Annotated in this window: 110 protein-coding genes and 1 pseudogene (2 of these 111 running past the window's edge); 46 read left to right on the plus strand and 65 right to left on the minus strand. The window is 63.8% G+C overall.

Going from position 1 to position 111161, the window contains the following annotated elements:
* Positions 1–283: the start of a LysR family transcriptional regulator gene (locus J4P02_RS14155; protein ID WP_426191201.1), read on the minus strand. It extends 686 nt beyond the left edge of the window; the window shows 283 of its 969 coding nt (coding positions 1–283); its start codon is at positions 281–283; the stop codon falls past the left edge of the window.
* Here J4P02_RS14155 and J4P02_RS14160 point away from each other — a divergent pair.
* Positions 282–1001, plus strand: coding sequence for a CTP synthase C-terminal region-related (seleno)protein (locus tag J4P02_RS14160; protein ID WP_426191203.1), 720 nt, complete (start codon positions 282–284; stop codon positions 999–1001). The genes J4P02_RS14155 and J4P02_RS14160 overlap by 2 nt on opposite strands.
* Positions 998–1321, plus strand: a complete 324-nt coding sequence (locus J4P02_RS14165) for an antibiotic biosynthesis monooxygenase family protein (protein ID WP_426191205.1) — start codon at positions 998–1000, stop codon at positions 1319–1321. Before J4P02_RS14160 ends, J4P02_RS14165 begins: the two co-directional genes overlap by 4 nt.
* Before the next feature lie 10 nt (positions 1322–1331).
* Here the strand turns inward: J4P02_RS14165 and J4P02_RS14170 are convergent, their stop codons facing one another.
* On the minus strand, positions 1332–1667 hold the full coding sequence (locus tag J4P02_RS14170) for a DUF2025 family protein (protein ID WP_426191207.1): 336 nt from the start codon (positions 1665–1667) through the stop codon (positions 1332–1334).
* A gap of 245 nt (positions 1668–1912) precedes the next feature.
* Between J4P02_RS14170 and J4P02_RS14175 the strand changes: the two genes are divergently transcribed.
* Positions 1913–3040, plus strand: coding sequence for a glycerophosphodiester phosphodiesterase (locus J4P02_RS14175; protein ID WP_426191209.1), 1128 nt, complete (start codon positions 1913–1915; stop codon positions 3038–3040).
* Position 3041: 1 nt separating this feature from the next.
* Entirely contained in the window at positions 3042–3722 is a 681-nt protein-coding gene (locus J4P02_RS14180) for a helix-turn-helix domain-containing protein (protein WP_426191211.1), read from the plus strand.
* Here J4P02_RS14180 and J4P02_RS14185 read toward each other — a convergent pair.
* The gene (locus J4P02_RS14185) at positions 3700–4611 is read right to left on the minus strand and encodes a sterol desaturase family protein (RefSeq protein ID WP_426191213.1); all 912 of its coding nucleotides are present in this window, start codon (positions 4609–4611) and stop codon (positions 3700–3702) included. The two genes, J4P02_RS14180 and J4P02_RS14185, sit on opposite strands and share 23 nt — an antisense overlap.
* Before the next feature lie 155 nt (positions 4612–4766).
* Between J4P02_RS14185 and J4P02_RS14190 the strand changes: the two genes are divergently transcribed.
* On the plus strand, positions 4767–5084 hold the full coding sequence (locus J4P02_RS14190) for a PepSY domain-containing protein (protein WP_426191215.1): 318 nt from the start codon (positions 4767–4769) through the stop codon (positions 5082–5084).
* A 102-nt stretch (positions 5085–5186) separates the two neighbouring features.
* On the opposite strand, the gene J4P02_RS14195 is transcribed toward J4P02_RS14190, so the two are convergent.
* On the minus strand, positions 5187–6812 hold the full coding sequence (locus J4P02_RS14195) for a methyl-accepting chemotaxis protein (protein ID WP_426191217.1): 1626 nt from the start codon (positions 6810–6812) through the stop codon (positions 5187–5189).
* Positions 6813–7084: 272 nt separating this feature from the next.
* Between J4P02_RS14195 and J4P02_RS14200 the strand changes: the two genes are divergently transcribed.
* Both J4P02_RS14200 and J4P02_RS14205 read left to right on the plus strand, forming a co-directional pair.
* Positions 7085–8110, plus strand: a complete 1026-nt coding sequence (locus tag J4P02_RS14200) for a transporter (RefSeq protein ID WP_426191219.1) — start codon at positions 7085–7087, stop codon at positions 8108–8110.
* A gap of 169 nt (positions 8111–8279) precedes the next feature.
* Positions 8280–9890, plus strand: a complete 1611-nt coding sequence (locus J4P02_RS14205) for an inorganic phosphate transporter (RefSeq protein ID WP_426191221.1) — start codon at positions 8280–8282, stop codon at positions 9888–9890.
* A gap of 16 nt (positions 9891–9906) precedes the next feature.
* Here J4P02_RS14205 and J4P02_RS14210 read toward each other — a convergent pair whose 3' ends face one another.
* The 6 genes from J4P02_RS14210 to J4P02_RS14235 form a co-directional block, all read right to left on the minus strand.
* Positions 9907–11229 (minus strand): purine-cytosine permease family protein, encoded by a 1323-nt coding sequence (locus J4P02_RS14210; protein WP_426191223.1) that lies wholly within the window; start codon positions 11227–11229, stop codon positions 9907–9909.
* 111 nt (positions 11230–11340) lie between these two features.
* Positions 11341–12315 carry a biotin-dependent carboxyltransferase family protein gene (locus J4P02_RS14215; RefSeq protein WP_426191225.1) on the minus strand — a complete coding sequence of 325 codons (975 nt, stop codon included), beginning with the start codon at positions 12313–12315 and terminating at the stop codon, positions 11341–11343.
* Entirely contained in the window at positions 12312–13184 is an 873-nt protein-coding gene (locus J4P02_RS14220) for a 5-oxoprolinase subunit B family protein (RefSeq protein WP_426191227.1), read from the minus strand. Before J4P02_RS14220 ends, J4P02_RS14215 begins: the two co-directional genes overlap by 4 nt.
* Positions 13181–14554 carry an acetyl-CoA carboxylase biotin carboxylase subunit gene (locus tag J4P02_RS14225; RefSeq protein WP_426191229.1) on the minus strand — a complete coding sequence of 458 codons (1374 nt, stop codon included), beginning with the start codon at positions 14552–14554 and terminating at the stop codon, positions 13181–13183. Before J4P02_RS14225 ends, J4P02_RS14220 begins: the two co-directional genes overlap by 4 nt.
* A gap of 10 nt (positions 14555–14564) precedes the next feature.
* The gene (locus J4P02_RS14230; protein WP_426191231.1) at positions 14565–14807 is read right to left on the minus strand and encodes an acetyl-CoA carboxylase; all 243 of its coding nucleotides are present in this window, start codon (positions 14805–14807) and stop codon (positions 14565–14567) included.
* Between the two features lie 96 nt (positions 14808–14903).
* Positions 14904–15662 (minus strand): 5-oxoprolinase subunit PxpA, encoded by a 759-nt coding sequence (locus J4P02_RS14235; RefSeq protein ID WP_426191233.1) that lies wholly within the window; start codon positions 15660–15662, stop codon positions 14904–14906.
* Positions 15663–15810: 148 nt separating this feature from the next.
* Here J4P02_RS14235 and J4P02_RS14240 point away from each other — a divergent pair, with 148 nt between their 5' ends.
* Positions 15811–16728 carry a LysR family transcriptional regulator gene (locus J4P02_RS14240; protein WP_426191235.1) on the plus strand — a complete coding sequence of 306 codons (918 nt, stop codon included), beginning with the start codon at positions 15811–15813 and terminating at the stop codon, positions 16726–16728.
* A gap of 10 nt (positions 16729–16738) precedes the next feature.
* Here the strand turns inward: J4P02_RS14240 and J4P02_RS14245 are convergent, their stop codons facing one another.
* From J4P02_RS14245 to J4P02_RS14265, 5 genes are all read right to left on the minus strand, one after another.
* Complete coding sequence (locus tag J4P02_RS14245) at positions 16739–17323, minus strand: PqiC family protein (protein ID WP_426191237.1); 585 nt, start codon at positions 17321–17323, stop codon at positions 16739–16741.
* On the minus strand, positions 17320–19011 hold the full coding sequence (locus tag J4P02_RS14250; RefSeq protein ID WP_426191239.1) for an intermembrane transport protein PqiB: 1692 nt from the start codon (positions 19009–19011) through the stop codon (positions 17320–17322). The genes J4P02_RS14245 and J4P02_RS14250 overlap by 4 nt, the downstream gene beginning before the upstream one ends.
* Positions 19004–19618: a paraquat-inducible protein A gene (locus J4P02_RS14255; RefSeq protein ID WP_426191241.1), complete on the minus strand. Its 615-nt coding sequence runs from the start codon at positions 19616–19618 to the stop codon at positions 19004–19006. The genes J4P02_RS14250 and J4P02_RS14255 overlap by 8 nt, the downstream gene beginning before the upstream one ends.
* A complete protein-coding gene (locus J4P02_RS14260) occupies positions 19618–20226 on the minus strand; it encodes a paraquat-inducible protein A (RefSeq protein ID WP_426191243.1) in 609 nt (202 codons plus the stop codon). Before J4P02_RS14260 ends, J4P02_RS14255 begins: the two co-directional genes overlap by 1 nt.
* Positions 20227–20408: 182 nt before the next feature.
* Positions 20409–20843 carry a multidrug/biocide efflux PACE transporter gene (locus J4P02_RS14265; protein WP_426191245.1) on the minus strand — a complete coding sequence of 145 codons (435 nt, stop codon included), beginning with the start codon at positions 20841–20843 and terminating at the stop codon, positions 20409–20411.
* An 88-nt stretch (positions 20844–20931) separates the two neighbouring features.
* Here J4P02_RS14265 and J4P02_RS14270 point away from each other — a divergent pair, with 88 nt between their 5' ends.
* Positions 20932–21786 carry a LysR family transcriptional regulator gene (locus J4P02_RS14270; protein ID WP_426191247.1) on the plus strand — a complete coding sequence of 285 codons (855 nt, stop codon included), beginning with the start codon at positions 20932–20934 and terminating at the stop codon, positions 21784–21786.
* A 36-nt stretch (positions 21787–21822) separates the two neighbouring features.
* Here the strand turns inward: J4P02_RS14270 and J4P02_RS14275 are convergent, their stop codons facing one another.
* The 6 genes from J4P02_RS14275 to J4P02_RS14300 all read right to left on the minus strand — a co-directional run bounded on the left by J4P02_RS14275 (position 21823) and on the right by J4P02_RS14300 (position 25619).
* Positions 21823–23067 (minus strand): RNA polymerase sigma factor, encoded by a 1245-nt coding sequence (locus J4P02_RS14275; RefSeq protein ID WP_426191249.1) that lies wholly within the window; start codon positions 23065–23067, stop codon positions 21823–21825.
* Complete coding sequence (locus J4P02_RS14280; protein WP_426191250.1) at positions 23067–23558, minus strand: SRPBCC family protein; 492 nt, start codon at positions 23556–23558, stop codon at positions 23067–23069. The genes J4P02_RS14275 and J4P02_RS14280 overlap by 1 nt, the downstream gene beginning before the upstream one ends.
* Before the next feature lie 26 nt (positions 23559–23584).
* Positions 23585–23929: a YciI family protein gene (locus J4P02_RS14285; protein WP_426191251.1), complete on the minus strand. Its 345-nt coding sequence runs from the start codon at positions 23927–23929 to the stop codon at positions 23585–23587.
* A 67-nt stretch (positions 23930–23996) separates the two neighbouring features.
* Complete coding sequence (locus tag J4P02_RS14290) at positions 23997–24431, minus strand: YybH family protein (RefSeq protein ID WP_426191253.1); 435 nt, start codon at positions 24429–24431, stop codon at positions 23997–23999.
* A 331-nt stretch (positions 24432–24762) separates the two neighbouring features.
* Positions 24763–25023, minus strand: coding sequence for a type II toxin-antitoxin system Phd/YefM family antitoxin (locus tag J4P02_RS14295; protein ID WP_426191255.1), 261 nt, complete (start codon positions 25021–25023; stop codon positions 24763–24765).
* 92 nt (positions 25024–25115) lie between these two features.
* Positions 25116–25619 (minus strand): GNAT family N-acetyltransferase, encoded by a 504-nt coding sequence (locus tag J4P02_RS14300; protein WP_426191257.1) that lies wholly within the window; start codon positions 25617–25619, stop codon positions 25116–25118.
* Positions 25620–25842: 223 nt separating this feature from the next.
* Here J4P02_RS14300 and J4P02_RS14305 point away from each other — a divergent pair, with 223 nt between their 5' ends.
* Complete coding sequence (locus J4P02_RS14305) at positions 25843–25983, plus strand: hypothetical protein (protein ID WP_426191260.1); 141 nt, start codon at positions 25843–25845, stop codon at positions 25981–25983.
* Here J4P02_RS14305 and J4P02_RS14310 read toward each other — a convergent pair.
* The 9 genes from J4P02_RS14310 to J4P02_RS14350 all read right to left on the minus strand — a co-directional run bounded on the left by J4P02_RS14310 (position 25962) and on the right by J4P02_RS14350 (position 35626).
* On the minus strand, positions 25962–26654 hold the full coding sequence (locus J4P02_RS14310; RefSeq protein WP_426191262.1) for a response regulator: 693 nt from the start codon (positions 26652–26654) through the stop codon (positions 25962–25964). The genes J4P02_RS14305 and J4P02_RS14310 overlap by 22 nt on opposite strands.
* Positions 26651–29344, minus strand: a complete 2694-nt coding sequence (locus tag J4P02_RS14315) for a DUF4118 domain-containing protein (RefSeq protein WP_426191264.1) — start codon at positions 29342–29344, stop codon at positions 26651–26653. The genes J4P02_RS14310 and J4P02_RS14315 overlap by 4 nt, the downstream gene beginning before the upstream one ends.
* Before the next feature lie 60 nt (positions 29345–29404).
* Entirely contained in the window at positions 29405–31477 is a 2073-nt protein-coding gene (gene kdpB, locus J4P02_RS14320; protein WP_426191266.1) for a potassium-transporting ATPase subunit KdpB, read from the minus strand.
* 12 nt (positions 31478–31489) lie between these two features.
* Positions 31490–32179 (minus strand): potassium-transporting ATPase subunit KdpC, encoded by a 690-nt coding sequence (gene kdpC / locus J4P02_RS14325; RefSeq protein ID WP_426191268.1) that lies wholly within the window; start codon positions 32177–32179, stop codon positions 31490–31492.
* Positions 32180–32188: 9 nt separating this feature from the next.
* Positions 32189–33895 (minus strand): potassium-transporting ATPase subunit KdpA, encoded by a 1707-nt coding sequence (kdpA, locus tag J4P02_RS14330; RefSeq protein WP_426191270.1) that lies wholly within the window; start codon positions 33893–33895, stop codon positions 32189–32191.
* A gap of 13 nt (positions 33896–33908) precedes the next feature.
* A complete protein-coding gene (locus J4P02_RS14335; protein ID WP_426191272.1) occupies positions 33909–34079 on the minus strand; it encodes a hypothetical protein in 171 nt (56 codons plus the stop codon).
* Complete coding sequence (locus J4P02_RS14340) at positions 34063–34257, minus strand: potassium-transporting ATPase subunit F (RefSeq protein ID WP_426191274.1); 195 nt, start codon at positions 34255–34257, stop codon at positions 34063–34065. Before J4P02_RS14340 ends, J4P02_RS14335 begins: the two co-directional genes overlap by 17 nt.
* 148 nt (positions 34258–34405) lie before the next feature.
* Positions 34406–34894 carry a GyrI-like domain-containing protein gene (locus J4P02_RS14345; protein ID WP_426191276.1) on the minus strand — a complete coding sequence of 163 codons (489 nt, stop codon included), beginning with the start codon at positions 34892–34894 and terminating at the stop codon, positions 34406–34408.
* Positions 34895–34963: 69 nt separating this feature from the next.
* Positions 34964–35626: a LysE family translocator gene (locus J4P02_RS14350; RefSeq protein WP_426191279.1), complete on the minus strand. Its 663-nt coding sequence runs from the start codon at positions 35624–35626 to the stop codon at positions 34964–34966.
* A 279-nt stretch (positions 35627–35905) separates the two neighbouring features.
* Here J4P02_RS14350 and alaC point away from each other — a divergent pair, with 279 nt between their 5' ends.
* The gene (alaC, locus tag J4P02_RS14355; RefSeq protein ID WP_426191281.1) at positions 35906–37120 is read left to right on the plus strand and encodes an alanine transaminase; all 1215 of its coding nucleotides are present in this window, start codon (positions 35906–35908) and stop codon (positions 37118–37120) included.
* Between the two features lie 110 nt (positions 37121–37230).
* Here alaC and J4P02_RS14360 read toward each other — a convergent pair whose 3' ends face one another.
* Both J4P02_RS14360 and J4P02_RS14365 read right to left on the minus strand, forming a co-directional pair.
* Complete coding sequence (locus J4P02_RS14360; RefSeq protein ID WP_426191283.1) at positions 37231–38583, minus strand: GntP family permease; 1353 nt, start codon at positions 38581–38583, stop codon at positions 37231–37233.
* Positions 38584–38673: 90 nt separating this feature from the next.
* On the minus strand, positions 38674–39201 hold the full coding sequence (locus J4P02_RS14365; protein WP_426191285.1) for a gluconokinase: 528 nt from the start codon (positions 39199–39201) through the stop codon (positions 38674–38676).
* Between the two features lie 216 nt (positions 39202–39417).
* Here J4P02_RS14365 and J4P02_RS14370 point away from each other — a divergent pair, with 216 nt between their 5' ends.
* The gene (locus J4P02_RS14370; protein ID WP_426191642.1) at positions 39418–40449 is read left to right on the plus strand and encodes a LacI family DNA-binding transcriptional regulator; all 1032 of its coding nucleotides are present in this window, start codon (positions 39418–39420) and stop codon (positions 40447–40449) included.
* Between the two features lie 6 nt (positions 40450–40455).
* On the opposite strand, the gene J4P02_RS14375 is transcribed toward J4P02_RS14370, so the two are convergent.
* On the minus strand, positions 40456–41073 hold the full coding sequence (locus tag J4P02_RS14375) for a LysE family transporter (protein ID WP_426191287.1): 618 nt from the start codon (positions 41071–41073) through the stop codon (positions 40456–40458).
* A 66-nt stretch (positions 41074–41139) separates the two neighbouring features.
* Here J4P02_RS14375 and J4P02_RS14380 point away from each other — a divergent pair, with 66 nt between their 5' ends.
* Complete coding sequence (locus J4P02_RS14380) at positions 41140–42075, plus strand: LysR family transcriptional regulator (RefSeq protein WP_426191289.1); 936 nt, start codon at positions 41140–41142, stop codon at positions 42073–42075.
* Between the two features lie 30 nt (positions 42076–42105).
* On the opposite strand, the gene J4P02_RS14385 is transcribed toward J4P02_RS14380, so the two are convergent.
* Positions 42106–42996 carry a LysR family transcriptional regulator gene (locus J4P02_RS14385; protein ID WP_426191291.1) on the minus strand — a complete coding sequence of 297 codons (891 nt, stop codon included), beginning with the start codon at positions 42994–42996 and terminating at the stop codon, positions 42106–42108.
* A 123-nt stretch (positions 42997–43119) separates the two neighbouring features.
* Here J4P02_RS14385 and J4P02_RS14390 point away from each other — a divergent pair, with 123 nt between their 5' ends.
* The 4 genes from J4P02_RS14390 (at position 43120) to J4P02_RS14405 (ending at position 45725) form a co-directional block, all read left to right on the plus strand.
* The gene (locus J4P02_RS14390; RefSeq protein ID WP_426191293.1) at positions 43120–43551 is read left to right on the plus strand and encodes a PACE efflux transporter; all 432 of its coding nucleotides are present in this window, start codon (positions 43120–43122) and stop codon (positions 43549–43551) included.
* Positions 43552–43650: 99 nt separating this feature from the next.
* Complete coding sequence (locus J4P02_RS14395; protein WP_426191295.1) at positions 43651–44283, plus strand: glutathione S-transferase family protein; 633 nt, start codon at positions 43651–43653, stop codon at positions 44281–44283.
* A 31-nt stretch (positions 44284–44314) separates the two neighbouring features.
* Positions 44315–45058, plus strand: a complete 744-nt coding sequence (locus J4P02_RS14400; protein WP_426191297.1) for an NAD-dependent epimerase/dehydratase family protein — start codon at positions 44315–44317, stop codon at positions 45056–45058.
* A gap of 166 nt (positions 45059–45224) precedes the next feature.
* A complete protein-coding gene (locus tag J4P02_RS14405) occupies positions 45225–45725 on the plus strand; it encodes a hypothetical protein (RefSeq protein ID WP_426191299.1) in 501 nt (166 codons plus the stop codon).
* Positions 45726–45829: 104 nt separating this feature from the next.
* Here the strand turns inward: J4P02_RS14405 and J4P02_RS14410 are convergent, their stop codons facing one another.
* The 3 genes and pseudogenes from J4P02_RS14410 to J4P02_RS14420 form a co-directional block, all read right to left on the minus strand.
* Positions 45830–46369: a methyl-accepting chemotaxis protein gene (locus J4P02_RS14410; protein ID WP_426191644.1), complete on the minus strand. Its 540-nt coding sequence runs from the start codon at positions 46367–46369 to the stop codon at positions 45830–45832.
* Positions 46370–46375: 6 nt separating this feature from the next.
* Positions 46376–47149 (minus strand): annotated as a pseudogene (locus J4P02_RS14415) (PAS domain-containing protein); the annotation flags it as partial.
* 528 nt (positions 47150–47677) lie between these two features.
* Positions 47678–48538 carry a LysR family transcriptional regulator gene (locus tag J4P02_RS14420; protein ID WP_426191301.1) on the minus strand — a complete coding sequence of 287 codons (861 nt, stop codon included), beginning with the start codon at positions 48536–48538 and terminating at the stop codon, positions 47678–47680.
* A 98-nt stretch (positions 48539–48636) separates the two neighbouring features.
* On the opposite strand from J4P02_RS14420, the gene gstA reads away from it, so the two are divergent.
* Both gstA and J4P02_RS14430 read left to right on the plus strand, forming a co-directional pair.
* On the plus strand, positions 48637–49239 hold the full coding sequence (gene gstA / locus J4P02_RS14425) for a glutathione transferase GstA (RefSeq protein WP_426191303.1): 603 nt from the start codon (positions 48637–48639) through the stop codon (positions 49237–49239).
* Positions 49240–49307: 68 nt separating this feature from the next.
* Positions 49308–49733, plus strand: a complete 426-nt coding sequence (locus J4P02_RS14430) for a GNAT family N-acetyltransferase (RefSeq protein ID WP_426191305.1) — start codon at positions 49308–49310, stop codon at positions 49731–49733.
* A 9-nt stretch (positions 49734–49742) separates the two neighbouring features.
* Here J4P02_RS14430 and def read toward each other — a convergent pair whose 3' ends face one another.
* The 3 genes from def to J4P02_RS14445 form a co-directional block, all read right to left on the minus strand.
* A complete protein-coding gene (gene def / locus J4P02_RS14435) occupies positions 49743–50282 on the minus strand; it encodes a peptide deformylase (RefSeq protein WP_426191307.1) in 540 nt (179 codons plus the stop codon).
* 2 nt (positions 50283–50284) lie between these two features.
* Positions 50285–51229, minus strand: coding sequence for a YihY/virulence factor BrkB family protein (locus tag J4P02_RS14440; protein ID WP_426191309.1), 945 nt, complete (start codon positions 51227–51229; stop codon positions 50285–50287).
* A gap of 189 nt (positions 51230–51418) precedes the next feature.
* Entirely contained in the window at positions 51419–51610 is a 192-nt protein-coding gene (locus J4P02_RS14445) for a CsbD family protein (protein ID WP_426191311.1), read from the minus strand.
* A 209-nt stretch (positions 51611–51819) separates the two neighbouring features.
* Between J4P02_RS14445 and J4P02_RS14450 the strand changes: the two genes are divergently transcribed.
* Positions 51820–52197, plus strand: coding sequence for a hypothetical protein (locus J4P02_RS14450; protein ID WP_426191313.1), 378 nt, complete (start codon positions 51820–51822; stop codon positions 52195–52197).
* Positions 52198–52263: 66 nt separating this feature from the next.
* On the opposite strand, the gene fadD1 is transcribed toward J4P02_RS14450, so the two are convergent.
* Positions 52264–53952 (minus strand): long-chain-fatty-acid--CoA ligase FadD1, encoded by a 1689-nt coding sequence (gene fadD1, locus J4P02_RS14455; RefSeq protein WP_426191315.1) that lies wholly within the window; start codon positions 53950–53952, stop codon positions 52264–52266.
* Positions 53953–54324: 372 nt separating this feature from the next.
* Positions 54325–56013: a long-chain-fatty-acid--CoA ligase FadD2 gene (gene fadD2, locus J4P02_RS14460; protein WP_426191317.1), complete on the minus strand. Its 1689-nt coding sequence runs from the start codon at positions 56011–56013 to the stop codon at positions 54325–54327.
* A gap of 216 nt (positions 56014–56229) precedes the next feature.
* Between fadD2 and J4P02_RS14465 the strand changes: the two genes are divergently transcribed.
* Together J4P02_RS14465 and J4P02_RS14470 are read left to right on the plus strand one after the other, a co-directional pair.
* Positions 56230–57174 carry a lysophospholipase gene (locus J4P02_RS14465; RefSeq protein WP_426191319.1) on the plus strand — a complete coding sequence of 315 codons (945 nt, stop codon included), beginning with the start codon at positions 56230–56232 and terminating at the stop codon, positions 57172–57174.
* Positions 57175–57218: 44 nt separating this feature from the next.
* Positions 57219–57689 carry a MaoC family dehydratase gene (locus J4P02_RS14470; RefSeq protein ID WP_426191321.1) on the plus strand — a complete coding sequence of 157 codons (471 nt, stop codon included), beginning with the start codon at positions 57219–57221 and terminating at the stop codon, positions 57687–57689.
* Positions 57690–57737: 48 nt separating this feature from the next.
* Here the strand turns inward: J4P02_RS14470 and J4P02_RS14475 are convergent, their stop codons facing one another.
* From J4P02_RS14475 to J4P02_RS14490, 4 genes are all read right to left on the minus strand, one after another.
* Positions 57738–58604, minus strand: a complete 867-nt coding sequence (locus J4P02_RS14475) for an efflux RND transporter periplasmic adaptor subunit (protein ID WP_426191323.1) — start codon at positions 58602–58604, stop codon at positions 57738–57740.
* Positions 58605–58614: 10 nt separating this feature from the next.
* Positions 58615–58821, minus strand: a complete 207-nt coding sequence (locus J4P02_RS14480) for a DUF1656 domain-containing protein (protein WP_426191325.1) — start codon at positions 58819–58821, stop codon at positions 58615–58617.
* On the minus strand, positions 58808–60796 hold the full coding sequence (locus J4P02_RS14485) for an FUSC family protein (protein ID WP_426191327.1): 1989 nt from the start codon (positions 60794–60796) through the stop codon (positions 58808–58810). The genes J4P02_RS14480 and J4P02_RS14485 overlap by 14 nt, the downstream gene beginning before the upstream one ends.
* Positions 60797–60952: 156 nt before the next feature.
* Positions 60953–61420 (minus strand): ferritin-like domain-containing protein, encoded by a 468-nt coding sequence (locus J4P02_RS14490; protein ID WP_426191329.1) that lies wholly within the window; start codon positions 61418–61420, stop codon positions 60953–60955.
* Positions 61421–61626: 206 nt separating this feature from the next.
* Between J4P02_RS14490 and J4P02_RS14495 the strand changes: the two genes are divergently transcribed.
* Positions 61627–61863: a DUF3820 family protein gene (locus J4P02_RS14495; protein ID WP_068579239.1), complete on the plus strand. Its 237-nt coding sequence runs from the start codon at positions 61627–61629 to the stop codon at positions 61861–61863.
* A gap of 14 nt (positions 61864–61877) precedes the next feature.
* Positions 61878–63068 (plus strand): aminotransferase class V-fold PLP-dependent enzyme, encoded by a 1191-nt coding sequence (locus J4P02_RS14500; protein ID WP_426191331.1) that lies wholly within the window; start codon positions 61878–61880, stop codon positions 63066–63068.
* Positions 63069–63172: 104 nt separating this feature from the next.
* Here J4P02_RS14500 and J4P02_RS14505 read toward each other — a convergent pair whose 3' ends face one another.
* The 3 genes from J4P02_RS14505 to zwf are packed head-to-tail and all read right to left on the minus strand — an operon-like array spanning position 63173 to position 66025.
* A complete protein-coding gene (locus J4P02_RS14505) occupies positions 63173–63838 on the minus strand; it encodes a bifunctional 4-hydroxy-2-oxoglutarate aldolase/2-dehydro-3-deoxy-phosphogluconate aldolase (RefSeq protein ID WP_426191333.1) in 666 nt (221 codons plus the stop codon).
* 17 nt (positions 63839–63855) lie between these two features.
* On the minus strand, positions 63856–64569 hold the full coding sequence (gene pgl / locus J4P02_RS14510) for a 6-phosphogluconolactonase (RefSeq protein WP_426191335.1): 714 nt from the start codon (positions 64567–64569) through the stop codon (positions 63856–63858).
* Positions 64556–66025 carry a glucose-6-phosphate dehydrogenase gene (zwf, locus tag J4P02_RS14515; RefSeq protein ID WP_426191337.1) on the minus strand — a complete coding sequence of 490 codons (1470 nt, stop codon included), beginning with the start codon at positions 66023–66025 and terminating at the stop codon, positions 64556–64558. The genes pgl and zwf overlap by 14 nt, the downstream gene beginning before the upstream one ends.
* Before the next feature lie 311 nt (positions 66026–66336).
* On the opposite strand from zwf, the gene J4P02_RS14520 reads away from it, so the two are divergent.
* Positions 66337–67197 carry a MurR/RpiR family transcriptional regulator gene (locus tag J4P02_RS14520; protein WP_426191646.1) on the plus strand — a complete coding sequence of 287 codons (861 nt, stop codon included), beginning with the start codon at positions 66337–66339 and terminating at the stop codon, positions 67195–67197.
* A gap of 69 nt (positions 67198–67266) precedes the next feature.
* Here J4P02_RS14520 and J4P02_RS14525 read toward each other — a convergent pair whose 3' ends face one another.
* The 11 genes from J4P02_RS14525 to edd form a co-directional block, all read right to left on the minus strand.
* Positions 67267–68121 (minus strand): D-hexose-6-phosphate mutarotase, encoded by an 855-nt coding sequence (locus tag J4P02_RS14525; protein WP_426191339.1) that lies wholly within the window; start codon positions 68119–68121, stop codon positions 67267–67269.
* A 130-nt stretch (positions 68122–68251) separates the two neighbouring features.
* Positions 68252–69601 (minus strand): carbohydrate porin, encoded by a 1350-nt coding sequence (locus tag J4P02_RS14530; RefSeq protein ID WP_426191341.1) that lies wholly within the window; start codon positions 69599–69601, stop codon positions 68252–68254.
* Positions 69602–69689: 88 nt separating this feature from the next.
* Complete coding sequence (locus J4P02_RS14535) at positions 69690–70847, minus strand: ABC transporter ATP-binding protein (protein WP_426191343.1); 1158 nt, start codon at positions 70845–70847, stop codon at positions 69690–69692.
* A gap of 3 nt (positions 70848–70850) precedes the next feature.
* A complete protein-coding gene (locus J4P02_RS14540) occupies positions 70851–71696 on the minus strand; it encodes a carbohydrate ABC transporter permease (RefSeq protein ID WP_426191345.1) in 846 nt (281 codons plus the stop codon).
* A complete protein-coding gene (locus tag J4P02_RS14545; RefSeq protein WP_426191347.1) occupies positions 71689–72597 on the minus strand; it encodes a carbohydrate ABC transporter permease in 909 nt (302 codons plus the stop codon). Before J4P02_RS14545 ends, J4P02_RS14540 begins: the two co-directional genes overlap by 8 nt.
* Before the next feature lie 189 nt (positions 72598–72786).
* Positions 72787–74079, minus strand: a complete 1293-nt coding sequence (locus J4P02_RS14550) for an ABC transporter substrate-binding protein (protein WP_426191349.1) — start codon at positions 74077–74079, stop codon at positions 72787–72789.
* Positions 74080–74195: 116 nt separating this feature from the next.
* Complete coding sequence (locus tag J4P02_RS14555) at positions 74196–75455, minus strand: AGE family epimerase/isomerase (protein WP_426191351.1); 1260 nt, start codon at positions 75453–75455, stop codon at positions 74196–74198.
* 118 nt (positions 75456–75573) lie between these two features.
* A complete protein-coding gene (locus tag J4P02_RS14560) occupies positions 75574–77001 on the minus strand; it encodes an ATP-binding protein (RefSeq protein ID WP_426191648.1) in 1428 nt (475 codons plus the stop codon).
* Positions 77002–77032: 31 nt separating this feature from the next.
* Complete coding sequence (locus tag J4P02_RS14565) at positions 77033–77764, minus strand: response regulator (RefSeq protein ID WP_426191353.1); 732 nt, start codon at positions 77762–77764, stop codon at positions 77033–77035.
* A gap of 120 nt (positions 77765–77884) precedes the next feature.
* Positions 77885–78841, minus strand: a complete 957-nt coding sequence (locus J4P02_RS14570) for a glucokinase (protein ID WP_426191355.1) — start codon at positions 78839–78841, stop codon at positions 77885–77887.
* Positions 78838–80664: a phosphogluconate dehydratase gene (gene edd / locus J4P02_RS14575; RefSeq protein ID WP_426191357.1), complete on the minus strand. Its 1827-nt coding sequence runs from the start codon at positions 80662–80664 to the stop codon at positions 78838–78840. The genes J4P02_RS14570 and edd overlap by 4 nt, the downstream gene beginning before the upstream one ends.
* Before the next feature lie 221 nt (positions 80665–80885).
* Here edd and gap point away from each other — a divergent pair, with 221 nt between their 5' ends.
* The 9 genes from gap (at position 80886) to J4P02_RS14620 (ending at position 91775) form a co-directional block, all read left to right on the plus strand.
* A complete protein-coding gene (gap, locus tag J4P02_RS14580) occupies positions 80886–81890 on the plus strand; it encodes a type I glyceraldehyde-3-phosphate dehydrogenase (protein ID WP_426191359.1) in 1005 nt (334 codons plus the stop codon).
* 15 nt (positions 81891–81905) lie between these two features.
* Entirely contained in the window at positions 81906–82370 is a 465-nt protein-coding gene (locus tag J4P02_RS14585; protein WP_426191361.1) for a methylglyoxal synthase, read from the plus strand.
* Between the two features lie 74 nt (positions 82371–82444).
* Positions 82445–82963, plus strand: coding sequence for an RNA polymerase sigma factor (locus tag J4P02_RS14590; protein ID WP_426191363.1), 519 nt, complete (start codon positions 82445–82447; stop codon positions 82961–82963).
* 113 nt (positions 82964–83076) lie between these two features.
* Positions 83077–84045 carry a FecR family protein gene (locus tag J4P02_RS14595; protein ID WP_426191365.1) on the plus strand — a complete coding sequence of 323 codons (969 nt, stop codon included), beginning with the start codon at positions 83077–83079 and terminating at the stop codon, positions 84043–84045.
* Between the two features lie 122 nt (positions 84046–84167).
* Positions 84168–86765 carry a TonB-dependent receptor gene (locus tag J4P02_RS14600; protein WP_426191367.1) on the plus strand — a complete coding sequence of 866 codons (2598 nt, stop codon included), beginning with the start codon at positions 84168–84170 and terminating at the stop codon, positions 86763–86765.
* Positions 86766–86876: 111 nt separating this feature from the next.
* Complete coding sequence (locus J4P02_RS14605; RefSeq protein WP_426191369.1) at positions 86877–87485, plus strand: biliverdin-producing heme oxygenase; 609 nt, start codon at positions 86877–86879, stop codon at positions 87483–87485.
* Positions 87486–87589: 104 nt separating this feature from the next.
* A complete protein-coding gene (locus tag J4P02_RS14610; RefSeq protein ID WP_426191371.1) occupies positions 87590–87991 on the plus strand; it encodes a YbaN family protein in 402 nt (133 codons plus the stop codon).
* 185 nt (positions 87992–88176) lie between these two features.
* The gene (locus J4P02_RS14615; protein ID WP_426191373.1) at positions 88177–90321 is read left to right on the plus strand and encodes a methyl-accepting chemotaxis protein; all 2145 of its coding nucleotides are present in this window, start codon (positions 88177–88179) and stop codon (positions 90319–90321) included.
* A gap of 98 nt (positions 90322–90419) precedes the next feature.
* Positions 90420–91775: a CoA transferase gene (locus J4P02_RS14620; RefSeq protein WP_426191375.1), complete on the plus strand. Its 1356-nt coding sequence runs from the start codon at positions 90420–90422 to the stop codon at positions 91773–91775.
* A gap of 66 nt (positions 91776–91841) precedes the next feature.
* Here the strand turns inward: J4P02_RS14620 and J4P02_RS14625 are convergent, their stop codons facing one another.
* The gene (locus J4P02_RS14625; RefSeq protein WP_426191377.1) at positions 91842–92723 is read right to left on the minus strand and encodes a DNA-3-methyladenine glycosylase family protein; all 882 of its coding nucleotides are present in this window, start codon (positions 92721–92723) and stop codon (positions 91842–91844) included.
* Positions 92720–94147 (minus strand): arginine-ornithine antiporter, encoded by a 1428-nt coding sequence (arcD, locus tag J4P02_RS14630; protein ID WP_426191379.1) that lies wholly within the window; start codon positions 94145–94147, stop codon positions 92720–92722. The genes J4P02_RS14625 and arcD (J4P02_RS14630) overlap by 4 nt, the downstream gene beginning before the upstream one ends.
* A gap of 451 nt (positions 94148–94598) precedes the next feature.
* On the opposite strand from arcD (J4P02_RS14630), the gene arcD (J4P02_RS14635) reads away from it, so the two are divergent.
* The 6 genes from arcD (J4P02_RS14635) (at position 94599) to J4P02_RS14660 (ending at position 101564) form a co-directional block, all read left to right on the plus strand.
* Entirely contained in the window at positions 94599–96026 is a 1428-nt protein-coding gene (gene arcD / locus J4P02_RS14635) for an arginine-ornithine antiporter (RefSeq protein WP_426191381.1), read from the plus strand.
* A gap of 53 nt (positions 96027–96079) precedes the next feature.
* Positions 96080–97336 (plus strand): arginine deiminase, encoded by a 1257-nt coding sequence (gene arcA, locus J4P02_RS14640; protein ID WP_426191383.1) that lies wholly within the window; start codon positions 96080–96082, stop codon positions 97334–97336.
* Positions 97337–97413: 77 nt separating this feature from the next.
* A complete protein-coding gene (locus J4P02_RS14645) occupies positions 97414–98424 on the plus strand; it encodes an ornithine carbamoyltransferase (RefSeq protein ID WP_426191385.1) in 1011 nt (336 codons plus the stop codon).
* Positions 98425–98511: 87 nt separating this feature from the next.
* Complete coding sequence (arcC, locus tag J4P02_RS14650; protein WP_426191387.1) at positions 98512–99441, plus strand: carbamate kinase; 930 nt, start codon at positions 98512–98514, stop codon at positions 99439–99441.
* Positions 99442–99511: 70 nt separating this feature from the next.
* Positions 99512–99871, plus strand: coding sequence for a DUF5064 family protein (locus J4P02_RS14655; protein WP_426191389.1), 360 nt, complete (start codon positions 99512–99514; stop codon positions 99869–99871).
* A 184-nt stretch (positions 99872–100055) separates the two neighbouring features.
* A complete protein-coding gene (locus J4P02_RS14660) occupies positions 100056–101564 on the plus strand; it encodes a sigma-54-dependent transcriptional regulator (RefSeq protein WP_426191391.1) in 1509 nt (502 codons plus the stop codon).
* A gap of 19 nt (positions 101565–101583) precedes the next feature.
* On the opposite strand, the gene J4P02_RS14665 is transcribed toward J4P02_RS14660, so the two are convergent.
* Entirely contained in the window at positions 101584–101997 is a 414-nt protein-coding gene (locus J4P02_RS14665; protein WP_426191393.1) for a hypothetical protein, read from the minus strand.
* On the opposite strand from J4P02_RS14665, the gene gcvH reads away from it, so the two are divergent.
* The 6 genes from gcvH (at position 101996) to J4P02_RS14695 (ending at position 109088) form a co-directional block, all read left to right on the plus strand.
* The gene (gcvH, locus tag J4P02_RS14670; protein ID WP_426191395.1) at positions 101996–102379 is read left to right on the plus strand and encodes a glycine cleavage system protein GcvH; all 384 of its coding nucleotides are present in this window, start codon (positions 101996–101998) and stop codon (positions 102377–102379) included. The genes J4P02_RS14665 and gcvH overlap by 2 nt on opposite strands.
* A gap of 10 nt (positions 102380–102389) precedes the next feature.
* Positions 102390–105239: an aminomethyl-transferring glycine dehydrogenase gene (gcvP, locus tag J4P02_RS14675; protein ID WP_426191397.1), complete on the plus strand. Its 2850-nt coding sequence runs from the start codon at positions 102390–102392 to the stop codon at positions 105237–105239.
* A gap of 117 nt (positions 105240–105356) precedes the next feature.
* Positions 105357–106733, plus strand: a complete 1377-nt coding sequence (locus J4P02_RS14680; protein ID WP_426191399.1) for an L-serine ammonia-lyase — start codon at positions 105357–105359, stop codon at positions 106731–106733.
* A gap of 40 nt (positions 106734–106773) precedes the next feature.
* Positions 106774–107898 (plus strand): glycine cleavage system aminomethyltransferase GcvT, encoded by a 1125-nt coding sequence (gene gcvT / locus J4P02_RS14685; protein WP_426191401.1) that lies wholly within the window; start codon positions 106774–106776, stop codon positions 107896–107898.
* A 392-nt stretch (positions 107899–108290) separates the two neighbouring features.
* Positions 108291–108503: a cold-shock protein gene (locus J4P02_RS14690; protein ID WP_007977299.1), complete on the plus strand. Its 213-nt coding sequence runs from the start codon at positions 108291–108293 to the stop codon at positions 108501–108503.
* A gap of 96 nt (positions 108504–108599) precedes the next feature.
* Positions 108600–109088, plus strand: coding sequence for an RDD family protein (locus tag J4P02_RS14695; RefSeq protein WP_426191404.1), 489 nt, complete (start codon positions 108600–108602; stop codon positions 109086–109088).
* Between the two features lie 62 nt (positions 109089–109150).
* Here J4P02_RS14695 and nadA read toward each other — a convergent pair whose 3' ends face one another.
* Both nadA and J4P02_RS14705 read right to left on the minus strand, forming a co-directional pair.
* On the minus strand, positions 109151–110209 hold the full coding sequence (gene nadA, locus J4P02_RS14700; protein WP_426191406.1) for a quinolinate synthase NadA: 1059 nt from the start codon (positions 110207–110209) through the stop codon (positions 109151–109153).
* 172 nt (positions 110210–110381) lie between these two features.
* Positions 110382–111161, minus strand: the 3' portion of a protein-coding gene (locus tag J4P02_RS14705; protein WP_426191408.1) for an ATP-binding protein. The gene runs 591 nt beyond the window's last position; the window shows 780 of its 1371 coding nt (coding positions 592–1371); its start codon lies off the right edge, out of view — the gene reads right to left on this strand; its stop codon occupies positions 110382–110384.

Genomic DNA, 111161 nt, shown 5'->3' on the forward strand with positions numbered 1-111161 from the left:
GGTAGCCGGCACGGCTCTTGTCGAACAACTGCTGGCCAAGCCCGGCTTCCAGCCGCCGCACCGCGCGAAACACCGTCGACACATCGACCTTGAGCAAGGCTGCGGCCCGGGCCAGGGAGCCGCCACGCACCAGGGCCAGGATCAGGCTCAGATCGGGGTAGTCCAGCTGATAGTGCGTCGCTGCATTGATCACTTGGGTAAACGCCAATATTGATTGCGTGAACGCCAATTTATAGTGGCTCCCGGTAGTCGACAAGTCAGCGTCTTCAAAGGAGAGCCCCATGCAGCCACAGGCACCCACACCGACCCTGCGCATCGCCCTGATCGGCGATCAGGACCCGCAGATCACCGCCCACCAGGCCATTCCCCTGGCCCTGGAACAGGCCGCCGCCGAACTCGGGATCAACCTCGGCTATCAATGGCTGGCCACGCCCGGGCTGACCCACGAGCAGTCACTGCAAGGCTTCGACGGCATCTGGTGCGTGCCCGGCAGCCCCTACCGGAATATCGACGGTGCCCTGCTGGCGATCCGCGTGGCCCGGGAGCGGCAGCGCCCCTTCCTCGGCACCTGCGGCGGCTTCCAGCACGCGGTCCTGGAATATGCCCGCAACGTGCTGGGCTGGAACGACGCCGAACACGGTGAACTCAACCCCGAGGCCGAGCGCGCACTGCTCACCCCCTTGAGCTGCGCCCTGGTGGAAACCCGCGACTGCATCCAGCTGCAAGCCGGCAGCCGGATCGCCGCAGCCTATGGCAGCCAGCGCATCGAGGAAGGTTATCGCTGCCGCTACGGGGTCAACCCGGACTTTGCCGACGCCTTGCTCGACGGCGCCCTGCGCGCCACGGGCCACGACAACGCGGGGGACCTGCGCGCCGTGGAGCTGGAAGGCCATCCGTTCTTCGTCGCCACCCTGTTCCAGCCCGAGCGCGCAGCCCTCCAGGGCCGCACCCCACCACTGGCCAGGGCCTTGCTCAAGGCCTGCCTGGAGGCGCAAGGATGATCGAGCAGACCCCCGCCCCACCCTATTACGCGGTGATCTTCAGCTCCCAACGCCGGGAGCCGGACCCAGCCTACGACCAGGCCGCCGAGCGCATGCTCGAACTGGCTCGCCAACAACCGGGGTTTCTCGGCGTCGAATCGGCCCGGGGCAGCGACGGTTTCGGCATCACCGTCTCCTACTGGCGCGATGAGGCGGCCATCCTCGCCTGGAAGCACCAGGCCGAACACAGCGCCACCCGCGAACGCGGCCGCAGCCACTGGTATCAGTCCTTCCACACCCGAGTCAGCAGGGTCGAGCGGGCCTACAGCTTCGGCGATTGAATGGTCGCCCTCAGCCCTGGGTCGGCACCAGCAGGCTGCGCACGGCGCAGATTTCCGGCAGATCGCTGCGGCGCATATAGACCCGCAGCGGTTCGCTGATATTGATCCGGTCGTCGATGTTCTGGTCCAGCAGCAACTGGATCTGCTCGCGGCGCAGGCTCATGGTCTGGTCGAACACCTGCGCCCAGACGAATTCATTGGCCGGCACTATGGCGTCGTCGGCCACATCCATACCGAAGGAGTCTTCGCTGAAACGCACGATGTAGCGGCCGGTCTTGTGATTGAAACCGACGAAACCCTTGAGCTGGTCGGCAGCCTGGCAGATGAGTTCGGAGGTGATGCTCATGGTAAACCTCACGGTTAGTCCCGCAGGACAGGTGATCGATGGTCTACACGCGAGGCAAGGTAAGGGCTGTTTTCAGGCTTCCCTCTGACGGGGAAACTGCGCTGGCCAAGAGTACTGCAAAGCGCTGGAAAAAACCCTGAAAGATGCGCATCAGAGGGGTTTATGTCGCTCTGGAGATAGCACAAGCGTCATTGTGTTGCTAAAAGATAGGTCGTTGAAATCCCCCCCACGAAAGGACTTCGAGCATGCCAGCGACCTTTACCTCCCCTGCCCTGATGCTGGGCTTGATGCTCGCTTGCGGCCTGGCCCAGGCCACCGAACAACCCGACCCGGATGCCCTGGCGGCCCGCCAGGGCATCCCCCAGCCGGCAGTAATCGCCCATCGTGGCGCCTCCTTCGACGCCCCCGAATCCACCGCCGCCGCCTACAAACTGGCCCGGGATCTGGGGGCCGACTACCTGGAGCTGGACCTGCAACGCAGCAAGGACGGCGTGCTCTTCGCCCTGCACGACAACAACCTGCAACGCACCACCGACGTGGCGCAGAAATTCCCCGAGCGCAAGGACAGCCCGGCCAACGCCTTCACCATGGCCGAACTGAAAACCCTCGACGCCGGCAGTTGGTTCAACCAGGCCCACCCGGAGCGGGCACGGGGGAGTTTTGCCGGCCTGAAAATCCTCACCCTGGATGAAATCATCGACATCGCCCAGGGCAGCGCGCGGCACAAGCCCGGGCTCTATATCGAGACCAAGGAACCGCAACTGTTTCCCGGCATCGAACGCGACCTCAAGGAAAAGCTCCAGGACCGCGGCTGGCTGAGCCCGGCGGGTTCCAAGCTGGCCAAGAGCGAACTGGCGGTGGGTCAGGGCAAGGGCAAGGTGGTGCTGCAGACCTTCGACAAGCACAGCCTGGAGCTGCTGCACCAGGAAATGCCCAAGGTGCCCAAGGTGCTGTTGTTGTGGCTGGCTCCGGGGAGCATCGAACCGGCCTCGGGGCAGAGCTTCGCCAGCAGCGGCGAAACCGACAAGGCCGCCTTCCTCGCCCGCCAGTTGCCCAAGGACCCGGCTGAATTCAAGCGCTGGGTCGACTTCGCCAAGGCCCAGGGCGCCATCGCCACCGGCCCCTCGGCAGCCCTCAGCGGCGGTGGCGAGCAAAGCTATGCCGACCTGGTGCAACCCTGGATGAATCAGTACACCCACGAGCAAGGGCTGCTGGTGCATGTCTACACCGTCGACGAGCCCGTGGACTTCAAGAAGGTGATGGCGGCCGGGGTCGATGGCATCTTCACCAACCGCAGCGACGAGTTGCTCAAGTACTTCAAGCGTGCCCCCAGCGCCGGCGTGCCCCAGCTGCTGGAGGCCAGCGGTTACTAAAATGGGCACCTCCTACTGGCGCGGCGAACTCTGGCTGGGCCCCGACTACGGCCTGGTCCAGGGCCAATTGGGGCACACCACGGCCCATGCCCACTACGCCCATCAACTGATCATCGCGGTTGGCTCGCCGGTCACGGTGGAACTCGACGGCGTGCGCCATAGCGGGCATTGCCTGCTGATCCCGGCCTTGCAGCGCCACGCCATGGTCCAGGCTCCGGACCCGGCGTTCAGCCTCTATGCCGAACCGCTGCGCATCGCCGCCAGCGACCTGCAACGCTGTGTCGAAGGTGTCGAGGCCTCGTTGCCAAAGCTGCAGGCGGCCCTGGAGCAATGCCCACGCCAGCCCATTGCCGACCCTCGTGTGGAGCGCGCCCTGCAAGCCCTGGACGCGACCCTGGAAGGCAAGGTGGCAGCCACCCAGCTGGCGGCCGAGGCCCATGTCTCCCTGAGCCAGCTGGAGCGCCTGTTCAGCCGCGATGTTGGCCTGTCGGTGCGGCGCCTGGTGCTCTGGCGCCGCTTGCGCCTGGCCATGGCCCTGGTCCTGCAGGGCCAGAGCATGACCCAGGCCGCCCACGGTGCGGGTTTCGCCGACAGTGCGCACTGCTCCCGCACCTTGAAGGCGCTGTTTGGCGTCAGCGCCGGCCAGGCCCTGAAAACCCTCAATCCGCGGCTGCTGGCCTGACCGGGCGGCGCAAGGCCTCGGGTACTCGGGGTTCGGCGCTGTAGTGCTGGGCCCTGAAGGGCTCCAGCAATTGCGCTAAGTAGGCCACGGGGTAATCCGGACGGCTGCCGATCCCCAGGTCGCCCTGGCGCATTGCATAGTCATGGCGATAGAACGCGGTGCCCAGCAACCCGTCCCAGAGGTTGAAGAACAGGCCGAAATTCACGTCCCCGGCGCGGCCGTACTTCATGTGATGAAAGCGATGCACCGGCGCCCAGGCGAACACCCAGCGCAACGGCCCCAGGCGCATATCGACATTGGAATGCTGCAACAGCAGCTCGATGGCGATGGCCAGCGCCAACAGCTGCGCCACCGGCAAGGGAATCCCCAGCACCAGCAAGGGCAGCAAGCCCGCCGAGGCCTCCAGCAACTGATGCAGCGGGTGCTTGAGCAGGCCGTTGAAACCGTACATGCGCTGCACACTGTGATGCACTGCATGCAGGCGCCAGAGCCAGGCCCAGCGATGGCTGGCGTAGTGCGCGAGGGTGATCCCGCAATCGGCGATCACTATCGCCAGCGCCAATTGTCCCCACAGCGGCCAGTCCCGCGGCCACAGGCCGTCATGGGCCAGCAGCGCCACCAGCCCCGGCAGGGCCAGCAGGCCGACAGCGTTCAGGCTTTCATTGACCAGCGCATGCAGGCAGTCCCGCAGCCGGTCACCCTGGGAGCGATTCCATAGCGGTTCGTAGGGCAGCCCCCACTCCGCCAGGAACGACACAAGCAGGGCCACCGCGAACAGCACCAGCAAGCCCCCCGCCCCGGCTCCCGGGGTCGCCATCCAGTACAGGGCAGCACCGATGAATCCGCCAAAGAACAACGGCCCGTACAAGCACGCAAACATCTGTTTCATTCACTGAGTCTCCTTCTAGGGAGCCCCAGCTTGCGACCGGCCCTGGCAGCGCGGCTTGAACAAACGGCGCAAACACTGCGTTGAATTAAGGGTGAATTAAGTTGCAGCAACTAACCTGTGCCCATCCCAAGCCATCACCCCAAGGAATCGACACCATGACCAAATTCTCCGCACTGTTCGCCGCTGCCGCCCTGACCCTCGGCGCCGGCCTGGCCCAGGCCGATGTGCGCCCGGACCTGATCCCGGGCCTGCTCAAGTCCGGCGCCATCATGGATCTGGAACAACTCAACCAGGCTGCCCTGGCCCAGCACCCGGGCACCACCGCCGCGAATATCACCGACACCGAACTGGAGCAAACCGCAACCGGCGCCTACGTCTATCAGGTGGAGCTGCGCGACAGCAAAGGCATCGAGTGGGACGTGGACCTGGACGCCAAGACCGGCAAGGTCCTGAGCAACAAGCAAGACAAGTAAGACCCCGCACAGCACAAGGCCGCGCTCCTTATTGGCAGCGCGGCCTTGTGCTGTTTGTCACTGGGTATCGACCTGCCTGAGGTCGGCACCGGCTCTGCGACTTCAGGCGCTCAAACGCGCGGTCACTTCGTTCAACTGCCCCGACAAGCCATGCAGGTTGCGGCTCGCTGCCTCGGTGCGCTGGACATTGTCCAGGTTGGTGCTGGCAATCGAGGTGATCTCGGTGAGGTTGCGCGAAATGTCCTCGGCCACCGAAGTTTGCTCCTCGGCCGCGGTGGCGATCTGCCGGTTCATGTCGCGAATCGCTTCCACCGCCTCGGTGATGCGCTCCAGCATGGCCCCGGCCTCGGTCACTTGTTTGACGCTCTGCTCGCTGCGCGACTGCCCGCTCTCGATCGCCTGGGCGGCGTCCACCGCGCCGGTCTGCACGGTCTGGATGATCTGGTTGATCTCGATGATCGACGCCGCTGTGCGCTGGGCCAGGCTGCGCACTTCATCGGCGACCACGGCGAAACCGCGCCCGGCCTCGCCGGCCCGGGCCGCTTCGATGGCAGCGTTGAGGGCCAGCAGGTTGGTCTGCTCGGCAATCCCCTGGATCACTTCCAGGACCTTGCCAATGCGCCCGCTGTCGGTTTCCAGCTGACGGATCACCGAAGCGGTGTTGGCAATCTCGCCGCGCATCTGGGTGATGCTGTGGATGGTGCTCTGCATCACCTGCTCGCCCTGCTGCGCCGACTGATCGGCATCGTCGGCGGCACGTGCGGCATCGGCGGCATGGCGCGCCACTTCCTGGGCCGTGGCGGACATCTCGTTCATCGCCGTGGCCACCTGGTCGGTGCGGCTGAACTGCTCGTTGGTGCCCTGGGACATCAGGGTGGCAATGGAATTGAGCTCGCCACTGGAACTGTCCAGCGCCGAGGCACTGCGCTGCAGGCTGCTGAAGGTCTGGGCGAGGAAATCCCGCAGGGTGTTGGCGGCGGCGGCCAACCGGCCCAGTTCATCCTCACGGGTGCTGGCCACGCGCTCGGCGAACTGACCACGGCTGAGCTGGGCCACATAGTCGATCAACTGGCGGATCGGCTGCACCAGGCTGCGGTTGACCAGCCACAGGCTGAGCAGGCCAATCAGCAGGCCGGAGGCGAGCATTACCGTGATCCCCAGCCACACCGTACGGTCGGCCGCGGCGCTGATATCGCGGGACTGCTGCTCGCTGTGCTTGCGCAACTCGATCACCAGTTCGCTCATCTGCTCGCTGGTGGCCCGGTCCACGCCCTTGACCGCGGCATCGCCGGCAGCCGGATCGGCGCCCTGCGCCACATAGGCATCACGGCCCGTCTGGTAGGCCGCGCCAAGCTGGCGGTGCTCTTGCGCCAGGCGCTGCACCCGGCTCTTCAGGCTCGAGTCCAGGCCTGGAGCCTGGGCCAGTTGGCCAAGAATGTTCTGCACATCCCGCTGCCGATCCTCGAACAGCTGCCAGTACTTGTTCAGGTCCTGGGGCTGTTTGCCCCGCAGCAGCACGTTCTTCCACTCCTGCACCTGGCTCTTGAACTGCAGGTTGGCCTCGTCGATCAGTTGCGAGCTCTGCAACGGGCCGTCGATCAATGCGCGGTAGCTCTGTACGCCAGAAGACAGGAAGTGGAAAGACGCCAGGGCGATCAACAGCATCGCAAACAGGCTACCGCTCAGCAGGGCAAGAATTTGCGCTCTCAGGGATTTTTGCAAAAACATCGAGAAGATCTCATGGCAGGAATAAGGCAGGCCGGCAAAAGGCATGCATGGGTCCGAACATCCCTGTCAGGAGCATTCGAAGTGGCTCGAATGCAGATTGCATGTGAGCGTGATCGGCACTGGCGGCCCATTCTTGAGCGCCGCCGACCACCGGTACACCGTCAAAAATTGTGCACTTTTAAACGTCACAAAAATGTCAAAAAGCCTTGCCATGATGAGGCCCAGGTGAACCTGCGAAAGCCCCGCCAGGCACTGCCCTCCTGCGAGACTCCATGAACCACAGCATCGACCAGAGTCACCGTGACGCCGACCTGTTCGGCCTGCTCTACGGCTTCGCCTTTCGTCCCGGCGAACGCGGCCGCGAACTGGATTCGGCCAAGGCCCTGCACGCCCTGCAACAGCCACAAGCCAGCAACGACGAGTTTCTCTGGCTGCACCTGAACCTGGCCCACGCCGCCTGCGAACGCTGGATGCAGGCCCACCTGCAATTGCCCGAGGAATTCTTCGAGGCCCTGCACGAAGGCTCGCGTTCGACCCGCATCGAACACGTCGACTCGGCGCTGCTGGCGGTGGTCAACGACGTGGTGTTCAACTTCAGCAGCATGGTCTCCTCGGACATCTCCACCCTGTGGGTCTGCGTGCGTAGCAACCTGATCGTCAGCGCCCGCCTGCAACCCCTGCACTCGGTGGACAAACTGCGCTCCTCGGTCAAGGCCGGCGAACGTTTTCGCTCGCCCCTGGAACTGCTGGTGCACCTGCTGCGCGACCAGGGCGAAGTGCTGACCCAGATCGTGCGCAAGACCAGCCTCAGCGTCGACCAGATCGAAGACCAGTTGCTGGCCGCCCGAGTGTCCACCAACCGCGCCGAACTGGGGGCCATGCGCCGGGTGCTGGTGCGCCTGCAACGCCTGCTGGCCCTGGAGCCGGGCTCGCTGCTGCGGCTGCTCAACCGTCCACCGCAATGGCTGCAGAAGGAAGACGTCAAGGAACTGCGCAAATCCACCGAGGAGTTCGCCCTGATCATCAACGACCTCACCGCCCTGGGCGAGCGGATCAAGCTGTTGCAGGAGGAGATCGCCGCCAACCTCAACGAACAGACCAACCGCACCCTGTTCACCCTGACCGTGGTCACGGTACTGGCGCTGCCGATCAATATCATCGCCGGTTTCTTCGGCATGAACGTCGGCGGCATCCCCTTCTCCGGCGACCCGGAAGGTTTCTGGATCCTGGTGGCACTGGTGGCCACCTTTACCCTGATTGCCGGGCGCTGGGCCTTTCGCAAGCGCCAGGACTACTGAAAAACCAGCGCCTACGGGACGGGGCGGTCGTCGGTGGATGGCGGCAACGCTAGGGTCAAACAGACCAATGCAGAAGCCAATCGCCGAAACACTGACCTAAGGCAGTCTCTCTGTAATATTCAGCAACGATCATGGGTGACACTCCTTCCCGCCACAGGATTGTCCAGCAATGGCCACCCCGTCCCTGACCGCCCCATCTCCCAGGCTTGACGCCAAGCCGCAACTCGACAAGAAACCCGGCCCCTTCACCCTGGTGGTGTTCTGCGCGGTGCTGGCCCTGGGCTTGCTGTTCACCGCCTACAGCCTGGTGCACGACATGCACGAGCTGGGCACCACGATCACCACCTGGACACCCTTCCTGCTGTTGGGGGTGGCGCTGCTGATCGCCCTGGGCTTCGAGTTCGTCAACGGTTTCCACGACACCGCCAATGCCGTGGCCACGGTGATCTACACCCATTCGCTGCCGCCGCAGTTCGCGGTGGTCTGGTCCGGCTTGTTCAATTTCCTCGGAGTGCTGCTGTCCAGCGGCGCGGTGGCCTTCGGCATCATCGCCCTACTGCCGGTGGAACTGATCCTGCAAGTGGGGTCCTCCGCCGGCTTCGCAATGATCTTCGCCCTGCTGATCGCCGCTATCCTGTGGAACCTCGGCACCTGGTGGCTGGGGCTGCCGGCGTCTTCGTCCCACACCCTGATCGGCTCGATCATTGGCGTCGGCGTGGCCAATGCCCTGATGCACGGCCGCGACGGCACCAGCGGCGTGGACTGGGCCCAGGCCACCAAGGTCGGCTATGCCCTGCTGTTCTCGCCCCTGATCGGCTTCGTGTTCGCCGCCCTGCTGTTGCTGGCCCTGCGCCTGTTCGTCAAGAACCGCGCCCTGTACCAGGCGCCCAAGGGCGACACACCACCGCCCTGGTGGATTCGCGGCCTGCTGATCCTGACCTGCACCGGGGTGTCCTTTGCCCACGGCTCCAATGACGGCCAGAAAGGCATGGGCCTGATCATGTTGATCCTGGTGGGCACCCTGCCCATGGCCTACGCCCTGAACCGCACCATGCCCGCCGACCAGTCGCTGCAATTTGCCGCGGTGGCCGAAGTCACCCAGCAGGCGCTGGTAAAAAATGCCCCGCAAGCAGCCCCCGCCGACCCGCGCGCGGTGCTCTCGGAATACATGCGCAGCAAGCAGGCAACGCCCGAACTGGTGCCGGCCCTGGCGGCCCTGACCGGTGCCATCGGCAATGAAGTGAAAGGCTATGGCTCGCTGGCCAAGGTGCCGGCCGAAGCCATGGGCAACGTGCGCAACGACATGTACCTGACCAGCGAAACCATCCGCCTGATGGACAAGAACCAGGTCGGCCATTTCGATCAGGACACCCGGGACAAGCTGCAACTGTTCAAGCAACAGATCGACAACGCCACCCGTTTTATCCCGCTGTGGGTGAAGATCGCCGTGGCCATCGCCCTGGGCCTGGGCACCATGGTTGGCTGGAAGCGCATCGTGGTTACCGTCGGCGAGAAAATCGGCAAGACCCACCTGACTTACGCCCAGGGCGCCTCGGCGGAAACCGTGGCCATGCTCACCATTGGCGCGGCAGACATGTTCGGCCTGCCAGTGTCCACCACCCACGTTCTCTCTTCGGGGGTGGCGGGCACCATGGTGGCCAATGGCGGCGGCTTGCAGATGCGCACCATCCGCAACCTGGCCATGGCCTGGATCCTGACCCTGCCAGCGGCCATCCTGCTGTCCGGCAGCCTGTACTGGCTGTTCACCCAGATCTTCTAAGCCTGTCGCTTGCCGGTCAGCCGGCGGCGGCCAGCCGGGCCCGCTGGCGATTGCTCAGCGCGGCCTGCAAGGCAAACGCCAGGACCCCGGTCAAGGGCGCGGAAAAACTCGCCAGGCCGCCACCGGCCCACATCAGCATCAGGCCCAGGGCGGTGCCGCCGAACCAGGCCGCAAGCCCCACCGGGTTGAACGCCGGGGCTTGCTCGACAGCCTCGATCCGAGTGCGCCCGGCAAGAATCTGCGCCAGGGCCACGCCGACCCAGGCCACCACGAAGATCCCCTGATAGGCCAGGGCCTTGAGCAGGTAGGCAAACACATCCGCCAGCATCAGGGCGTAGACAATCACCCCCACCACCAGCGCCCACACCAGGTAGGAACCGCGCACGCCGAATCGAGCGAAAAACGCCTGCATGTTCAGGGTCGCCAGGTAGTAGTTGGCGGTGTTGATCCGGGTTTGCGTGGCCCAGACGAACAACAGCCCCCACAGCCCCATCAACTGCAGGATGGCCATCACCACCGACACTTCATTCAGCGCCCCTGCATGGGGAATGCTGCTCACCAGGTAGATTCCCGCCGCGCCGTTGAGCAGGAAGGTCACCGTGTAGAACGGCATGCCGAAGTTCCAGCGACCATGGTAGCCGGCGTCCTCGGGCTTGCCGAAACGGGCGTAGTCGAAGGTGAACAGCATCAGGATCCACACCCCCATATAGGCCACGAAGCAGTCCCACCAACCTGTGCTGCTGGGGTGCGCCGGGCCAAAATCCAGCCACTGCGGCTGGTAGCCATAGCGGGCGATGGACAGGCCCACGGCGAACAGCAAACCCGCCAGGTACACCGGCAGCAGCACGCCGTTGAGCTTGTCCAGCCAGTGCTGCACGCTGCCCAGAATCAGCGGCACGCTGTACAGCACCACCAGCAGCGCCGCCAGCGGATACAACAGTTGCGGGTAGAGGTGATTGAGCGCCACGGCGATCACCGAGCCCTCGAACACCGCGTAGTAGATAGCCGTGGAAAAGAAGATCAGGGTCGCCAGGCAAGCCCCGCTGCTGCCAAACAACAGCCGCGAGAACAGCGCCACCGAGAGCCCGCTGCGCATCGCGAAGCGGCTCAGCACACTGTTCACCAAGCCATAGCTGAGCACCGACAGGAGCATGCCGATCAGCGCATTGCGGGTGCCATGGGTCAGCGCCAGGGAGGCCCCCACCACTATGTAGAACATCGCACTGCACACGGCCCACCAGGCCATGGTCAAAGACAGCCGGCCCATCCGTGCAGCACTGGGAACGGCAACGTTGGCCGGGGCCTGCCCGGTTTGATTCGCTTGCGATAAAGCAGCCATAGGCGTGAACTCCAGAACCGATCAAGGGTAGAAGCGCGGGCAGCCGTCACCGCACCCAGGTGCGGTGTTGGCTTGCCGTCTGGCATGGCCCGCGCTATGCGGCGGGCAGAATCAGGAAGGAAACAGCTTGCTCAGGCAGCTGAGCTTTTTCTTGTAGGAGCGCCGAGCCTCCAGCGCTTCTTCCAGGGTCACCGCAACGAAGCGGGCCTTCTGGTTGGGTTGCATCTGGCCGATCAGGTCGAGGTCGGCGCTGATCACCGTGCCGATCATCGCGTAGCCGCCGCCGGACACCGCATCCCGATGCAACACAATGGGTTCGAGCCCCGCCGGCACCTGGATCGAACCGATCGGGTAGCAACTGTCGACGATATTCGACGGATCGGAACCGGCACCGAATGGCTGCTCACGGGGCTGGAAGCCCAGGGCACTGCCGCCCTTGAAGCGATAGCCGATGCGGTCCGCCTCCGAACCCACGGTCCAGGCTTCGGCGAAGAAGCTGGCCTTGGCCGCCTCGCTCAGGCGCTCGTAGTACAGGCCCGGCACCACCCGCAAGCTGATTTCACCCCCCAGGGATTGGCGCAGGGCCATGGGCAGGCTGGCGCCGGGGCGGCCCTTGCCACTGGCGACACCCACCGGCAGTTCATCGCCAATCGCCAGGCGCCGGCCCTGGTAACCACCCAGGCCACCCAGGGCGTAGGTTGAACGGCTGCCCAGCACCAGCGGCACCTCGATGCCGCCGGCCACCGCCAGGTAGGCCCGGGCCCCGGCCTTGGGAAAGTCGAAGCGCAGCACTTGCCCGGCCTTGACCGCAAAGGCGGTGTCCAGGTGCATGTCGACGCCATCCAGCTTGGGGGTCATATGGGCACCGCAGACCGCCACCAGGGCATCCTCGCTGAACTCAAGCTCAGGGCCGAGCAAGGTGCACTCCAGCCCCGCCGCGCCCGCCGGGTTGCCCACCAACTGGTTGGCGGCGCTCAGGGCGTACTGGTCGAGGGCGCCGGACGGCGGAATCCCCAGGTGATAGAAACCTTCGCGGCCCAGGTCCTGCACCGAGGTGGCCAGGCCCGCCTTGATAACCTTGATCATGCCAGCACCTCCTGCAGCGACTGGGGATAGCCGACCGGGTCGGCGAGAAAGGCTTCCAGGGAAAACTCCACCTCGCGGATGCGCAGGTCGAAGCGCCCGGCCTCGACCTCGGCCACTGCCTGGTCGTAGGCCGCGCGGTCGATGGGCTTGAACTGCACGATGTCTCCCGGACGGAAGAACACCATGTGCTGCTTGAGGTAGGCCAATTGCTGCTGCGGGTCGTAGATCGGTGCCGGGGTCACGCCGAACATCTGGTAACCGCCGGCTCCGCGCACCGAGTAGATGCAACCGAAGCAGCCGCCGTGCCCCAGGGTCAGCTTCGGCGTGTCGGTGCGTGGCCGCAGGTACTTGGGCACCTGCAACTGGCGCTGGCGCTCGACCATCTGGAACATGAACGGCAACCCGGCGACAAAGCCCACCATGGAAACGAACCAGGGCGCACCGCTGTGGGCGGCGATAAAGGCCTCGACATCCGCCAGGCCGTTGATCCGCGCCGCGTACTCCAGGTCGGTGGCGCTAGGGTCCTGGTGCCGGTCGCGAAAGCGCATCAGGGTTTCATGGGTCCAGGGGTCGTTGTAGAGCACCGGGATCTCGATGATCCGGGTGTGCAAGCTGCGTTCGGCCACCGCCCCGGCCTCGGCCTGCTGCACCGCTTCCAGCAGGGTTTGCGGGGCGATGCGATCAGGGTCGAAACGGATCTGGAACGAGGCGTTGGCCAGGCAGATGTCCAGCACCCCGTCCAGTTCCAGGCGCTGCACGGCGCGGGTCACCGCCATGCCCTTGAAGAAGGCCTCCAGGGACATGCTGTCGCTGACTTCGGCGAACAGGTGCTCGTCGGCACCAAAGCTGTAGCGAATCGGCTGGCTCATGCGACACCTCCGGCACGGCGCTCGGCCAGCCAGGTTTCCAGGGTTCCGGTGTGAAAATCGGCCTGCTGCAACCAGGGCTCGGCCAACAGTTCAGCGTGCAGCGCCAGGGTACTGGCCATGCCGCTCAGGGTGGTCTGCTGCACCGCCTGCCGCGCCCGGGCCAGGGCCTGCTGGCGATCCGCGCCATGGACAATCAACTTGGCCAGCAGCGAGTCATAGTAAGGCGGCACCGCATAGCCCGGGTACAGGTGGCTGTCGATGCGCAGCCCTTCGCCCTGGGGCCAGATCAACTGCTCGACCCGGCCTGGGCTGGGGAAGAAATCCCGCGCTGGGTCTTCGGCGTTCAGGCGCATCTGCAAGGCCGCGCCATTGAGGTGGATGTCGCTCTGGCGCAGGCCCAGGGGTTCCCCCCCGGCAATGCGCAGCATGGCCTGGACCAGATCGATGCCGGTGATCAGCTCGCTGATCGGGTGCTCCACCTGGATCCGCGTGTTCATCTCGATAAAGAAGAACTCGCCGGTGCTGTCGTCATACAGGTACTCCAGGGTGCCCGCGCCCTGGTAGCCCAGGCCCTCGGTCAGGCGCACGGCACTGTTGCACAACTGTTCACGCTGGGCCTGGCTGAGCACCGGCGACGGCGCTTCCTCGAAGATTTTCTGCCGCCGCCGTTGCAGCGAGCACTCGCGCTCGAACAGGTGCACCGCGTGCTTGCCGTCCCCCAGCACCTGGACTTCGATATGCCGCGCACGGCCGATAAAGCGCTCCAGGTACAGCGCGCCATTGCCGAAGGCGGTCTGCGCCTCGCGTTGCGCCCGGGGGAACTCCTCGGCCAGTTGCGCCGCGTCCGCGGCCAGGCGAATGCCGCGCCCGCCTCCGCCGGCACTGGCCTTGATCAGCAGCGGATAACCCACTGCCTGGGCCGCCTGCAGTGCCGCTGCCAGGTCCAACAGCTCACCCGGGGAGCCGGGCACCACCGGCACCCCGGCCGCCTGCGCGGTACGCCGCGCCTCGGCCTTGTCGCCCATGCGACGGATAGTCTCGGCGCTAGGGCCGACGAAAATCGCCCCGGCCTCGACCACCGCTTCGGCGAACTCGGCATTCTCCGAGAGAAAACCGTAGCCCGGGTGTACCGCGTTGGCCCCGCTGTCGTGCAAGGCCTGCAGCAGCGCCGGAATACTCAGGTAGCTTTTATCGGCCCGGGCCGGACCGATGATCTGCACCTCATCGGCCAGGCGCGCGGCCATGGAGTCGGCATCGGCCTCGCTGCACGCGGCCACGGTAGGAATGCCCAGGGCCTTGGCCGCGCGGATGATGCGCACGGCAATTTCGCCACGGTTGGCCACCAGCAATTTGTTGATCGCTTGAGTCATGCTGCGCCCCTCAGTTGTCGAGTGTCGCGACGACCTGACCCGGTTCCACCGGATCACCGTCCTCTACCAGAAAGGCACTGAGGCGACCCGCACTCCCGGCGGTCAGTTCGGAAAACTGCTTCATGACTTCGATCAGGCCAATCACCGTATCGGCGCTGACCTGCTCGCCCACCTCGGCATAGGGCGCCGATTCAGGGGTGGCCTTGCGGTAGAAGGTGCCCGGCAAGGGGGTGATAACACTGTGTTCGGCCATGTCTGTTCCTCTTGGAATAGTTGTAGAAAGGCAGGCAAAAAAATTCATCTTTCGCAGATCGCCCGCGTCTGTGCGCGGTGCCGGGATCAAGGCGCCTCAGCGCGGAGCGCGCACCTCGATGCCGGCCCGGTCCAGCGCCGTGCGAGTGGCCTCCACCAGGTCCAGGGCGCCTGGGGTATCGCTGTGCAGGCAGATGGAGTCGAACTCGATGGGCAAATCTTGACCCTCGACGGTGCGCACCACCCCGTTCTGGCAGGCCCGCAGCACCTTGGCCGCCACGGCGCTGGGGTCCAGGGCGCGCACTTGGCGGGTGAAGACGATGGAACCGCTGAGGTCGTAGTCGCGATCGGCGTAAAACTCGCGAATCACCGGTTGCCCGAGTTCCTGGGCCACCCGCCAGATCACCGAGTTGGGCATGCAATACAGCAGCAGCTCGGGCTCTAGCTTTCGCAGGTTCTGCACCAGCAGCCGCGCCGCCTCTTCATCCCGGGCCAGGTGCATGTAGAGCGCCCCGTGGGGCTTGATGTGCTGCAACTGCACGCCCTGCACCCGCGCCAGCTCACGCAGGGCGCCCAGCTGATAGAGCATGTCGTCCACCAGCTCCTGGGCCGGGGCGTTGATATGCCGGCGGCCGAAACCCACCAGGTCGCGAAACCCCGGGTGAGCGCCGATGGCCACCCCCAGGCGCTTGGCCTGTTCGATGGTGCGGCGCATGGTGCCGGGGTCGCCGGCGTGAAAGCCGGTGGCGACATTGGCCGAGCTGATAAAACCCATCAGCTCGGTGTCGACGCCATCGCCAATGGTCCAGGGGCCGAAGCTCTCGCCCATGTCCGAATTGAAATCCACTGCTTGCATCACTGTCGCTCCAACTTTCGTGACTTCGTGCAGTGGAAATTAGAGCGGCCTTGACCCCTTGGGAAGATCTATTATCAGATAGAGCATCTTCTGAAAAACAGATAAAACTACCCGTAACAGCAGCCTACGGGTGATGGGGGAATGGGACATGTCGTTGACCTTGCGCCAGGTGCGCTACTTCGTGGCCACCGCCGAGATCGGGCAGATCTCCCAGGCGGCGATCCACTTGAATATCTCCCAGTCGGCGGTGACCACGGCGATCAAGGAGCTGGAAGCCATGCTCGCCGTGCAGTTGTTCGTGCGTACGGCCCAGGGCATGAACCTGACCGATGCCGGGCGGCATTTTCTCAACCGCGCCTACGTGATCCTGCGCAGCGTCGACGATGCCCTGAACAGCCCGCTGCCAGACTACCGGGCCAGCGGCACCCTGCACCTGGCGGCCAGCTACACGGTGATCGGCTACTTCCTGCCGCACCACCTGCAACGCCTGGAACACTGGCACCCGGATGTCACCATCGAGCTGCATGAACAGGAACGCCAGGCCATCGAGCAAGGCTTGCTGGAGGGCCGCTTCGATATGGCGGTGGTGCTCACCGCCAACCTGACCCACCCGGACATCGTCTCGGAAACCCTGTTCAACTCCGAGCGCCGGCTGTGGCTGCCGGCCCACCATCCACTGTGCGAGAGGACCAGCGTCAGCCTGGCGGAGGTGGCCGAGGAACCGTTTATCCTGCTCACCGTCGACGAAGCCGAACAGAGCGCCATGCGTTACTGGGAACAGGCCGGCCAGCAACCCCGGGTGCGGGTGCGCACCAGTTCGGTGGAGGCAGTGCGCAGCATGGTGGCCAACGGCAGCGGCGTGGCGATTCTCTCCGACCTGGTGCACCGTCCCTGGTCACTGGAGGGCAAGCGCATCGAGACCCTGAGCCTCAGCGATGCGGTCACCCCCATGAGCGTGGGCCTGGCCTGGCATCGCGAGCGCAGCTTCACCCCGGCGATGCAGGCCCTGCGCGACTACTTCCACGACGCCTTCCTCGCCCCTCAGCAGCTCTCGGCCCGGCGCTGACCTGCCTGTTTCAGGGGCAGGCCCAGCGCTGCGCGGCAGCGGCGATCTGCCCGGCCAACTGGGCGATGGCCTGCTGATGAGCCTGCACCAGGCTGCTCGGCTCGACCCCGGCCGGCTGGCGGATCTGGCTGCTGCAGGTCAGGTTGCGGACCGGGCCGCCGTCGCCGCGCAAGCGCAGGCTCCAGACCACATCGATCAGCGCATAGCGCCCGGGCAGGGATTCGAAACGCCGCACATCGGTCTGCACCGACAGCACCGGCCGCCCGGGCTGCTTGGGCAGCCCTTCCAGGTTGCGGGTGCCAAGCTTGTGCTCCAGCTGGCTGGCCAGGGCGTCGTGGAATTCGTCCACCAGGGGCGCGCTCCAGCGCTGGGTTTCAAGGATGGCCAGGGTGCCGCTGTCCTGGCGCACCACCAGTTGCGGCTGGTCCACCTGCACCGGAATCCGCACCGTCGACATCTCGAACTGCATGGCCGCGTTGGAGGCCGGACCAGGGCCTTCGGCCACCGGTGGCAGCAGGGTGTAGTAATGGGTCGGCGCGGAGCTGCAAGCGGCAAGCCCCAGGGTCAGGCAGAACAACAGGGCAGGGGTTTTCATGGCTGGGCTTCCGGTACGGACTGGCGGACAGAGGAGGATGGCGACTGGTAGGCATCCGGTTGGTTGTCTTTGATCCGGCCGCGGATCAGCGCCTCAGGATGGCGCCCGAGGAAGTCGCTGAGCACCCGTACCGACCGCGCCGTGCGCTGCACCTCCTCCATCGCCTGGCCGAGTTTCTGGCGTTGCGGCGAGTCCTCGGAGAAGCTCTCGTTGGCGCTGGCCAGGGTCTTCTTCGACTGCTCCAGGGTGTCGCGCATCTGCGGCAACACCTCGCCATTGACCTGCTTCAGGGTCTTCTGCATTTCCGCCAGGCTGCCGTTGAGGTTGGCGGCAATCGAATCGATCGGCAGTTTGCTGATCTTCTCCACCACGGCCTGCAGCTGCTCCTGCAACTTGTCCAGGCTGCCCGGCACCGTGGGGATTTCCAGCGGCCGGGCGCTGGCGTCGAAAGGCACCGGCTTGGCATTGGCCACGAAGTCCAGGGAAATGAACAACTGCCCGGTCAGCAGGTTGCCACTGCGGGCCTGGGCCCGCAGGCCGTTCTTGACGAAGGCACTGATCAGCCGCGCCGAGCGCAGATCGTCTTCGCCACCGGCTTCCTTGAGCAGCTTTTCATGGGCCCGGCCCAAACGGTCGGGGTAGATCACCGCCCCCACCAGCATCGGGAAATACTTGCGCTGCTCGTCGTAGTCCAGGTCCATGGACACCACCTTGCCGATATTCACCCCAAGGAACTCCACCGGCGCATTGACCGCCAGGCCACGCAGGGCCTGATCGAAACGCATGCGGATGTAGTAAGGCGCGCCATCGGGCGGCGCCAGGGCGGTGTCCTGGTCGCCGAACAGGGTGTATTCGGCATTTTCCTCGGCGGGCTTGGCGTCGGGGCTGTACTTGGGTTCGACAAAGGCGATGCCGCCGGCGAGGATCGACGACACCGATTCGGTGTTGACCTTCAGGCCATTGGCGCCGAGGGTCACGTCCACCCCGCTGGCGTTCCAGAAACGGCTGTCGGTGCTGACGTACTTGTCGTTGGGCGCGTTGACGAAGATCTTCACGTCCACGCCCTTGCCGCTATTGGCCAGTTGATAGGACACCACCTGCCCCACCTGGATGCGCCGGTAATAGACCGGCGAGCCGATATCCAGGGAACCCAGGTCGTCGGTGTGCAGGGTGAAACGCTTGCCCTTCTGCCCGTAGGTGATGGGTGGCGGCGTCTCCAGGCCCTTGAAGCTGGTCTTGCGGTTTTCCGAGCGACCAGCGTCAGCACCGATAAAGGCCCCGGAGAGCAAGGTGTCGACCCCGGAAATGCCATTGGCGCCGATCCGCGGGCGCACCACCCAGAACATCGAGTCATCGGCGGTAAAGGGTTCGGCAGACTGGTCCAGCTCGACCTTGGCCACCACCTTCTTGCGGTCGTCGCTCAAGGCAATGGCGGTGACCTTGCCGATCACCACGTTCTTGTACTTGACCTGGGTCTTGTTGGCCTCAAGGCCCTCGGCGGTCTGGAAGCTGATGCTGATTTCCGGCCCCGCCGACAGCGACTTGTGCACCACCATCGACAGCCCCACCAGGGCCGCGACGATCGGCACCAGCCACACCAGCGAGACGTTGAAACGCCGCGTGCGCAGCGTCGGAGCACCGGGAGCGGGTGGCGGATTTGCTGCGTTGGAACCTGGATGATCAGACATCTTCAACCTCTACATCCCAGATAAGCCGGGGATCGAAACTCATGGCCGCCAACATCGTCAGCACCACCACCAAACCAAAGAACAGAATGCCCATGCGCGGATCGATGGAGCTCAGGGCACGGAACTGCACCAGAGCCGCCACCAGGGCCACCACCAGCACATCGAGCATCGACCAGTAGCCGATCACTTCGATAAAACGATACAGCCTGGCCCGTTCGCGCTGGGCCCAGGATGAGCGGCGCTGACAGGTCACCAGCAGGGTGCCGAGCACGAAGAACTTGATACAGGGCACCACCACGCTGGCGATGAAGATCAGCAGGGCAATGTCCCAGGAACCATGTTTCCAGAACTCCACCACGCCGCTCATGATGGTGTTCTCGCTGGCGCTGCCGAAGAGGCTGGTGTGCATCACCGGCAACAGGTTGGCCGGAATGTAGAAGATCAGGCTGGCCAGGAGAAAGGCCCAGGTACGCGCCAGGCTGTTGGGCTTGCGCGCATGCACCACGGAGTCGCAACGCGGGCAGCGGTGCTCGAACTGCTGGCAGACCTGGCCGCAGGTGTGGCAGAGCATCAGTTGGTAGTCCCGGGCGTAGGGCGGCGTGCTCATCAGTAGCGGCCCTCCAGGTCATGCCAGAGGTAGCGGATGTCCTTGCCGGAAATCAGGATGATCAGCACCGTCAGCATCGCCAGGGCCCAGAGCCCCAGCCCCGGGTGCACATCGAGCATGCCGGCAAGCTTGACGATGGCCACCAGGATGCCCAGCAGGCAGACCTCGAGCATGCTCCACGGCCGCAGCTGCTCCAGGGTCCGCATGCAGGTCTTGAAGCCCGGCGCGGCGCGCCCGAGATTGGCAAAGCCCAGCACCCAGCACAGCAGGATAATCTGCAGGCAGGGCGCGAGAATGATGGTCAGGCCGGTGATCGCGGCAATCAGGCTGATGCGGCCCTGGGCCAGGGCCTCCACCGATTGCCAGAGGGTCGCCTCGTTGCTCAGGCCCTCGAAGCTGATCTTGATCACCGGGAACAGGTTGGCAAAGACAAACAACAGCCCGGCGCTGATCGACAGGGCCAGCAACTGCTGCACGTTGAGGTGCCGGGCACGGGCCAGCAGCGCGCCACAGCGCGAGCACTGGGCAGTCTGGCCTTTGCCGAGGGGCACTGCTTCGTACAACGAATCGCAGTGCTCGCAGATGATCCAGTTACGGGAAATAGTCATGGCCTTCAGATAGTCGAAAGGGCGGCAGGTTCAGTGCCTGCCGCCTGCAAGCGACCATTTTTCAGAAAACCCCGGAACAGTGTCCAGTTTTTTACCTGAAACCCAGACGCCCGCCTCTACGCCAGAATAGGCGCCTGGTGAAACTTTCGTCGACCCTGTTCACAACCTGCGCGCCAGGCCGCTCAATGGGCCAGGCGCTGTTGCAGCCACTTGTCCCGCAGTACGTCGTAGCCCCAGTGGTAGACATAGGTGTACGGCAGGAAGAACAGCAGCACGCCCAGGTCCAGGATCAGTGCCTGCAGCAGGCTGATGTCCAGCCACCAGGCGATCAGCGGCACCGCGAACAGCACCAGCCCACCCTCGAACAGCAGGGCATGCACGACCCGGGTCCAACCGTTGTGCGCCTGGCGCAGGGCCTTGAGCAGGCGATCGAACAGGCTGTTGAAAATCACGTTCCAGCTCAGGGCCAACAGGCCGACGCCCAGGGTGACCAGGCCCATGTCGGTCATGGGCTTATCCATGATCCAGGACAGCAGCGGGGTGCAGATCAACACCGCCAGCAGTTCGAAACCTACAGCCTGGAAAATACGTTCGGTAAGGGATTTCTGAAGGCTCATGGCCCGCTCCTTGAGTGAATGCGCTGGCGATCATCCAGGATCGGGTCGATACTTCATAATCAATAACCATCGATCAAGGCGATAGCTCATGGCCTCACATGAAGTGCTCCTGGCCTTTGTCCAGGCCGCTACCCAAGGTTCGTTCTCCGCCGCCGCGCGCCAGCTGGGCAAGAGCCAGTCGACCATCAGCGCGGCCGTGGCCAGCCTGGAAATCGACCTGAATGTGCAGCTGTTCGACCGCAGCAGCCGCAAGCCCGGCCTGACCCCGGCCGGGCATGTGCTGCTGCAGCGTGCGGAAGCCATACTCGCCGCCACCAGCCGCCTGGAAATGACCGCCAGCCAGCTGTCCCAGGGCGTCGAGGCAAAACTCACCGTGGCCCTGTCCGACACCTATCAGTCGGATCGTTTCGAAAGCTGCCTGAGCGCCTTCGAGCAGCGTTACCCGGAACTGGAGCTGGAATGCCTGATCGCCGAATGCGACGACCTGATTGCCCTGGTGCAAAGCGGCCGGGCGCAGATCGCCTTCGCCGAGATGCAGGGCGACTACCCGGCGGACCTGGAGCACAAGACCCTGGAGGAACGGGGCGAGATGTCGCTGTACGTGTCGCGCAAGCACCCCCTGGCGCAGCAGGTGCGGGTCGACCAGGATACCCTGCGCCAGCACCGGGAGCTGCGCCTGGCCACGGTGCTCAACCCCTACGAGAGCCGCACCCAGGGCCGGGTCTGGTCGGCCCCCAGCTACCTGATGCTGCTGGAGATGGCCCAGGGCGGCTTTGGCTGGGCGCCCCTGCCGCGCTGGCTGGTGGACGGCTTTGGCGCGGGCAAGCTGCAGGAACTCGAGGTCCGTGGCTGGCCCCGCAGTGTGGTGGTGGATGCCCTCTGGTCGCGCCTGCATCCACCCGGACCGGCCGGCAGCTGGCTGCTGGCGCAGATACTCGAATGATTCAGGCCGGCAGCCAGGGTTGCCACGGCGTGAGGATCATTCGAGCTCGGCCAGACGGCCTTCGAGAAAACGCCGCTCCGGCGCCTGCCGGGTCAGGGCCAGGGCCCGCTGGTAAGCTTCGCGCGCCGCGTCGAGCCGCCCCAGTTGGCGACAGAAGTCGGCCCGGGCGGCGTGGGCCAGGTGGTAGTCCTGCAGCTCGCCGCGCGCCAGAATCGCCTCCACCTCGGCCAGCCCGGCCTCGGCTCCATCGCGCTGGGCCAGGGCCACTGCGCGATTGAGCTGCACCACCGGCGACGGCTGCAAGCGCAGCAGCACCTCGTACAGGCCCACAATCTGCGCCCAGTCGGTCTCGGCTGCGCTGGGGGCCTCGGCATGCACCGCGGCAATCGCCGCTTGCAGGCAGTAAGCACCGGCACCACCGCCGCGCAAGCTCTGCTCCACCAGGGCGCAGCCTTCATCGATCAAGGCCCGCTGCCACAGCGAGCGGTCCTGTTGATCCAGCAGGATCAGCTCACCCGCGGCGGACAACCGCGCACCACGCCGCGACTCATGCAACAGCATCAGCGCCAGCAACCCGCGCACTTCCGCCTCCGGCAGCAGCTCCAGCAACAAGCGCCCCAGGCGAATGGCTTCAGCGGTCAGCTCATCGCGGCTCAGTTCGGCACCCATGGAGGCCGAATAACCTTCGTTGAACACCAGGTAGATAACCCGCAAGACGCTGTCCAGGCGTTCGGGCAACTCGCTGCGCTCCGGCACCTGATAGGGAATCCCGGCATCACGGATCTTCGCCTTGGCGCGCACAATGCGCTGGGCGATGGTGGCCGGCGTGGCCAGAAAGGCCCGGGCGATTTCCTCGGTGCTGAGGTCGCAGATCTCGCGCAGGGTCAGCGCCACCTGGGCATCCGCCGCCAATGCCGGGTGGCAGCAGGTGAACACCAGACGCAGGCGATCGTCTGGCAGCTCCTCACCGCTCCAGTCGTGCTGTTCCAGTTGCTCCAGCTGGCTGGCCAGTTGCGCCTGGGACGCGGCGAAACGGGCCCGTCGGCGCAGGCTGTCGATGGCCTTGAAACGCCCGGCGGACACCAGCCAGGCCCGAGGGTTGTCCGGCACGCCATCGAGCTGCCAACGCTGCACGGCAATGAAGAAGGCCTCGTGCAGGGCCTCCTCGGCCAGGTCGAAATCCCCCAGCAGGCGGATCAGGGTGGCGAGGATGCGCCGCGATTCCTCGCGGTACACCCGCTCCACCCGGGCCTTCAGCGCCTCTGCGGTCGGCCCCGGCATCAGTCCGGCATGCCCTGGGTCACCAGGGCCACCAGGCGTTCCAGGCTCTCGCCCCATCCCTGGTGAAAGCCCATGGCCTCGTGGGCCTGGCGATCGGCCGCGGACCAGTGCATGGCGCGGGCGGTGTAGAGGGTCTGGCCGCCCTGCTCCTCGAAGGTCACCTCGGCGGTCATAAAGGGCTTGGCGGAAGGCATCCAGCCCGGCAGGAAGGCGTCGGTGAACACCAGCCGCGAGGGCGCGGTGATCTCCAGGAACACCCCCATGGTGGGGTACTCGCTGCCGTCGGGGGCACGCATCAGGGTGCGAAACTGACCGCCCACCCACAGGTCCATTTCGCACTCCGGGGTGGTCATGCCGTGGGGCCCCCACCATTGCGCCAGCAGCGCAGGTTCGGTCCAGGCGCGAAAGACCTTGTTGCGCGGGGCGTCGATCAGCCGGCTGATGGACAATTCATGCTCGGCCGGCAGGCGGCCCGCACTCGGGAAAGTCATGGCATTGCTCCTGTTTATGCGAGTTATCAGGGGTTCAATTGACGTACCGGACGCACTTCGACACTGCCGACCCGGGCCGCCGGGATGTTCCCGGCCACCTGGATCGCCTCGTTCAGGTCCCGGGCCTCGATCAGGTAGAAACCAGCCAGTTGCTCCTTGGTTTCGGCGAACGGGCCATCGGTGATCGACAGCTTGCCGCCACGCATGCGCACCGTGGTGGCCGTCTGTACCGATTGCAGCGCCTCGGCGGCGAGCATCCGTCCACTGCCCTGCACCGCCTCGGCATAGGCCAGGCATTCGGCGTCCTTGGGGCTGTCGGGCAGGCTGTGCAGCAGCTGTTCATCGCTGTAGACCAGGCATAGGTATTTCATCGGCATCTCCGGCTTGGGGCTGATCAACTATGGTCGCTGTTGGCACCTTTGGCGAACCGCCCGACGCTCAGGGTTGCAGGTCGAACAGCGCGGTGCCGGTGAGCATGTCGAAAGGCGCCGACCAGTGCTCGTGCACCACCTGCCACTGCCCTTCGCGGCGTTGATAACCGACGCTGACCCGCATCCAGCAAGCCTTGGTCACACCCTCGGCATCAGTACCGCCGCAACGCGCCAGCCAGTGGGCCAAAGCCAGCTCCTCGGCGGCCAGTACCTGCAACTGATGGAACTCGAAAATGCCGCCGCCGGGACAGACCTGCATGCAGGCTTCCCAGTGCGCCCGGTAGGCGGCCTTGCCGCAGAACTGCAGGGCGCCGACGGCGTCGAAGGAACGGATGTCATCGGCATAGAAGCTGACGATACGCTCGATATCCCGGGCGATCACCGCCTGTTGCCAGTGTTCGATCAGGCTGCGGATCTGCGCTTCGTGAAGTGGATTGGACATGGCGAAACTCCTCGAGAGTGAAAAACCATCACGCCGGGCCGCTTGCCGGCCCGATTCACTCCTAGTCGTCTGGCCGATGGGGAAATCGACAGGCCTTGGAAAAATTCACGAAAATATTTTCAGGCTGCGAAAAAGCACCACGAAAATGCGCCCCCCCAATGACGCAGCTTGCTGGCAAAGCCATATGTGCGCCTGCTGACTCAAGGTTGCAGCAATTTGCCTGATCAACTGATCAACGAACTGCCCCGTCTGCTGCGCACCGCCCTATTGAGGCAGGAAGTGCTCCTGCCCCTCATATTCGGCAGCGGTGGCGAACTCGACCCTCTATGTCTTATGCATCGTCTTGCGTCACCGGGCGACGCTGCGCCAATCGTTGCAACAGACTGTCGGCGCTGAGCAACTTGCCCTGCTGCTTGTCTCGATCCGCGAATGACAACAGCTTCAACAAGGCAATGGCTTCATCACGCCGCTTGCGCTCTGCATAAGATTCGATCACGTAGGCAGGCACACCTTTCTGAGTTACCAGAACGGGTTGGGAGAGGTCGAGATTCGCCGCGTTTTTTTTGACGTAACCGACAGTTTCAATACGCATGCCACTAATCCTCAGGGTGCCGGGCAGAGAGCGTCGACACCCACAAGAACCCATATTCTGGCCACATGTGGCTCAGTCGCAATCTCTGCCCGCTACTGCACCAGCTCCAGCACCATCTCATGCCAAGCCATGCCGCCGTGGTCCGATTCCGAGGCCTTGATATAGACGAAGCCGAAACGCTGGTAGAGGGCGACGTGGCGCTCCTTGCACATCAGGTGGATACGCGCCTTGCCCGCTGCTGTCATGCCCGCGATAAAGGCCTGCAACAGTTGCCGGGACAGGCCTAGGCCCTGGTAGTCCGGGTGCACCACCACCGACATGATCACCACCTCCGGGCCCGCCGGGTCGTGGCCCACCAGTTCCTTGAAGGCTTCATCGGCCATCTGCACCTCGAAGGTGGCGCCAGAGTTGATAAAGCCGGCCACCCGCCCCTCCACCTCCGCCACGATAAAGCCTGCGGGCCAGGTGGCGATGCGGGTGGCGATCTTTTCCCGGGTGGCGGCTTCGTCGCCTTCGTAGGCCAGGGTCTCGATGGCGAAGCAGCGGTCCAGATCGCTGGGCAATACGGTGCGGATCAGTGGGGTCGAAGCGCTCATGGGCGGCTACCTGAGTAGGTTGGAAGGTCGGCGATTCTAGCAAGGAGTGGCGCCCGACACGGCCCTTGCGTATGCCGGGCATAGGGATCATCAAAGCGGCCGTAAAGCTTTCATATAAGCCCTGGCCTGGGGCGCGCCAAGGGATTATCTATCAGTTCCCCGACGCCTGGTGGCCGGCCGCTCGAGCCGGCCCGACCCGCGTCTTGCCCACAGGACCTTCTCCATGAGCAATATCCAGATCGGCCTTCTGCTGCTGTTCGGCATCGCCGCCTTCGGTTGCATCACCCTCTACATCGACTTTGTGCATGAACGCCGTCGTGGCGAAAAAGCCCTGGACCGGGATCACAGCCCCACCAGGCGATAACCCACCTGCAACTCGGTGATCAGGTGCTGGGGCTGAGCCGGATCGGCCTCCAGCTTCTGCCGCAAATGGGCCATGTGCACCCGCAGGTAATGGGCGCGATCGATATAGTCCAGGCCCCAGACTTCCAGCAGCAACTGACGATGGGTCAGCACCCGGCCCTGCCCCCGGATCAGCGCGCACAGCAGGCGGTATTCGATCGGCGTCAGGTGCACCGGCTGGCCGTCGCGACGTATTTCATGGGTGGCCAGATCGACCTCGATGCCGCCGAACAGCACCTTGCTGCTGGTGGCCGCCGCGCCGCTCTGGCCATGGCGCCGCAGTTGCGCGCGAATCCGTGCCAGCAGCTCCGGCACGCCGAAGGGCTTGACCAGGTAATCGTCGGCGCCGGCATCCAGGGCCGCGACCTTTTCCTCTTCCCGATCCCGGGCCGAGAGCACCAGGATCGGCACCGCCAGCCAGCCCCGCAGCTCGCTGATCAACTGCTTGCCGTCACCATCGGGCAGGCCCAGGTCGACGATCACCAGGTCCGGCTGGCGGCTGGCGGCATGGATCAGCGCACGCTTGACGCTGTCGGCCTCGAACACCTGGAAGCCTTCGTCCTCCAGGGCAATGCCGATGAAGCGGCGGATATTGGCTTCGTCCTCGACGATCAGGATGCGTGGGTTGCTCATAGGGTTTCCATCGAAGGCGGCTGTCCCGCCGGCAAGGTGATGATAAAACTCAGCCCGGCGTCGGCATGAGGCTGGGCCTCGATGCGCCCGCCATGGGCCTCGACAATGCGTTTGGCCAGGGCCAGCCCCAGGCCGATGCCAGCCACCGCGGATTCCTGCTGGCCACGGCTGAAGGCCTCGAACAGGCTGGCCGGGGAACTGCCCTTGGGGCAGCCGGGGCCGGAGTCGCTGACGTGCAGGACGATCTGCTGATCCACCTGGCGCGCACTGATCTGCACCAGGGTGCCGGCCGGGGTGTACTTGGCGGCGTTGTCCAACAGGTTCACCAGCACCCGTTCCAGCAGCAGCGCGTCCACCTCCACCAGGGGCAGTAGCGGTGCCATGCTGACCCGCACCTGGTGCCCCGCCAGGGGTTCGCGCAACTGGCGCAGGGCACTGCCGACAATCTCTTCCAGGGAATTCCACTGGCGATTCAGGCGCACCCCGCGCTCCTGCATTCGCGCCATGTCCAGCAGGTTCTCGATCAGCCGCTGCATCGACTTGGCCTGATCATGAATGCCCCCCAGCAGTGACTGCAGGGGGCCTTCGCTGGCATGGGGCAGCGCCGCGTCGGCGGCGCCGATCAGGGTGGTCAGCGGGGTGCGCAGGTCATGGGAAATCGCCGCCAGCAAGGTGTTGCGCATGCGCTCGCCTTCCATCTGCACCACGGTGCTCTGGGCCACCTCGACGTAGTGCACCCGCTCCAGGGCAATCGCCAACTGGCTCATGCAGGCCTCCAGCAGCCGTTGTTCCTCCGGTGCCTTGAGGCGTTCGTCATCCGCCAGTTCCAGCACCAGTACGCCGCGCACCCGCATCGGCGCCTTGAGCGGCAGGTAGCGGCCCTTGGCCGCGGCCAGGGTATCGGTGCCGCTGCCGGCCGGCTGGTCATGGTCGTAGGCCCACTGGGCAATGCTTTCATCGATGGCCAGGGGGTTGGCGCTCAAGGCCCGCACCCGGTTGCCGGCGTCCGGCAGCGCCAGCCCGACCCGGGCCTCGAACACCCCGCCGAAGGTGCGCAGGGCCACGGCGCAGATCTGCTCTTCGGTCAGCGCCGCCGACAGCTCCCGGGCCAGCCCGGCCAGGGACGTGGCGCGACGTTCGCCGGCGGCGGCGGTGCGGGCCTGGTGGCGCAGGCGCGCGGTGAGCTGGCCGGTGATCAGGGCAATGCCGAGCATCAGGGCGAAGGTGAAGAAATACTGGGTGTCATTGACGGTGAACGACAGCACCGGCTGGACGAAGAAGAAGTCGAAGCACAGCACCGCCAGCATCGCCGCCCAGACTCCCGGCCCGCGGCCAAAACGCAGGGCCACCAGCACCACCGTAAGCAGGAACAGCATCACCACGTTGGCCGGGTCGAACACCTTGAGCAGCAGGGCCGCCACCGCCGTGGCGGCAAAGCACGCCAGGCTGGCCCAGAGGTAACCGGGGGCACGGCTGGGGGCCAGGCCGGCCTCGGGTTTCTCCGCTGCCGGGCGCGGCCGGCTCAAGGGGCCATTGGCGATGACGATCTGGTCGATCTCCGGGTGCTGGCGGCTGATCCGGTCGCTCACCGACTGATGCCAGAACTGCCAGACCTTGCGTGGGTAATGGCCCAGCACCAGGCGGTTGGCATTGTGCTCGCGGGCACAGGCCACCAGCGCCTCGGCCACGTCCAGGCCGGACAGGGTCGCGGTTTCGGCACCGAATTCGACGGCCAGGGCCAGGGTCTTCATCGCCGCCGCGTAGCGTCCGCCGCCACGGCCCTTGCCCTGGCTGGCAGCCACATGCACCACCATCCAGTCGGCTTCGAGCTTCTGCGCCAGGCGCGCCGCCTCACGTACCAGGCGCTCGTCCGCTGGGTCGCCGGCCACCCCCACCAGCAGCCGCTCGCGGGCCGGCCACAGGGCATTGATCGAACGCTCGCGGCGGTAGTCGCGCATTTGCGCATCGACCCGGTCGGCGGTGCGCCGCAGGGTCAGTTCGCGCAGGGCCAGCAGGTTGCCCTTGCGAAAGAAATTACGTGAAGCACGCTCGGCCTGGGGCCCCAGGTAGACCTTGCCGTCCTTGAGGCGGCGCAGCAGGTCGTCCGGCGGCAGGTCGATCACCAGCACTTCGTGGGCTTCATCGAACAGGTGGTCGGGCACCGTCTCGCGTACGCGGATGCCGATGATGCCGCTGACGATATCGTTGAGGCTTTCCAGGTGCTGGACGTTGAGGGTGGTCCAGACATCAATGCCGGCTCGCAGCAGCTCTTCCACATCCTGCCAGCGCTTGGGATGGCGCGAGCCGGGTACGTTGCTGTGGGCCAGCTCGTCCACCAGCAGCACCGCCGGGTGGCGCGCCAGGGCAGCGTCCAGGTCGAACTCCGGCAAAGCGTAGTCGCGGTGCATCAGGCGGTGGCGTTCCAGCACCTCCAGGCCCTGCAACAGCTCGGCGGTTTCCCGGCGGCCGTGGGTTTCCACCACCCCGGCAACCACGTCGCGGCCCTGGGCCACTTCGCTGCGCGCGGCGCTGAGCATGGCGCAGGTCTTGCCGACCCCGGCGTTGGAACCGAAATAGATCCGCAGCTTGCCGCGCTGGGCCGTCTGTTCATCCTGTTGCAGCCGTTCCAGCAGGGCATCGGGATCGGGGCGCCCGTCACGGGGCGGGTTACTAGCATCGAGCACAGCCATGGGCTTCCTTAAATGAACAATGCGGCGCCCGCTTCGGGCGCCGCATTTTCCGTATTTGCCTCAAACCAGGCCGAGGCCGGCCAGTAGCATGTCGATCAGCTTGATCCCGGCAAAGGGCACCAGCACCCCGCCCAGGCCATAGATCAGCAGGTTGCGGTTGAGCAACGCCGCAGCGCCAATGGAACGGTACTTCACCCCCTTCAACGCCAGGGGGATGAGGAACACGATGATCAGGGCGTTGAAGATCACCGCGCTGAGGATCGCCGAGTTCGGGCTGCTCAGGTGCATCACGTTCAGCGCCGCCAGCTGCGGGTAAGTGGCGACGAACGCGGCCGGTACGATAGCAAAATACTTGGCCACGTCGTTGGCCACGCTGAAGGTGGTCAGGGCGCCGCGGGTCATGAGCATCTGCTTGCCCACTTCCACCACCTCGATCAGCTTGGTCGGGTTGCTGTCCAGGTCGACCATATTGCCCGCCTCCTTGGCCGCCTGGGTGCCGCTGTTCATGGCCACCGCCACATCGGCCTGGGCCAGGGCCGGGGCGTCGTTGGTGCCGTCGCCGGTCATGGCCACCAGCTTGCCCTTGGCCTGGTAGTCGCGGATCAGTTGCAGCTTGTCTTCCGGCCGGGCTTCGGCAAGGAAGTCGTCGACCCCGGCTTCCACGGCAATCGCCGCCGCGGTGAGGCGGTTGTCGCCGGTGATCATCACGGTCTTGATGCCCATGCGCCGCAGTTCGGCAAAGCGTTCCTTGATCCCGCCCTTGACCACGTCCTTGAGTTCCACCACGCCCAGGGCCTGGGCACCGTCGCTGACCACCAGTGGCGTGCTGCCACGTCGCGACACTTCATCCACCTTGGCCTGCAAGGCCGGCGGGAAGCTGCCGCCCAGGGCCTCGATATGCCGGCGAATGGCATCGGCTGCGCCCTTGCGGATGCTCCGGCCCTGGGGCAGGTCGACGCCGCTCATGCGGGTCTGGGCGCTGAAGGCGACAAAGCTGGCGTCCAGGGCTTCGAGATCGCGGCCACGGATATCGAACAACTGCTTGGCCAGCACCACGATGCTCCGCCCTTCCGGGGTTTCATCGGCCAGGGAGGCCAGCTGCGCGGCATCCGCCAGTTCGCTGTCCTTGATTCCCGGGGCCGGCAGGAAAGCGCTGGCCTGGCGGTTGCCCAGGGTGATGGTGCCGGTCTTGTCCAGCAGCAGCACGTCCACGTCCCCCGCCGCCTCCACCGCCCGGCCCGAGGTGGCGATGACATTGGCCGACATCATCCGGCTCATGCCGGCCACGCCGATCGCCGAGAGCAGGCCGCCGATGGTGGTGGGAATCAGGCACACCAGCAGCGCCACCATCACCGTGGCGCTGATCACGCTGCCGCTGCCGCTCATGGCCACGGCAAAGATCGAGTAGGGGCTCAGGGTCACTATCACCAGCAGGAACAGCAGGGTCAGGCCCACCAGGAGAATGGTCAGGGCCACCTCGTTGGGGGTTTTCTGGCGCTTGGCCGATTCCACCATGGAGATCATGCGGTCCAGGAACGACTCGCCCGGGTTGACGCTGATGCGCACCACCAGCCAGTCGGAGAGCACCTTGGTGCCGCCGGTGACCGAGGAAAAGTCGCCCCCGGCCTCGCGGATCACCGGTGCCGATTCGCCGGTGATGGCGCTCTCGTCCACCGTGGCCACGCCTTCGATGACCTCGCCATCCAGCGGCACCAGGTCACCGGCCTCGATCAGCACCACCATGTCCTTGCGCAGTTCGCTGGCGGCCATGGGCAGCCAGGCGGCGCCGTGCCGCGGTTGCTGCAGCAGCTTGGCCAGGGTCTGGCGCTTCATGCCCTTGAGGCTGGCGGCCTGGGCCCGGCTGCGGCCCTCGGCCAGGGCTTCGGCGAAGTTGGCAAACAGTACGGTGAACCACAGCCACAGGCAGATACTGAGGATAAAGCCACTGGGGGCCTCGCCCGCGCCCCCCAGGGACTGCACCCACAGCAGCGTGGTGAGGATGCTGCCCAGGTACACCACGAACATCACCGGGTTCTTCCATTGCGCCTGGGGCAGCAGCTTCTTCAGCGCATCCAGGCACGCCGCGGCCAGCAGCCCACGGTCGAACAACGCTATACGAGAGGTCTTGCTCATCATCGCGGTCTCTTACTCACTGGCCGCAAGCGGCGAGGCATGCACGGGCGCCAGGGCGTCCAGTGCGAGGTTGAGTTGCAGCACATTGACCCGGGGCTCGCCCAGCAGGCCGAAGGTGCGGCTTTCGCTGTGGTCCTGCAGCAGCGCTTCCAGGTCTACCAGCGGCAGGTGCCGCAGGCGGGCGACGCGCTGCAGTTGCAGCTGGGCGTTGGCCAGGGAGATGTGCGGGTCCAGGCCGGACGCCGACGCGGTGACCGCGTCCACCGGCACCTGGGCGTCCGCCGCCAGGCCATTGAGCTGGCGATAGGCGCGGACCCGCTCGGCTACCGTGTCCAGCAGCTTCTGGCTGGTGGGCCCCAGGTTGCTGGCACCACTGGCCCCGGCGTTGTAGGGCTGGGGCACGCTCTTGCTCGGGTCCAGCGGATCGCTGCCCAGGGTCATGCTCGGGCGGCCCTGGAAATACTCCGGTCGGCTGAAGGCCTGGCCGATCAGCTTTGATCCCACCACCAGGCCGTCACGCTGCACCAGGCTGCCCTGGGCCTGGAACGGGAACAGCAGGTTGGCCAGGGCGGTGGTCAGCAGCGGGTAGGCCAGCCCGGTAATCAGCATGAACAGCACCGCGGCCACCAGCACCGGGCGCAGCAGGCCCTTGAACAGCCGTACATTGCTGTCCAGGGTTTGGCTTTGCATTTGCTTGGTCATCTCAAGCCCTCACTTGTAGGTCTGGCCGGCCAGCAACTGCAGTTGCTCCACCAGCGGGCCGAGCGCGAGCGCCGGCAGGAAAGTCAGGCCACCGACCACCAGCACCACGAACACCACCAGGAACATGAACAGCGGGGTGGCGGTGGGAATGGTCCCGGCACCGGCGGGAATGTTCTTTTTCATGGCCAGGGAACCGGCCACGGCCAGCATCGGCAGCATGGTGAAGAAGCGCCCCATAAGCATGGCCAGGCCGATGGTGGTGTTGAAGAACGGCGTGTTGGCGTTCAGGCCGGCAAAGGCCGAGCCGTTGTTGGCAGTGCCCGAGGTGTAGGCGTAGAGCACTTCGCTGAAGCCGTGGGGGCCCAGGTTGTTGAGGCTGTTCAGGGTGTCGGGCCACAGGGCCGCCAGGGCGGTAAAGCCGAGGATGCAGATCGGATGGGCGAGCACCGAGAGCATCACCAGCTTGATTTCCCGGGCCTCGATCTTCTTGCCGAGGAATTCCGGGCTGCGGCCGATCATCATGCCCACCAGGAACACTGTCAGCAGTGCGTACTGGATCAGGTTGATAAAGCCCACGCCGTCACCGCCGAACACGCAGTTGAGCATCATCTGCGCCAGGGGCACGAAGCCGCCCATGGGGGTCAGCGAGTCGTGCATGGCGTTCACCGAGCCGGTGGTGGCGCCAGTGGTGGTGGTGACGAACAGCGCGGTGTCGGCGATGCCGAAGCGCAGCTCCTTGCCTTCCATATTGCCGCCGCTCTGGGTGGCCGAGAGTTGCTGGTCGACGCCCACCTGGGTCAGCAACGGGTTACCGCTCTGCTCGGCGCTGAAGACGATGCTCAAAAAGCCGACGAACATCACCAGGAAGGTACCGAAGAACACCCAGCCCTGACGCCGACGCAGCAGCATGCTGCCGAAGGTGTAGGTCAGCGCCGAAGGGATCAGCAACATGCTGAGGATATGCAGCAGGTTGGTCAGGGGCGTCGGGTTCTCGAACGGGTGGGCAGCGTTCATGCTGAAGAAGCCGCCACCGTTGGTGCCGATGTGCTTGATCGATTCGAAGCTGGCCACGGCGCCCACTATCAGTTGCTGCCCGGCGCCTTCCAGGGTGGTGGCCAGGGCCTGGGAGTCGAGGGTCTGGGGCATGCCCTGCCAGACATAGACCAGGGCCATGACCAGGCACAACGGCAGCATCACCCGGTACAGGGTGCGGGTGAAGTCCACCCAGTAGTTGCCGATATCCGCCGAGCTGGAGCGGCTCAGGCCACGAATGAAGCCGGCCGCCGCCACCACCCCAGCGGTGGCGCCGACGAACATCAGGAAGGTAATCGCCGCCATCTGGCTGAAGTTCGACAGGCTGCTTTCCCCGGAATAGGCCTGCCAGTTGGTGTTGCTGATAAAGGACGCGGCGGTGTTGAACGCCAGGTCCGGGGTTTGCGCCGCCAGCCCCAGGGGGTTGAGGGGCATCAAGGGTTGCAGGCGCAGCAGCAGGTAGCCCAGCAGCATCATCGCCGCGTTGGACAGCAACAGCGCCGAGCCGTAACGGGCCCAGCCCATGGTTTCGCCGGGGTCGATGCCCAGCAGGCGGTAGGTGGCGCGCTCCGGCAAGGCGTGGCCGCGACCGGTGAAGACCCGGGTCAGCCATTTGCCCATCAGCACGGCAAGCCCGGTCATGATGCCGAGGATCACCGCGTATTCCAGCACAGTACTCAACATGTCGATGCTCCGTTCAAATCTTGCCCATGGCGACGATGCCCAGGGCCGTCAGTACAAAGAACCCCAGGGACAGGCCCACGAAGATCAGGTCGTACATGGCTGGTTTCCTTTCTCGAGAATGCCCGGACGGGCGTATGCGGCTGGGTGGCGACGGCTGGGTGCGTGCATCAGAATTTCTCGGCACGGATCAGCGCGTAACCCAGGTAGGCGAACAGCAGCACGGCGCAAAAGCCGCTGGCGCCGTAGATGAATTCCAGTGTCAGCAAGGCAGCTCCCCTTATTCCATTGACGCCGCGCTCCCCATACAGGGCGCGGCCGCTCAGGCGCCCGGCAATGGGCACCGGCAGGCGGTCGGGAACCACAGGTCCACCGCCCTGCTCTGCGCCACGCAGGTTAGGCGCGGGCGCATCAAGGCCGGGCACTGATTGCCGGGGGCGGCATTAAGATGGCGTTAAGATCGAGCGGGCGGAGCGGGGAAAGCCGGGGGCGGGTCAGCGCCCCCGAGGGGTGTCAGGCACTTTTCAGCGGCAGCCAGACCTCGACCACGCCGCTGCCGGTGTCCGGGTTGAAGTCGGCGCTGTAGCGTTCGAACTCCGGCGCATCGGCCGCTTCGCGACCGGATTGCGGCAGCCAGGTCTGCCAGATGTAGTTGAAGGTCTGGGGCAGTTCCAGCAGCGAACCCGGGTGCTCGAACACCGCATACTGCTGCGGCTGCACCTCGACCCAGCGGTAGCGCGCGGGCAGGTCGTCGAGCTTGCTGATCTCGACCCCGGCGATGTACTCGAAACCGCCCTGGCCGTCAGGGTTGCAGCAAATGCCGTAGGTCACGTCGTCCACCTGCCCCGGCACCTTGCCGATATGCGGGATGAAACGTTGCCATAGCTGGCCGATGTCTTGAACGGCGGCGGGCTTTACCCGCTCAGCGAAACCTGCGATCAGCAAAAAACGCTCCCTTTCGAAGCGCGGCTGCAAAGCAGTGCCCTGTTTTTGCTCATCCATGACTGCCACTCCTGCCATTGAAAAGATGGGTTCGGCATCCAGTATAGAAGCCAATCACCCAGGCCAGGATCAGAGCGCCGGAAGGTCCGCGGTGGCGGCGCCGAGAATGAACTCCTGATAGCCGGATAGAATCACGTACACCGCGAAATAGCAGAAGATCGCCGCCGATGCCAGGTAGGAGTAGCGCAGCAGCTTGTCGCCCAAGAGCTTGCCGCCCTGGGTCGCGGCCAGGCACAGGCCCAGGGTCCAGACCAATCCTGCGCAGAAGAAACCAGCGAGGAACAGCCCCGAATCGGCGATCCCGCCGCCCCCGGATCGGGCAATCAGGGTGCCGCCCACGGCGGCGAACCAGAGGATCGCACTGGGCGAGGACATGGCCAGGAAGATCCCGCGAAAGAACTCCTTGCGCGGCGACCCAGGGTCCGCCTCCCCCGCCGTGGCCAGCACCCCGCCGTGATGGATGGCGGCGTAGATCATCTTCGCCGCGAAATACAGCAGCAGTGCCGAGCCGCCGATCCACAGCACCCAGCGCACGCTTTGGTACTGCAGCAGCACGGTCATCCCGGCCAGGGCCAGCAAGGCGTAGATCAGGTCGCCGACACAGGTGCCCAGGCCCAGGCAGAAGCCCTGGAAATAGCCACGCTGCATGGCCAGGGTGATCATCGCGATATTGGCCACGCCGATGTCCAGGCACAGCGAAAGGCTCAGCAGGAAGCCGCTGGTAAATTCCATTGTTCGTCCCGTTTACTGCGGTTGTTCGAAGCGTTGCGACGGCCATCGAAGGCCGATCAAGAGTCCGCGCAAAGGCGCTTGGCGTTGCTTGCAGGCAAGAAGCGTGCACGTTATAGCGACAAACCCCGGGCCCTCGCAAACCCTTGCCCGGGCTTGAAAATAATTTTCCAGCCCTCTGGACAAGCCGCCAGCGGCGCCTTTATCGTCTGCCCCGCAGGCCACCGCAGTGGCCAACGTCGCTCGGACGGTTCCGGGCGCTTACGTCCTATCGAGGCAACAATGGCCGAACAAGGTTCGCCGCGCCGCTTTGCGCGCATCGATCGTCTTCCCCCCTATGTATTCAATATCACTGCCGAGCTGAAGATGGCTGCGCGTCGGCGCGGCGAAGACATCATCGACTTGAGCATGGGTAACCCCGACGGCGCGACTCCGCCGCATATCGTCGAGAAACTGGTCACCGTCGCCCAACGCGAAGACACCCACGGCTACTCCACCTCCAAGGGCATTCCACGGCTGCGCCGGGCGATATCCCGTTGGTACAAGGATCGCTACGAAGTCGATATCGACCCGGAAAGCGAAGCCATTGTCACCATCGGCTCCAAGGAAGGCCTGGCGCACCTGATGCTGGCCACCCTGGACCAGGGCGACACGGTGCTGGTGCCCAACCCCAGCTACCCGATCCATATCTACGGCGCGGTGATTGCTGGCGCCCAGGTGCGCTCGGTGCCGCTGGTGCCCGGCGTGGACTTCTTCGCCGAGCTGGAACGGGCCATTCGCGGCTCGATTCCCAAGCCGAAGATGATGATCCTGGGCTTCCCCTCCAACCCCACAGCGCAGTGCGTGGAGCTGGATTTCTTCGAGCGGGTGATTGCCCTGGCCAAGCAGTACGACGTGCTGGTGATCCACGACCTGGCCTATGCCGACATCGTCTACGACGGCTGGAAAGCCCCATCGATCATGCAGGTGCCCGGGGCCAAGGACATTGCGGTGGAGTTCTTCACTCTGTCCAAGAGCTACAACATGGCCGGCTGGCGCATCGGCTTCATGGTCGGCAACCCGGAACTGGTCAACGCCCTGGCGCGGATCAAGAGCTACCACGACTACGGCACCTTCACCCCGTTGCAGGTGGCGGCGATTGCGGCCCTGGAAGGCGACCAGCAGTGCGTGCGCGACATCGCCGAGCAGTACCGGCAGCGGCGCAATGTGCTGGTCAAGGGCCTGCATGAGCTGGGCTGGATGGTGGAGAACCCCAAGGCCTCGATGTACGTCTGGGCCAAGATCCCCGAGGCCTACGCCCACCTCGGTTCCCTGGAGTTCGCCAAGAAGCTGCTGGCCGAGGCCAAGGTCTGCGTCTCCCCGGGCGTGGGTTTCGGCGAGTACGGCGACGACCATGTGCGCTTTGCCCTGATCGAGAACCAGGACCGCATCCGCCAGGCGGTGCGCGGCATCCGCGGCATGTTCCGCGCGGACGGGCTGGTGCAGAAAGGCAGTTGATCGACCCGGCGCGCTGGAGCGCTATCGCGAGCAAGCTCGCTCCTACAGATAGAGCAGGCACAAAAAAACCGCAGCGATGCGGTTTTTTTGTGGCCGGGTTAACGGCTGCTTTAAACCACCAGCGACAACAGCAGGATAAAGATCAGGCCCACCACCGAGAGGATGGTTTCCATCGCCGTCCAGGTCTTGAAGGTTTCCGCCACGGTCATGTTGAAGTACTGCTTGACCAGCCAGAAACCGGCGTCGTTGACGTGGGACAGAATCAAGGAACCTGCGCCGGTGGCCAGCACCAGCAGCTCGCGGTTGACCCCCGGGATCATCCCCACCACCGGCACCACGATGCCGGCGCCGGTGATGGTGGCCACGGTGGCGGAACCTGTGGCGATACGAATCACCGCCGCCACCAGCCAGGCCAGGAGGATCGGCGAGATCTGCGCATTGACCGCCATATGGCCAATCACATCACCCACGCCGCTGGTCACCAGCATCTGCTTGAAGCCGCCGCCGGCACCGATGATCAGGATGATCGCCGCGGTAGGCGCCAGGCTGGCATCGAGCAGGCCGAGGATCTGCTTGGAGCCGATGCCCTGCTTGTAGCCGAAGGTGTAGAGCGACAGCAGCAAGGCCAGCAGCAGGGCGCTGATCGGGTGACCGATCATGTCCATCCAGATGCGGAAGAAATGCCCGTCCGGCAGCGCCACGTCGGCGAAGGTCTTGAGCAGCATCAGGAACACCGGCAGCAGCACCGTGAGCAGGGTCACGCTGAAGCTTGGCAGGTTGCTGTTGTCATTTTCCCGCGCCAGCTGGTCCACCAGCTCCTGGGACGGATGGCCGGGGATGTACTTGGCGATAAAGGTGCCGTAGATCGGACCGGCGATGATCGCGGTCGGCAGGGCAACGATCAGGCCATAGAGAATGGTCTTGCCGATATCGGCGCCAAACACCCCGATCGCCAGCAGCGGCCCCGGATGCGGCGGCACCAGGCCGTGCACCGCAGACAGGCCGGCCAGCAGCGGGATACCGATCTTGATCAGCGACACCCCGGTACGCCGGGCAACGATGAACACCAGCGGGATCAGCAACACGAAGCCGATCTCGAAGAACAGCGGAATGCCCACCAGGAAGGCGGCGAACATCATCGCCCACTGCACCCGCTGCTTGCCGAACGAGCGGATCAGGGTCTGGGCGATCTGATCGGCACCGCCGGATTCAGCCATCATCTTGCCGAGCATGGTGCCCAGGGCCAGGATGATGCCGACAAAACCGAGCACGCCACCGAAGCCGTCCTGGAACGCCTTGATGATCTTGTCCACCGGCATGCCCGAAGTCAGGCCGAGGAAACCCGCGGCGATGGTCAGGGCAATAAAGGGATGCAGCTTGAAACGGGTGATCAGCACGATCAGCCCGATGATGGTGACCACTGCATCAACCAGCAGATAGGTCTCTTGGGACATGCCAAACATGGATTTGCCTCCGGTTTGTTGTTTTTATTTAAGCGTTAAAAACAATGACGAAATGGGATAGCGCTACCTTTTTCGAACCGATAATCAGCATCAAGGTTCAAGGCCATGCTCAAGCCACCACTGGTTGGCCAGCTCGGCCAGGCGCTGGACGCTCAGGCTGCTGGCATCCAGGGCCAGGGTGAGCGGCTCGCCCACAGGGGATTCGAGGGTGGCGAACTGACTGTCGATCAGGGTCGACGGCATGAAGTGCCCTGGCCGGTGCGCCACGCGGTCGGCGGCGACGGCGGGGGTCAGCTCGAGAAAGACGAAGCCCAGGCCGGGGGTCGCGGCGCGCAGGCGCTCGCGGTACTTGAGCTTGAGCGCCGAGCAAGTCAGCACCGGGCGCTGACCGGCGGCCAGGGCACGGCGCAGTTCATCGCACAGGCTGTCGAGCCAGCCGGCGCGGTCGTCGTCGTCAAGAGGAATGCCGGCGCTCATCTTGGCGATGTTCGCCGCCGGGTGAAAACTGTCGCCTTCGATGGCCGTGGCGCCACTGCGCTGACACAGGGCCTGGCTGACACTGGACTTGCCGCAGCCGGCAACGCCCATGATGACCAGGGCGGTGATGGGTTGACTCATGTAACACCTCAGCGCGCAGACAGCGCTACCTTCGCTAGTTGAAAAATCTAGTACAAAAACAGTGTCTGCCGACGCCTTCTTGTCATTTTTGTGGGTTGCCGCGTATATAGTCCGCCAAACCAAAGAGCGAGGGTCAGGCACACCTCGCTCACGCATTGCAGCTGTTCTAGGACAGCGCTACCTTAGTGACTTGAATTTTGTTTGGCAAGCCGTCTGATGACCACCCAGAAGAACGATAAAAACACCCGCACCACGGGTCGCCCGACCCTCAATGAAGTGGCCCGCCTGGCTGGCGTCAGCCCGATCACCGCCTCCCGGGCGCTGCGCGGCGTCAGCAGCGTGGCCACCGAACTGGTGGAGCGGGTGCAGCAGGCCGCACTGGAGCTGAACTACGTGGTCAACTCCGCCGCCCGCGCCCTGGCTTCGGCCCAGAGCCAGTCGGTGGTGGTCTTGGTGCCCTCGCTGTCCAACCTGCTGTTTATCGAAACCCTGGAAGCCATCCATCAGGTGCTGCGGCCCAAGGGCTTTGAAGTGCTGATCGGCAACTACCACTATTCCCGCGACGAAGAAGAGAACCTGCTGCGCAACTACATGACCTACCAGCCTCGGGGTCTGTTGCTCACCGGTTTCGATCGCACCGAGAGTTCGCGGCGGATGATCGAGGCCAACAATATTCCCTGCGTCTACATGATGGACCTGGACTCCGGTGCCGGGCTCAACTGCGTGGGTTTCTCCCAGTTGAGCGCCGGCGAAACCGCCGCCCGCCATTTGATCTCCCGCGGGCGCAGGCACCTGGCCTATGTCGGCGCGCAACTCGACCAGCGCACCCTGCTGCGTGGCGAAGGCTTCCGCCGAGCCCTGCAAGAAGCCGGGCTGTACAACCCCGACCTGGAATTGCTGACCCCACGCCCCTCCTCCGTGGGCCTGGGCGGCGAGCTGTTCCTGCAGCTGATGCAGAGCCAGCCCCAAGTGGATGCGATCTTCTTCGGCAACGACGACTTGGCCCAGGGCGCCCTGCTGGAGGCCATGCGCTGCGGCATCAAGGTGCCCGAGCAGGTGGCGGTGCTGGGCTTCAACGACCTGCCGGCCTCCGAGCACATGGTGCCGCGCCTGAGCAGCATCAGCACCCCGCGCGAAGCCATCGGCCGCCGCGCCGCCGAGCAGATGCTGACCCTGCTGGCCGGCAACAGCGTGGCCGAACCGGTGGTGGACATGGGCTTCGAACTGCGGGTTCGGGAAAGTACCTGAGCCCTCTCAGGGCCTGAGGCTCAAGACGCTGAGCAACAGGCCGAAGCCCACCAGCACACCGCCGAACAGTTGGTCGATGCGGCGCTTGTAGGCCAGCAGCCGACCGGCAATCGCCGGCGCCGAAAAGAACAGCGCCACCAGCACAAACCACAGCACATGGGCCAGGACGATGATCGCGCCATAGCCGATCTGCACCGGCAAGGCCGTGCCCGGCTCGATCACCTGCATAAACAGGCTGAGGACGAAAATCATCGTCTTGGGGTTCAGGGCATTGGTCAGGAACCCTGCACGCAAGGCCGCCCACCCCGACATCCGGGCACTCGCAGACTTTTCCTGCTCGCCGGTAACCGGGCTACGCAACAGCTTGATCCCCAGATAGATCAGGTAGAGGGCCCCGGCGATCTTCAGCCCGTTGAACCACAGCAACGACTGCTGCAACAGCACCCCTACCCCTAGCAGGCTGTAGCCGATATGCAGCATCACCCCAAGGCCGATCCCCAGGGCGGTCAGCACGCCGTGGCGACGGGAAAGCGCCAGGCTGTTGCGAGTAACCAGGGCAAAGTCGGCCCCCGGGCTGAGTACCGCAAGAACGGTGATGGTGATGACAACTAACAGTTCGGTCACTTTGCCTGCGCCTTGGTTATAGAATCAGGCGCTACTCTATTGGGCCTCCCACCTTCGTTGCTAACGATGAAAACTGACATTCTTGGTGATAAAAACTCACAACCCTTGAAGCGCCGCCTGCCGCCCCTGGGCGCCTTGCGTTGCTTCGAGGCGGCGGCCCGCCTGGAAAGCTTTACCCAGGCCGGCGCGGCCCTGCACCTGACCCACGGCGCCATCAGCCGCGCCGTGCGCGCCCTGGAGGATGACCTGGGCTGCACCCTGTTCGAGCGCCGCCAGCAGCGGGTTTTTCTCACCCCCGCCGGGGCCGAACTGCTGCACAGCGTGACCCAGGCCCTGGACCTGCTGGACAGCGGCGCCCAGCGCTTGCGCGAAGCCGGGCGCAATGCTCCGCTGGTGCTGTCGTGCGAGCCGACCCTGCTGATGCGCTGGCTGATTCCGCGCCTGCCGGCGTTCCAGGCGGCCCATCCTGAGGTATCGATCCAGCTGCTGGCCGGTGGCGGGCCCTTTTCCTTCAACGCCGGGATCGACCTGGCGATCCGCCGCAACGACTTTGCCTGGAGCCGCGACACCCAGGCCCACTGGCTGTTCGACGAGGCCGTGGGGCCCGTGTGCCGACCAGACAAACAAGCCGAGTGGGCACCGCAGATCAAGGGCCAGGTGCAACTGGCGGCCCAGGCCCCACGCCTGCACAGCGCCACCCGGGCCCAAGCCTGGGAGCAGTGGCTGCAATTGCAGCAATGGCCAATGACCCCGGCGCCCCAGGAGCAGGTCTTCGAACACTTCTACTTCAGCCTGCAAGCGGCAGTGGCGGGCCTGGGCCTGGCCATCGCACCCTGGCAACTGGTGCGCGACGACCTGGCCAGCGGGCTGCTTTGCGCACCCTTCGACTTTGTCGCCGACGGCAGCGCCTACTACCTGCTGTCCCCAAAGGCCATCGACGAACATTCGGCAGCGGGCCGGCTTCTGAACTGGATAAGGGCAGCGGCAAGCCTCAAGCCGTGAGCTGCAAGCTTGCCGCTTGTGGCTCGTGGCTTACGGCTCGCTACTTGCCCCTAGCGCTTGCACCAAGGCCAGGGCGCCCTTCTGCAGTGGCTGGTTCTTCAGCCACACCGTGTGCACCGGCAGGTGCAGGCCATTGTCGATGTTCTTGAACTGCAAGCGCTGCAAACTGCCGGCCGCCAGCCTGGGCTGGATCACCGACAAGGGGAAATTGCCCCAGCCAATGCCCGCCTCCACCATCTGCAAGGCCATGGCCAGGCTGTCGGTGCGCCACAGGGATTCGCCCACCAGGGGCCGGGTGTCGCTGAGTGGCAGGTCGCGGCTGGCCACCACCACCTGGCGCACCTTGATCAGCTCCTCGAGGAACAGCGAGCCAGCGCAGGCCTGGTACAGCGGGTGACGGGCCGAAATGCAGGCGATCATCTGCTCGCTGCCCAGGTACTGGAAGTACTCCAGGGCATTCACGCTGAGCCCGGCAAAGGCCAGTGCCACACTGACCCGGCCGCTGTGCAGCAGGTGCAGCACATCGTCCTGGGGCGCGCTGAGCACTTCCACTTCCAACAACGGATAGCGCTCGGCCAGCACCTTGATCGCCTCCAGCAAGCGCTGCTTGTCGATGTCATCCACCACGGCGATCGACAGCTTGCTTTCCAGCCCCAGGGACAGCTCGACGGCATGCACCTGCAACTGCTTGAGCTGGTCAGCGATCAGCCGCGCGTGGGGCGCCAGGGACAAGGCCAACGGCGTGGGCAACGGCTCGCGATGGCGGCGATCGAACAAGGCATAGCCCAGTTCAGCCTCAAGGTTGGCAATACCCATGCTCACCGCTGAAGGCACCTTGCCGAGAAAACGCGCCGCAGCGGAAAAGGAGCCGCGATCGAGCACGGCGAGAAACAACTGGATGCTGTCGCTGGAAAAATTCATGGGTGCCAACCTATCAGGAAAACTGAAAGCTTCCGACTTTTTCTGTCATCCGTATTGAAGCTATCTTTTGCGCCCTGCGCCAGCCCCGGCCTGGCCATCCGCATTCAATCACGAGGAATCCGCATGCAAGGCGTGAAACGCAAACTGCTCTATGTCTCCCTGTTCGAGGTTTTCGGCATGACCTTCTCGGCCCTGGGCCTGGCCCTGCTGTCGGGCTCTTCACCCAGTAGCACTGGCCCCTTGGCGGTGGTGATCACCAGCATCGCGGTGACCTGGAACTTCATCTACACCAGCCTGTTCGAGCGCTGGGAAAGCCGCCAGGCGTCGCGCACCCGCACAGTCAAGCGGCGCATCGCCCATGCCGTGGGCTTCCAGCTGACCCTGATCGTGTTCCTGATTCCGCTGATCGCCTGGTGGATGCAGATCAGCCTGGTACAGGCCTTCCTTCTGGACCTGGCACTGATCCTGTTCATTCCCTGCTACACCTTCGCCTTCAACTGGCTATTCGACCGGGTCTTCGGCCTGCCGGCCTCGGCCCTGCCCGACCCGGCCTGACACCTGCGCCGGCCTAAGGGCCGGTAAATTGACGTCGCCGAACGCCTGTCACGCTGATAGATTCCCAGGGCCAACCCAGGCCACGAACAAGGAAGCGTCATGGCAACCCCTTGCAGAATTCTCGGCAAAGCTTCGTCAATCAATGTCAGGAAAGTCCTGTGGACCTGCGAGGAACTCGGCCTCGCCTACCAGCAGGAAGATTGGGGCAGCGGCTTTCAGTCGACTCACAGCCCGGAGTTCCTCGCCCTCAACCCCAATGCCCAGGTGCCGGTGCTGATCGATGAGGCCGGCGTTCTCTGGGAATCCAACAGTATTTGCCGCTACCTGGCCAACCTGCATCCCGGCAGCGGCCTGCTGCCCATCGCGCCACGGGCCCGAGCCCTGGTGGAGCAATGGATGGACTGGCAGGCCACGGAGCTCAATCCCTCCTGGAGCTACGCCTTCATGGGCCTGGTGCGCCAGCATGCGGATTGCCAGGACAAGCAGCGCATCGCTGCCAGCCTGACAGCCTGGAACGCCAAGATGGCGATACTCGAACAGCAGCTGCAAGGCTCGGGCGCCTTTGTCCTGGGCGAGGCCTTCAGCCTGGCGGATATCGTCCTTGGCCTGTCGGTCAACCGCTGGAAGATGACCCCCATGCAACACCCCGAATTCCCGGCCATCGAGGCCTACTACGAACGCCTCGGCCAGCGCCCGGGCTTTCTCTTGCATGGACGCAACGGCACACCCTGACAGAGCACTTTCAACCCTTAGGAGATTGGCAATGGATGCACTCAACGTACTGGTCACAGGTGCCTGCGGCAGGATCGGCAAGACGTTTTTCCAGGCCTCCCAGGAGCGCTACCGCTTCACCCTCACCGACCGGGTGGATGCGGACTTCGAAGTGCCCGCGCCTCACCGCTTCCTGCGCCTGGATCTTGACCAGCCGCAGGCCCTCGAGCACCTGCTAGAGGGGATCGACGTCATCGTGCACCTGGCCGGCATTCCCCACGCCAGTGCCGGGTTCGACGAGCTGCTGCCGAACAATATCCTCGCCACCACCTACCTGTTCGAAGCGGCGGCCAAAGCCGGCTGCCGACGCCTGGTGTTTGCCAGCAGCGCCCAGACCATCGAAGGCTACCCGGTGGACCGGCAGATCACCCCGGGCATGCCGGTGATTCCGGCCAACCTGTATGGCGTGAGCAAGTGCTATGGCGAAGCCCTGTGCGCTTTCTATGCCGCCAGGCGCGGCTTGTCCTGCATCGCCCTGCGCATTGGCGCCTTTGAATTCCCGGAGCACCACGAGCTGACCACCACCCGCGACCTGAGTGCCTGGCTGAGCCCTCGGGATGCCGTGCAGCTGTTGCAACGGGCGGTGGAAACCCCGGGGGTGCAACTGCTGATCGGGCACGGCATTTCCAACAATCGCTTCAAACGCCTGGACCTCAGCGAAACCACCCGGGTGTTGGGCTACCAACCGGTGGACGATGCCTTTGCGCAAGACTTCGGCATCCCCATCACCTACTGAGACGGCAACAGCCGGCGGTCGAGCTTGCCAGTAAGCGGCAAGAGTTTTCCGCTGGCTGCCGATTCCTTGTCACTGCCTTTGCTCAAGCCATTGATTTAGCGAGACTTAAATTAAGGCATGGAACTTGCTAAAACACTTGCCTAGCCACTTACACAGGTTCCCGATCATGTTGGTCAACGCCCAGAAATCCGTTTCGGTGCAGCCCACCTCGCGCACCGATATGGACCCGACTAACGCTGCCGCCAGCGCGCTGTACAGCGGCATGCTGCAGCAGGCCCAGAACTCGGTGACAGTGCCGACGTCGCAGTCCAGCCAGCAAGCCAATACCGTGGATGACAACGTCAACGCGGCATTTGCCAAGACCCGCGTCCTGCTCCAGGCCACGCCGCCCACCACCAGCACTCCGCAGGCCAACAGCGCCACGGAAACCGGTGCCTTGAGCGAGTTCAAGGACTACATGAGCAAGACGCCGGAACAGCGTCTGCGCGACAGCATCCTCAAGGACATGGGCCTGACCGAGGAAGACCTGAAGAACCTGCCGCCGGAGCGCCAGCTGGCGATCAGCCAGGAAATCGCCCAGCGTCTGCAGGACAAGATGCGGCTGGCCGCGGAAGAGAAAAAGGATAACGTCAAGCCAATCGACGAGAAGTTCCTGGCCTCGCTGTAACCGCTGCCCGAATGGAAAACGCCGCTGCCTCGAACAGAGCCAGCGGCGTTTTCATTTGCAGCGGGTAAAAAGGACCCGACGAGTTCAAGTGGCCTGGGTACAGGTCACTGCAATTGCAGGCTCGAATTGAACTGGCTGATGGCATTCACCACATGCCGTGAGCCTTGCTGGATCTCCAGGATCACCTCCCCCGCCTCGTTGGCCAGCTCTACCCCCAGACCAGTGCGGCTCAGGCTGGACTGCATGCTGGTGACCGCGCTCTTGGACAGGTCGTGGTTCTTGCGCACCACCTCGACGATCTCCACCGTGGCCTGGCTGGTGCGCGCCGCCAGGCTGCGCACCTCGTCCGCCACTACCGCGAAACCGCGCCCATGCTCGCCGGCCCGAGCCGCCTCGATGGCCGCGTTGAGCGCCAGCAGGTTGGTCTGGTCGGCAATCCCGCGGATGGTCTGGACGATGCTGCCAATGATCTCCGACTGCTTGCTGACCGCGTCGATGCTCAGCGCCGCCTCGTTCAGGTCGTGGGAAATCTGCTGGATGATCTCCACCGTCTGCTGTACCACTTCCGAGCCCTTCTGGGCACAGGCGTCGTTCTGCACCGACGTGCTGTGGGCGGACTCGGCCGCCGACTGCAGGGTGGTCATCTGTTGAGTGATGTCGCTGGCGAACTTGACCACCTTGTACAAGCGGCCCTTGGTATCGAACAGCGGGTTGTAGGAGGCTTCGAGAAACACCGTCTGACCGTACTTGTTCTCCCGTTCGAACCTGTGGGAGTGATATTCGCCACGGTTCAGCGAGGCCCAGAACTGCTTGTATTCGGCAGACTCGGCTTCGGCCCGGTGGCAGAACATGCTGTGGTGCTGGCCGATGATTTCATTGGCCGAGTACTGCATCGTCTTGAGGAAGTTGTCGTTGGCGCGAATGATCTTGCCATCCGGGCTGAACTCGATGATCGCCATGGAGCGGCCGATGGCGTTCAGCAGGCTCTGGTTCTCGTGTTCGATATGAATGCGTTCGGAAATGTCCGAAGCCACCTTGATCACGCTTTTCACATGGCGTTCGGCATCGAGCACCGGCATGTAGCTGGCCTCGAGCCAGATTTCCTGGCCGCGCTTGTTCAGGCGCAGGAAGGTGCCGCTGATGGGTTCACCGCGGGCCAGGTCACGCCACAGCTTGGCGTACTCCTCACTGCGGTAGAACTCTTCCTCGCAGAAGATCCGATGGTGCTTGCCGCGAATTTCCTCGACGGAATAGCCCATGGCCTGGCAAAAATTCTCGTTGGCGTCGAGCACCATGCCGTCCGGGGAAAACTCGATCATGGCCATGGAGCGGCTGATGGCCGCCAACTTGGCATTGGCCTCGCTCAGCGCACAATTGAAGCGTTCGATCTCCAGCAGGTCAGCCTTGTGATGTAGGTTAAACATGGTTGTATCACCTTCAACGCTGTCTTTTGATTGACGGAAGTTTCAAGTCTTTCAACTGAGCCACCACAACGTTACATAAAACACGGCAAGCGCCTTTCTCCCGGCGAGAAAGGAAGTATCAGGTGATCAATGATGTTTAATCGGAGAGTCCATATGGCAACACTCTTATCAAGCCATCCTTTTCCTGATGACCCGTGACCGGGCCAGCCCTAACAAAGAAAGGAAACTCCATCTAATTAGTTGCTCCTGATCCGGCGGTGCCTCTAGTTGCGCACTCTCGGCCTTATTCATGGCTTCAATCCTGTGCCCGAATGAAGATTTGACGAACACTGGTTATAAGATCGAAGACATCCCGGGACAGTGATTGAAAAACCACCAACAGGCTTTTTCACAATTGAGCATAGACAGCCAGCAAGTCTATGCAAGGCCACCAGTCAGTCTGTTTTCACAACCTGTAAAGCAGTGAAATGCATTCGCTACAAGTATCAAATAAGACATAAACATGGCTCGCCAATGCACGGTCGCCGACTAGCCCTGGGCAAGCATCTGCAAGAACGCCTGAACCACTTCGCAGCACTCCCGCCCCGGTGCCGCCACCAGGGCGAACTGGCGTTCGATGGCGTGGCTCAGTGGCAGCACCCGCAATCCCTGGCGCTGTTCCGGCAGGGTGCTCTGCGGCACCAGGGTCACTCCCAGCCCCTCACGCACCAGGCTGAACGCGCTGTTCCACTCCCGCACCTCGATACGCACATCCGCCAGGGGCATCCCAGCCTCGGCGGCCAGGCTGCGGGCATTCACCGAACAACCGCCCGTGGCCAGGACAAAGGGCTGGGCCAACAGGCTCGAGAGGTCGATAGTGGATGCCCGCCAGGGGTGCGCCGCGGGCAGTACCGCCACCCAGGCATCCAGCCCCAGCAGCCAGGAACGACGCCCGGGCGCGGGGTTCAACACCACTCCCAGGTCCACCAGTTGCGCCTCCAGCAGGGCCTCCACTTCATCGTCGCTGACCTCCAGTTGCATCACCTCGATCCCCGGGTGCAACTGCTTGAAACGGCGCAGCAAGGGGGGTAGGAAACGCGCCAGCACCATGGGAAACCCGGCCAGGCGCAGGTTGCCCTGGAGCATGCCCCGGGCCTCATCCACCTGGCGTCGCACCTGGGCCAGGGCACCGAGCATCACCCGCGCCTGCTCCAGCACCTGCAAGCCGATGGCCGTGGGCAGCGCCTGGCGATTCTCGCGGACAAACAGCTGCACGCCGAGCACGTCTTCCATCTGCGCCAGGGCCTGGCTGGCCCCGGACTGAGTCATGCCCACCTGCTCGGCGGCGCGGGTGATGGTGCCGCAATCGGCAATCGCCACCAGCAGGCGCCAGTGCATCAGGTTCATCATGGCAGTAGCTGTCCTTATGGCAGTTTTCTGAAAGATTAATTTTACCCATGCCACAGCCCTGCCCGACACTGCTCCGCACCTTCACCAGAGAACCGCCGATGAAACTCTACTACGCCCCTCAAGCCTGCTCCCTGGCCTCGCATATCGTGCTGCGGGAACTGCAATTGCCATTCGAGGCAATCCGCGTCGACAACCGCAGCAAGCGCACCGCCGATGGCCAGGACTTTCTCGCCATCAACCCCAAGGGTTATGTCGCCGCCCTGCAACTGGACAATGGCGAGGTACTGACCGAGGGCCCGGCGATCCTGCAATACCTCGCCGACCTCAAGCCTGAAGCCGGGCTGGCGGCGGCCAATGGCAGCTGGCAACGGGTACGGCTGCAGGAAAGCCTGAACTTCATCACCACGGAAGTGCACGGGGTCCTTGGCTGGCTGTTCAACCCCGAGTTCGATGAGGACGTGAAAGAAGTGTTCCGGCAGAAGCTGTTCAAGCGCCTGACCCTGCTGGAACAGACCCTGGAGCACCAGGACTACCTGCAAGGCGAGCAATTCGGCATCGCCGATGCCTACCTGTTCACCGTGCTGCGCTGGACCACGCTGTTTGCCATCAACCTGGCGACCTGGCCGGCCCTGGTGCGCTTCCAGGCCCGGGTCGAACAACGCCCGGCGGTACGCCAAGCCTTGGCGCTGGAGTTGGCCTAAGCCGGGAGCACAAGCCACCGCGGCTTCTTTATAATCCGCGGCTTTTCCTGGCCCCGCGCGGAGCGCCCATGTCCAGCCTTCAGATCAGCCTGCTTGCCGATAGCGCACGACCATTGCTGAACAAGTTCTACCGTCAGCACCAGTCGCCCATGCGCGCGGCGTCCGCAGGCCAGCTGTGGGTGATCAGGGAGAGCGAGATAGTCGCCGGGATGAGCCTGACGGTCGTGGCCCATGGGCATTGGCTGACAGGGCTGCTGGTGGCGCCGGAGCACCGTGGCCGGGGGCTGGCCAGGCAATTGCTGGAACGGGCCCGGCAGCAGGTTGAAGGGCCGGTCTGGCTGTTCTGCCATCCGCACCTGCAAGCCTTCTACCAGCGCCTGGGTTTCAGCCTCGATCCCGACCTGCCACAACCCCTGGCCGAACGGCTGCTACGCTACCAGCGCAGCAAGCCGCTGCTGGCCATGGTTTGCGGCTGCGAGCGGCAGGCTTGCTGAGGGGCAGCCTCAGTCGTCAGCGCTGGGATCGAGATCGGGAAACAGCACCTCGGTGAATCCGAACTTGCGAAAATCGCTGATCCGCGACGGGTAAAGCCGGCCGATCAGGTGATCGCACTCATGCTGCACCACCCGCGCATGAAAGCCCGAGGCCACCCGCACTATGGGCTCGCCCTTGGGATTGAAGCCCTCGTAGCGGATCTGCCGATAACGCTGCACCGCGCCACGCAGGCCCGGAACCGAAAGGCAACCTTCCCAGCCCTCTTCCAGCTCCGGGCTCAAGGGCGTGATCAAGGGATTGATCAGGATGGTCTGGGGCACGGCTTCGGCATCCGGGTAACGCTCGCTGTGCTCGAAGCCGAAGATCACCAGTTGCAGGTCGACGCCAATCTGCGGCGCCGCCAGGCCTACCCCCCCGACGCTTTCCATGGTCTGGAACATATCGTCGATCAGCGCCCACAGCTCCGGGCTGTCGAACATCTCGCGCGGTACCGCAGGTGCGATGCGCAGCAGGCGCTCATCGCCCATCTTGAGGATTTCACGAATCATGATCAGGCTTCATCAGTGGTCGGCTTGAGCGAGTGGTCCCGGCCCAGTCCCGAAACGTGTTGTTTTTCATCGTGCCCGGCAAAGTCCTTTTCCCCAGGGTTCTTGCCTTCGGCCGACAGGTGTTCGATCACCGCGTTCATCTCCGCCCCCAGCAACAGCACTGCAGCGGAGATATAGAAGTACAGCAGAAGCACGATGATCGCGCCGATACTGCCATACATGGCGCTGTAGTTAGCGAAGGTTCTCACGTAGTAGGCAAAAGCCAGGGAGGCGACTATCCATACCACCACCGCCAGCACCGAACCCGGGGTAATGAAACGGAATTTCTGCTTCACATCCGGCATCACGTAATAGATCAGCGCCACCGCCATCATCATCAGCAGCACGATCACCGGCCAGCGCAGGATAGTCCACAAGGTGACGATGAAATCTTCCAGCCCCACCTGCCCCGCCAGCCACGCCATCACCTGCGGGCCCAGCACCATCAGCGCCGCGGCCACCAGCAGCATGCCGGCAATGCCCACGGTGTAGAACACCGACAGCGGAAAGCGCTTCCAGATCGGCCGGCCCTCGACCACGTCGTAGGCGGCGTTCATCGCACTCATCATCAGCCGCACGCCGGCCGAGGCGGTCCACAGGGCAATGAAGATACCAATCGACAGCAGGCCGCCCTTGGACTGCTGCAACTGGTCGATGACCGGGTTCACCTGCTCCAGGGCTTCACGGGGCAGCACCATCTCGGCCTGCAGGCGCAGCCAGGTGAAGAAGTCCGGCAGGTGCAGGAAACCGATCAGGGCGATCAGGAACAGGATGAAGGGGAACAGCGAGAACAGCATCTGGTAGGCCAGAGCCGAGGCGTAGGTGGACATCTCGTCCGCGATGAATTCCTGCACCGTGCGAACCAGCACACGGTGCAACGGCAAGCCTTTGAGGTCCGGAAAAAACATAGCGTCTCCTTTCGCCGCAAAAAGATTGAAGTCGATGGCGACTCAGGGGGCGTTTTCTACAACAAATTAGCTCAGTTGGCGAACGGCAACCAATCAGCTTCGGCAATCCGCCGGTTTTCCGGCACCGGCCACGCAGCAAAACGGCCACCCCGGGATGGCCGTTTTGCTGCTTGATCGAGGGCTGTGCTGTCACGCCTTGTCGATGGTTTTCTTCACTGCATCCTTGGCCTTGCCCAGGGCTTGCTGGGCTTCACCCTTCTTCTCCTGAATCTTGCCTTCAGCCTGCAACTTGGTGTTGTCGGTGGCCTTGCCGACGCCCTGCTTGATATTGCCGACGGCCTCGTTGGCCAGACCTTTTGCCTTATCTGCTGTGCTGCCCATGGTATTTCTCCGTAGAACATTCATTGATCGAACAAAGGTTTATCGCGTTACCCAGGGTTGACCCGCGGCTTTGGCCGGGAGTTTCAATTATTTTTCAGCGGCCATTTCATCGCGGCACCAAGGTTGCGCTTTATGTTTGTCGGGCAACCCGGGAGAATGCCAAGCCTGTTCAGGCCAGGCCCTGAAGATCCAACCCCTGTAGGAATGTTATGAAACTCGATAAAAAGCAGGCCATCGCCCGTAGAAACCAGGAACTGGGCGGTGCGGTGCTGGGCGTCAACAACTGCCATTTCGCGGAGCTGAACCGCAACCGCAATATCTGGTGGTTCGATATCCTGGTGACCCGGCTGGCCATCGGTCAGTACGAATGGGTGCACCTGCTGCTGCATACCCCCGACACCGATCAGCTGATTCACCTGAAAGTGCCGACCGCCTTCCTGCGCGAGCGCCGCGAAGGCCTGGTGGTGCGCAACGATGGCAAGCGCAAGGCAGCCCTGAGCCTGGAACTGAGCGCCGACAAGGACTCCTTCCTCAAGGATGTGCGCCCGGCCGGTACCGGCGTGAACTTCACCCAGTTCCAGCAGTAGCACCAGCTCGTTTGCCGCCCATGAAAAAGCCCCGCACTTGGCGGGGCTTTTCATGGGCGCTGGGGCTTACTTCTTCAGCCCGAGCTTCTTCAGCTCTTCGTCACGCAGCTCGCGGCGCAGGATCTTGCCGACGTTGGTGGTCGGCAGCGCATCGCGGAACTCCACGGCCTTGGGCACCTTGTAGCCGGTGACATTGGCCCGCATGTGCTGCATCACCTGCTCCTTGGTCAGGGTGACCCCGGGCTTGGCGACGATGAAGATCTTGATGGTCTCGCCGGATTTTTCATCTGGCACGCCGATCGCCGCGCACTGCAAGACACCCGGCAGCGAGGTCAGCACATCTTCCAGTTCATTGGGATACACGTTGAAACCCGAGACCAGGATCATGTCTTTCTTGCGATCGACAACCCGGATGTAGCCATTGGGCTGGATCAGCGCGATATCACCGGTCTTCAACCAGCCATCGCCGAGCACCTCATCGGTGGCGTCCTGACGCTGCCAGTAGCCTTTCATCACCTGCGGGCCCTTGACGCACAGCTCACCGACTTCACCCAGGGGCAATTCTTCGCCGGCATCGTTGATCACCCGGCACAGGGTCGAAGGCACCGGAATGCCGATGGTACCGATCTGGATGTTCTGGATCGGGTTGACCGTGGCCACCGGGCTGGTCTCGGTCATGCCATAGCCTTCACAGATTGGGCAGTTGGTCACTTCCTTCCAGCGCTCGGCTGCCGCCAGTTGCAGGGCCATGCCGCCAGACAAGGTGACTTTCAGCGCAGAGAAATCCAGCTTGCGGAAGGTTTCGTTATTGCACAGCGCCACGAACAGGGTGTTGAGGCCGACGAAACCGCTGAACTTCCACTTCGACAGTTCCTTGACCATCGCCGGCAGGTCCCGCGGGTTGCTGATCAGGATGTTGTGGTTGCCGATCAGCATCATCGCCATGCAATGAAAGGTGAAGGCATAGATGTGGTACAGCGGCAGCGGGGTGATAACGATCTCGCAGCCTTCATTGAGGTTGGAGCCCATCAGCGCCTTGCACTGCAGCATGTTGGCCACCAGGTTGCGGTGGGTCAGCATCGCGCCCTTGGCCACGCCGGTGGTGCCGCCGGTGTATTGCAGCACCGCCACATCGCTGCTGGCCGGGTTGGCTTCGCGTACCGGCTGGCCCTGGCCCTTGCGCAGCACATCGTTAAACTTGACCGCCTGGGGCAAGTGATAGGCCGGCACCATCTTCTTCACATACTTGATCACGCTGTTGATCAGTACGCGCTTAAAGGTGGGCAGCAAGTCCGCCACTTCGGTGACAATCACATGCTTGACGCCGGTCTTGGGCACCACGGCCTCTGCCAGGTGGGCCATGTTGGCCAGGCAGACCAGGGCCTTGGCCCCGGAGTCGTTGAACTGGTGTTCCATTTCCCGCGCGGTGTACAGCGGGTTGGTGTTGACCACGATCAGCCCGGCGCGAATCGCCCCGAAGACCGCGATCGGGTATTGCAGCAGGTTGGGCAGTTGCAAGGCGATTCGATCGCCGGGCTGCAAATCGGTATGCTGTTGCAGGTACGCGGCAAAGGCCCCGGACAGCTCGTACAGTTCACCGTAGGTGATTGTCTTGCCGAGGTTGCTAAAGGCCGGTTTGTCAGCGAAACGTTGGCAGGACTGCTTCAACACCGCTTGAATATTCGGATACTCGTCAGGATTGATATCGGCAGCAATCCCAGCTGGGTACTTATCCTTCCAAAAGTCTTCGATCATGGAAGCCCACTCCTCAGCAACGCGAATTCATCACCGCAGTTGATGCGATTATTATTTGTCTGTGTTTTTTATTGGTGTCTATTGTTGGTGAGTCTGGCTAGTACTTAAGGCCGAGAAGTCACAAAGCGCGCCGAGAGTAGCAGCTTTGCAAAAGCCCTACTAGAGCCAATAAAGACCTGAATAGTCACTTAAGTGACTCAAGACAATCTAGTGGTCATTTTTAGAGCAAAAGTTCTACCACCCTGAAATCCGCTCTGGCCCGGTACTTTGCGCCCGATCAAAGGCACAAGGGCCGGCCCATGCAGCAATGGGTCGGCCCCTGGATCAACAATCTAGAGCACGCGGAGCTTTTGGCACCAGCACGCAGGCCGATCAGGCGATATCCCGCAGCTCCCGGCGCAGGATCTTGCCCACCGGCGTCATCGGCAACGACTCGCGCAGCACGATGTGCTTGGGCACCTTGTAGCCGGTGAAATTCTCCTTGCAGTAGGCCTTGAGCTCTTCCAGGCTAAGCCCGCTTTCCCGGGGCACCACAAACAACTTCACCGCTTCGCCGGAACGCTCGTCGGGCACGCCGATCACCGCGCAGTTGGCGACCTTGGGGTGTGCCATGACCACGTCCTCGATCTCGTTGGGGTACACGTTGAAGCCCGAGACGATGATCATGTCCTTCTTGCGATCAACGATGCGCACGAAGCCGTCGGGATCGATCACCGCAATGTCCCCCGACTTGAACCAGCCCTCGGCATCCAGCACCTCGGCCGTGGCCTCGGGTTTGTTCCAGTAGCCCTTCATGATCTGCGGCCCCTTGATGCACAGTTCGCCGCGCTCGCCCATGGGTTGCTCCTGCCCCTGGTCATCGATGACCTTCAAGGTGGTGCCCGGCACCGGCAGGCCGACGGTGCCCAGGCGCGAGCGCTCGCCGTAAGGGTTGGTGCAGGCCACCGGTGAGGTCTCGGTCAGGCCGTAGCCCTCGGTGATGCGACATCCGGTGATCTTCTGCCAGCGCTCGGCCGTGGCCTTGACCAGGGCCGTGCCACCGGAGTTGGTGAGCTTGAGGCTGGAGAAATCCAGGTTCTTGAATTCCGGGTGATCCATCAGCGCCACAAACAGGGTGTTGAGCCCCAGCAACGCGGAAAAGCGCCACTTCTTCAATTCCTTGATAAAGCCACCGATATCCCGCGGGTTGCTGATCAGCACGTTGTGGTTGCCGGTGACCATCATGCACATGCAGTTCGCGGTGAAGGCATAGATGTGGTACAGCGGCAGCGGCGCGATCATCACCTCCTGCCCATCCCGCCACTGGGTATTGCCATCGACGCCATGCTGGCCAAGGCAGGCCCGCACCTGCTGCATATTGGCCACCAGGTTGCCGTGGGTCAGCATCGCGCCCTTGGGCAGGCCCGTGGTGCCACCGGTGTACTGCAGCACGGCGACATCCTCGAGCCCCGGTTGCTGCGCCTTCATGGGCTGGCCACGGCCCAGGCGCAGGGCACTCTTGAAGGCCATCGCCTGGGGCAAGTGATAGGCCGGGACCATCTTCTTGACCTTGTCCACCAGGGTATTCACCAGCCAGCCCTTGGCTGCCGGCATCAGGTCGCCCATTCGGGCCTCGATCAGGAACTGGATATCGGTGTCTCCCAGCACCTCCTGGACCTTCTGCCCGAAGACATTGAGGTAGACCAGGGCCCGGGCGCCGGAATCCTTGAACTGATGGCGCATCTCCCGCGCGGTGTACAGCGGGTTGGTATTGACCACCACCAGGCCGGCGCGCAAGGCGCCGAACACGGCGATCGGGTACTGCAGGATATTCGGCATCTGCACCGCGATCCGGTCCCCCGGCAACAGGTCGGTATGGCTCTGCAGGTAACCGGCGAAGGCCGCGCTGTAGCGTTCCAGCTCGGCGTAGGTCAGGGTCACGCCCATATTGCTGAAGGCCGGCCGATCGGCGAACTTCTTGCAGGAACGCTCGAACACCTCGATCACTGACTTGAAGGCCCCCTGGTCGATCTCGTTGGGGACGCCGGCCGGGCGCTTATCATTCCAGAAATCAGCTTGCATTATTCTTGTCCTCTTATTAGCTGCATGAGCGTTCCGGCCGCCCCTGCAACGCTGTCAGGGACGGGGCTCCCCGGACGTTAGCAGCTATGGCGATTCAGGCAAATATGCGCAAGTGCGTCATTAATTTTGTGAATCTTGCGTCCAACTCGCTGGCGAAACAGACGCGCAAGCGCCGATGGGCTATAAAGTGCAGCGTCTTCGAGCAAAGGAATCGCCATGACCCACGACACGTTCTGGCTGACCACCAGCGACCACCAGCGCCTGTTCGTCAATCGCTGGTTGCCCGACGGCCCGCTCAGGGCGGTGGTCCTGCTTTCCCATGGCATGGCCGAGCACAGTGAGCGCTACGCGCGCCTGGCCGCGGCCCTGGGCGCAGCGGGATACGCCACCTATGCCCCGGACCAGCGCGGCCATGGCCAGACCGCAGCGCATGGCGTGCTGGGTCACTACGCAGACCAAGGCGGCTGGAACAAGGTGGTCGGCGACCTGGCCAGCCTCAACCAGTACATCGGCCAGCAACACCCCGGCAGCCCCATAGTGCTACTGGGCCACAGCATGGGCAGCTACATCGCCCAGGCCTACCTGCTGCACCACAGCGCCAGCCTGCACGGCGCCATCCTCAGCGGCTCGAACTTCCAGCCCGTGGCGCTGTACCGCATCGCCAGCCTGATCGCCCGCTTCGAGCGCTGGCGCCAGGGCGGCCAAGGGCGCAGCGCGCTGATCGAATGGCTGTCCTTCGGCTCCTTCAACAAGGCCTTCAAGCCCAATCGCACGGCCTTCGACTGGCTCAGCCGCGACCCTGCTGAAGTCGACAAGTACGTGCACGACCCGCTGTGCGGCTTTCGCTGCACCAACCAGCTGTGGATCGATCTGCTCGGCGGCCTGCAGCAAATCAGCAAGATCGCCAACCTGGCACAGATCGATCCGGGCCTGCCGCTGTTGGTGATCGGAGGCGAATGTGATCCGGTCAGCGCCGGCAAGCGTCTCAAGGATCTGGCCAGCGCCTTGTGCGAAGCCGGCAGCCAGTGCGTGCAACTGACCATCTACCCGCAGGCACGCCATGAGCTGTTCAACGAAAGCAACCGCGATGCAGTGACCCACGACGTACTGGCCTGGCTGGATCAGGCCCTGCAGCACCGCCGACCGCCGCGGGCGGAGTGAGCCGCAGCGATACGTTCATTTATCTGTCAGAGGAATTGAGCAACATGACCCAGGTTACCAACACCCCTTACGAAGCCCTGGAAGTCGGCCAGACCGCCCAGTACAGCAAGACCGTCGAGGAGCGTGATATCCAGTTGTTCGCCGCCATGTCCGGCGATCACAACCCGGTGCACCTGGACCCCGAGTTCGCCGCCGCCACCATGTTCAAGGAACGCATTGCCCACGGCATGTTCAGCGGCGCGTTGATCAGTGCCGCGGTGGCCTGCGAGCTGCCCGGCCCAGGCACCATCTACATCGGCCAGCAGATGAGCTTCCAGAAGCCGGTGAAGATCGGCGACACCCTGACCGTGCGCCTGGAAATCCTTGAAAAACTGCCGAAATTCCGCGTGCGCATCGCCACCCGCGTGTTCAACCAGCGCGATGAGCTGGTGGTGGACGGCGAAGCCGAGATCCTCGCCCCTCGCAAGCAGCAGACCGTGACCCTGCCGAGCCTGCCGGCCATCACTGTCGGCTGAAGGCTCGCGGCGACGGGGCCGCTTGGCGCCCCGTCCCACCCTCGCCGGTTAGCGCCGATCCTGTTCCTGAACCTGCACGCTGGCGGTCATGCCGGCGCTCAGGTTGATCCCCGCCGGTACCTGCTCAAGTTTGATCCGCACCGGAATCCGCTGCGCCAGGCGCACCCAGTTGAAGGTCGGCTCGACCTCCGCCAGCAACTGCCCGTCGGGGGTGGCATTGCGATCGGTAATACCCCGGCTGATGCTCTGTACATGCCCCTGCAGGGGCTCTCCGGCACTCATCAACCAGACCTTGACCGGGTCGCCAACCTGGATCCGCGGCAGCTTGGTCTCCTCGAAATACGCCTGCACATAGAAGCTCCCATCGTCGATCAGGGCCATGACCGGCTGCCCGGCGTTGACGTAATTGCCTTCGGCCAGACGCAAGTTGGTGATATGCCCGTTGCGCGGTGCATGCACCTGGCTGCGGGCCAGGTTGAGCTCGGCGACCTTGGCCTCGGCCTGGGCCTGACGCAGCTCGCCACGGGCGATACCGGCATTGATCTGGGCGTTCTCCCGCAGTTCGGCGCTGATGGCCTGGGGGCCGAGGGCGGCGCGCCGGCTGGCTTCATGCTCGCGCAGGCTCAGTTGCTGCTGACGGGTCTGCACCACCGCCTGGGCCTTCTCCAGGGCAGCCTCGAAGCGCTCGCGATCGATGCTCAGCAACAGGTCGCCGGCCTTGACCTGCTGGTTGTCCGCCACCTTGAGCTCGCGCACCCAGCCGGAAACGTCCGGCGCCACTATCACCACATCGGCGCGAATCCGCGCATCCCGGGTCCAGGGCGTGAGCATGTAGTACTGCCACAGGTGATACCCGGCGAACAGCGCCAGCAGCACCAGGCACAGGGTCACGGCGACACGTACTGAGGTACGCATATTCAACTCCTTACAAGGGTCCCAGGACCACAGTGATCAAGCTCAAGACACAGACATACAGCGCGCAGTCGAACAGGGCTTCGTGCCAGATCCAGCGCCCCAGCCCGCTGATTCGCAGCAGCCAGCGCAACCCTCCGGTGACCAACAGCGCCAACAGCACATAAATCAGGAAGGGGCTGAGCAGCACCCCGCCCAGCGACCACTCACGCAAGCCCATGGCTGTCCTCCTGCTGCCGGCACCAATTGCGCCAGCTGTTATGCAATTGCAGCACCGCGCCACTGGCCAGTTTCAAGGCATCACTGGGCGGCAGCTGGCCCAGGGCGTCGAGCAAGGCGGCACTGGGCGCCGCCAGGGCCTCCTGGCGACTGCCCGCCGGGCCCTGTTCGAGGATGCGCTGCAACTGCTCGAAATACTCGCGCTGGGCACGCCCGCCCGAGGCCTGGGCCACCGCCAGGCTGAGGCGCAGGTGCAGCAGCTCGTCGCCTATATCCAGGCCTTGCAGGCCATCGTCCCAGCGACTGCGTGCCGGCTCCGGCAACTCCGGATAATGCCGCGCCAACTGCAGCAGGCGGTCGGCCATGCGCCCGCCGAACCAGCTCTCGGCGCCACGCAGGTTGCGCCGGGTCAGGCGCACCAGATCGCTCAGGGTCGCCGCCAGCAGCCGTCGGCCATGCCAGGCCGGATTGCGCAGAATCAACAAGTGGAAGGCCAGCACCGCCGCGCCTACCCCCAGCACCATGGCCTGGGCACTGTTGAAGAACGTGGCGACATCGAAGCTCATGCGGTTCTGCGGCGCGATCAGCACGATGAAATGCAGGCAGAACGAGGTAGCAGTGGCACCAATCTGCGGCTGGGCCATGCCCAGGGCACCGAAGAACAGCGGCACGCCCAGGGCCATGGCGAGCATCGGGAAGCCGCTCCATTGGGGCAGCAGTAGCTCGCCCACGACAAAAGCTGCGGGGATTGCCAGGAAGATCCCACGCATAAAGCTCATGCCGATCTGCGCGCCATTCTCGCGACTGGCGAACAGGCTGCACACCACGCAGGTCAACAGCATCGCCCCGGAAGCCGCAGGCCAGGCAGTGGCCAGCCAGAAGCTGGCGACGCTGAGGAAGGCCAGGGCACTGCGGGCGCCAAAGACCAGGGCCAGGGACAGGTCGCGGTGGGGTGTCAGGGTGGCTGGCTGCTGTGCCGGCGCACGCCCTTCACGCACTGCGTCCAGGGCCTGAGTCGCCGCCTGGGCGGTGTCCAGCAGCAAGGCGAAACGCGCCAGGCAGAAGCTTTGTGCCGGGCTGATCGCAACATCGTGGGAGGCTTCCAGCAGGCGCACTCGCAGCGCCTGCAGGGCCGCTGGGTCGGCGACCTCCAGGGCCGCTTGCACCTGATCCATCCAGGGTTGCAGTTGCCGGGCCTGCTGACTGTCCAGTTGCTTCCACTGGCGCCGCACCGAGCGGGAGATGCGCAGCAGCATCAGCAGTTTCTGGCTCAGGCCACTGATGGCCCGGGCCCGCTGGCGGCCCAGCGGCCCTTCGAACCAGGCATGTTCACGCTGGGCATCCACCGCGACGATGCGCCCAAGAATTTCCAGCAGCCCGCGGCGTGCCTGGGCATCCCCCGCCAGGGTCGCGCGTGCCGCCTGCAGGCCACTGTCCCAGGCGCTGCGGGCCTGGTCCGCCAGTTGCCGCTCCACCCGCAAGGGCCAGATCAGCGCGCTGCTGGCGGTGGCGCAAATGATCCCCAAGGAAATTTCGGTGCAGCGCGCTACAGCCTGATCGAACACCGTCAACGGGTGGCTGATGGCGGGCAAGGCGATGATCGCCACGGTGTAGCCCGCCAGCACGAAGGAATAGGCCCAGGCGCTGCGCAGCAGGGTCGAGCTGGCGGTGCACAAGCCCAACCACAGCGCCAGGGCCAGCAGGAACAGCCACGGCGTCTGGGCGAACAGACTCATGAACAGCACCGACATGCAGGTGCCGACCAGGGTCCCGAGCAAGCGCGCCAAGCCCTTCTGCAGCACCATCCCGGACAGCGGCTGGGCAACGATAAAGGCGGTCATCAGGGCCCAGGCCGGCTGCTCCAGGCCCCAGCGCAACGCCAGCCACAGCGCCAGCCCGCCACCGAGCAGGGTTTTGATCGCGAATTGCAACGCGGGGCGGCTGGGAGCAAGCAGGGCCTGCAAGGTAATGGGCACGGAACGGCACTCTTGGAGGGACAGATTAACGATAGTCGGGATGCCGATGAGCGGGCACGAGCTAATTATTAGCAAGCTAACTAAGGCTCGTCCAACACTAAATCATCGGCATAAAAAAACGCCAGACTGGCTGGCGTTTTTGACAGGTTTTAGCCGTTACGAACGGGCTCGAGCCTGGTTGCGCAGGGCCTTGACCTGGTCGTGGTTGCGTTGCGCACCATGGAACTGACGCTCCACCACATCACGGATGCCGATCAGGTTGTGCTTGTTGATCTTCTCCAGCGCTTGCTTGTAGGACTTCAGGGCATGGTCCTCGCCCCGCTCGGCCTCGTTGAGCACCGCTTCCTCGTCCTTGCCGGTAACCAGCGCCTTGAGGTCGACCCAGCGCCGATGCAGGTCGCCGCTGACGCTGGTGGAGGTTTCCGGGTCGCCACCCATGGAGCGCACCACGGCCTGCAACTCGGCGGCAGCGGCGGCGCAATCGGTGGAGCGCTTGATGAACAGCGCCTTGAGCTCTGGGTGCTTGATGTCTTCGGCACAGGTCTTGAACCCTTCCTGGCCATCCTTGCTGGTCTCGATCAGGCTGTTGAGTACCGAAATCGCTTCTTTATTCAAGTCAGACATTTTCTGGTTCCTTGCGGGTTGCGAGAGTCGAATGAACTGTTGCACCTGCCATGCCAGACTTGATCTATAAATTTTTATCTTATTTTTCAATAAGTTAACTTTTTACTGAATATCTGTATCCGCGTTATTTGCATGATCTGTCATTTGGCCTGCATGCAGAATGCCTGTATTTTCCAAGGCGTTCCCCTGACTGCACAGAACCCGCCATGAACCCTGAAACACTCGAACTGCTGGTCACCCGGGAAATGCCCTTTGGCAAGTACAAGGGGCGCATCCTCGCCGACCTGCCCGGCCCCTACCTGAACTGGTTCGCCCGTGAAGGCTTCCCCAAAGGCGAGCTCGGCGGCCTGCTGGCGCTGATGCAGGAAATCGACCACAACGGCCTGTCCGACTTGCTGGACCCGTTGCGTGCCAAGCATGGCAAACCCAAGCCCCGCCATTAATAAGAGTGCCCCATATGCCAAGGACTGCCGCAACACTGGCCCGCGACGAAGATCACTGGCAGGCGATTGCCCGCCAGTTCGATCTCGAACCCGGGCCGATCAATCTGGAAAACGGCTATTTCGGACGCATGAGCCGCAGGGTCGCCGAGGACTACCAGCGCAATATCCAGTGGGTTAATCGCAGCAACTCGGTGCATGTGCGCCAGTGTTTCGAACGTACCGAGGCCTTGCTCATCCGCGAGCAACTGGCGGAGCTGCTCAAGGCCCCGGAGAACGCCGTGGCCCTGACCCGTTGCGCCACCGATGCCCTGCAATCGCTGATCCGCAACTACAACCGCCTGCAACCCGGCGACCAGGTGCTGTTCAGCGACCTGGAATACGACACGGTCAAGGGCGCCATGGGTTGGCTGGCCCGGCAGCGGGGTGTCGAGGTCATTGAGATCAAGCATCAGCACCCTGCCAGTTTTGACAGCCTTTTAGCCAGCTACAACGACGCGTTCCGGCGCTATCCACGGCTCAAGCTGATGGCCCTGACCCATGTCACCCATCGCAGCGGCCTGGTGATGCCGGTGCAGGCCATCGCCAGCGCGGCCCGCGAACATGGCGTGGATATCATCCTCGACGGCGCCCACGCCCTGGGCCAGATCGACTTCGACTTGAACCAGCTGGGCATCGCCTTTGCCGGCTTCAACCTGCACAAATGGATTGGCGCGCCACTGAGCCTGGGCTGTATCTATATCCATCCGGATCGCCTGGGCGATATCGACCCGGACATGGGCGAGTTCCACTTTCCCGCCGACGACGTACGCTCGCGCACGCCCTACAGCACCCCGAACATTCCGGCGCTGATGACCTTGCCCCTGGTCTTCGAGGAACACCGGGCCATGGGCGGCGCGGCGGCCAAGGGCGCACGCCTGAACTACCTGCGCGAAACCTGGACCGAAGCGCTGCGTGAACTGCCGGGCATCGACATTCTCACCCCAACGGACCCACGCCTGTGCTGCGCCATCAGCGCCTTGCGCTTTACCCGGCACCCGGACCAGCAAGCCCTGGTGGATCGCCTGCTGCAGGACTACAACCTGTTCACCGTGGTCCGCAACGGCGCCGGCTTCGGCCCCTGCATCCGCATCACCCCGGGGCTGGTGACGCCGCTTGGGCATATCCAGCATCTGGTCGCGGCCTTGAAGGACCTGGCCAGCCAGTGACGCCCAGGCCCTGACGGCAGAGCCTTTTCCACGGCAAAAAAAAACGGTGCGCCGACCAAGCGCACCGTAAAGCCGTAGAACACACCAACGAAACGGGTAAATCTTCAGTCCAGCAGGGCCAGGGCCTCTGCCGTGCACTCCTGGATTCGAGCCCAGTCGCCGTTCTTGATCCACTCGGGATCGAGCATCCAGCTACCGCCCACGCACATCACATTCTTCAGTGCCATGTAGCTCTTGATATTGGCCGGGCCAACACCGCCAGTCGGGCAGAACTTCACTTCGCCGAACGGGCCGCCCAGGGCCTTGATCGCCGCCACGCCACCGCTGACTTCCGCTGGAAACAGCTTGAAGCGGCGATAGCCCAGGGCATATCCCTCCATGATCCCGGAGGCGTTGCTGATTCCCGGCAACAACGGAATCGGGCTGGCCACACTGGCTTGCAGCAGGTCCCGGGTGATGCCCGGGGTGACGATGAACTGCGAGCCCGCCGCTTCCGCTGCCGCCAGCATCTGCGGGTCGAGCACGGTGCCGGCACCGGTCGCCAGTTCCGGGCGCTGTTCGCGCAGGATCTGGATCGCCTTGAGGCCGAACTGCGAACGCAGGGTCACTTCCAGGGCAGTCAGGCCACCGGCCGCCAGGGCGTCTGCCAGAGGCAGCACGTCCTGTTCCCGGGCAATGGTGATCACCGGCAGAATCCGCGCCTGGGCGCAGAGGCTGTCGATCAGGGCAACTTTGTCCGCCATGGAAACGGTCGGGGCGAGGTTTGTCATAGCGGCTGATCCTTGGCTCATGGGCACCAGTAAATCTCTAACGGGGTTTGCAGGAAGGCGCGAATCGGCATGTCGGCGACAGCGTCACCAGCCAGTGCAGCGCTCAGGGTGGTCAGCTTGGACTGACCGGAAATCGACAACAGTTGATTGCGCGCCGAGGCCAGCAAGGCCCGGCTCATGCTCAGGCGTTGACGGGGCACGCTCGGCGCCAGCATCGGCCAGCAGCGGCGAGCGCCATCGACCTTCAGCGCCTCGGCCAGGTTCGGGCTGTTGGGAAACAACGAAGCGGTGTGGCCGTCATCCCCCATGCCCAGCACCAGTACATCGATGCCCGGCAGTTCGGCCAGCAGAGCATCCGCGTGCAGGGCCGCCTCTTCCAGGTTGGCCGCGGCGTTGTAGAGGCCGAGGAAACGCGCCTTGGCCACCGGCCCCTGGAGCAGGTGGCGCTGCAGCAGGCCGGCATTGCTGTCGGCATGTTCCACCGGCACCCAACGCTCGTCCGCCAGGCTGATCAGCACTTTGGACCAGTCCAGCTCCTGCTTCACCAAGGCCTGGAAGAACGCCACCGGGCTGCGCCCGCCGGACACCACCAGGGTCGCATTGCCGCGGGCCGCGATGGCCTCGCGCAGCAGCTCGGCCACCCTCAGCGCCTGGCCCTCGGCCAGCAGCGTCGGGCTGCGCAATTCATGGGCACGCACGCCCGCAGGCAGTTGCAAATCAGATATCGCCATACCAGGACCTCCCATCCCGCGTGATCAGTGCAATGGAGCTCATCGGCCCCCAAGACCCGGCCGCATAAGGCTTGGGCGCATCACCGGATTTCTTCCAGCCGGCAATCAGCTGGTCGCACCATTTCCACGCGGCTTCGATTTCATCTTTGCGCACAAACAGGTTCTGATTGCCGCGCATCACTTCCAGCAACAACCGCTCGTAGGCATCGGGAATCCGTGCACTGCGATAGGTATCGGAAAAATTCAGTTGCAACGGGCCGCTGCGCAGTTGCATGCCCTTGTCCAGGCCCTGCTCCTTGGTCATCACCCGCAGCGAAATGCCTTCGTCCGGTTGCAGGCGGATAATCAGCTTGTTGCTGATCTGCAAGCGCTGCTCGGGGGCGAAGATATAGTGCGACGGCTCTTTGAAGTGGATGACGATCTGCGACAGTTTCTGCGGCATGCGCTTGCCGGTGCGCAGGTAGAACGGCACCCCGGCCCAGCGCCAGTTGCGGATATCCACCCGCAGGGCAACGAAGGTCTCGGTGTCGCTCTGGGTGTTGGAGTTCTCTTCCTCCAGGTAACCCGGCACCGACTGGCCTTCGCTGTGGCCGGCAATGTACTGGCCACGCACCACCTGGGTGGTCAGGCCTTCCGGGCTGATGGGCGCCATGGCCTTGAGTACCTTGACCTTCTCATCGCGGATGCTGTCGGCGGACAGATCGGCGGGCGGGTCCATGGCAATCAGGCACAGCAGCTGCAGCAAGTGGTTCTGGATCATGTCGCGCAGCTGGCCGGCCTTGTCGAAATAGCCCCAGCGGCCTTCGATGCCGACCTTCTCGGCCACGGTGATCTCCACATGGGAGATGTAGTTCTGGTTCCACTGGGTTTCGAACAGGCTGTTGGCGAAACGCAGGGCAATCAGGTTCTGCACCGTCTCCTTGCCCAGGTAATGGTCGATGCGGTAGATGCGGTTTTCCGGGAAGAACTGGGCCACCGCGTCATTGACCTTGCGCGAGGAATCCAGGTCCGAGCCGATGGGTTTTTCCAGCACCACGCGGCTGTTCTGGTTGAGCCCGACCTTGGACAGGTTCTCGCAGATCGCGCCATACACCGCGGCGGGCGTGGCGAAGTAGGCGATCAGGCGCTGTGCGCTGCCGGCCTGTTCGGCCAGGGCCTGATAGTCCTCGGCCTTGCGAAAATCCACATGCAGGTAGCTCAGGCGGGCAAGGAAACGCTGGAGGATTTCAGCATCGATGGACGGCTCGCCCACATAGCCCCGCAGCTCGCTTTCGATATGGGCCAGGTGCTCCTGCGCAGTGCCCGGCTCGCGGGCCAGGGCCAGAATCCGCGTGTCTTCGTGCAGCAGGCCGGCGGCATCGAGTTGGTACAAGGCAGGAAACAGCTTACGCAGCGCCAGATCGCCCAACGCGCCGAACAGGGCAAAGGTGCAGGGTTCAACCGTAATCGAAGGCATGATGTTTGTTCTTTTATCAAGTTAAGCTACAAATACCTTTTTTCAAGGTATCACTCAAGGAAAAATGTAGTAATAAACACAACATTTTTACAAAATACAGATTCCAGGTGGTGGTCGCTCCGGGCCATCAGTAGGATAGGCCACCTCTCAACTTCGCATTGCAGGCACGGCACCGCCTCGGCATCCAGCGCAATCACCGGCAACTTGAAGGCCGCGTCGGCCAACCGACCCCTTCTGCCCGCCTGAGCTGCCCGCCCCCGGTTCTGCCCTCTGCGCCTGTCTAGCCGATCTAGGAAACCTGAATGGACCGAGTGCGCAACCTTCTGGAGCAGATCCAGAGCCGCCTTGAAGAACTCAACAAGGCGGAACGTAAAGTGGCCGAAGTCATACTGCTCAACCCGCAGCAGGCGACGCGCTTCAGCATTGCCGCACTGGCCCAGGCCGCTTCGGTCAGCGAGCCGACGGTCAATCGTTTCTGCCGCTCCTTCGGTGTCAGCGGCTACCCGGAACTCAAGCTGCAACTGGCCCAGAGCCTGGCCAGCGGCGCGGCCTATGTCAGCCGCGCGGTGGAAGCCGACGACAACCCCGAAGCCTACACGCAAAAGATCTTCGGCAGCGCCATCGCCTCGCTGGATAGCGCCTGCCAGGCCATCGACCCGAACCTGGTCAGCCGCGCCGTGGACCTGCTGATCCAGGCCCGGCAGATCCACTTCTTCGGTCTTGGCGCCTCGGCCCCGGTGGCCCTGGACGCCCAGCACAAGTTCTTCCGCTTCAACCTGGCAGTCAGCGCCCATGCCGATGTGCTGATGCAGCGCATGATTGCCTCGGTAGCCCATACCGGCGAATTGTTCGTGATCATTTCCTACACCGGCCGCACCCGCGAGCTGGTGGAAGTGGCGCGCATCGCCCGGGAAAACGGCGCCTCGGTACTGGGCCTGACCGCCGCCGGCTCGCCCCTGGCCAAGGCCAGCACCCTGAGCCTGAATATCCCGCTGCCGGAAGACACCGACATCTACATGCCGATGACCTCGCGGATCATCCAGCTCACGGTACTGGACGTACTGGCCACCGGCATGACCCTGCGCCGTGGCGTGGACTTCCAGCCGCACCTGCGCAAGATCAAGGAAAGCCTCAACGCCAGCCGCTACCCGGTGGGCGACGAGTACGACTGAAACACTCCCCCTCCTGCGCCAGGCCGTGCTCCATCAGGGCCGGCTGGCAGACACTTGCTCCGCGCCTCTCTACAACGCCGCCCGCGCCTGCAAGCTCAGGTGCGCCTGCTGCCCCGGCGCCAGGCACAGGCTATCGGTGCCCCCGGCTGCGGCTTCCACACAGACGAAACGCGACACCTCGTTCCAGCTCACCCCGAGCAGGGGCCGGGTTCCGGGGTGCCAGACCACGGTATCGGCGTCTTCCCCGGTATCGATGCACAGTTCGCGCTGCCAGGCATGATCCTTGATCTGCAATTCACCCTCATGCTGGAACACCCGCTGACAGCCACCCTCCACCCGCAACTCGCCCTGCTGCTGGCAGGCCTGGCGGCTCAACTGGTCGTAGCCTTGGGCGCCATCGAGCCCAGACAGCGCTATCTCACCGACATCGCCAATACGCCAGTAGGCGTGCAACGCCTGGCTCAACTGGCAGGGCTCAGTGTCTTGATGCTCGGTGCTCAAGCGCAGCTCCATGCCCTGCCCCAGGTGCGCATGCAGCTCGACCTTCCAGTCGCATAGCTGCAATTGCCAGTGCAGGTGCACGCCGTCTTCAGCGCTGCCGCTGTCCAGCAGTTTCCAGTCCAGCAGCCGCGCCCAGCCATGGGAGGGCCAGGCATTTTCGCTGGGATGGCGGCCATACCAGGGCCAGCACACCGGCACCCCGCCACGGATAGCCCCCACTTGCGGCCACTTGGCGGCGCACCACAACCAGGGTTTCTGCCCGCGGGGCTGGAAGTGCAGCAACTGCGCACCCTGGCGGCTGAACACCGCCTGGCACAACGGGTGATCGATCACCAGCACGTCGCGCATCTGGTAGCGCTCCCAGGCGAACACCGGGCGCTCGCGCAAGGATTTGAAAAAACGTTGCAGGGGATGCTCATGCATGGGCCGCGGTCCTGGAAAACACTGCTGTCTCGATAGTCATCGACGGGCTGCGCAACCCTCACAAAAAAAAGCGGACGGCCTGGGCCATCCGCAATATGCGCATAGAGAGAAGGAGCTTATCGCAACAGCGTTAGAACACCGACTGAATTTTCAGCCCGGCCACCAGTGCGTTGTCGACCTGGTCCACACCGCCCGGATGGGTGATGTATTGCAGGTTGGGGCGCACGGTCAGCCAGTTGGTCACGTGGAAGCCGTAGTTGATCTCGTAGTTGTACTCCGTGTCCCGCAGCGGCATGTACAGCGGGTTGTCGTAGTTGCTGACACCGTTGTCGGCGTTGATCAGCTCGGCGTTCTTCTTCACGTCGTCGTTGACATGAATGCGGGCGAACCCTATGCCCACGTCATCCTTGGGACGAGCATCGAAGGGCCCCTTGTAGACGAACATCAGCGACTGGTAGTTGTCGACGACGTTGGTGTCCTTGTCGTGGAAGGTGGCGTTGGCGGCGATATTCAAGCCGCGGGAGGCATCGCCATTGTGGGTGGTGAGCTGCTGCTGGGCGACGAACCAGTAGCCGTGCTTACTGTTGTGCACGCGGTAGGCGTCGCCCGTATCCGCGGCATCCAGACCGTTGACGTCCTTGCGAACGTCATTGGCCTCGGCCGTGCTCTTGTAGTAGCCCACACGGTACTCGCCCGGCAGGCTGTTGACCTTCGGCGACCACACCAGCTCCACCGGCAGCACTGTGCCTTTGGTGCCACTGCCGCTGAGTTTGAAGCCGTTGCCGTGCTCCAGTTGCGAAGGGTTCTGGTTGTAGGCACCGATCTGCGCATACAGCTCGGGGGTGATGTGGTACTTGATGCGCAGCGCCGCCTGGCTTACCGGCCAGTTGTACCAGATGCCGGTGGCCCAGTTACCCACCTGGGAGCCGCAGAAGGCCAGGTTCTGGAACTCGCAAGGGAAGGTGTTGAAGTCTTCGCCCTCGCCGAAGTAACCGGCCTTGACGTCCAGCTTGCCGTCGAGGAACTGGTGCTGGATCCACAACTGGGTCAGGCGGACCATGTGGCCGCGACCGTAGACTTCCTGGGACGAGCTCAGGGTGCCGGCGCGCGGGTCGCCGATACGGTCGTTGGAGATGTTCTGGCCATTACGGTTGGTCAGCTGGATCTTGGCCTGGGTGTTGTCCCAGCCCAGGAGTTTCTGCAGGTCCAGGGCCACGCCCAGGCCGAACTGGTCGCTATAGCGCCCGGTCTTGTCATCGTTGTAGCCGCCATGCAGGTTGGCGCCCATTTCACCGACATAGTCGGCCTTGATATCCACCCCTTGCTCCAGCAGTCGGGTGCGCTCGCCGCCCCAGTCGCCGGTCATCCATTTGGAGTCGCTGCTGAAGGCGTCGTCGGCCATGGCCTGGCCGGACAGCACCAGGGCCGCCGCTACCGACAACTGGCAGAGCAGGCGGTTACTACTGTGTTGCTTTTTCATCCCTACATCCTCGTCTTTATTGTTATTAACGATTTATCCAACGCGGTTTACAGCCGGTGCGGCGGATAACAGGCCATCCGCCACGGATTCAACGCCCCTTGAATTGCGCCACCTTGCCGCTTCGAGCCTCGGCCGCTGGCTTGGCGGTTCCCAGGCGCTCGCCGCTCTGGGCGTCGAACAGCAGGACCCGGGCCGGGTCCAGTTGCAGGGTCAGGCTTGTCCCGGCTTCCGGGGCCTGGTCCGGCGCCAGGCGGCAGCAGACCTTGGTGCCATTGAGGGTGACGAACACCAGGGTGTCGGGCCCGGTAGGCTCCACCACCTGGACTTCGGCGCGAATGGTCGGCAGGCCATTGGCTTCAGCCGGGGCCAGGGCAATCTGTTCCGGACGAATGCCAAGGATCACCTCGCGGTCTTCAAGCCCGGCATCCTGCGGCCCCAGCGGCAACTCGCAACGGGCCTGGCCACTGTCCAGCAGGGCCAGCAGGCGGCCGTCCTGGCGTTGCAGGCGCAGGGGAATGAAGTTCATCGGCGGCGAACCGATAAAGCTCGCCACGAACAGGTTCGACGGATCGTTGTAGATCTGCTGCGGCGTGCCGAACTGCTGGATGATCCCGTCCTTCATCACCGCCACCTTGTCGCCCAGGGTCATGGCCTCGATCTGGTCGTGGGTGACGTACACCGTGGTGGTTTTCAGGCGCTGGTGCATCAGCTTCATTTCGGTACGCATCTCGACCCGCAGCTTGGCGTCGAGGTTGGACAGCGGCTCGTCGAACAGATAGATCTTCGGCCGCCGCGCCAGGGCCCGGCCCATGGCCACCCGCTGCTGCTGGCCACCGGACAGCTGGCCCGGCTTGCGCCCCAGCAGGTGCTCGATCTGCAGCAGCTTGGCCACCCGCGCCACTTCGGCGTCGATCTCGGCGGCGGGCATCTTGCGGATCTTCAGGCCGAAGGCGATGTTGTCGCGCACGTTCATGGTCGGGTACAGCGCGTAGGACTGGAACACCATGGCGATGTCGCGATCCTTGGGGCTCATGCCGCTGATGTCGGCGTCGTCCACCAGGATCGCCCCGCCACTGATGGTTTCCAGCCCGGCGATGCAGTTCATCAGGGTGGATTTACCGCAGCCGGAGGGGCCGACGAGAATCAGGAACTCGCCGTCGTCGATCTTCAGCTCGATGTTCTTCAGGGTGTCCGGCAGGCCGGCACCGTAGGTCTTGTTGACGTTGCGTAATTCGAGAGTTGCCATGCTTTACCCCTTGACCGCGCCGGACGTCAGCCCGCGCAGGAAATACTTGCCGGCGAAGATGTAGACCAGCAGTGTCGGCAGCCCGGCGATCATCGCCGCCGCCATATCAACGTTGTATTCCTTGACCCCGGTGCTGGTGTTCACCAGGTTGTTCAGGGCCACGGTGATCGGTTGCGCATCGCCGCTGGCGAATACCACGCCGAACAGGAAATCGTTCCAGATCTGGGTGAACTGCCAGATCAGGCACACCATGATGATCGGTACCGACATCGGCAGCAGGATCTTGCCGAAGATGGTGAAGAACCCGGCGCCGTCCAGGCGCGCGGCCTTGACCAGGGCATCCGGCACGCTCACGTAGTAGTTGCGAAAGAACAGGGTGGTGAACGCCAGGCCGTAGACCACGTGCACCAGCACCAGGCCGGTGGTGGTGTTGGCCAGGCCTAACTTGCCCAGGGTGAAGGACGCGGGCAGCAGCACGGTCTGGAACGGCAGGAAGCAGCCGAACAGCAGCAGGCCGAAGAACAGCTGCGAACCACGAAAGCGCCACATCGACAGCACGTAGCCGTTCATTGCACCAATAAAGGTGGAGATCAGCACCGCTGGCACGGTGATCTTCACCGAGTTCCAGAAGTAGCCGCCGACAGTGTCCCAGGCCTTGATCCAGCCGATGCCGTCCACCACCTGGGGCCAACTCAGCAGGTTGCCGGTGCGGATGTCTTCCGGGGTCTTGAAGCTGGTCAGCAGCATCACCACCAGTGGCACCAGGTACACCGCCGCCGCCAGCAGCAAGGTGGTGTAGATGGCGATCCGACTGAAATTCAGGGTCGGTTTCCCCAGCGAGTTAGTCATGGCGCTTGCCCCGCAATTCGGAGTACAGGTACGGCACCAGGATGGTCAGCACGGCACCCAGCATCAGCATGGCGCTGGCCGAACCTATGCCCATCTGGCCGCGGCTGAAGGTGAAGGAATACATGAACATCGCCGGCAGGTCGGAGGAGTAGCCCGGGCCGCCTGCGGTCATCGCCGCCACCAGGTCGAAGCTCTTGATGGCGATATGGGCGAGGATCATGAAGGCACTGAAGAACACCGGGCGCAGGCTCGGCAGCACGATCTTCAGGTAGATGGTCGGCAAGCTCGCGCCGTCCACCTGAGCCGCGCGGATGATCGACTGATCGACGCCCCGCAGGCCAGCCAGGAACATCGCCATGACAAAGCCCGAGGCCTGCCACACGGCGGCGATCACCAGGCAGTAGATCACCCGGTCCTGATCCACCAGCCAGTCGAGGCGAAAGCCCTCCCAGCCCCAGTCGCGAAGCATCTTGTCCAGCCCCAGGCCAGGGTTGAGCAGCCACTTCCAGGCGGTGCCGGTAACGATCATCGACAGCGCCATGGGGTACAGGTAAACGGTGCGAATGAAGCCTTCCTTGCGGATGCGCTGGTCCAGCAACACCGCCAGGAACACCCCCAGCACCAGGCTGATGCCGATGAACAGGCCGCCGAACAGCGCCAGGTTCTTACTCGCCACCCACCAGCGATCGTTGTCCAGCAGCCGCAGGTACTGCTGCAGGCCAACCCACTTGTAGCTCGGCATAAAGCTGGAACTGGTGAAGGACAGAATGAACGTCCAGATGATGTAGCCGTAGAACCCCACCAGCACTATCACCATGCTCGGCGCCAGCACCAGCTTGGGCAGCCAGCGCTGCAGTGCATCCAACGGTGAGGCTTTGCTGAAAACCGCCACAGAGCTCATCGAAATAACCCAGTTGAAGGAGTGAAGTCCGACGCGCCCACTGTAGGAACGAGCTTGCTCGCAATAGCGATCCAACCGTCGACACCCAGGGTGAATGTCAGGCCGTCATCGCGAGCAAGCTCGCTCCTACAAAGGGAGGGGGAAGCGTCGTCAGATAAATTGCCGCGGGCAGGCCCGCGGCGCTCGGAGTTACTGCGCGGCCTTGACCGCCGAAGCCAGTTGCGCACTGGCCTTGGCCGGGTCCGCATCCTTGTCGTTCATGAAGTTGGTCACGACGTCGAAGATCGCCCCCTGCACGGCCAGGGAAGTGGCCATGTTGTGGGCCATGCTCGGCTGCAGGCCGCCAGTCTTGTCGTCCGCCAGGAAGTCCTTGGCCGAGGCCTGGGCGCAGGAGTCGAAACCTTCGGCACTCATGTCGTTGAGCATGTCGGTACGCACCGGGATCGAACCCTTGTTGATGCTGAAGACCTTCTGGAAGTCCTTGCCCAGGGCAACCTTGGCCAGGTCCTGCTGGGCGGCGATATCACCCTTGCGATCGGCCTTGAGCTTGAACACTGCCAGGGAGTCGATGTTGTAGGTGAAGGCCTTGTCGGTACCCGGGAACGGCACGCACTGGTAGTCCTTGCCGGCGACTTTCTTCGCCGCGGTCCACTCGCTCTTGGCCCAGTCACCCATCATCTGCATGCCGGCCTTGCCGTTGATCACGTCGGCGGCGGCGATGTTCCAGTCACGCCCGGCACGGTTGGGGTCCATGTAGCCGGTGAGCTTCTTCAACTCGGTGAAGGCCTTGGTCATCTCGGCGCCGGCAAGGGTTTTCTGGTCCAGGTCCACCAGGGCTTTCTTGTAGCCCTCGGGGCCCATCACCGAGAGCACCACGTCTTCGAACACGGTGCTGTCCTGCCATGGCTGGCCACCGTGGGCCAGGGCGATGAAGCCTGCGGCCTTGAGCTTGTCGCCGGCAGCATAGAATTCTTCGAGGGTGGTCGGGGCCTTGTCGATCCCGGCCTTCTTGAACACTTCGGGGTTGATCCACAGCCAGTTGACCCGGTGGATATTCACCGGCACCGCTACGTAGTCGCCTTCGTACTTGACGGTATTGGCCACCTTGGACGACAGCAGGCCGTCCCAGTTTTCCGCCTTGGCCACATCCTTCAGGGTGTCGGTGCTGAGCAGGCCGGTGCTGCCCCATTCCTGGATGTCCGGGCCCTTGATCTGCGCCACCCCCGGCGGATTGCCGGCCACGGCGCGGCTTTTCAGCACGGTCATCGCGGTGGAACCGCCACCGCCGGCCACGGCACCGTCCTTCCAGGTGAAGCCGTCTTTTTCCACTTGGGCCTTGAGCACATCGACAGCGGCCTTTTCGCCACCCGAAGTCCACCAGTGAACCACTTCCACGGAACCTTTGGAGTCGGCGGCCAGGGCACTCAGGGGAAACAGGGAGGCAAGGGAAATGACAGTGGCGAGGCGAGAAATCGCATTCATCTGAAGTACCTTTCTTGTTGTTATGCATGCAAGTCTGGTGCTTGCGCTGCACACGAGTCTAAACAGCCTAGTTGACCCTTCGGGTAACGAAGCGATGGTGAAATGTCACGACATAGTTACACAGGGCCCGGGGCAGAGGCCTCGGCCAATGCCGCCGCCAGGCTCGGGGCCAGGGGCAGACGGGGAATCAGCAGGGCCTGCCAGGCGTGATAGAGGTCCGGCTTGCCGCCCCAGATCTCAGCGGCGGGCAGGTTGTCCGGGCCCAGTTCGTGATGCCAACTGCCCTGTTGGCGGTCGATGAAGTACAGCTCGCAGAACTCCCAGAACCGCCGATACCAGGTTTCGTATTGCTCCTCGCCGGTGCGCCTGAGCAGGGCACTGGCGGCAGCGCTGGCTTCAGCGTGGGTCCAGTGCAAACGTTGACGAACCACCGGGCGATTGTCCCAGTCCAGGGTGTAGACGATGCCCGGGGCAGCATCCACCGCCCAACCGTTGCGGCAGTTGCTGGCGAACAGTCGCTGCGCATCCAGCACCAGCCAGCCCGGGGTCAGCATGCCGGCGCGCACTCGCGATGCCTCCAGGTGCAGCAGCAGGCGCGCCCATTCGAAACCATGGCCGGGGGTGGTGCCGAAGGGGCGGAAACCGTCGGCCGGACAGGCCCGGTTGTAGTCCCGCAACGGCTGCCAGGCCAGGTCGAAATGTTCGATCACCATAAAGTCGTTGGCCGCGGCCTGCTGGTGAATCAGCCGCTCGACGATGCGCAAGGCGCGGTTGAGCCAGCGCGGGTCTTGGGTGGCATCGGCCAGGGCCAGGAAGGCTTCGGTGGCGTGCATATTGCTGTTGGCCCCGCGATAGGCTTCCGGCTCGCTCCAGTCGCGATTGAAGGACTCGCCCATGGCGCCCTCCTCCTCGCTCCAGAAATACCGCTCGATGATCCGCACCGCCTCGTCGAGCAAGGCCTGTGCGCCGGGGCGCCGAGCCTGCAGCGCCGAGCTGGCGGCCAGGGCGACAAAGGCATGCAGGTAGGCGGCCTTGCTGCCATTGCCATCGGCCTGATTGGCCACGGCGAACCAGCCGCCATGCTCGGCATCCCGCAGTGGCCCCATCAGGGCCGCGATGCCGTGGTCCACCTGCTCGGCATAACCTGGCAAACCCTGGATATGGGCCAGGGCGAAACTGTGGGTCATGCGTGCGCTGTTCATGGTTTCAGCGTGGCTATCGGCGGGCAAGCGGCCTTGCGCATCGAGGTTGCCAAAGCCTTCGGGCAGGCGCGAAGCCTTGGCAAAATCCAATAGCCGCAGGCCTTCGGCGGCCAGCCATTGCTGATGGGCGGGCGAGTTCAGCCAACTGCCAAAAGGCAGGGAAAGAGTGTCCATGGACGACCTGTTGTTGTTCTTGTCGAAGGCCTGAGTCTAATCAAGCGTTTGCCAGCGGCAGGTAACGAAGGGCACCGCGAATGTCACCAGATGGTGACACTCAAGGACGCTTACATCCTCAATCGGCGTTGCGCGGCAGGTAGAGGGTCACCCGCAGGCCGCCTTCGCGCAGGTTCTGCAAGCTCACTTCGCCGCCATGGCTGTGGGCGATATTGCGTGCGATGCCCAGGCCCAGGCCGTAGCCCTGCTGCTGGCCGGAAAGACGGAAATGCGGCTCGAAAACCTGCTCCAGGCGCTGCTCCGGTACGCCGGGGCCTTCGTCGTCCACATGCAGGACAAAACCGTGCTCGTCGTCCTCGATGTACAGGTGGGCGTTCTGCCCGTACTTCAGGGCGTTGTCGATCAAGTTGCCCATGCAGCGCTTGAGTGCCAGGGGCTTACCCGGGTAGCTGTGCAGCGCCCGCCCCTGCTGGGTCACCCGGCCATTGCCCTGGGGCGCGAGGTAAGGTTCCACCAGGCAATGCAGCACATGGTTGAGGTCCACCGGCTCGATGTTCTCGTGGATATCGGTGTCCTTGACGCATTGCAAAGCGCCCTTGACCAGCAGCTCCAGCTCGTCGAGATCGCGACCGAACTTGGCCTGCACTTGTTCGTCCTCCAGCAGCTCCACCCGCAGGCGCAAACGGGTGATCGGCGTACGCAGGTCGTGGGAGATGGCGCTGAACAACTGGCTGCGCTCAGTCAGGTAGCGGCTGATGCGCTCGCGCATGCTGTTGAAGGCCCTGCCCACTTCCACCACTTCACTGCCGCCGCCCTCGGCCACGGGTTCCACATCGGCCCCCAGGGACAACTCCCGCGCCGCCCTGGCCAAGCGCTTGAGGGGCCGGCTCTGCCAGTGCACCAACAGGCCGATGAACAGCAGCAGGAAGCCGCTGGTCAGCAGAATGAACCACAGCTGCTGCGTCGGCAGGCCCTGCTCTTCGAGGCTGGTGTAGGGCTCGGGCAACAGCGAGGCGATATACAGCCATTCGCCCGGGGCCATCTGGATCTGGGTCACCAGCACCGGCGGGTTCACCGGCTCCAGGGTCAGGGCGTAGTGGGCCCAGGAGCGAGGCAATTCATCGAGCTTGAGACCACCATTGAAGATCCGCAGGTCATCGGGGCTGACAAAGGTCACCGACAGGTCCGCATCATTGCCCAGAGACTGGCGCAGCACCTGTTCCACCGCCTGCAGCACCGCCTGCTTGCGTGGGGTGATGGGCAGTACCTGCATGCCCAGGGGCTTGTCGTTGAGGGTCACGACAAAACGCGTACCGCCCATACTGCGCAGCTGATCGAGCACCAGCGGCCGGTAGGCCACCGGCAACGAGCGCAGGTAGCTGACACTGGCGGTCATCGAATGGGCCAGGCTGCGGGCACTGGTCACCAAGCCTTCAAGCTGGCTGGCGCGCAACTGCGAGACCCAGATCACGCTCGACAAGGCCTGGGCGAACAGCACCGCCAGCAAGGTCAGCAGCAGCATCCGCCCCAGCAGCGAGCGAGGCATCGGCAGGCGTCGCAACAGGCTGCGCAATGCCTCAGTGGCCATTGCCGGCAATCACATTGGCTGCCAGCTGATAGCCGCTGCCACGCACGGTACGGATCAGCCGCGGCGGTTTTTCCGTGTCCCGCAGGCGCTGGCGCAGGCGACTGACCGCCATATCGACAATGCGGTCCAGGGGCATCAGGTCGCGCCCGCGGGTGGCATTGCCGATGGTGTCGCGATCGAGGATTTGCTGCGGGTGATCGAGGAACAGCTTGAGCAGGGCGAAGTCGGCGCCGGAGAGGATCACTTCCTCGCCGTCGTTATGGAACAGCCGATGGCTGATCATATCCAGGCGCCATTCGTCGAAGCACAACACCTCGCCGGCGATCCGCTCCTGTGCGAATTGCACGCGGCGCAGCAGGGCCTTGATCCGCGCCTGCAACTCCCGGGGGCTGAAGGGTTTGCCCAGATAATCATCGGCACCCAGCTCCAGGCCGATGACCCGGTCGGCCTCGTCGGAGCTGGCGGTCAGCATGATGATCGGCACCTGGCTGCACTTGGGATGCTGGCGAATCCAGCGGCACAGGCTGAAGCCGTCTTCGTCCGGCAGCATCACATCGAGGATCACCAGGTCGCTCTGGGCATCGTTCAGGGCCTGGCGAAAACCGGCGCCATCAGCGGTACTGCGTACCTGGAAACCGCAGCGGCTGAGGTAGGTTTCCAGCAGTTCGCGGATTTCCTGATCATCGTCAACCAACAAGATCGACTTACTGACTGAACTCACCGGGGCCGTCCTTATTGTTAGGCAGGGAGCGCGATTATGCCTGATGGTGAATAGCCTGTTAGGGCCTCTTCGCTGGCAAGCCAGCGCCTACATACATGGCCCCTGCCGGCGAACACCGCGTCAGGCCCGGGCCTGCTCCAGGGCCACGCCGGCACCGGTCAGCCCGGAGTAAGGCGCGGTGACCAGCCATACCGGAATGCCCTTGAAGTAATCGCTCATGCAGCCCTTGTCGGCAAAGCTCTTGGCAAAACCGCTGCGCATGAAGAAATCGGCAAAGCGTGGAATCACCCCGCCCACGATATACACCCCGCCGCGAGCGCCGGTGGTCAGCACGTTGTTGCCCGCCACCCGACCCAGCCAGCAGCTGAACTGCTCCAGCACTTCCCGGGCGATGGGATCGCCGGCCAGCCCTGCAGCGGTGATGGCTTCCGGGGTGTCGAGCAACGGCTGATGGCCGTCCACCGCACAGATCGCCCGATAGACCCGGGGCAGGCCGCCGCCGCTCAGAGCGGTTTCGGCGCTGACGTGGCCGATCTCGTCGTGGATGTGCTGCCACAGCTGGGTCTCCCGCGGGCTGCTCAGGGGCAGGTCGACATGCCCGCCCTCCCCCGGCAAGGCCATGTAGCGGCCGTCGCCGAAATTCAGCAGGGTGCCGACCCCAAGGCCGGTGCCCGGGCCTATCACCACCGCCGGCCGCGAAGGCTCGGCAACGCCTTCGCAGACCACGCGAAACTCCCCCGGCTGCAGGCGGGTCATGCCCAGGGCCATGGCCGAGAAGTCGTTGACCAGCAGCAGTTGGTCCACCTGCAGGGTCTGGCAGAAGGCCTGGCGGCTCAGGCGCCAGTGATTGTTGGTAAAGCGAAACTCGTCGCCGCTGACCGGACCGGCCACCGACAGGCACACCGAACCAATGGCCCCCAACGCCAGGCCCTGGCCTTGCAGGTAGGCCTGGATGGCTTGTTCCGGGCTGCCATAGTCCGCCGTCGCGTGGACTTCGATGGCCTCCAGTTGTTGGTCTTTCCACAGCGCGAATCGCGCATTGGTACCACCGATGTCACCGACCAGGGCCAGTTTCAATTAAGCGTCTCCAGAGCAGAGGTAAAGGCGCTGGCGCCCTGCTCTGCCGAGCTGAAGGCCATGCGCATGAAGGCGAAGAGTTCGCGGCCGGTGCCGATATTGTTGCCCAGCAGGCCCTGGGCCGGTTCCCGGGCGGCGAATTCTGCGGCGTCTACCTTAAGCTCCAGGGTGCCCTTGACGCCATCCACGCGGATGATATCGCCATCGCAGACCCGCGCCAGGGCACCGCCCACCTGGGCTTCGGGGCTGACATGAATGGCCGCCGGGATCTTGCCCGAGGCACCGGACATGCGCCCGTCGGTGACCAGCGCCACCTTGAAGCCGCGGTCCTGCAGCACGCCGAGGAACGGCGTCATCTTGTGCAGTTCGGGCATGCCGTTGGAGCGCGGCCCCTGGAAGCGCATCACGGCGACGAAGTCCTTCTCCAACAGGCCGGCCTTGAACGCATCGGCCAGGTCCTGCTGGTCCTGGAACACCACCGCCGGGGCTTCGACGATCTGATGTTCCGGGGCTACCGCGGACACCTTCATCACCCCACGCCCCAGGTTGCCTTCCATGACCCGCAGCCCGCCTTCCGGGGAGAAGGCCCGGGCCACCGGCCGCAGGATGTTTTCGTCGAGGCTTTCGATCGGGCCATCGCGCCACACCAGCTTGCCGTTGTCGAGGAACGGCTCCTGGGTGTAGCGACTGAGGCCCGGGCCGGCCACGGTGTTGACGTCTTCGTGGAGCAGGCCGGCTTCCAGCAGTTCGCGGATCAGGAACGACATGCCGCCCGCCGCCTGGAAGTGGTTGATGTCGGCCTTGCCGTTGGGATAGACGTGGGACAGGGTCGGCACCACCTCGGAGAGGTCGGCCATGTCCTGCCAGGTCAGTTGGATGCCCGCTGCCTGGGCGATGGCCGGCATGTGCAGGGTGTGGTTGGTGGAGCCACCGGTGGCGTGCAGGGCAACGATGGAGTTGACCAGGCAGCGCTCGTCGACGATTTCGCCAATGGGCATGAAGCTGCCGCTCTGCTTGGTCAGGCGCGTGACCTGTTGCGCCGCCTCATGGGTCAGGGCATCGCGCAACGGCGTGTTGGGGTTGACGAATGAGGCCCCCGGCAAGTGCAGGCCCATGACTTCCATCAGCAACTGGTTGGTGTTGGCGGTGCCGTAGAAGGTGCAGGTGCCCGGGCTGTGGTAGGACTTCATTTCCGACTCCAGCAGCTCTTCGCGGCTGGCCTTGCCCTCGGCGTAGCGCTGGCGCACATCGGCTTTCTGCTTGTTGGAAATCCCCGACACCATGGGCCCGCCCGGCACGAAGACCATCGGCAGATGACCGAAGCGCAGCGCGCCCATCATCAGGCCGGGAACGATCTTGTCGCAGATCCCCAGCATCAGTGCGGCATCGAACATGTTGTGCGACAGCGCCACCGCAGTGGACAGCGCTATCACCTCGCGGCTCGGCAGGCTCAGCTCCATGCCGGCCTCGCCCTGGGTCACGCCATCGCACATGGCCGGAGTGCCGCCGGCGAACTGGCCCACCGAGCCGATCTCGCGCAGGGCCTGCTTGATCTGCTGGGGAAAGTGCTCGTAGGGCTGGTGGGCCGAGAGCATGTCGTTATATGACGAAACAATCGCCACGTTGGCCGCGTTCATCATCCGCAGGCTGTGTTTGTCTTCGGCGCCACAACCGGCCACGCCATGGGCGAAGTTCGCACATTGCAGCTTGCCACGCTGTGGGCCATCGCTGGCGGCACCGCGGATCAGGGCGAGATAGGCCTGGCGAGTGGCGCGACTGCGGGCGATAAGCCGTTCGGTGACCTCAAGAACGCGGGGATGCATGTGTAGAACTCCAGGCTAACGGATGTGGCGACCTGTTTGTCTAGCTTGCCCAGAAAGCCCCGGCGCGGGAGCGCGGAGGGAATTCCTGACCATTTGGACCAGTTGATTCAGGTCACTCGTTGTAGATAAAACAAAATATTGCCACTAAAAAGGCTTGTTTTCTATTTCTATGCGAATAATCTTGTAATTCCAATAACAAATTCAACGACAGGCGTTTAAATATGACTCTTCGAATCGCTATCAATGGTTTTGGCCGTATTGGCCGTAACGTCCTGCGCGCACTCTATACCCAAGGCTATCGCCAGGATCTGCAGATCGTCGCCATCAACGATCTGGGTGACAGCGCGATCAATGCCCACCTGCTCAAATACGACACCGTCCACGGCACCTTCGATGCCGAAGTCGCGCACGATCAGGAAAGCCTGACCGTCAACGGTGACCGCATCGCCGTCAGCGCCATCCGCAATCCGGCCGAGCTGCCCTGGGCCGCGGAGAAGATCGACGTGGTCTTCGAATGCACCGGCCTGTTCACCGACCGCACCAAGGCGGCGGCCCATCTTACTGCCGGCGCCCGCAAAGTGATCATCTCGGCACCGGCCAAGGGCGCCGACGCCACGGTGGTCTACGGGGTCAACCACGACATTCTGCGCCAGTCGCACCAGATCATCTCCAATGCGTCGTGCACCACCAACTGCCTGGCCCCGGTGGCCCAGGTGCTGCACCGCGAACTGGGCATCGACAATGGCCTGATGACCACCATCCACGCCTACACCAACGACCAGAACCTCACCGACGTCTACCACAGCGACCCTTACCGCGCCCGTTCGGCCACCCAGAACATGATTCCGAGCAAGACCGGCGCCGCCGAGGCGGTGGGCCTGGTGCTGCCGGAACTGGCCGGCAAGCTGACCGGCATGGCGGTGCGGGTACCGGTGATCAACGTGTCGCTGGTGGACCTGACCGTGACCCTCAAGCGCGACACCACTGCCGAAGAGGTCAACGCCCTGCTCAAGAGCGCCAGCCAGCACTCGAAGATCCTCGGCTACAACACCCTGCCGCTGGTTTCCAGCGACTTCAACCACAACCCGCTGTCGTCGATCTTCGATGCCAACCACACCAAGGTCAGCGGCGGCCGGTTGCTCAAGGTACTGGCCTGGTACGACAACGAGTGGGGCTTCTCCAACCGCATGCTGGATAACTGCCTGGCCCTGTGCAACGCGGAATAACCGGGACACTCGCCGATGATAGGTATCAGTTTCCGGCACACGACCATGGCGGCGCGCAAACGCATCGCCCTGGTCGCCCACGATCACTGCAAGGCGTTTCTCCTGGACTGGGCCGAGCGGCAAAAAACGCGCCTGGCCGAACACCAGCTGGTGGCCACCGGCACCACTGGGCTGCTGCTGAGCAAGCGCCTGGGGCTGCCGGTGGAAAGTATGATCAGCGGCCCCCTGGGCGGCGATCAGCAGTTGGGCGCACAGATTGCCGAACAGAAAGTCGACCTGCTGGTGTTCTTCTGGGACCCCTTCGAACCCCAGCCCCACGATCCGGATATCAAGGCCCTGCTGCGTGTGGCCGCGGTGTGGAACATTCCGGTGGCCTGCAACGAATGCAGCGCCGACTACCTGATCAGCAGCCCGCTGATGAATCAGCCCCATGAACACCGGATTCCCGACTACGCGGCCTACCTGGCCGGCCGGGAATAATTCACGCAAGGCTTGACCACTGACGCAGATGACAATCATTATCATCTGCTGCTCAAATTGGATCAGGCCTTGCTGTGAGTCAATCGCACTTCAATCACGTGTTCCTCGCTCAACGAATTTCTCTGCTGCGCACGCTGGAGCGGATGGTCAACAACCACAGCACCGCCGAAGACCTGCTGCAGGAAACCTACCTGCGAGTGACCCGGGCCCTCAGCGAGCGGCCCATCACTCACCTTGAGCCCTTCGTGTTCCAGACCGCGCGCAACCTGGCGCTCGACCACCTGCGCGCTCGGCGCATCCAGGGCCGCACCCTGCTCGAGGACGTGCCGCCGGAGGTGCTGGAAAACGTTGCCGCGCCGGTCAGCAGCGCCGAAGACGCCGCCCACGCCGAACAATTGCTCGAGCGCCTGAATGTCAGCCTCGGCCAGCTCAGCCCGCGCCAGCAGCAGATCTTCATCCTCAGCCGCCTGCACGGCCACAGCTACCAGGAAATCGCCGACGAACTCGACGTGTCCCTGAGTACGGTGCAGAAGGAATTGAAACTGATCATGGCCATCTGTGTCGGCGTCGCCGAACGCCTGGACGGCCAGTGAGTCTCACCTGCCAGGCAGAATGACTGCGTCAGCCCCGGCCCTTTGTTAACCTTGGCCGGCTTTCGCTCTCTCTCGAAAAAACAGCTGCGCACAGACACAGCCAAGGAACACCCGTGACGGATTCCCACAGCGCCGAGCCGCCCAACGCCGCCGGCCCGCACTCAAGCAAGCTGGCCATGGATCAGGCCTTGGACTGGCTGATTGAGCTGGAACACCCGAATGAAGAGCAACTGCGCCAGTTTCATCAATGGCTGGCAGCTTCAGCGCTCAATGCCCAGGCCTTCGAAAAGGCCCAGGCAATCTGGGACGGCCCGCAAGTGCTGCTGTGTGCCCAAGCCCTGGCAACCCCGACGAAGATTTCCCGCCTGGCGCGCCTGCGCCCGCATTGGAAGCCCCTGGCCACTGCCGCGGTGCTGCTGCTCGGGCTGTTCAGCTTCAGCAACCTGCCGCTGCGCCTGCAAGCCGATCACCTGACCCTGGTGGGCGAACGCCAGCGCCTGCAGCTGGAGGACGGCTCCCGGGTGTTGCTCAACACCAACTCGGCCTTCTCCAGCAAGATCGACGATCACCAGCGCGTGGCCCGGCTCTACCAGGGCGAGGCGTTCTTCGAGATTCCCGGCAATCGCGACCTGCCCCTGGAGCTGGACGCCGGCCCGGTCAAGGCCAGCGTGCGCGACACCGCCTTTGCCGTGCGCTACCTGGACGGCATCGCCCAGGTCCAGGTGCAGCGTGGCGCTATCGACCTGCGGGCGACCCACGCCGACCAGCGCATTCGCCTGAGTGCCGGGGAAAGCGTACGAGTCGGACCCCAGGGTTTCGATCGCCCGGCGCGGCTCGACGCCGGCAAGGAACTGGCCTGGATCGACGGTCGCCTGGTGTTCGAGAACTGCCCCCTGAACCAGGTGCTGACGGAACTGCGGCGCTATTACCCGGGCTGGATAGTCAACACCAACGAGCAACTGGCGAATGTCGCGGTTACCGGCAACTACCGCCTGGACCAGCCCCTGGATGTGGTGCGTTCCCTGGCCCACATCACTTCGGCGCGGCTTGCGGAATTCCCGGCGCTGGTGATTCTCAACTGAGAACAATTATTTTTACGCGATAGCCGCGGGTGGTACGTCTCGTTATAGCCAATGCAACTGATTCGCATTTTTGAATGCGTATCTGCACCTATAAAAGATTCGTGCGACCCGGAGCGCTCTCGATGTCCCCTCGCCTCAACAGCCGATCCCCAGTTCCCAGTGCCCGCCTGCAGCACTGCACTCTGTCGCTGCTCACTGCGGCCATCCTCCTGGCCGGTGCCCAAGCCGCGCCAGTGATGGCCGCCGATGCCCCGGCATCCAGCAGCCAGCGCATGGGCAACTACAACTTCGCCATTGCCCAGCAGCCGCTGGTGTCGGCGCTGAATGCCTTTACCGCGGTAACCGGCTGGCAAGTGGGCCTGCCCGCCGAGCTGGGTGCTGGCGTTGCCTCCCCTGGCGTGCGCGGTTCGCTGCCGCCGGAGAAGGCCCTGGATCGGCTGCTCGGCGGCACCAACCTGAGCTACCGCAAGCTGGGCAACAACAATATCGTGCTGGAAAGGCGCAGCGCCGGCGAGGTGGTCAACCTGCCCCAGGTGACCATCAGCGCCACCCGCCAGGAGCAGGACATCAGCTCGGTGCCCAGCACCGTGAGCGTGCACACCCGGCAAGAACTGGACCGGCAGAACGTCAACACCATCAAGGAACTGGTGCGCTACGAGCCCGGTGTCTCGGTGGGCGGCGCCGGTCAGCGCGCCGGCATCAGCGGCTACAACATCCGCGGCATCGACAGCGACCGGATTCTCACCCAGGTGGACGGCGTGGAAGTGCCGGACCACTTCTTCAGCGGCCCCTATGCCAAGACCAACCGCAACTACGTCGACCCGGAAATCGTCAAGCGCGTGGAAATCCTCCGCGGCCCGGCCTCGGTGCTCTACGGCAGCAGCGCCATCGGTGGCGCGGTCAGCTACTACACCCTGGACGCCGACGACATCATCAAGCCCGGCCAGGACGTCGGCGCACGCCTGAAGACCGGCTACAGCTCGGCCGATGAAAGCTGGCTGAAATCCGCCAGCGTGGCCGGGCGGGCCGGCGAGTTCGACGGCCTGCTGCACCTGAGCCGGCGCGACGGCCACGAGACCGAGTCCTACGGCAGCAACAATGGCACCGGCCTCAACCGCACCGCGGCCAACCCGGAAGATGCCCGCACCACCAGCGTTTTGGCCAAGCTCGGTTGGAACTACGCCGACGACGCCCGTCTGGGCCTGACCTACGAGAAGTACAAGGACGACCGCGACACCAACCAGAAAAGCGCGGTGGGCGGCCTGTTCCTCAACGGCGTCGGGCAGAACTGGTACCGCTCGCGGGTCGGCAACGACACCATCAGCCGCGAGCGCTTCGGCCTGGAACACAGCTTCGCCCTGGAATCGCCGGTCGCCGACAAGATCAAGTGGAGCCTCAACTACCAGATCGCCAAGACCGACCAGACCACCACCGAGCGCTACACCATTGCCCGCGACGTGCTGCGCCAACGCGAAACCCTCTATCAGGAAAAGCAGTGGGTATTCGACGCCCAACTGGACAAAGCCTTCAGCCTGGGTGAAACCGAGCACCAGCTGACCTACGGCACCACCCTCAAGCAGCAGAAGGTCACCGGCTCGCGCTACGGCACGGCCACTTGCCTCAGGGTCGGCGGCGGCTGCACCGCAGTTGGCGCACCCAGCCCAAGCGCCAGCGACAGCGTGAAGAAGTCCAGCGACTTCCCGGACCCGACCGTCAACACCTACAGCCTGTTCGCCCAGGACCAGATCAGCTGGAACGCCTGGACCTTCACCCCGGGCCTGCGCTACGACTACACCCAGCTCAAGCCGAAGCTGACCCAGGAATTCCTCAATGTCGCCAACCCCACCGGCAACTTCCCGGTCAGTGACGACAAGAAGACCTGGCACCGGGTTTCGCCCAAGTTCGGCCTGACCTACAGCTTCGACGAGCACTACACCGCCTACGGCCAGTACGCCGAAGGCTTCCGCACGCCATCGGCCAAGGCCCTGTACGGACGCTTCGAGAACCTCGCCACCGGCTACGTCGTGGAACCCAACGCCAACCTCAAGCCGGAAACCAGCAAGGGCTACGAAACCGGCCTGCGCGGCAACTTCGACGCTGGCAGCTTCGATGTCTCGGTGTTCTACAACCAGTACCGCGACTTCATCAATGAAGACGCCATCACCGCCGGCGCCCTGCAATCGGTGATCCAGAGCAACAACATCAAGCACGCCACCATCAAGGGCGCCGAAGCCAAGGGCCGCCTCAACCTCGATGCCTTCGGCGCGCCGCAAGGCCTGTACAGCATCGGCTCGGTGGCCTACGCCTACGGTCGCAACAATGACAACGGCGAGCCGATCAACAGCGTCAACCCGCTCAAGGGCGTGTTCGGCCTCGGCTATGACCAGGACAACTATGGCGCGCTGCTGAGCTGGACCCTGGTCAAGCGCAAGGACCGGGTCGACAACAGCACCTTCAAGGCCCCGGATGGCCGCACCACCAGTGGCCAGTTCAAGACCCCGGGCTACGGCATCCTCGACCTGAGCGGCTTCTACAAGGTCACCGACGACCTCACCGTCAACGCCGGCCTGTACAACCTCACCGACAAGAAATACTGGAACTGGGACGATGTACGCGGCTACGACAGCGTCGGCGAAGCCGGGCAGACCGCGCCCGCCAACCTCGATCGCCTGACCCAGCCGGGGCGCAACTTCTCGGTCAACCTGGTGTGGGATATCTGACGGCAAACCGCCTCACTGCCCTTTTTTATCCGGGGCAGTGAGGATTTTTTACTGTGCCGCGTCTTCTTGTTCGTCTAGTAACTAACTGCCTCTCATTCTCAAGGACAACCCATGACCTCCCAGGACTCTTCCCAGCGTCATCACCTGCGTTCCCAGCGTCTGAACCAGATCACCCATGAGCCGCATTCCAAGCTCGACGCCCTGGTCAAGGCCCATGCACCGTTCGAAACCCAGGGCGCCTTCGCCCGCTTCGTGGTCGCCCAGTACCTGTTCCAATCGGAACTGGTGAGCCTGTACAACGATGCCGAGCTGATCAAGATCGTGCCCGACCTGGCCGAGCGCTGCCGCGCCGATGCCGCCAAGGCGGACCTGGCCGACCTGGAAACCGAGGTTCCGGCGCCAGTGGCCGGTGCCGTGCGCAACCCGAGCAAGGCCGAAGCCCTGGGCTGGATCTTCGTTTCCGAAGGTTCCAAGCTCGGCGCCGCGTTCCTGATCAAGCGTGCCGTGAGCCTGGGCATGAGCGAAACCTTCGGTGCCCGTCACCTGGGCGAGCCGGCCGGTGGCCGTGCCGAAGGCTGGAAGACCTTCACCCGCATCCTCGACGGCCTGGAGTTCAGCGCCGAAGAAGAAGCCGCCGCGGAAAAAGGCGCCCTGGATGCCTTCAATCGCTTCACCGTGCTGCTGGAACAGGCTTATTCCAGCGCCGCGCAACCGGCCTGAAGCACTCGTTGCGGGCCAGGCACGGCCTGGCCCGCAGCGCTATTTTGTCGGCCGGCACAATCACCGATTGAGCCGGACGCCGCGTTACCTCATCATCCGAAACCATGACCGCCACTCGCCCCTCCCCGTCGAAGATTTCCCGCCTGTTGTTCGGCGCGCTGGCCTATATCAGCCTGGGCATCGGCCTGATCGCCATCGTCGTGCCGGGCCTGCCGACCACCGAGTTCATCCTGCTGGCCGCCTGGGCCGCCACCAAGAGCTCGCCAAGGCTCAGTGCCTGGATGGAGAACCACCGCCTGTTCGGGCCGATCCTCAGCAACTGGCGCAATGGCCGGATCGTCAGCCGCAAGGCCAAGGTCAGCGCCACCCTCAGCATGCTGCTGTGCGCCGGTCTGATGCTCAGCCTGCTCAATCATCACTGGACGATGTACGCCGCCATCGCCGGCATGACCCTGGGCAACCTGTGGATCTGGTCGCGCCCCGAAGCCCTGCCGCAAACCTCCTGATTCCCGCCCTCTGGCGCCTATGCCCTGGCCTTTGAGGCCATATAGGTCAGGGGCATGACCGTTCGTCGGCAACACCTCACGCAAAGGCCGCCCGAGCCGATGTTCCGGGCATGGCGCTGAATGGACTTGGCGAGTGGAATCCATGGATTCCGTGCTTCCCATCCGTCCTTTCGCGAGATCGCCTTATGCTCGACTCTCTCTCCATCCGCCTGAAAATCGTGCTGTTGTCCGGACTCTGCCTATTGGGCGTGGTGGCGCTGATCGTCAGCATGAACCTCTACCAGAGCCAGCAGAACAACCAGCTGGTCAACGCCTCCAGTACGCGGATGCTCACCGCCGGGGTGGAGGACCTGTTGCAGGCCAAGGCCGCCGAGCAGGCCGCGCGGATCCAGAAGACCTTCGGCGAGAGCCAGCTGGTGATCACCGCCCTGGCGGACCAGGTGCGCGACCTGCGGGAGATGGCCGGCAAGCGCGGCCTGGAGGCCTCGGCCCTGCGCGAGGAACTCAACCGCAGCCTGAAGACCGCCTTCGAGCGTAACCCCAAGGTGCTGGGCATCTGGCTGGCCTACGAGCCCAACGCCCTGGATGGCAAGGACAGCGAGTTCGCCAACGACGCCGCCCGCGCCTCCAACGAAAGCGGTCGCTTCGCCAGCTACTGGAGCCGCCCCGACGGCAAGCCGCTGAACAGCGTGATGGTCGAGGCGGACATGACCAAGACCACCCTCAACCTCAGCGGCACGCCCTATAACATCTGGTACACCTGCCCGCGGGACAACCGCCGCACCTGCCTGCTCGACCCTTATGCCGACACCATCGGCGAGGACAAGAAGCAGGTGCTGATGACCACCATCTCCCTGCCGCTGCTGGTGGACGGCAAGGTGCTTGGGGTGATCGGCGTCGATATCGCCCTGGACTCCCTGCAAGCCGCCGCCGTCGAAGCCCAACGCGGCCTGTTCGGCGGTGCCGGGCATATGCAGATCCTCGCCGGCAGCGGCTTGCTGGCTGCGGTTGGCACCGATGCCGGCCAGGTTGGCAAGAGCATCAAGGACACCCTGGGCAGCCAGGGCCAGGACGTTCTTGCCGTACTGGCCGCCAGCCAGGCGAAGGTGCTGCAACAAGGCGAGCTGATTCGCGCGGTGTTCCCCTTCAGCCCGATTGCCGATGCCAAGCCCTGGGGCGTGACCATCGACCTGCCGCAGCAAGTGCTGCTGGCCGATTCGGTGAAGCTGCAGACCCTGCTCGACCAGGCCCAGACCAGCGGCACCCTGAAAACCCTGCTGGTGGCTGCCGGTGCCGGCCTGCTGGGCCTGCTGCTGATCTGGCTCAGCGCTTCGGGCGTGACCCGGCCGATCAACAGCGTGGCGCAAATGCTCAAGGCCATCGCCAGCGGCGACGGCGACCTGACCCAACGCCTGGACTACAGCAAGAAGGATGAGCTGGGGGAACTGGTGGGCTGGTTCAACCGCTTCCTCGACAAGCTGCAACCGACCATCGCCCAGATCAAACAGAGCATCAGCGAAGCTCGGGGCACCGCCGACCAGTCCTCGGCCATCGCCCGCCAGACCAGCGAAGGCATGCAGGTGCAGTTCCGCGAGATCGACCAAGTGGCCACCGCCTCCAACGAAATGAGCGCCACCGCCCACGACGTAGCCAACAGCGCCTCCAACGCCGCCCAGGCCGCCCGTGGTGCCGATCAGTCGGCCAAGGAGGGCATGAATATCATTGAACGCAGCACCCGTGACATCAGCCTGCTGGCCGATGAAGTGAGCAAGGCGGTGGGTGAAGTCGAGGCCCTGGCGGTGAGCAGCGAGCAGATCGGCTCGGTGCTGGAAGTGATCCGCAGCATTGCCGAGCAGACCAACCTGCTGGCCCTCAACGCCGCCATCGAAGCCGCCCGGGCCGGGGAAAGCGGTCGCGGCTTCGCCGTGGTGGCCGACGAGGTGCGCAACCTGGCCAAGCGCACCCAGGATTCGGTGGAAGAGATTCGGGTGGTGATCGAGCGCCTGCAAAGCGGCACCCGTGACGTGGTGAACACCATGCACGCCAGCCAGAGCCAGGCGCAGAACAACGCCGGGCAGATCCAGCAGGCGGTCCAGGCCCTGGGCAAGATCAGCGACGCGGTCACCGTGATCAGCGACATGAACCTGCAAATCGCCAGCGCCGCGGAACAGCAGAGCGCGGTGGCCGAAGAGGTCAACCGCAATGTCTCGGCGATCCGCAGCGTCACCGAAACCCTGACCGAACAGGCCGACGAATCGGCCCAGGTCAGCAGCCAGCTCAATGCCCTGGCCACCCAGCAGATGAAACTGATGGACCAGTTCCGGGTGTAAGGACGGCTCTATCGCCAGCCGCGGCCGATGACCGAGGGTCATCGACAGCCGCGGTGGTTTCAGGGTGCAATGCCCTCCTCTGATCCGGGGAGTGGGCCATGACCGAGTTACTCGCATCCATCCAGGCCGCGCTGGGCCTGACGCCTTCAAGCATCAGGCAAACCAGCCAGGGCGCCCTGCCCTCGGCCTTCGCCGTGACCGACCTGGCCAGTGCCAGCATTGCCGCAGCCGGGCAAGCGGTCGCCGAACTCCTCTACAGCCAGACCGGGCGCCTGCCTGATGTCAGCGTCGACCGACGCCTGGCTTCGTTCTGGTTCGCCAGCTCGATCCGCCCGCAAGGCTGGAGCCTGCCCTCGCTCTGGGACCCCATCGCCGGGGATTACCCCAGCCGCGACGGCTGGATACGCCTGCACACCAACGCTCCCCATCACCGGGCCGCCGCCGAACAGGTGCTGGGAACGGCCGCCGACCGCACGGCCATGGCCGCCAGGGTCGCCGCTTGGGATGCCCTGGAACTGGAACAGGCCATAGTCGACCAGGGCGGTTGCGCCGCGCAGATGCGCAGCTGGGCACAGTGGCAGGACCATCCCCAGGGCCAGGCAGTCAACGGCGAACCCCTGGTGCACTGGCTGCCCCAGGCCAGCCAGCGACAGAAAACCTGGAACGGTTGCAGCGAACGGCCCCTAGCCGGGCTGAAAGTGCTGGACCTGACCCGGGTGCTCGCCGGCCCCGTGGCCAGCCGCCTGCTCGCCGGGCTGGGGGCCAAGGTGCTGCGCATCGATCCGCCGGGCTGGAACGAACCGGCCCTGGAGCCGGAAGTGACCCTGGGCAAACGCTGCGCACGCCTGAACCTGCACGACCTTGAAGAGCGCAAGCTGTTCGAGCATCTGCTGGCAGACGCCGACCTGCTGCTGCATGGCTATCGCGCCGAGTCCCTGGAGCACTTGGGTTACGGCGCAGAAGAGCGCCAGCGAATCGCCCCGGGGCTGATCGACGTGAGCCTCAATGCCTACGGCTGGAACGGCCCCTGGCGCAATCGCCGGGGTTTCGACAGCCTGGTGCAGATGAGCTGCGGCATCGCCGAAGCCGGCATGGCCTGGAAAGCCGCCAGCCAACCCACACCCTTGCCGGTGCAGGCCCTGGACCACGCCACCGGCTACCTGATGGCGGCCAGCGCCCTGCGGGCCCTGAACCTGTCCTGGAGCCATGGCCAAGGAAGTTCGGCACGCCTGTCCCTGGCCCGTACCGCCAAGCTGCTGATCGACCACAGCGCACCACCGGGAAGCCAGCCGCCACTACGAACCGAGGACGAGGAGGACCAGGGGCTGCTACCGGAACACACCCCTTGGGGAATCGCGCGACGCCTGCGGGTGCCGCTGCACATCAGTGGAACGCCGGTGCAGTGGAGTTGCCCCGCCAGCACCCTGGGCGCCCATCGTCCGAGATGGTGGTGAGCGCCTTCGCCGGCCAGCCGGCGACAAGATTGCCGGGCCTATAGCCAACCACCCACGCCCACAACCTCACCCCGAAGCCGTCCACAAATGCTGCGCCGCATAAGCGCGCCACGGCCGCCAGGCCTCGGCCCGGGCCAGCAGTTGGCGGGCGGTGGGGCGCTGCCCCTGCAGCGCCGCCATGGCATTGAGCAGGCCGGCATCCGCCGCCGGAAAGGCATCGCCTTCGCGCATCTGCCGCAAGGCGATGTAGTGCGCGGTCCAATCCCCGATCCCCGGGAGTTGCAGCAAGCGTTCGAGGCTGTGTTGCAAGTCGCCCCCGGGCTGCAGCAACTGCGGATCATCGAGCAGCGCCTGAGCCACCACCGACAGGGTGCGCGCCCGACTGCGAGGCATGCCCAGGCCGGCCAGATCGGCACCGGCCAGCACCTCGGGCGTGGCAAATACGTGAGTCAAGCCAGGCCATTGGCGGTCGGGGCACATCAGCGGCCGGCCATAAGTCGCCACCAGCCTGGACGCCAGGCGAATCGCCCCCTGCACGGTAATCTGCTGGCCCAGCACGGCACGAATGGCCAGCTCGAAACCGTCCCAGGCGCCCGGCACCCGCAGGCCGGGACGCGCGGCCAGCAAGGGCGCCAGCAGTGGGTCAGTCGCCAGATGGCGATGGATCAGCGGCAGGTCCGCCTCCAGGTCGAACTGACGGCGCAAACGTTCCACCACCTTGGGCAGCAGATGTGCCTGTGCCAGATTCAAACGCAGTTGCAGGTGCCCTACCGGGCCGGGGCGCAGGCTCAAGGTGCCCTGGCAGCCCTCGAGCTCGAAACTGCGGGCATAGGTGTCGCCCTGCACCACTTCCAGCCCATCGATGGCGCGCAGGGCCAGAAACCCCAGCATCGCCGGCCAGTCGTAAGGCCCTTGATAAGGCAGCAGCAGGTGCTGCTCCTGGCTCATAGGCTGAGCAAGCCGCTGTACAGGCCGTAAGCAGCCAGAGACGCGCCAGCGAGCACCGCGCAGAAGATCAGCTTTTCCAGGTGAGTGAACAGCGGCTCGCCCTGCTCGCGCTTGGCCTGGGCGAACAGGATCACCCCCGGGGCATAGAGCAGGGCCGAGAGCAGCAGGTACTTCAGGCCGCCGGCATACAGCAGCCAGATGGCGTAACTCAGGGCCACCACGGCAATGCCCAGGTCCTTGAGGCGCTCGCGGGAGGCCTGCTCGTAGGTTTCCCCACGGCCGCTGAGCAGCACCGCATAGGCCGCCGACCACAGGTAGGGCACCAGGATCATCGACGAGGCGAGGTAGATCAGGTTGGTGTAGGTGCCGGCGGAAAACAGGGTGATCAGCAGGAACACCTGGATCATCACATTGGTCAGCCATAGGGCATTGACCGGCACATGGTTGGCGTTTTCCTTGGTCAGGAACGCCGGCATGGTGCGATCGCGGGCGGTGGCGTAGAGGATCTCGGCACACAGCAGGGCCCAGGACAGCAGTGCCCCGAGCAGCGACACCGCCAGGCCGATGCTGATCAGCAAGGCGCCCCAGGGCCCCACTATGTGCTCCAGCACCGCCGCCAGGGACGGGTTCTGCAGTTGCGCCAGCTCCGGCTGGCTCATGATCCCCAGGGACAGCACATTGACCAGCACCAGCAGCGCCAGCACCCCGAGAAAGCCGATCACCGTGGCCCGGCCGACATCCGCGCGCTTCTGCGCCCGGGCCGAGTAGACGCTGGCGCCTTCGATGCCGATAAACACGAACACCGTGACCAGCATCATATTGCGCACCTGGTCCATCACCCCGCCAAAATTCGGGTTGCTGCGGCCCCAGATATCCCGGGTGAAGACCTCTGCCTTGAAGGCCACGGCGGCAATCACGATAAACATCACCAGGGGCACTATCTTCGCCACGGTGGTCAGCTGGTTGATGAAGGTGGCTTCCTTGATCCCGCGCAGCACCAAAAAGTGCACGGCCCAGAGCAGCACCGAGGCGCAGCCGATGGCCACCGGGGTATTGCCCTGACCGAACACCGGGAAGAAATAGCCCAGGGTGCTGAACAGCAGGACGAAGTAGCCGACGTTGCCCAGCCAGGCACTGATCCAGTAACCCCAGGCGGAAGAGAAGCCCATGTAGTCGCCAAAACCGGCCTTGGCATAGGCATAGACCCCGGAGTCCAGCTCCGGCTTGCGGTTGGCCAGGGTCTGGAACACGAAGGCCAGGGTCAGCATGCCCACCGCAGTGATCGCCCAGCCGATCAGCACCGCCCCGGCATCGGCGCGGGCCGCCATGTTCTGCGGCAGGGAGAAGATCCCGCCGCCAATCATCGAGCCCACCACCAAGGCGATCAATGCACCGAGTTGAAGCTTCTGCGCCGGTTGTGACATCCCTACCTCTATATCAGTGAGCCGATCTGGCGATAAAGCTACACGCAATTAAATAACTTCCACACATTGACGTCTAACAGTAACAGTCAATTATTCATCCTTTATCAGCCAGCCTGCGAAGCACCTTGCAGAAGCCACTGAATATCCGACTGTTTTGTTTTGAACATGTACTAATTGCCATCATCGACAAGTGCAAAATCAAATGCCGACATTGAGTTGCACATTCTACAAAAGGGTCTAGTTTCAAACGTCATCGCCAATGAGAAAGGCTACCAACAAGGAGAAAAACACCCTCAGGAACCCGTGTTCCAGGGTACCAGATCAGATTCTGCAACAATTCTTAAGTCGTTCATTCACAACGAAATGCCGCAATCAACTGATCTGAGTCAGCTGATTGAAGTTCAAGCGGACTTACTCTGTGGACTCTCTCCTATTGCATTGGAGTCATACGATGTCTGAATCCCCCGGTAAACTAAGACTTGGTGCATTAGTCGCTCTGGTAGTAGGTTCCATGATTGGCGGGGGGATCTTCTCCTTGCCGCAGAACATGGCCGCCAGCGCTGATGTAGGTGCAGTTCTTATTGGTTGGGCTATTACTGCCGTCGGCATGTTGACCCTGGCCTTCGTATTTCAGACCCTGGCCAACCGCAAACCCGATCTGGACGGTGGCGTATATGCCTACGCCAAGGCCGGCTTCGGCGACTACATGGGTTTCTCTTCTGCCTGGGGCTACTGGATCAGTGCCTGGCTGGGCAACGTTGGCTACTTCGTCCTGCTGTTCAGCACCCTGGGCTACTTCTTCCCGATCTTTGGCGAGGGCAACACCCCGGCCGCGGTGATCGGCGCCTCGGTATTGCTCTGGGCCGTGCATTTCCTGGTACTGCGCGGGATCAAGGAAGCGGCCTTCATCAACCTGGTGACCACGGTGGCCAAGGTGGTGCCGCTGCTGCTGTTCGTGCTGATTGCGCTGTTCGCCTTCAAGCTGGAGATTTTCACCGCCGACATCTGGGGCGTGAAGAACCCGAGCCTGGGCAGCGTGATGAACCAGGTGCGCAACATGATGCTGGTCACCGTCTGGGTGTTCATCGGCATCGAGGGCGCGAGCATCTTCTCCTCTCGGGCGGAAAAACGCTCGGACGTGGGCAAGGCCACCGTGATCGGCTTTATCACCGTGCTGCTGTTCCTGGTGCTGGTGAACGTGCTGTCCCTGGGGATCATGACCCAGCCGGAACTGGCCAAGCTGCAGAACCCGTCCATGGCCGCAGTGCTGGAGCATGTGGTGGGTCACTGGGGCGCGGTGCTGATCAGCGTCGGCCTGATCATCTCGCTGCTGGGGGCGCTGCTGTCGTGGGTACTGCTGTGTGCGGAGATCATGTTCGCCGCAGCCAAGGACCACACCATGCCGGAGTTCCTGCGCCGCGAGAACGCCAATCATGTACCGGCCAACGCCCTGTGGCTGACCAACGCCATGGTGCAGATCTTCCTGGTCATCACCCTGTTCTCCAAGGGCACCTACCTGTCGCTGATCTACCTCGCCACCTCGATGATCCTGGTGCCCTACCTGTGGTCGGCGGCTTACGCGGTACTGCTGGCGGTACGTGGCGAAAGCTACGAACAGGCCCTGGCCGAGCGCAAGAAGGACCTGATCATCGGCGGCATCGCCCTGCTCTATGCGATCTGGCTGCTGTACGCCGGCGGGGTCAAGTACCTGCTGCTCTCGGCGCTGCTCTACGCCCCCGGCGTGGTGCTGTTCGCCAAGGCCAAGATGGAATTGCACAAACCGATTTTCACCAACGTCGAGAAGCTGATTTTCGCCGCAGTGGTCATAGGCGCCCTGGTGGCCGCCTACGGACTCTACGACGGCTTCCTGACCCTGTAGCACTGCCTTTGAAGCTACACCCCTGATTGTTTTATCTCTGGAGGATCACAGAAATGACCACGGAAAAAGTTAAGTACGGCGTCCATTCCGAAGCCGGCAAACTGCGCAAAGTCATGGTTTGCTCCCCAGGCCTGGCCCATCAGCGGCTGACCCCGAACAACTGCGACGAACTGCTGTTCGATGATGTGCTGTGGGTGGCCCAGGCCAAACGCGACCATTTCGACTTCGTCACCAAGATGCGCGAGCGGGATATCGATGTGCTGGAAATGCACAACCTGCTGACCGATATCGTCGCCATCCCTGAAGCCCTGGACTGGATTCTGGAGCGCAAGATCACCGCCAACCAGGTGGGCCTGGGCCTGGTCAACGAAGTGGGTTCGTGGCTGCGCAGCCTGGAGCCGCGCAAGGTCGCCGAATTCCTGATTGGCGGCGTATCGGCCGATGACCTGCCCACCAGCTTCGGCGGCAAGACCATCGAGATGTTCCGCGACTTCCTCGGCCACTCGAGCTTTATCCTGCCACCGCTGCCCAACACCCAGTTCACCCGCGACACCACCTGCTGGATCTACGGCGGTGTGACCCTGAACCCGATGTACTGGCCGGCGCGACGCCAGGAAACCCTGCTGACCACCGCCATCTACAAGTTCCACCCCGAGTTCACCCACGCCGACTTCCAGATCTGGTACGGCGACCCGGACCAGGAGCACGGCAACGCCACCCTGGAAGGCGGCGACGTGATGCCCATCGGCAATGGTGTGGTGCTGATCGGCATGGGCGAGCGCTCCTCGCGCCAGGCCATCGGCCAACTGGCGCTGAACCTGTTCAAGCACAAGGCGGTGGAGCGAGTGATTGTCGCCGGCCTGCCGAAATCCCGTGCGGCCATGCACCTGGACACCGTGTTCAGCTTCTGCGACCGCGACCTGGTGACCATCTTCCCGGAAGTGGTGAGCCAGATCGTTGCCTTCAGCCTGCGCCCTGACGACAGCAAGCCCGGTGGCATCGATGTGCGCCGCGAGGAAACCAGCTTCCTCGACACCGTGGCCAAGGCCCTCAACCTCAAGGCCCTGCGCGTGGTGGAAACCGGCGGCAACAGCTTCGCCGCCGAACGCGAGCAATGGGACGACGGCAACAACGTGGTGGCCGTGGAGCCGGGCGTGGTGATTGGCTACGACCGCAACACCTACACCAACACCCTGCTGCGCAAGGCCGGGGTCGAGGTCATCACCATCAGCGCCGGCGAATTGGGCCGGGGCCGTGGCGGCGGCCACTGCATGACCTGCCCGATCATTCGCGACCCGATCGACTACTAAACCTTTAGACGACCAGCAGTCCGACCGCGCCTACCCGGCGCCGGTCGGACCGATTACCGAATCCGAGGAAAATCATCATGGCGTTCAACATCCACAACCGTAACCTGCTGAGCCTGGAACACCACACCCCACGGGAACTGCGCTACCTGCTGGACCTGTCCCGCGACCTCAAGCGCGCCAAGTACACCGGTACCGAGCAGCAGCACCTCAAAGGCAACAACATCGCCCTGATCTTCGAAAAAACCTCCACCCGTACCCGCTGCGCCTTCGAAGTGGCGGCCTATGACCAGGGCGCCAACGTCACCTACATCGACCCCAACTCCTCGCAGATCGGCCACAAGGAAAGCATGAAGGACACCGCTCGGGTGCTGGGGCGCATGTACGACGCCATCGAGTACCGCGGCTTCAAGCAGGAAATCGTCGAAGAGCTGGCGAAATTCGCCGGGGTGCCGGTGTTCAACGGCCTGACCGACGAATACCACCCGACCCAGATGATCGCCGACGTGCTGACCATGCGTGAGCATGCCGACAAGCCGATCCACGAGATCAGCTACGCCTACCTGGGCGATGCCCGCAACAACATGGGCAACTCGCTGCTGCTGGTGGGCGCCAAGCTCGGCATGGACGTGCGCATCTGCGCGCCCAAGGCCCTGTGGCCCCATGACGACCTGGTGGCCCGCTGCAAGCAATACGCCGAAGAAAGCGGTGCGCGCATCACTCTCACCGAAGACCCGAAGGCCGCGGTCAAGGGCGTGGACTTCATCCACACCGACGTCTGGGTGTCCATGGGCGAGCCAGTGGAAGCCTGGGCCGAGCGCATCGAGCAACTGCTGCCCTACCAGGTCAACGCCCAGCTGATGAAGGCCACCGGCAACCCGCGGACCAAGTTCATGCACTGCCTGCCGGCCTTCCACAACAGCGACACCAAGGTTGGCAAGCAGATCGCCGAGCAGTATCCGCACCTGGCTAACGGCATTGAGGTGACCGACGACGTGTTCGAATCGCCCGCCTGCATCGCCTTCGAGCAAGCGGAAAACCGCATGCACACCATCAAGGCGATCCTGGTCTCGACCCTGGCCGACCTCTAACCTGCCTCCCCTGTAGGAGCTGGCTGGCCAGCCAAACGCAATTCGCCGGCAAGCCGGCTCCTACAGAGCCTCTAGAAGGACTGCATTATGCGTATCGTCGTTGCATTGGGCGGTAACGCCCTGCTCCGCCGTGGTGAACCCATGACCGCGGACAACCAACGCGCCAACATCCGCATCGCCACCGAACAGATCGCCAAGATCCATCCCGGCAACCAGCTGGTGATTGCCCACGGCAATGGCCCGCAAGTGGGCCTGCTGTCGCTGCAGGCGGCGGCCTACACCCAGGTTTCGCCCTACCCGCTGGACGTGCTGGGGGCCGAGACCGAAGGCATGATCGGCTACATCATCGAACAGGAACTGGGCAACCTGCTGGACTTCGAAGTGCCGTTCGCCACCCTGCTGACCCAGGTGGAAGTGGACGCCAAGGACCCGGCCTTCAACAACCCGACCAAGCCCATCGGCCCGGTCTACAGCAAGGAAGAAGCCGAGAGGCTGGCCAAGGAAAAAGGCTGGGCCATCGCCCCCGACGGCGACAAGTACCGCCGCGTGGTGGCCAGCCCTAAACCCAAGCGCATCTTCGAGATCCGTCCGATCAAGTGGCTGCTGGAGAAAAGCAGCATCGTGATCTGCGCCGGCGGCGGCGGCATCCCGACGATGTACGGTGAGGACGGCAAGCTGCGGGGCATCGAGGCGGTGATTGACAAGGACCTGTGCTCGGCGCTGCTGGCCGAGCAACTGGAAGCCGATCTGCTGGTGATCGCCACCGACGTCAACGCGGCGTTCATCGACTTCGGCAAGCCGACCCAGAAGGCCATCGCCCAGGCCCACCCGGATGAAATGGAAAAGCTCGGCTTCGCCGCCGGCTCCATGGGGCCCAAGGTCCAGGCGGCCTGTGAGTTCGCCCGGCACACGGGCAAAGTCGCGGTGATAGGTTCACTCTCCGACATCGAAGCGATAGTCCAGGGCCATGCCGGCACTCGTATCAGCACGGCCAAGCCCGGCATCAGCTACCTTTAGGAGCCACGCCAGAAGAAACCACGGGGGCGGGTCGCGCCCGCCCCTCTCATGCCTTGAAGGAGAGACGCCCATGGCCATGTTCGAGCCCGGTCACCTGCATATCGAGCGTCACGCGCTGAACAAGGACGACTTCAGCTACAACCTGTGCATCGACTACCAGGTCGTCCAGGACCCCAAGGAAGGCAAGGGCATGCAATTCACCCTGCATGGCAGCATCGAAGGCAAGACACTCAAGGAACAATTCTTCCTGGCCAAGGACATGGCCTTCGACTTCGCCCGCCACGCCACCCGCATCGCCCAGCAATACGGTTTGCCGAAGAGCGCCAGCATCGCTTCCATGCACAAGTACTACGACGAGATGTTCGAGGACGTGCGCAAGCAGCTGGACGTGAAGCCTGGTGACCCGATCAAACCCGAGCACCTGGCATAACCCCCCCCACCGTGGCGAGGGAGCTTGCTCCCGCTGGGCTGCACCGCAGCCCCACCACCCCCGCTACTCCGCTTGCCGCCGACCCGCAGCGAGCGCCCCCGCCACTGCGTTCGCCTGCCTCGAATTTCACCCTCCCTCAAGGCATACTGGCGGCCTTCCGTGTCGCAGAAACCTCCGCCACCCCATGCGTATCCATGTCAGCTTTATCGACCGCGTCGGCATCACCCAGGAAGTCCTGGCCCTGCTGGGCGGACGCAACCTCAATCTGGACGCGGTGGAGATGGTCCCGCCCAACGTCTATATCGACGCCCCGACCCTGAGCCCCGAGGTGCTGGAAGAGTTGCGCGATGCGCTGTTCAACGTGCATGGCGTGCAGGCGGTGACGGTGGTGGATATCCTTCCCGGCCAGCGCCGGCACTTGCAGCTGGACGCCCTGCTGGCCGCCATGACCGACCCGGTGCTGGCCCTGGACAGCGCCGGTAAGGTGCTGCTGGCCAACCCGGCGCTGATCGCCCTGTATGGCCGCGAACCGGCGGGGGAAAGCGTCGCCGAACTGTTTGCCGACCCGGCCTTGCTCGAAGCCCTGCTGGAACAGGGCTTTCGCTTGCCACTGCGGGAAATCACCCTGAATGGCCAGACCCTGCTGCTGGACGCCACCCCCATCACCGATGCCGGCGCGCTGCTGACCCTGTACCAGCCCAACCGCATTGGCGAACGCCTGTCGGCCCTGCACCACGATCACGCCGAGGGCTTCGATGCCCTGCTCGGCGAATCCCCGGCGATCCGTACCCTCAAGGCCCGGGCCCAGCGGGTGGCGGCCCTGGATGCACCGCTGCTGATCCAGGGCGAGACCGGCACCGGCAAGGAACTGGTGGCCCGCGCCTGCCACGCCATCAGTGCTCGTCATAACGCCCCCTTCCTGGCGTTGAACTGCGCGGCGCTGCCGGAGAACCTGGCGGAAAGCGAACTGTTCGGCTACGCCCCGGGGGCCTTCACCGGCGCCCAGCGTGGCGGCAAGCCGGGGCTGATGGAACTGGCCAACCAGGGCACGGTGTTTCTCGACGAGATCGGCGAGATGTCGCCCTACCTGCAAGCCAAGCTGCTGCGCTTTCTCAATGACGGCAGCTTCCGCCGGGTGGGTGGCGATCGCGAGATCAAGGTCAATGTGCGGATCCTCAGCGCCACCCATCGCGACCTGGAGAAAATGGTCAGCGAAGGCAGCTTCCGCGAAGACCTGTTCTACCGCCTCAATGTGCTGAATGTCGAAGTGCCGCCGCTGCGCGAACGCGGCCAGGACATCCTGCTGCTGGCCCGCTATTTCATGCAGCAGGCGTGCACGCAGATCCAGCGCCCGGTGTGCCGCCTGACCCCGGGCACTTACCCGGCGCTGCTGGGCAACCGCTGGCCGGGCAACGTGCGCCAGTTGCAGAACGTGATCTTCCGCGCCGCGGCGATCTGCGACAGCAACCTGGTGGACATTGGCGACCTGGACATCGCCGGCACCTCGGTGGCGCGGCAGAACGACGTTGAAGTGGAAAGCCTGGAACAGGCGGTGGAGTGCTTCGAAAAGCAGCTGCTGGAAAACCTCTACGTCAACTACCCCTCGACCCGGCAACTGGCCAACCGCCTGCAGACCTCCCACACCGCCATCGCCCATCGCCTGCGCAAGTACGGCATTCCCGGCAAGGCCTGAGCGCAGAAGCCGGCTCGAACTACGGCAGACGATTCCCGGTAGGAGCCGGCTTGCCGGCGAATAGGCCCCTGAGCCTGGCGCTGTCCTTGGGGGCCCCCTCGCTGGCAAGCCGTGAACGGCCCACCGCACCGCAGTTCTGGAAACGACCTGCATCTGTACTGAAAGCGCTACAGCGGAACGATTTCGCTACAGGCGCTTGTAATAGCGGCCGCGCAAGGCTTTGATCCTCAAAGCCTTTTTTCTGCGGCGCAAGATGTAGCGATTTCGCTACAGAAGCAACAGTCCCGCCTCCGGAAAATTCATTCAAGGCATTGAATTTAAAGGAATAAAAACTATTGGCCGCGTTCTTGCTATGGGTATTGCCATTCGGCTCGGCCCTGCACGAGCATTCAATCGCGTCCACCAGACGAATCTGGCCCTGAGGAGTTTCCATGAGCGAGTTGCGTTTTACCGAAGATCACGAATGGCTGCGTAGCGAAGCCGATGGCAGTGTCACCGTCGGCATCACGGCTTTCGCCCAGAACGCCCTGGGCGATGTGGTGTTTGTGCAACTGCCTGAACTGCAGAACTACGACAAGGGCGCCGAAGCCGCCACTGTGGAATCGGTGAAAGCCGCCAGCGGCGTGTACATGCCCCTGGACGGTGAAGTGGTGGCCATCAACCCGGCCCTGGAAGACAGCCCCGAGCTGGTCAACGAAGAGCCACTGGGCGAAGGCTGGTTCTTCCGCTTCATTCCCAAGGGCCCCGCCGCTGTCGGCCAACTGCTGGATCAGGACGCCTACGACCGCCTGATCAAAGCCAGCGCCGAAGCCTGAGGAGCCCGCCATGACCGTCAACCTGAGTACCGCCAACGAATTCATCGCGCGCCATATCGGCCCGCGCCAGGGCGATGAGCAAGCCATGCTCAACAGCCTGGGTTTTGATTCCCTGGAAGCCCTGAGCGCCAGCGTGATCCCCGAGAGCATCAAGGGCACCAGCGTGCTGGAGCTGGGCAATGGCCAGAGCGAAGCCCAGGCCCTGGCCTCGATCAAGGCCATCGCTACCAAGAATCAACTGTTCAAGACCTATATCGGCCAGGGCTACTACAGCTGCCACACGCCGTCGCCGATCCTGCGCAACCTCCTGGAAAACCCGGCCTGGTACACCGCCTATACCCCGTACCAGCCGGAAATCTCCCAGGGCCGCCTGGAAGCCCTGCTGAATTTCCAGACCCTGATCAGCGACCTCAGCGGCCTGCCGATCGCCAACGCCTCGCTGCTCGACGAAGGCACCGCCGCCGCCGAAGCCATGACCTTCTGCAAGCGCCTGAGCAAGAACAAGGGCAGCCATGCGTTCTTCGCCTCGGAACATTGCCACCCGCAGACCCTCGACGTGCTGCGCACCCGTGCCGAGCCTCTGGGAATCAATGTGGTGGTGGGGGACGAACGCAAGCTGACCGACGTCAGCCCGTTCTTCGGCGCCCTGCTGCAATACCCGGCGAGCAACGGTGACCTGTTCGACTACCGCGAACTGACCGAGCGCTTCCACGCCGCCAACGCCCTGGTGGCCGTGGCCGCCGACCTGCTGGCGCTGACCCTGCTGGCCCCGCCCGGCGAATTTGGCGCCGACGTGGCCATCGGCAGTGCCCAGCGTTTCGGCGTACCGCTGGGTTTTGGCGGCCCGCATGCGGCTTACTTCGCCACCCGCGATGCCTTCAAGCGCGATATGCCCGGCCGCCTGGTAGGCGTCTCGGTGGACCGCTTCGGCAAGCCGGCCCTGCGCCTGGCCATGCAGACCCGCGAGCAGCATATCCGCCGCGAGAAGGCCACCAGCAACATCTGCACCGCCCAGGTACTGTTGGCCAATATCGCCAGCATGTACGCCGTGTATCACGGCCCCCAGGGCCTGACCCAGATCGCCCAGCGCATCCATCAACTGACCGCGATCCTGGCCAAGGGCCTGATGGACCTGGGCCTGGTGGTGGAGCAGGAAAGCTTCTTCGACACCCTGAGCCTGCATACCGCTAGCCGCACCGCGGCGCTGCACGACAAGGCACGCGCCCAGGGCATCAACCTGCGGGTGATCGACAGCCAACGCCTGGGCCTGTCCCTGGACGAAACCTGCACCCAGGCCGACGTTGAAAACCTCTGGAAGCTGCTGGCCGATGGCAAGCCCGCGCCGGACTTCGACAGCCTGGCAAAAGCCGTGGCCAGCCGCATCCCGGCTGCGCTGCTGCGCCAGTCGGCGATCCTCAGCCACCCGGTGTTCAACCGCTATCACTCGGAAACCGAGCTGATGCGCTACCTGCGCAAGCTGGCGGACAAGGATCTGGCCCTGGATCGCACCATGATCCCGCTGGGCTCCTGCACCATGAAGCTCAATGCCGCCAGCGAGATGATCCCGGTCACCTGGGCCGAGTTCGGCGCCCTGCACCCGTTCGCGCCCACCGAGCAAAGCGCCGGCTACCAGCAATTGACCAGCGAACTGGAAGCCATGCTCTGCGCCGCCACCGGCTATGACGCCGTGTCGCTACAGCCCAACGCAGGTTCCCAGGGCGAGTACGCCGGCCTGCTGGCGATTCGTGCCTATCACCAGAGCCGTGGCGACGAGCGTCGCGATATCTGCCTGATCCCGTCCTCGGCCCACGGCACCAACCCGGCCACCGCCAACATGGCCGGCATGCGCGTGGTAGTCACCGCCTGTGATGCCCGCGGCAACGTCGACATCGAGGACCTGCGAGCCAAGGCCATCGAACACCGCGAGCACCTCGCCGCACTGATGATCACCTACCCCTCGACCCACGGTGTGTTCGAGGAAGGTATCCGCGAAATCTGCGGGATCATTCATGACAACGGCGGCCAGGTGTATATCGACGGCGCCAATATGAACGCCATGGTCGGCCTCTGCGCCCCGGGCAAGTTCGGCGGCGACGTATCGCACCTGAACCTGCACAAGACCTTCTGCATTCCCCATGGCGGTGGCGGCCCGGGCGTCGGCCCGATTGGCGTCAAGTCGCACCTGGCGCCCTTCCTGCCTGGCCACGCCGCGCTGGAAAACAAGCAGGGCGCAGTGTGTGCCGCTCCGTTCGGCAGCGCCAGCATCCTGCCGATCACCTGGATGTATATCCGCATGATGGGCGGCGCCGGCCTCAAGCGTGCCTCGCAGTTGGCGATCCTCAATGCCAACTACATCTCGCGGCGCCTGGAGGAGCACTACCCCGTGCTCTACACCGGCAGCAACGGCCTGGTGGCCCACGAATGCATCCTCGACCTGCGTCCGCTGAAGGACAGCAGCGGCATCAGCGTCGACGACGTGGCCAAGCGCCTGATCGACTTCGGTTTCCATGCCCCGACCATGTCGTTCCCGGTGGCCGGCACCCTGATGATCGAGCCGACCGAAAGCGAATCCAAGGAAGAACTGGACCGCTTCTGCGACGCCATGATCCGTATCCGCGAGGAAATTCGCGCGGTGGAGAACGGCACCCTGGACAAGGACGACAACCCACTGAAGAACGCCCCGCATACCGCGGCCGAACTGGTGGGCGAGTGGTCTCACCCGTACAGCCGCGAGCAGGCGGTGTACCCGGTGGCGTCCCTGATTGAAGGCAAGTACTGGCCGCCGGTGGGCCGGGTCGACAACGTGTTCGGCGACCGCAACCTGGTGTGCGCCTGCCCGTCGATCGAAAGCTACGCCTAAGAAGCAGTGGTGAGCTTCAAGCGGCAAGCGGCAAGTTAAAAGCCGATCGGCTCTTTCTTGCTGCTTGCAGCTTGTGGCTTGCCGCTACTCTCAATAATAAGAAACCGGAGAACCCACATGTCCCTGAGCGTGTTCGACCTGTTCAAGATTGGCATCGGCCCCTCCAGCTCCCACACCGTTGGCCCGATGCGCGCAGCCGCGCGCTTCGTCGAGGGCCTGCGACGTGATCAGCTGCTGGCCAGCACCGCCTGCGTCAAGGTCGAGCTGTATGGCTCGCTGGGCGCCACCGGCAAGGGCCACGGCAGCGACAAGGCTGTGCTGCTGGGCCTGGAAGGTGAACACCCGGACACCGTGAATACCGAAGACATTGCCTCGCGCCTGCAGGAAATACGCAGCAACGGGCGCATCAACCTGCTCGGCGAACACGAGATCGCGTTCACCGAGAAAGAACACCTGGCGATGATCCGCAAACCCCTGGCCTATCACCCCAACGGCATGATCTTTCGTGCCTTCGATAGCGCCGGCCTGCAGATTCGCAGCCGCGAGTACTACTCGGTGGGCGGCGGCTTCGTGGTCGACGAAGACGCCGCCGGCGCCGACCGCATCGTCGAAGACAGCACCCGCCTGACCTTCCCCTTCAAGACCGCCAAGGAGCTGTTGGCGCACTGCAGTACCTACGGCCTGTCCATCAGCCAGGTGATGCTGACCAACGAAAGCGCCTGGCGCCCGGAAGCGGAAACCCGCGCCGGCCTGCTGAAGATCTGGCAGGTGATGCAAGACTGCGTGACCGCCGGCTGCCGCAACGAAGGAATCCTGCCTGGCGGGCTCAAGGTCAAGCGCCGGGCCGCGGCCCTGCACCGGCAACTGTGCCTGCACCCGGAGGCGGCGCTGCGCGACACCTTGTCGGTGCTGGACTGGGTCAACCTCTACGCCCTGGCGGTCAACGAGGAAAACGCCAGCGGCGGACGGGTGGTCACCGCGCCCACCAATGGTGCGGCCGGAATCATTCCCGCCGTGCTGCACTACTACATGCGCTTCGTCTCCGGTGCCAATGAAGACGGTGTGGTGCGCTTCCTCCTGACCGCTGCCGCCATCGGCATTCTGTACAAGGAAAACGCCTCGATCTCCGGTGCCGAAGTCGGTTGCCAGGGGGAAGTCGGCGTGGCCTGTTCGATGGCTGCCGGCGCCTTGTGCGAAGTGCTCGGCGGCAGCGTGCAGCAGGTGGAGAACGCCGCGGAAATCGGCATGGAACACAACCTCGGGCTGACCTGCGACCCGATTGGCGGCCTGGTGCAGGTGCCCTGCATCGAGCGCAATGCCATGGGTTCGGTGAAAGCCATCAATGCGGTGCGCATGGCGCTGCGGGGCGACGGGCAGCATTTCGTCTCCCTGGACAAAGTCATCCGCACCATGCGCCAGACTGGCGCCGACATGAAAAGCAAATACAAGGAAACCGCCCGTGGCGGTTTGGCCGTGAACATTATCGAGTGCTGATGCCCTACAGACGCATCCGCAGATTTTTCAGGAGTTGCCCATGTCCACCCAACCACTGTTGAAAACCCCGCTGCACAGCCTGCACCTGGAACTTGGCGCGCGCATGGTGCCATTCGCCGGCTACGACATGCCGGTGCAATACCCGCTGGGCGTGATGAAGGAACACCAGCACACCCGTGAACAGGCCGGCCTGTTCGACGTGTCCCATATGGGGCAGATCCTGCTGCGTGGCGCCGAGGCCGCCCAGGCCCTGGAAACCCTGGTGCCGGTGGACATCATCGATCTGCCGGTGGGCATGCAGCGCTATGCCATGTTCACCAACGAACAGGGTGGCATCCTCGACGACCTGATGGTCGCCAACCTGGGCGACGGGCAACTGTTCCTGGTGGTCAACGCCGCCTGCAAGGACCAGGACCTGGCCCACCTGCGCCAGCACATCGGCAACCACTGCGAGATTCAACCGCTGTTCGCAGAGCGCGCCCTGCTGGCCCTGCAAGGCCCGGCGGCGGTCAAGGTGCTGGCGCGCCTGGCCCCGGAAGTGGCGACAATGACCTTTATGCAATTCAAGCCGCTGAAGGTGCTGGGTGTGGACTGCTTTGTCAGCCGTTCGGGCTACACCGGTGAAGACGGTTTTGAAATATCCATCCCCACCGCCCATGCGGAACAGATCGCCCGCGCCCTGCTGGCCGAGCCGGAAGTGGCGGCCATCGGCCTTGGGGCCCGCGACTCGCTGCGCCTGGAAGCCGGGCTGTGCCTGTATGGCCACGATATGAACGCCGATACCACGCCGATCCAGGCCAGCCTGCTGTGGGCCATCTCCAAGGTGCGTCGGGCCGATGGCGCCCGGGCCGGTGGCTTCCCCGGCGCCGAGCAGATCTTTGCCCAGCAGCACAATGGTGTAGCGCGCAAGCGCGTGGGCCTGCTGCCGCAAGAGCGCACGCCGGTGCGTGAAGGCGCGGAAATCGTCGACGCCGACGGCCAGGTCATCGGCCATGTGTGCAGCGGCGGTTTCGGCCCGACCCTGGGTGGTCCATTGGCCATGGGTTACCTCGATACCCAGCACGCAGCACTGGATACAGCAGTTGCTGCCATAGTGCGTGGGAAAAGGGTGCCAATGCTTGTAAGCAAAATGCCATTCGTAGCGCAACGCTACTACCGCGGCTAAGAGGCTGTTTCTATAAGTAACGCGGTTGCGTTAAAAGTGCACTAATCTGTAACGCAACCGCCATAAAACAGTGCATGTTTTCGATACTGAATTTCACTTATATCGTCCGAAAACAATTGAACAATTCTATGGAATAAGCCCTGCACGCTAGTTCCGCCAAAGCGCGGCAAGCTGCGTAAAACCACGGCTTCGCGGGGCTTGTTTTTTCTCCCGTAGTTGGCGTAGAGTTTCCCCACTGTGTTTGCATGGGTCGCTTGGAATCGTGACCTGGGCAGTAGCTAACAAGTTTGCTACAACCCGTTCGACGTCTCTTACTTTCCTGCAACCCAGCCCAGTACTCTTTCATGAGAAAGAGACTGTCATTAATTTTTTAGCGTCAAAGGAAATAAGAAATGTCCCAACGTCAGAGCGGTACCGTCAAGTGGTTTAACGACGAGAAAGGTTTTGGTTTTATCACTCCAGAAAGCGGTCCGGATCTGTTCGTACACTTCCGCGCCATTCAGGGCAACGGCTTCAAGAGCCTGAAAGAAGGCCAAAAAGTGACCTTCATCGCTGTGCAAGGCCAGAAAGGCATGCAGGCTGACGAAGTACAAGCAGAAGCTTAATCGTCTGTAACGAAAAAGCCCCTGATGCTGACATCAGGGGCTTTTTTGTGCGCGCAATTCCGTAAAATGGCTTTCTTTTTCAGTCGAGAGCCTGTCATGTCCAAACATCTGCTAAGCCCTCAAGGCGAATTCCCCGCCGCCGGCCTGGGTCGCCGCCTGGCAGCGATGTTCTATGATTTTCTGCTGTGCGTTGCCCTGCTGATCGTCACCGGCGGCATTTACAAGCTGATCCAGATGCAGATCATCGGCGAAGCGCGGATGCGCACCTTGACCGAATCCGGCGCCCTGGACGGCGACCCGCTCTACTCCACCGTCCTGCTGTTCGTACTGTTCGGCTTCTTCGCCAAGTTCTGGACCCACAACGGGCAGACCCTGGGCATGCAAGTGTGGTGCATCCGCGTGCAGAACGCCGATGGCAGCCGCATCAGCCTGTGGCAGGCGCTGCTGCGTTTCATGGTGTCCATCGCCTCCTGGCTGTGCGCCGGCCTGGGCTTTTTCTGGGTGCTGGTGGACAAGCAGAAACGCAGCTGGCACGACATCTACTCCAACACCCAGCTGGTGCGCATTCCCAAGCGGAAGAAGTAAGGCGCCACACACAAAAACGCCCCGACAGTTCGGGGCGTTTTTGTGTGTGGCGGCAGAAAAGCTTAAGCGTTGCCCGCCAGTTTCATCCGCGCGGCCTGGGTGAAATCCAGCATGCGCTTGAGTGGACGGATGGCATTGGGAATCAGCGCCGGGTCCACCTGGATCTCGTTGCTGCCCTGCTTGAGGCACTGCAAGGTGCGCTCCAGGGTATTCATGGCCATCCACGGGCAATGGGCACAGCTGCGGCAGGCCGCGCCATTGCCTGCTGTAGGCGCCTCGATGAATACCTTGTCCGGACACAGCTGCTGCATCTTGTAGAAGATGCCGCGATCGGTGGCGACGATAAACGTCTGGTTCGGCAGGCGCTGCGCCGCGGCGATCAGCTGACTGGTGGAACCGACCGCATCGGCCAGCTCGATCACCGAGGTGGGCGACTCGGGGTGCACCAGAATCGCGGCATCCGGGTACAGCGCCTTCATGTCTTCGAGCTGCTTGGACTTGAACTCCTCGTGAACGATGCAGGCACCGTCCCAGAGCAGCATGTCGGCGCCGGTCTGACGCTGGATGTAAGTGCCCAGGTGCTTGTCCGGGCCCCAGATGATCTTCTCGCCGTTATCCATCAGGCTTTCGACAATCTCCAGGGCGCAGCTGGAGGTCACCACCCAGTCGGCCCGCGCCTTGACCGCCGCCGAAGTGTTGGCATACACCACCACGGTGCGCTCGGGATGCTGGTCGCAGAACGCCGAGAACTCATCCACCGGGCAACCCAGGTCGAGGGAGCAGGTGGCTTCCAGCGTCGGCATCAGCACGCGCTTTTCCGGATTGAGGATCTTCGCCGTCTCGCCCATAAAGCGCACCCCGGCCACCACCACGGTCTTGGCCGGGTGGGCATTGCCGAAGCGGGCCATTTCCAGGGAGTCGGAAACACAGCCGCCGGTTTCTTCGGCCAGGGCCTGAATCACCGGGTCACAGTAGAAGTGGGCCACCAGCACCGCGTCCTGAGCCTTGAGCTCAGCGGCGATGGCAGCACGATAATGGGCCTCTTGCTCAGCACTCAAGGGTTTGGGCTGTTTGGCATCGAGGTGGGCTTGAACCAGAAGGCGTTCAGAAATTTGCGTCATGTTCGCAAGACCTGCAGGCGCTTGGGCGCGAAAGTCGAGTATACCACCGGCTCCGGACCGCTTAGGGCCCCGCCGGGAGAGTGGGTTCATCAGGCATGGATGATCGTGGAGCCGCGCAAGGCTACAGAATAACCGGGGCGGGCAAAAGCTCATTCTGCCCGGCGCCCACCCGCTACTTACCGGTTGCAGGCTCCAGCGCAATAAATGCCACGGATACGCACAACCCACGCTCGTCCTGAAGGTCTCGGTAATCGAGATGAACCCGCGCCCCATAACGATCCGCGATGGCCTTGACGATCGACAGCCCAAGGCCTGAACCCGGCTCTGCGCTTGCCTGGCCGCGATGGAAGGGATCGAATGCCTGCTGGCGCTCCTGTGGCGCGATCCCCGGCCCCGTATCGCTGACCATAAGCCTGACCCACCCCGGCTCCAGCGCCAGCGACAGGTCCACCCGACCGCCATCGGGCGTATAGCGAATGGCGTTATCCACCAAGTTCTTCACCAGGGTCAGCAGGTCCTCCTCGCTGATCAGCAGTTGGGCGTCCTGGCTGCCCTCCACGCCCAGATCGATCGCCTTGGCCTCGGCCAGCGGCAACAGGTCCTCCAGCACCTGGCGATAGACCTCATGCACGGAAACCGTGGTGATGGGTCGTTCGGCCCCCGACTGCACGGACGCCAGCCTGAGCAACTGATCGATCAGTTTGCGGCCACGCTCGATACCACGCTGCAGCGGTATCAGGCGCTCGCGGGCGGCCGCCGGCATCTCGGCGGCGGCCAGGCGCTCGGCCTGCAGCGACAGGGCCGCCATGGGCGAACGCAGCTCATGGGCGGCGTCCGCGACAAAGCGCCTCTGCGCCGTCATCGACTGGGTGACCCGCGCCAGCAGCCGGTTGATGGCCAGGACAAATGGCCGCACTTCACTGGGCAGATGACGCTCGTCGATCGGGTGCAG

Source organism: Pseudomonas sp. NFXW11 (assembly GCF_049887815.1).
In the GTDB taxonomy this organism is placed as follows: domain Bacteria; phylum Pseudomonadota; class Gammaproteobacteria; order Pseudomonadales; family Pseudomonadaceae; genus Aquipseudomonas.

Bases quoted from the DNA above. Each gene is read 5' to 3' on its own strand.
- J4P02_RS14160 (WP_426191203.1), top strand. From the start codon at position 282: ATGCAGCCACAGGCACCCACACCGACCCTGCGCATCGCCCTGATCGGC.
- J4P02_RS14165 (WP_426191205.1), top strand. From the start codon at position 998: ATGATCGAGCAGACCCCCGCCCCACCCTATTACGCGGTGATCTTCAGC.
- J4P02_RS14170 (WP_426191207.1), bottom strand. From the start codon at position 1,667: ATGAGCATCACCTCCGAACTCATCTGCCAGGCTGCCGACCAGCTCAAG.
- J4P02_RS14175 (WP_426191209.1), top strand. From the start codon at position 1,913: ATGCCAGCGACCTTTACCTCCCCTGCCCTGATGCTGGGCTTGATGCTC.
- J4P02_RS14180 (WP_426191211.1), top strand. From the start codon at position 3,042: ATGGGCACCTCCTACTGGCGCGGCGAACTCTGGCTGGGCCCCGACTAC.
- J4P02_RS14185 (WP_426191213.1), bottom strand. From the start codon at position 4,611: ATGAAACAGATGTTTGCGTGCTTGTACGGGCCGTTGTTCTTTGGCGGA.
- J4P02_RS14190 (WP_426191215.1), top strand. From the start codon at position 4,767: ATGACCAAATTCTCCGCACTGTTCGCCGCTGCCGCCCTGACCCTCGGC.
- J4P02_RS14195 (WP_426191217.1), bottom strand. From the start codon at position 6,812: ATGTTTTTGCAAAAATCCCTGAGAGCGCAAATTCTTGCCCTGCTGAGC.
- J4P02_RS14200 (WP_426191219.1), top strand. From the start codon at position 7,085: ATGAACCACAGCATCGACCAGAGTCACCGTGACGCCGACCTGTTCGGC.
- J4P02_RS14205 (WP_426191221.1), top strand. From the start codon at position 8,280: ATGGCCACCCCGTCCCTGACCGCCCCATCTCCCAGGCTTGACGCCAAG.
- J4P02_RS14210 (WP_426191223.1), bottom strand. From the start codon at position 11,229: ATGGCTGCTTTATCGCAAGCGAATCAAACCGGGCAGGCCCCGGCCAAC.
- J4P02_RS14215 (WP_426191225.1), bottom strand. From the start codon at position 12,315: ATGATCAAGGTTATCAAGGCGGGCCTGGCCACCTCGGTGCAGGACCTG.
- J4P02_RS14220 (WP_426191227.1), bottom strand. From the start codon at position 13,184: ATGAGCCAGCCGATTCGCTACAGCTTTGGTGCCGACGAGCACCTGTTC.
- J4P02_RS14225 (WP_426191229.1), bottom strand. From the start codon at position 14,554: ATGACTCAAGCGATCAACAAATTGCTGGTGGCCAACCGTGGCGAAATT.
- J4P02_RS14230 (WP_426191231.1), bottom strand. From the start codon at position 14,807: ATGGCCGAACACAGTGTTATCACCCCCTTGCCGGGCACCTTCTACCGC.
- J4P02_RS14235 (WP_426191233.1), bottom strand. From the start codon at position 15,662: ATGCAAGCAGTGGATTTCAATTCGGACATGGGCGAGAGCTTCGGCCCC.
- J4P02_RS14240 (WP_426191235.1), top strand. From the start codon at position 15,811: ATGTCGTTGACCTTGCGCCAGGTGCGCTACTTCGTGGCCACCGCCGAG.
- J4P02_RS14245 (WP_426191237.1), bottom strand. From the start codon at position 17,323: ATGAAAACCCCTGCCCTGTTGTTCTGCCTGACCCTGGGGCTTGCCGCT.
- J4P02_RS14250 (WP_426191239.1), bottom strand. From the start codon at position 19,011: ATGTCTGATCATCCAGGTTCCAACGCAGCAAATCCGCCACCCGCTCCC.
- J4P02_RS14255 (WP_426191241.1), bottom strand. From the start codon at position 19,618: ATGAGCACGCCGCCCTACGCCCGGGACTACCAACTGATGCTCTGCCAC.
- J4P02_RS14260 (WP_426191243.1), bottom strand. From the start codon at position 20,226: ATGACTATTTCCCGTAACTGGATCATCTGCGAGCACTGCGATTCGTTG.
- J4P02_RS14265 (WP_426191245.1), bottom strand. From the start codon at position 20,843: ATGAGCCTTCAGAAATCCCTTACCGAACGTATTTTCCAGGCTGTAGGT.
- J4P02_RS14270 (WP_426191247.1), top strand. From the start codon at position 20,932: ATGGCCTCACATGAAGTGCTCCTGGCCTTTGTCCAGGCCGCTACCCAA.
- J4P02_RS14275 (WP_426191249.1), bottom strand. From the start codon at position 23,067: ATGCCGGGGCCGACCGCAGAGGCGCTGAAGGCCCGGGTGGAGCGGGTG.
- J4P02_RS14280 (WP_426191250.1), bottom strand. From the start codon at position 23,558: ATGACTTTCCCGAGTGCGGGCCGCCTGCCGGCCGAGCATGAATTGTCC.
- J4P02_RS14285 (WP_426191251.1), bottom strand. From the start codon at position 23,929: ATGAAATACCTATGCCTGGTCTACAGCGATGAACAGCTGCTGCACAGC.
- J4P02_RS14290 (WP_426191253.1), bottom strand. From the start codon at position 24,431: ATGTCCAATCCACTTCACGAAGCGCAGATCCGCAGCCTGATCGAACAC.
- J4P02_RS14295 (WP_426191255.1), bottom strand. From the start codon at position 25,023: ATGCGTATTGAAACTGTCGGTTACGTCAAAAAAAACGCGGCGAATCTC.
- J4P02_RS14300 (WP_426191257.1), bottom strand. From the start codon at position 25,619: ATGAGCGCTTCGACCCCACTGATCCGCACCGTATTGCCCAGCGATCTG.
- J4P02_RS14305 (WP_426191260.1), top strand. From the start codon at position 25,843: ATGAGCAATATCCAGATCGGCCTTCTGCTGCTGTTCGGCATCGCCGCC.
- J4P02_RS14310 (WP_426191262.1), bottom strand. From the start codon at position 26,654: ATGAGCAACCCACGCATCCTGATCGTCGAGGACGAAGCCAATATCCGC.
- J4P02_RS14315 (WP_426191264.1), bottom strand. From the start codon at position 29,344: ATGGCTGTGCTCGATGCTAGTAACCCGCCCCGTGACGGGCGCCCCGAT.
- kdpB (WP_426191266.1), bottom strand. From the start codon at position 31,477: ATGAGCAAGACCTCTCGTATAGCGTTGTTCGACCGTGGGCTGCTGGCC.
- kdpC (WP_426191268.1), bottom strand. From the start codon at position 32,179: ATGACCAAGCAAATGCAAAGCCAAACCCTGGACAGCAATGTACGGCTG.
- kdpA (WP_426191270.1), bottom strand. From the start codon at position 33,895: ATGTTGAGTACTGTGCTGGAATACGCGGTGATCCTCGGCATCATGACC.
- J4P02_RS14345 (WP_426191276.1), bottom strand. From the start codon at position 34,894: ATGGATGAGCAAAAACAGGGCACTGCTTTGCAGCCGCGCTTCGAAAGG.
- J4P02_RS14350 (WP_426191279.1), bottom strand. From the start codon at position 35,626: ATGGAATTTACCAGCGGCTTCCTGCTGAGCCTTTCGCTGTGCCTGGAC.
- alaC (WP_426191281.1), top strand. From the start codon at position 35,906: ATGGCCGAACAAGGTTCGCCGCGCCGCTTTGCGCGCATCGATCGTCTT.
- J4P02_RS14360 (WP_426191283.1), bottom strand. From the start codon at position 38,583: ATGTTTGGCATGTCCCAAGAGACCTATCTGCTGGTTGATGCAGTGGTC.
- J4P02_RS14365 (WP_426191285.1), bottom strand. From the start codon at position 39,201: ATGAGTCAACCCATCACCGCCCTGGTCATCATGGGCGTTGCCGGCTGC.
- J4P02_RS14370 (WP_426191642.1), top strand. From the start codon at position 39,418: ATGACCACCCAGAAGAACGATAAAAACACCCGCACCACGGGTCGCCCG.
- J4P02_RS14380 (WP_426191289.1), top strand. From the start codon at position 41,140: ATGAAAACTGACATTCTTGGTGATAAAAACTCACAACCCTTGAAGCGC.
- J4P02_RS14385 (WP_426191291.1), bottom strand. From the start codon at position 42,996: ATGAATTTTTCCAGCGACAGCATCCAGTTGTTTCTCGCCGTGCTCGAT.
- J4P02_RS14390 (WP_426191293.1), top strand. From the start codon at position 43,120: ATGCAAGGCGTGAAACGCAAACTGCTCTATGTCTCCCTGTTCGAGGTT.
- J4P02_RS14395 (WP_426191295.1), top strand. From the start codon at position 43,651: ATGGCAACCCCTTGCAGAATTCTCGGCAAAGCTTCGTCAATCAATGTC.
- J4P02_RS14400 (WP_426191297.1), top strand. From the start codon at position 44,315: ATGGATGCACTCAACGTACTGGTCACAGGTGCCTGCGGCAGGATCGGC.
- J4P02_RS14405 (WP_426191299.1), top strand. From the start codon at position 45,225: ATGTTGGTCAACGCCCAGAAATCCGTTTCGGTGCAGCCCACCTCGCGC.
- J4P02_RS14410 (WP_426191644.1), bottom strand. From the start codon at position 46,369: ATGACCACCCTGCAGTCGGCGGCCGAGTCCGCCCACAGCACGTCGGTG.
- J4P02_RS14420 (WP_426191301.1), bottom strand. From the start codon at position 48,538: ATGATGAACCTGATGCACTGGCGCCTGCTGGTGGCGATTGCCGATTGC.
- gstA (WP_426191303.1), top strand. From the start codon at position 48,637: ATGAAACTCTACTACGCCCCTCAAGCCTGCTCCCTGGCCTCGCATATC.
- J4P02_RS14430 (WP_426191305.1), top strand. From the start codon at position 49,308: ATGTCCAGCCTTCAGATCAGCCTGCTTGCCGATAGCGCACGACCATTG.
- def (WP_426191307.1), bottom strand. From the start codon at position 50,282: ATGATTCGTGAAATCCTCAAGATGGGCGATGAGCGCCTGCTGCGCATC.
- J4P02_RS14440 (WP_426191309.1), bottom strand. From the start codon at position 51,229: ATGTTTTTTCCGGACCTCAAAGGCTTGCCGTTGCACCGTGTGCTGGTT.
- J4P02_RS14445 (WP_426191311.1), bottom strand. From the start codon at position 51,610: ATGGGCAGCACAGCAGATAAGGCAAAAGGTCTGGCCAACGAGGCCGTC.
- J4P02_RS14450 (WP_426191313.1), top strand. From the start codon at position 51,820: ATGAAACTCGATAAAAAGCAGGCCATCGCCCGTAGAAACCAGGAACTG.
- fadD1 (WP_426191315.1), bottom strand. From the start codon at position 53,952: ATGATCGAAGACTTTTGGAAGGATAAGTACCCAGCTGGGATTGCTGCC.
- fadD2 (WP_426191317.1), bottom strand. From the start codon at position 56,013: ATGCAAGCTGATTTCTGGAATGATAAGCGCCCGGCCGGCGTCCCCAAC.
- J4P02_RS14465 (WP_426191319.1), top strand. From the start codon at position 56,230: ATGACCCACGACACGTTCTGGCTGACCACCAGCGACCACCAGCGCCTG.
- J4P02_RS14470 (WP_426191321.1), top strand. From the start codon at position 57,219: ATGACCCAGGTTACCAACACCCCTTACGAAGCCCTGGAAGTCGGCCAG.
- J4P02_RS14475 (WP_426191323.1), bottom strand. From the start codon at position 58,604: ATGCGTACCTCAGTACGTGTCGCCGTGACCCTGTGCCTGGTGCTGCTG.
- J4P02_RS14480 (WP_426191325.1), bottom strand. From the start codon at position 58,821: ATGGGCTTGCGTGAGTGGTCGCTGGGCGGGGTGCTGCTCAGCCCCTTC.
- J4P02_RS14490 (WP_426191329.1), bottom strand. From the start codon at position 61,420: ATGTCTGACTTGAATAAAGAAGCGATTTCGGTACTCAACAGCCTGATC.
- J4P02_RS14495 (WP_068579239.1), top strand. From the start codon at position 61,627: ATGAACCCTGAAACACTCGAACTGCTGGTCACCCGGGAAATGCCCTTT.
- J4P02_RS14500 (WP_426191331.1), top strand. From the start codon at position 61,878: ATGCCAAGGACTGCCGCAACACTGGCCCGCGACGAAGATCACTGGCAG.
- J4P02_RS14505 (WP_426191333.1), bottom strand. From the start codon at position 63,838: ATGACAAACCTCGCCCCGACCGTTTCCATGGCGGACAAAGTTGCCCTG.
- pgl (WP_426191335.1), bottom strand. From the start codon at position 64,569: ATGGCGATATCTGATTTGCAACTGCCTGCGGGCGTGCGTGCCCATGAA.
- zwf (WP_426191337.1), bottom strand. From the start codon at position 66,025: ATGCCTTCGATTACGGTTGAACCCTGCACCTTTGCCCTGTTCGGCGCG.
- J4P02_RS14525 (WP_426191339.1), bottom strand. From the start codon at position 68,121: ATGCATGAGCATCCCCTGCAACGTTTTTTCAAATCCTTGCGCGAGCGC.
- J4P02_RS14530 (WP_426191341.1), bottom strand. From the start codon at position 69,601: ATGAAAAAGCAACACAGTAGTAACCGCCTGCTCTGCCAGTTGTCGGTA.
- J4P02_RS14535 (WP_426191343.1), bottom strand. From the start codon at position 70,847: ATGGCAACTCTCGAATTACGCAACGTCAACAAGACCTACGGTGCCGGC.
- J4P02_RS14540 (WP_426191345.1), bottom strand. From the start codon at position 71,696: ATGACTAACTCGCTGGGGAAACCGACCCTGAATTTCAGTCGGATCGCC.
- J4P02_RS14545 (WP_426191347.1), bottom strand. From the start codon at position 72,597: ATGAGCTCTGTGGCGGTTTTCAGCAAAGCCTCACCGTTGGATGCACTG.
- J4P02_RS14550 (WP_426191349.1), bottom strand. From the start codon at position 74,079: ATGAATGCGATTTCTCGCCTCGCCACTGTCATTTCCCTTGCCTCCCTG.
- J4P02_RS14555 (WP_426191351.1), bottom strand. From the start codon at position 75,455: ATGGACACTCTTTCCCTGCCTTTTGGCAGTTGGCTGAACTCGCCCGCC.
- J4P02_RS14560 (WP_426191648.1), bottom strand. From the start codon at position 77,001: ATGCCTCGCTCGCTGCTGGGGCGGATGCTGCTGCTGACCTTGCTGGCG.
- edd (WP_426191357.1), bottom strand. From the start codon at position 80,664: ATGCATCCCCGCGTTCTTGAGGTCACCGAACGGCTTATCGCCCGCAGT.
- gap (WP_426191359.1), top strand. From the start codon at position 80,886: ATGACTCTTCGAATCGCTATCAATGGTTTTGGCCGTATTGGCCGTAAC.
- J4P02_RS14585 (WP_426191361.1), top strand. From the start codon at position 81,906: ATGATAGGTATCAGTTTCCGGCACACGACCATGGCGGCGCGCAAACGC.
- J4P02_RS14600 (WP_426191367.1), top strand. From the start codon at position 84,168: ATGTCCCCTCGCCTCAACAGCCGATCCCCAGTTCCCAGTGCCCGCCTG.
- J4P02_RS14605 (WP_426191369.1), top strand. From the start codon at position 86,877: ATGACCTCCCAGGACTCTTCCCAGCGTCATCACCTGCGTTCCCAGCGT.
- J4P02_RS14610 (WP_426191371.1), top strand. From the start codon at position 87,590: ATGACCGCCACTCGCCCCTCCCCGTCGAAGATTTCCCGCCTGTTGTTC.
- J4P02_RS14615 (WP_426191373.1), top strand. From the start codon at position 88,177: ATGCTCGACTCTCTCTCCATCCGCCTGAAAATCGTGCTGTTGTCCGGA.
- J4P02_RS14620 (WP_426191375.1), top strand. From the start codon at position 90,420: ATGACCGAGTTACTCGCATCCATCCAGGCCGCGCTGGGCCTGACGCCT.
- J4P02_RS14625 (WP_426191377.1), bottom strand. From the start codon at position 92,723: ATGAGCCAGGAGCAGCACCTGCTGCTGCCTTATCAAGGGCCTTACGAC.
- arcD (WP_426191379.1), bottom strand. From the start codon at position 94,147: ATGTCACAACCGGCGCAGAAGCTTCAACTCGGTGCATTGATCGCCTTG.
- arcD (WP_426191381.1), top strand. From the start codon at position 94,599: ATGTCTGAATCCCCCGGTAAACTAAGACTTGGTGCATTAGTCGCTCTG.
- arcA (WP_426191383.1), top strand. From the start codon at position 96,080: ATGACCACGGAAAAAGTTAAGTACGGCGTCCATTCCGAAGCCGGCAAA.
- J4P02_RS14645 (WP_426191385.1), top strand. From the start codon at position 97,414: ATGGCGTTCAACATCCACAACCGTAACCTGCTGAGCCTGGAACACCAC.
- arcC (WP_426191387.1), top strand. From the start codon at position 98,512: ATGCGTATCGTCGTTGCATTGGGCGGTAACGCCCTGCTCCGCCGTGGT.
- J4P02_RS14655 (WP_426191389.1), top strand. From the start codon at position 99,512: ATGGCCATGTTCGAGCCCGGTCACCTGCATATCGAGCGTCACGCGCTG.
- J4P02_RS14660 (WP_426191391.1), top strand. From the start codon at position 100,056: ATGCGTATCCATGTCAGCTTTATCGACCGCGTCGGCATCACCCAGGAA.
- gcvH (WP_426191395.1), top strand. From the start codon at position 101,996: ATGAGCGAGTTGCGTTTTACCGAAGATCACGAATGGCTGCGTAGCGAA.
- J4P02_RS14665 (WP_426191393.1), bottom strand. From the start codon at position 101,997: ATGGAAACTCCTCAGGGCCAGATTCGTCTGGTGGACGCGATTGAATGC.
- gcvP (WP_426191397.1), top strand. From the start codon at position 102,390: ATGACCGTCAACCTGAGTACCGCCAACGAATTCATCGCGCGCCATATC.
- J4P02_RS14680 (WP_426191399.1), top strand. From the start codon at position 105,357: ATGTCCCTGAGCGTGTTCGACCTGTTCAAGATTGGCATCGGCCCCTCC.
- gcvT (WP_426191401.1), top strand. From the start codon at position 106,774: ATGTCCACCCAACCACTGTTGAAAACCCCGCTGCACAGCCTGCACCTG.
- J4P02_RS14690 (WP_007977299.1), top strand. From the start codon at position 108,291: ATGTCCCAACGTCAGAGCGGTACCGTCAAGTGGTTTAACGACGAGAAA.
- J4P02_RS14695 (WP_426191404.1), top strand. From the start codon at position 108,600: ATGTCCAAACATCTGCTAAGCCCTCAAGGCGAATTCCCCGCCGCCGGC.
- nadA (WP_426191406.1), bottom strand. From the start codon at position 110,209: ATGACGCAAATTTCTGAACGCCTTCTGGTTCAAGCCCACCTCGATGCC.